Here is a 103,930-nt window from a genome sequence, read left to right on the forward strand (position 1 = left end):
CCCACCCTTCCCTGCCCGCCCCTGCCCTGTCACTGGGAGCTTCACCATGGCCGGAATATCCCGAAACGCGGCATTCGCGATCGCCGCCTCCGCCTCCCTCGCCCTGCTCGCCACCGCCTGTACCGGCCAGTCCGGGACCGGCGCCTCCGACGACCCGGACGCCGAGACGACCCTCACCTTCTGGCACGGCTGGAGCGCCCCCGCCGAGGTGGAGGCCGTCCAGGCCAACGTGGACCGCTTCGAGAAGGCCCACCCCAACATCAAGGTGAAGGTCGTCGGGAACATCAACGACGACAAGCTCAACCAGGCCCTGCGCGCGGGCGGTTCGAGCGGTCCCGACGTGGTGTCCTCGTTCACCACCTCCAACATCGGCAAGTTCTGTTCCTCGGGCGCCTTCCTCGACCTGAAGCCCTTCGTCGAGAAGTCCGAGCTGGACCTGGACGCGCTCATCCCGAAGCCGATGCTGGAGTACACGCAGTTCGAGGGCACCCGCTGCGCCCTGCCGCTGCTCGGCGACGCCTACGGCCTCTACTACAACAAGGACGCCTTCGAGGCGGCCGGCATCAAGCAGCCACCCAAGACCTGGTCGGAGTTCGCCGACGTGGCGAAGAAGCTCACGAAGACCAAGGGCGACGGGTACGAGCAGCTCGGATTCATGCCCAACTACCACGGCTACGAGACCGTCGTCGACCACTACATGTCCCAGTGGGACCACGCCTACTTCGACGAGGACGGCAAGTCCAGCGTCGCCGAGGACCCGGCGTTCGCCGAGATGTTCACGTACCAGAAGAAGCTCGTCGACGACCTCGGCGGATTCGAGAAGCTGGAGAGGTACCGCAACACCTTCGGCGACGAGTGGGGCGCCAAGCACCCCTTCCACACCGGCCAGGTGGCGATGCAGCTGGACGGCGAGTGGCGGCTCGGCATGGCGAAGGACGCGGGTGCCGGCTTCGAGATCGGCACCGCGCCGATGCCCGTCGCCGACGACGAGGCGGACGAGTACGGCAAGGGATTCCTCTCCGGCACCGTCATGGGCATCGCCCCGCACAGCGAGAAGCAGAACGCCGCGTGGGAGCTGGTGAAGTACATGACGACCGACACCGAGGCCGTCGTCGCCTTCTCCAACGCCATCCGCAACGTGCCCTCCACCTTCCCGGCCCTGAAGTCGCCCGACCTGAAGGCCGACCCGGAGTTCAAGACCTTCCTGGACATCGCCCAGCACCCGGAGTCCAACTCCCCGCCGGCCTCCGTCAACGGCGCCACGTACCAGCTGACCCTCCAGGACTTCGGCTACCAGTACGAGTCGGGCAAGGTGAAGGACCTGAAGGCGGGGCTCGAGAAGACCGCCGCGCAGATCGACCGCGACATCGAGCAGACGAAGTAACGGTCCATGGCCATCAACACGCTCCGCGCGAAGCGCCGTTCCTCGGCGCTTCGGACGGCGGCCTTCATGTCGCCCTGGCTCGTCGGGTTCGGCGTCTTCTTCGCCTACCCGCTGGTGTCCACCGTGTACTTCTCGCTGATGAAGTACGACGGCTTTGGCGTCCCGGAGTTCCGGGGCCTGGAGAACTGGACGTACGTCTTCCAGGACTACCCGCTCTTCTGGCCCGCGCTGCGCAACACCCTCTGGCTGGTCCTGGTGATGGTGACCTGCCGGGTGGTGTTCGGGCTCGGGGTCGGGCTGCTCATCACGAAGATCAAGACGGGTGCCGGGGTCTTCCGCACCCTCTTCTACCTGCCCTACCTCGCCCCGCCCGTCGCCGCGACGCTCGCCTTCGTCTTCCTCCTCAACCCCGGTACGGGGCCGGTCAACTCCGTCCTGGAAGGGCTCGGGGTCCCGGCGCCCGGCTGGTTCACGGACTCCGCCTGGTCCAAGCCGGCGCTGACCGCGCTCGCCGTGTGGGGCGTGGGCGACCTGATGGTGATCTTCATGGCCGCGCTGCTCGACGTGCCCAAGGAGCAGTACGAGGCGGCCGAGCTGGACGGGGCGTCGTCCTGGCAGCGCTTCCGGTTCGTGACGCTGCCGAACATCTCGCCCATCGTGCTGTTCGCCGTGGTCACGGGCGTGATCCAGACCATGCAGTACTACACGCAGCCGCTGGTCGCCGGGAAGGTCGCCTCCGGGATCATCGGCGGCTCCGGGCAGTCCTTCGAACCCGGCTATCCCGACAAGTCGACCCTGACCCTCCCCCAGCTCGTCTACAACCTCGGCTTCCAGCGCTTCGACTACGGCGCCGCCTGCGTGGTCGCGCTCGTGCTGTTCGCGCTGGCCATGGCGTTCACGGCGCTGCTGATGCGCCGCCGGGGCGGTCTGATCCAGGCAGGTGACCGATGACCCCGGTATCGACCGTCCAGGTTCCGGCGCGGCCCGTGCCGGCCGGCGGGCAGCCGCCCGCCGAGGAGCGCGTCGCGCGCAGACGCGTCCTGCTGGAGTGGATCGCCGTCCACTCCCTCGGCGTGGCCGCCGCCCTCTTCTTCACGCTGCCGTTCGTGTTCGTGGTGCTCACCTCGCTGATGAGCGACCAGCAGGCCCTCACCCGCGACCTGTGGCCGCACACCTGGGAGTGGGGCAACTACCGCACCGTCCTGGACACGCCGGGCTTCCTCACCTGGTGGAAGAACACGCTGCTCTACGCGGGGCTCGGCACCGTCCTGACCGTCGCCTCGTCGGTCCCGGTGGCGTACGCGCTCGCCAAGTTCCGCTTCCGGGGGCGGCACCTGTCCCTGATGCTGGTGATCTCGATGATGATGCTGCCCCCGCAGGTGGTCATCATCCCGATGTACCTGTTCTGGGCGAAGCAGCTGGACCTGTCCGGCACGCTGTGGCCGCTGATCATCCCGATGGCCTTCGGCGACGCGTTCTCCATCTTCCTGCTGCGCCAGTTCCTGCTGACCATCCCGGACGAGTACCTGGACGCGGCGAAGGTCGACGGCTGCGGGGAGCTGCGCACCCTGCTGAAGGTCGTCCTGCCGATGGCCAAGCCCGGCATCGCGGCCGTGGCCCTCTTCCAGTTCTTCTACGCCTGGAACGACTACTTCGGGCCCCAGATCTACGCCTCCGAGAACCCCGGCGCCTGGACGCTCTCCTACGGCCTGGAGTCCTTCAAGGGCGCCCACCACACCGACTGGAACCTCACCATGGCCGCGACCGTACTGGTCATGGCCCCCGTGATCCTCGTGTTCTTCTTCGCGCAGAAGGCGTTCGTCGAGGGCGTCACACTGACCGGAGTAAAGGGTTGATTGCTGTATGAAACTCACCGTGGTCGGCGGAGGTTCGACCTACACGCCCGAACTGATCGACGGCTTCGCCCGGTTGCGGGACACGCTGCCGGTGCAGGAGCTGGTCCTCGTCGATCCGGCGGCGGACCGGCTGGAGCTGGTCGGGGGCCTCGCCCGCCGCATCTTCGCCAGGCAGGGGCACAGCGGCCGGGTGGTCACCACCTCCGACCTGGACGCGGCCGTCGACGGCGCCGACGCCGTCCTGCTCCAGCTGCGCGTCGGCGGTCAGGCCGCCAGGCAGCAGGACGAGACCTGGCCGCTGGAGTGCGGCTGCGTCGGACAGGAGACGACCGGCGCCGGCGGCCTCGCCAAGGCGCTGCGCACGGTGCCGGTGGTGCTGGACATCGCCGAACGGGTGCGCCGGGCCAACCCGGACGCCTGGATCATCGACTTCACCAACCCGGTCGGCATCGTCACCCGCGCCCTGCTCCAGGCGGGGCACCGGGCGGTCGGACTGTGCAACGTGGCGATCGGGCTGCAGCGCAAGTTCGCCGGGCTGCTCGGGGTGGCACCGGCCGACGTCCACCTGGACCACGTCGGCCTCAACCACCTCACCTGGGAGACCGGCGTCCGCCTCGGCGGCCCCGAGGGCGAGGACGTACTGCCCCGGCTGCTCGCCGAGCACGGGGACACGGTCGCCGCCGGCCTGCGGCTGCCCCGCCCGCTCCTGGACCGCCTCGGCGTCGTCCCCTCCTACTACCTGCGCTACTACTACGCCCACGACGAGGTCGTCGACGAGCTGCGCACCAAGCCGTCCCGCGCCGCCGAGGTGGCGGAGATGGAGCGGCGGTTGCTGGACATGTACGGCGACCCGGCCCTGGACGAGAAGCCCGCGCTGCTCGCCGAACGCGGCGGCGCCTACTACTCCGAGGCCGCCGTGGACCTCGCCGCCGCCCTGCTCGGCGGCACGGGCTCCCCGTACCAGGTGGTGAACACCTACAACCGGGGCACGCTGCCCTTCCTCCCCGACGACGCGGTGATCGAGGTGCCGGCCGCGGTGGGCGGCAAGGGTGCCGCACCGCTGCCGGTGGCGGACGTGGACCCGCTGTACGCGGGCCTGACGGCGAACGTGACGGCCTACGAGGACCTCGCCCTGGACGCCGCCCTGCGCGGCGGCCGGGACCGGGTCTTCCGGGCGCTGCTCGCCCACCCGCTCGTCGGCCAGTACGCGTACGCCGAGCAGCTCACCGACCGGCTGATCGCACACAACCGGGAGCACCTGGCGTGGGCCTGACCGCAAGCGTCCTCGCCGTCGACGCGGGCAACAGCAAGACCGACGTGGCCGTGGTGACGGCCGGGGGCGACGTCCTCGCCACCGCGCGCGGCGGGGGTTTCCGTCCGCCGGCCGACGGTGTCGAACAGGCCGTCGACGCCCTGGCGGAGGCGGTGACGCGGGCCTTCGCGGCGGCCGGCGTCACCTCCGTCGAGCACGTGTCGGCGTGCCTGGCCAACGCCGACCTGCCCGTGGAGGAGGAGCAGCTGGCCGCCGCGCTGCACGCGCGCGCGTGGGGCGCGCGGGTCGACGTGCGCAACGACACCTTCGCGATCCTGCGGGCCGGTGTCGCCGAGCCGCTGGGCGTCGCCGTCGTGTGCGGGGCCGGCGTCAACTGCGTCGGCATGCGCCCCGACGGCCGCACCGCCCGCTTCCCGGCCATCGGCCGCATGTCCGGCGACTGGGGCGGCGGCTGGGGGCTGGCCGAGGAGGCGCTGTGGCACGCCGCGCGCGCGGAGGACGGTCGCGGCGGGCCGACGGAACTGGCCCGCACCCTGCCGGCCCACTTCGGGCTCGGCTCGATGCAGGCCCTGATCGAGGCCCTGCACCTGCGGCACGTGGAGCCCGCGCGGCGGCACGAGCTGACGCCGGTGCTGTTCGCCACGGCGGCCGGCGGCGACCCGCTCGCGCGGTCGGTCGTGGACCGGCAGGCCGAGGAGGTGGTGGCGATGGCCACGGTCGCGCTGACCCGCCTCGACCTGCTCGCCGAACCGGTGCCGGTGCTGCTGGGCGGCAGCGTCCTGGCGGCCCGGCACCCCCAACTCGACGACCGCATACGGGAGCTGCTGGCGCACCGCGCCCCCAAGGCGGTGCCGAGGGTGGTGACGGAGCGGCCCGTACTGGGCGCCGTACTGCTGGGCCTGGACGGGGTCGGCGCGGCGCCGACCGCCCACGCGCGCGTACGGGAGCACTTCGCCGCCTGAGCCGCCACTGCCCGAGCCGCCCCCTCGAGTCGCCGGCCGCCCATGAACACGTCCCCGGAACCGAACCGGTTCCGGGGACGTGTTCATGGGCAGGGGTGAGGCGTGCACCGGGTACATATCAAGATCGGGGCGAAGGCCGATGCGTATGTCGGTGCGGGCAGCGATACTTGCGGCGACGGATGACCACGGGGGAGGTCAGTGGTGACTCAATCGCCGAGGGGAAGCGGCAGCGGCAGCGCGAGACCGCCGGGCGCCGGCGTGCCCGCCCCGCCCGCCGTACCGCCGCAGTCCGGGCCGCCGCAGTCCGGGTCGGCGGAGCAGCGGCGGCCGGGCCCCGGTGCGCCCGCCGCGGCCACGCCACCGCCCGTCCCGCCGTCCCCGGAGCCGCGCCGTACCGCCTTCGCCGAGGGCGTGGACCGGCTGCGCGCGGCGGCCGTCACCGAGCCGGGCCGGCTGCGCATCATCGGCGCGCTGCTCGCCGCGCTCGTCGTCGCCTTCGGCACCGTCACCGCCTGGCAGATGAACGAGCGGTCGCTGGCCGCCGACGACGTACTCACCCGCAGCCAGCCGCTCACGTCCGACGCGGCCGACATCTACCGGTCCCTGGCCGACGCCAACACGGCGGCCTCCAGCGGCTTCCTGGCCGGCGGGCAGGAGACCCGGGAGTCACGGGAGCGGTACGAGAAGGGCATCCGCGCGGCGGCCGAGGGGCTCGTCACGGCCGCCGCGGCCTCCGACGCCGACTCCCCCTCCGCCGCGACCATCACCGAGCTGAACCGGCTCCTGCCCGAGTACAAGGGCCTCGTCGAGCGCGCCCGCACCTACAACCGGCAGGGCTTCCCCGTCGGCGGCGCCTATCTGCGCTACGCCAACGAGAAGATGCAGCAGGACATGCTCCCGGCCGCCGAGGACCTCTACCAGACGGAGAACGCGCGGCTGAGCGCCGACTACGCCGACGCCAGGCCCTACCCCTGGGCCGCGCTGGCGCTCGGTGTCCTGGCGCTCGCCGGGCTGTTCTGGGCGCAGTACCGCAACTACCGCCGCACCAACCGGGTGTTGAACCACGGCCTGGTCGCCGCCACCGCGACCGCCGCGATCGTCCTGCTCTGGCTGGTCGTCGGCCACAGCGTCGCACGCTCCGGCCTGGGCGACTCCTACGACCACGGCGTACGCTCGCTGAACGTGCTGCACGACGCCCGTATCGCCTCCCTCAAGGCCCGTGGCAACGAGAACCTCACGCTGGTGGCGCGCGGCGCGGAGACCACGAAGGCGGGTGACGAGACGGTCGACGCCTACGACTTCGAGTTCGGGAAGAACATGGACGCGCTGGGCAAGGGCCTCGACGAGGCGGCGCGGCTGGCCGACGACGACACGGGCGGGCAGCCGGTCGCCGCGGCCACCGGCAACATGAAGGAGTGGAAGAAGCGCCACACCGCCGCCCGCGCGCAGGACGAGAACGGCAACTACCAGCAGGCCCTCGACCTGGTCATCGGCGGCAAGGGGGCGACGGTCGAGTGCTTCGACGGCGTCGACGCCTCGCTGGCCACCGCCCTCGGGCACGAGGAGCGGGAGTTCCGGCAGGCGGCGGGCGACGGCCTGGACGCGATGCGCCACCTGCCGCAGGGCGCCGGCGTCCTCGCGGGACTGGGCGCGGCCGGTGCGCTGCTGGGCATCGGCCGCAGGCTCTCGGAGTACCGGTGAGGGAGGGAGGCGCCAGGATGCGCGCACGCCGACTGCGGTCCGGCCTGAAGGGCTGGGGCGGGGTGGGGGCCATGGCGGTCGCCTGCGCCCTCGCCGTGGTCTTCGCCCTGCTCCTGCCGGTGGTCCGCTCGCCCGGCGACCCGGGCGGCACGGGCAACGGCCCGGGCGGGGGGTTCGGTTCGGACTCCGGTTCGGGCGGGCAGGGGGTCGCCCACGGCAGCCAGGCGCGGGCCGCCGAGGAGTGCACGGACCCGGAGAAGCAGACCCTGGCACCGGCCGACTCCGACGGCCCCGCCATCGACGCGATCCAGGGCCGCGAGGGCGAGAAGCGCAAGCTGGTCGTCGGCGTCGACCAGAACAGCTTCCGCTGGGGCTACCGCGACCCGAACAGCCGCGGCGCCGCCCAGCTGGAGGGCTTCGACATCGACCTGGTGCACCGCATCGCCGAGGACATCCTCGGCGACGAGGACGCGGTGCAGTTCAAGGCGATCCCCACCGACCAGCGCATACCGGCCATCCGGGACGGCCGGGTCGACATGGTGGTGCGCACGATGACCATCAACTGCGACCGCCTCGAGGACGTCGCCTTCTCCGCCCCCTACTTCCGCACCGGCCAGCAGGTGCTCGCCCCCAAGTCCTCGGACATCACCGGGTACGACGGCACGCTGGCCGGCAAGAGGATCTGCACGGCGGCCGGTTCCACCGCGCTGAGCACGCTGGAGCAGGACCGCGAGGACGGCGGACTCGCCGCCGGCGCCGACCTGAGCACCACCGTGCCCAACCAACTGGACTGCCTGGTGCGCCTCCAGCTCGGCGAGGTCGACGCGGTCGTCACCGACGGCGCGCTCGCCGCGAGCCAGGCAGCGCAGGACCCCACGGTCGAGCTGAAGGGCGACTCCTTCACCACCGAGTACTACGGCGTGGCGATGAAGAAGGACGCCGACGATCTGGTACGCCGGGTCAACCGGATCCTCGCCGACTGGCGGGCGGACGAGACCGACGGGTGGCAGCACTCGTACGAGGAGTGGCTGTCGGAGACCATGGACGACGCGGCGAAGTCCCGGCCACCGGCACCGCAGTACCTGCGCAAGAGCTGAACGGCCGCCGCGCCGCAGGGGAAGAACACGGACAAGTCCGCGACAGCGAGGGGTGATCGATGGGCGACACGGGACCCACCGGGCCGGTGATGGACCGGGACGAGGTGGACCGTGCGCTGGCGCGGCTCGGCGCGGAGCACGAGGCGGTCGAGACCTCGCTCCTCGCCCTCCAGGACCACGCGGGCCGCAGACTCCTCGAAGGCGCCGAGCTGACCGGCGTCACCGCCGTGCGGTGGGCCGCCGCGGAGGCGTCGATCACCCTGCTGTGGGCCTACTTCGACGCGTACTCCGGCGCCCTGCGCACCGCCCGGGAGGTCCGTTCGCGGCGCCGCTGGTCCAGCCGGGAGGACCTGGCGGAGCTGACGGAGCTGCTGCGCGGCGAGGCCGTCACGGTGGCCGGGAGCGCCGCCGCCACCGCCCACGCACCCACGCTGGACGGCGGTCCGGGCCGGCTCAGCGAGCGGTACTCGCTGGCGGCGCTGGTGGACCGGATGAACCAGCTCTACGCGACCTCCCTGGACATGGTGGTCGCCGCCGACGCGGTGTGGTCGGCGCTGCCCGCCCGCATCGATTTACTCGCCGCCGAACTGCAGCGCACCCGCAAGCTCGCGCACTCCGTGGGCGTGCGCCCCGGCGAGCATCCGTCCGGCGACGACCTGGAGCGCATCACCCGCTCCCTGACCAGGCTGCGCGAGCAGGTGGTGTCCGACCCGCTGGCCTTCTGGCAGCCCGCGGAGGGCAGTTCGGCACCCGGCGGCGGCCGTCCCGACACCACGGTCTACGACCGGGAGGCGCGCGCCCTGGAGGAGGTGCGCCGGGAGATCGACGCGGTGCTGGCCGTGCGCCAGGACGCGGAGCAGCGGATCGTCCGGCTGCGGGACGTGCTCTCGCGCGCGGACCGCACCCTCGCCGAGGCCCGCACCGCGCGCGGCGAGGTGCTCGCGAAGATCGCCGCGACGGAGGTGCCGGTGGTCGGCGGACCGCCGATCGTGCTGCAGGAGCAGCTGGCGGCGGCCGCCGAGTACCGCAGGCACGCCCAGTGGCACCGGCTGTCGCCGCTTCTGGAGTCCCTTGAGGAGAAGGCCGACGACGAACTGCTGCGGGCCCGCGAGTCGTTGACGGCGGTCACCGCACCGCTCGCGGTCCGTGCCGAGCTGCGCGGCCGGCTCGACGCGTACAAGGCGAAGATGGCCCGGCTGGGTTACGCCGAGGACCCCGAGCTGAGCGAGAAGTACGAGAGGGCGCGCCGCATGCTGTGGAGCGCGCCCTGCGACCTGCGCGTCGCCGAGCAGGCGGTGCTGCGCTACCAGCACGCGGCGGCCGAACTGCTCGGCTCCGCACGGCGCGTGCCGGGGCAGGGCGGGCCGGTGGACCGGACGGGACCCGGCGCATGAGCGGCGGCGACCGGGGCGCGGACGACGAGGACGAGGGGGAGGCAGCGTCATGAGTGAGGCAGGGCGGACGTGCCAGCGTCCCGGCTGCGGCGGGGCCTACGAGGACATGGGCGGCGGCGAGCTGTACTGCGACACGTGCGGCCTCGCGCCGGTCGTCGCGGCGGGCGGTCGGATCGGCGCGTCCCCCACCGGCGTCACGGGAGACGGGGGCCGGGGCTCACGCGGGTCGGGCGGGTCGGGCGGGTCGGGCGGTACGTCGGGCGGCGGTAGTTCCCGCTCCGGCCGCGGCAGTTCACGTACGTCGTCGCAGTCGTCGAAGTCGCGGCGCTCGGTGTCGGGACGGCTCTCGCGGGCGGTCTCGGGCCGCTCCACGGGGCGTTCGGTGTCGGTCCGCAGCTCGGGCACCGGCGCGGGTTCCTCCGCGCGCGGGCGCCTGGGAGCGGGCCTGGTCGAGGTTCCGGAGGTGCCGCGGCCCGACCCGCGCCGGATGGTGATGGAGCACCCCGAGGTGCCGGAGCGCAAGCGTTTCTGCTCGCGCTCGGACTGCGGGGGCCCGGTCGGGCGGTCCCGCGGTGAGCGGGTGGGCCGTACCGAGGGCTTCTGCACCAAGTGCGGGCACCCGTACTCGTTCGTGCCGAAGCTGAAGGCCGGCGACGTGGTGCACGGCCAGTACGAGGTGGCGGGCTGCCTCGCGCACGGCGGGCTCGGCTGGATCTACCTCGCCGTCGACAAGGCGGTCGCCGACCGCTGGGTGGTCCTCAAGGGCCTGCTGGACACCGGCGACCAGGACGCGATGGCGGCGGCGATCTCCGAGCGGCGGTTCCTCGCCGAGATCGAGCACGCCAACATCGTGCGGATCTACAACTTCGTCGAGCACCTCGACCAGCGCACCGGCTCCCTCGACGGTTACATAGTGATGGAGTACGTCGGCGGCAAGTCCCTGAAGGAACTGGCCAACGCGCGCCGCTCCCCGGACGGCCGCCGCGACCCGCTGCCGGTCGAACAGGCCTGCGCGTACGGGATCGAGGCCCTGGAGGCACTCGCCCACCTGCACAACCGCAAGCTGCTGTACTGCGACTTCAAGGTCGACAACGCCATCCAGACCGAGGACCAGCTCAAGCTCATCGACATGGGCGCGGTCCGCCGCATGGACGACGAGGAGTCGGCCATCTACGGCACGGTCGGCTACCAGGCGCCGGAAGTCGCCGACGTCGGCCCGTCGGTGGCGTCCGACCTGTACACGGTCGGCCGCACCCTCGCCGTCCTCACGCTCGACTTCCAGGGGTACACCACCGTCTACGCCGACTCGCTGCCCGATCCCGACACGGTCGAGGTGTTCCGGCGGTACGAGTCGTTCTACCGGCTGCTCGTGCGGGCCACCGACCCCGATCCGGCCCGGCGGTTCGCGTCCGCGCAGGAGATGGCGGAGCAGCTCACCGGGGTGCTGCGCGAGGTGGTCTCGCTGCAGACGGGCCGTGCCCGGCCCGCCGTGTCCACGCTGTTCGGGCCCGAGGTCCGGGTGACGGACACGGAGTTGTTCCCGCGGCTGGACGGTGAGGTGTCGCGGCTGGGAGCGCGGGAGACGCGCACGGGAGGCCGCCGCCGGGGCGGCTCCGGCGGCTCCGGCGCGAACGCTCTGCCGGGCGGTACCGGGCCCGCGCCCGCACTGCCGGGTCCCGCCGGGCTCACGCCCGCGCCCGGACCGGCCGTGGGCGCGCCGGGCGGCACCGTCGCACACGCCCCGGCGCCTCCCGGCCCGGCGGGGAGCGCCGGGACCGGGAGCGCGGGGACTGCCGGGGCGGGGGCCGGGGCGGCTGTTGCTCCGGGCGGCGCGAGCGCGTCGCTGCCGGGTGCCGTGAGCGTCGTGGGCGCTGCGGGCGGCCCGGGCGGCAACGGTGGCGCCCACGGTGCCGGCGGCACCGGTGACGGTACTGGCGGCGAGGCGGCCGGTCTGGTCAAAGGGGCGGACGCCCCCACCGCGTCCCTCGCCCTGCCCGTCCCCCGGGTCGACGCGGGCGACCCCAACGCGGGTTTCCTCGCGGGCCTCGTGGCCTCCGCGCCGGGCGAGTTGCTGACCGCGCTCGCGGCGGCGCCCGCACCGTCGACCGAGACGCGGCTGCGGCAGGTCCGGGCCCGGCTGGAGAGCGGCGACGCGCCCGGAGCGCTGGAGACCCTGGAGGCGCTGGAGGGCGAACGGCCCGACGACTGGCGGGTGGTCTGGTACCGCGGGCTGGCCGCCCTGGTGACCGGCGCCCACGAGGACGCCGCGCTCGCCTTCGACGCGGTCTACGACGCCTTCCCCGGCGAGATCGCGCCCAAGCTGGCGCTCGGCCTGTGCGCGGAGGTGCTGGGCCAGCTCGACAACGCCGCCGAATACTACCGCCTGGTGTGGGCCTCCGACCCGAGCCATGTGAGCGCCGCCTTCGGCCTCGCCCGGGTCCAGCTCGCGGGCGGCGACCGGACCGGTGCCGTGCGCACGCTGGAGTCGGTGCCGGAGTCGTCGGTGCACTGCACGGCCGCGCGCGTGGCGGCGGTGCGGGCGCGGCTGCGGCAACGCGTCGCGGGGCCCGGGGACGCGGTGTTCCTGGACGATCTGTCGGCCGCCGCCGGGCAGGTCGAGGCGCTGGACGTGTACGGTCTGGATCCGGCGCGGCGCGAGCACCTGTCGGCCGAGGTCCTCGGGAGCGCGCTGGACTGGGTACTCTCCGGGGGCCGGGGTTCCGTCCCCTCCGCCGCCGGGGGACGGACGCTGCTCGGCAGCGGCCTGGACGAACGGGGCCTGCGCTTCGGCCTGGAGCGCTCGTACCGCACGCTGGCCCGGCTGGCGCGGGGCGGCGAGGAGAGGATCGACCTGGTGGAACGTGCCAACCGTTACCGCCCCCGGACGTGGGTGTAGTTGATGTCGCAGATGCCCCAGCAGGCCGCTGTGTCCAAGTGCCCGAGCTGCGAGGAGCCCCTCGAGTCGGGTGACCGTTTCTGCGGTGCGTGCGGGTACGACCTGTCCGTCGTACCGGCGCGGCCCGAGGACAGTCCCACCGTCGTCATGAACGGCGCGGCACCCGGCGCGGCAGCACCCGCCCGGGACGAGGTGGACTGGCCGGCCGCCCGGGACTCGGACGGCCACGGTCACCCGGCCCCGGCGCACGCCGCCGCCGAACTGCCCGGCACCGACTCGGGCGGCTCCCCGCTCCCGTCGCACGAGCCGGCGGCCCACCAGGAGCCCGGCACGGAGCCGGCCCGGGAACCCGCCCAGGAGGCAGCGTCCGGGGTGCGGCTCGACCGCCCGGCCGAGCCCGACGAGTACCCGCTGCAGGCGCCCGACCCGAGGTCCGGGGGCGGCGGGCGGCAAGGTGTGCGTGGCCTGCCGGGTGGGCCGGGTCGACCGTGACGGCTACTGCGAGAACTGCGGGCACGCCCAGCCCCGCGAACGCGACCACATGGAGCAGGAGTCGGGGCCGATCGCCGCCGTCAGCGACCGCGGCCTGCGCCACCACCGCAACGAGGACGCCTTCTCGGTGGCCTGCACCGCCCTGCCCGACGGCGCCCCCGCCAACGTCGCGATCGTCTGCGACGGCGTCTCCTCGGCGACCCGCCCCGACGACGCCTCGCTCGCCGCGTCCCGCGCGGCCGGCGAGTCCCTGCTCGGCGCCCTGCCCCGCGGCACCCACCCGCAGCAGGCCATGCACGACGCGATCCTCGCCGCCTCGCACGCCGTCAACGCACTGGCCGCCGAGCCCGCCACCGCCCTCCAGAAGGCCCCGCACCAGAACGCGCCGGCCTGCACCCTGGTCGGCGCCGTGGTCACCGCCGGACTGCTGGTCGTCGGCTGGGTCGGCGACAGCCGCGTCTACTGGGTTCCGGCCGACCGCACCACCCCGCCCGCCCGGCTCACCGAGGACGACTCGTGGGCCGCGCAGATGGTCGCCGCCGGTCTGATGAACGAGGCCGAGGCCTACGCCGACGAGCGCGCCCACGCCATCACCGGCTGGCTCGGCGCCGACGCCTACGAACTGGAGCCGCACACCGCGTCCTTCAAGCCGGACCGCCCCGGAGTGGTCGTGGTCTGCACGGACGGCCTGTGGAACTACGCCGAGTCCGCCCAGGAGATGGCCGAGGCCGTGCCCCTGGACGCCGCCGTACGACCGCTGCACGGCGCCCGCGTTCTGGTCGGCCACGCCCTGGACGGTGGGGGCCACGACAACGTAACAGTGGCCCTGCTGCCGTTCCCGGCCCCGCCGCAGGGGGCAGGATCGGCCTGAGGCACCCCGGCAGGGGCGCGGGCACGGGGCGGCCTCGCGGACCGCAGGGGGCGGTCCGCACCAGCAGCCGACTCCCCATCACCGTGGGGACGTACAAGGGGGATGCGATCCGGCATGGCCAATTTCTCGAAGTCGAACGTGCCGCAGTTCGGGGTGGACGTCTACCAGAACGAGTACCTGCCCGAGGGCGGCCGCGAGGTCAACGCCATCGTGACCGTCACCGCGACCGGCGGCGGCACGGTCGGGAGCGCGGTCACCGCGCCCCACCTGTACTCGCCGGGCCAGGGCCCGTCCGCGGCCGTGGCGCTGCTGGTCGACTGCTCGGGCTCGATGGACTACCCGCCGACCAAGATGCGCAACGCCCGCGACGCGACGGCCGCCGCGATCGACACCCTGCGCGACGGCGTGCACTTCACGGTCGTGGCCGGAACCCACGTGGCCAAGGAGGTCTACCCGGGCGACGGGCGGCTCGCCGTGGCCGATTCCACCACCCGGGAACAGGCCAAGCAGGCGCTGCGCCGGCTGAGTGCGGGCGGCGGCACCGCCATCGGCACCTGGCTGCGGCTGGCGGACCGGCTGCTGTCCACCGCGGACGTCGCCATCCGGCACGGCATCCTGCTCACGGACGGCCGCAACGAGCACGAGTCGCCCCAGGACCTCGGGGCGGCGCTCGACTCCTGCGCGGGGCGTTTCACCTGCGACGCCCGGGGCGTGGGCACCGACTGGGAAGTGAAAGAAGTCACAGGCATCGCCTCCGCCCTGCTCGGCACCGCCGACATCGTCGCCGATCCGGCGGGCCTGGCCGACGACTTCACGCGGATGATGGAGACGGCCATGGGCAAGGAGGTCGCGGACGTCGCGCTGCGCCTGTGGACCCCGGTCGGCACCACGGTGAGATTCGTCAAGCAGGTCGCCCCGACCGTCGAGGAGTTGACCGGCCGCCGCACCGAGGCGGGCCCGCGGGCCGGGGACTACCCCCTCGGTTCCTGGGGCGACGAGTCCCGTGACTACCACGTCTGCGTGGACGTACCGGCCGCGGGACTCGGGCAGGAGATGCTGGCCGCGCGCGTCTCCCTGGTGATTCCGGAGCCCGGCGGCAGCGTCCAGAACCTCGGCGCGCAAGGTCTCGTACGGGCCGTGTGGACGGACGACATGACGGCCTCCACCTCGATCAACCCGCAGGTGGCCCACTACACCGGGCAGGCCGAACTGGCACAAGCCATCCAACAAGGCCTCGATCTACGCAAAGCGGGAGACATCGACGGAGCAACGGCCAAACTGGGCCGCGCGGTTCAGCTCGCCGGAGCCTCCGGAAACGCCGATACGGCGAAACTGCTCGCGAAGGTGGTGGACGTGGTGGACGCGGCGGCAGGTACTGTGCGACTGAAAGCGAAGGTCGAGGACGCCGACGAGATGACTCTCGAGACCCGGTCGACAAAGACTGTTCGTGTGAAGAAGTAGAGAAGTGACGCAGCGAAGAAGCAACGCAGGACCACAGGCGCGACACGCCCGCTAGAGAGGGAACCTCCGACATGCCGACCTGCCCGAACGGACATCAGTCGGGTTCCGACGACTGGTGCGAGGTCTGCGGTCACCGCATGGCCGGTGCCGTGCCGCCTCCTCCGCCGCCTCCGCCCACCGGCGGCGGCTACGGCTTCCCGCCACCCGCCGGACCCGGTGGTCCCGGCGGCCCTGGTGGTCCCGGTGGCGGTCCGGCCGGGGGCCCCGGTGGTCCCGGCGGTGGTCCGGCCGGGGGTCCCGGTGGTCCGGGGGCCGAGCCGCAGCTGTGCCCGCAGTGCCGCACGCCGCGCGAGGGCGGGGCGCCGTTCTGCGAGGAGTGCCGGTGGAACTTCCTCACCAACACCGCCACGTCGTACACCCCGGCCGCCCCGCGTCCGCCTGCGCCGCAGTTCCAGCAGCCGCCGGCGGGGCCGTCGTACGGCGGCGGTGACTCGTACGACTATCAGGGCTCGCGCCCGTCCCAGGTGAACCGTCCCGCCGAACCGATCCCTCCGGGCCCGCCGCCCTTCGGCGCGGACCCGTCGGGACGCGGAGGACCTGGAGGCGGCCCGGGCGGCCCCGGCGGCCCGTACGGATCCGGTGGGCCTGGTGGGCCTGGTGGGCCGGGCGGTCCCGGAGCACCCGGCGGCCCTGGAGGTTTCGGCGGTCCCGGTGGCCCCAGCGGGCCGGGCGGGCCCGGTGGTCAGGGAGGACCCAACGGTCCTGGTGGACCCAACGGTCCCGGTGGTCCGGGCGGCCCCGGTGGTCAGGGTGGCCCGGGTAGGCCCAACGGCCCCGGAGGCTTCGATGGCTTCGGCGGCCCCGGAGGCTTCGGCGGCCCCAACAACCCGGGCGGTCCCCACGGCCCGAGCGGTCCCGGTGGTGCGGGCGGCCCCGGTGGTCCCGCTGCCGACGGCCCGAACGGCCCGTCCGGCCCGCCTGCCCCTCCCGGCTTCGGCGGGGACCCGTCGCGTCCGGTTCCGCCGCCGCCCGGGCCCCCGCAGTCGGGGCCGGGCGGTCCCGGCAGTGGTCCGGCCGGTCCCGGTGGTCCCGGTGGTGGTCCGGCCGGCCCCGGCGGTGGTCCGCAGGGGTATCAGTCCGGCCCGCCCGCCCCGCCCGCCTTCCCGCAGGAGACGGGCCGCCCGCAGCAGGGCGGACCGTCCTTCGGCGGCGGTGACGACGACTGGGTGCTCTCCCCGCCGTCGTCCGGCGCCCCGGGCGGTCCCGGCGGTGGTCCCGGCGGTGGTCCCGGCGGTGGTCCCGGCGGCCCGGCTCCGGCCCAGGGCGGTGGCTACGGCTACCCGCAGCCCGGCGCCACGCAGGCCCCGCCGCCCCCGCCCGGCCAGGGCTTCCCGCAGCAGCCGCAGCGGCCCCAGCAGCCGACGACCTGGTCGGCGACGATCGGGCCCGACCGCGACTACTTCATGGCGATGATGCACCGCTCGGGCCCCGAGGCCGCGGGTCTGAACCTGCCCGCGTACTCGCCCGAGCAGCAGCGCACGCTCACCGGCAACCAGATCACCATCGGGCGCCGTCGGCACTCGACCGGCGACACCCCCGACATCGATCTGGCGGTGCCGCCGGAGGACCCGGGCGTCTCGCACCAGCACGCGGTGCTGGTGCACCAGCCGGACGGCAACTGGGCGGTCGTCGACCAGAACTCGACGAACGGCACGACGGTCAACGGCGGCGAGGAGCCGATCCAGCCCTTCGTGCCGGTGCCGCTCCAGGACGGCGACCGGGTGCACGTGGGTGCCTGGACGACGATCACGATCCGGCGGGGCTAACGCGACCGACGTACGCCGTCGGCGCCGTCGGGGGCAAGACCCGTCGGCGCCGTCAGGCGAACGGCCAGGCGTACGGCCCGTCGGGGTCGTCGAGCCACGCCCAGGACCGTTCACCGCTGACGGTGATCCCGTAGCGCTCGCGGCGCGGGGCGTTCTCGCGCTCCCACAGGGCGTACGCCTCCTGCGGGTCGAGGCCGCCCCGGCTGAGCGCCAGCAGGAAACGGAACAGGTCGTTCTCCCGCGCCCGGCGCGGCACCCCGCCCAGACCCGGTAGCTCCGGACCGGGGCGGTCGGCGCCGCGCAGCGGCACGAAGAAGGCGGGCGTGGGCAGGAACCGGCCCTCCGCGTACCCGGCGTCGCGCACGGTGAGCACCAGGAGGCCGGTCGCGAGCGGGGTCAGGATCCGCCCGCCGGGGCGGCACTGGGCCGGCCACGCGGTCGGCACCGAGGGCAGCGCGCAGGTGGCGAGGATCCGGTCGTAGGGAGCGCGTTCGGGCACACCGCGGGCGCCGTCGCCGGTGACGACGACCGGGTGGTGTCCGGCGGCGTCCAGGTGCCGGCGGGCCGACTCGGTGATCTCGGGGTCCAGGTCGACGGTGGTGACCAGGTCGTCGTCGCGGAGCCGGTGGGCGAGGAGGGCGGCGTTGTAGCCGGTGCCGGCGCCGATCTCCAGGACCCGGTCGCCGTCCCGCACGTCCAGCTCGACCAGCATCATCGCCATCAGCGAGGGCTGGCTGCTGGAGGAGAGCAGTTCGCCGTCGCGCATCCGGGTCGCCAGCGGGGCGTCGGCGTAGGCGCCGCGCACCCAGCGCTCGCGGGCCTCCCGGTCGGGGTGCTCACCCCACCTGCGTTCGTAGCCGCCCCGGACGCCGACGTAGTAGTAGGGCACGAAGAGGTGGCGCGGAACCGCCGCGAACGCCTCCCGCCACACCGGGTCGGCCGTCCAGGCGCCGCTCAGCTCGATCTCCCGCACCAGCTCCGCCCGCGCGGCCGCGGCGAGACGGTCCAGGTCCTCGTACCCGCCCATGTCTCCACAGTACGGGCAGCAGGGGCGCCTACGGGCGTCCCGGCAGGTCCGGCAGTCCGGCAGTTCGGCAGTTCGGCAGTTCGGCAGTCCTAGGTCTTGAGTCCTATGTCCCCGTGTCTGAGACCATGGACGGCGTGAATGAGATCCGGCGCGGCACGCTTCAGGAGCAGACCTTCTACGAGCAGGTCGGCGGGGAGGAGACCTTCCGCCGACTCGTCCACCGTTTCTACGAGGGGGTCGCCGAGGACCCGCTGCTGCGGCCGATGTACCCGGAGGAGGATCTGGGCCCGGCCGAGGAGCGCTTCACGCTCTTCCTCATGCAGTACTGGGGTGGCCCGACGACGTACAGCGACAACCGCGGGCACCCGCGGCTGCGGATGCGGCACGCGCCCTTCGCTGTCGACCGGGCGGCGCACGACGCCTGGCTGAAGCACATGCGCGTGGCGCTCGACGAGCTGGGCCTGTCCGAGGAGCACGAGCAGACGCTGTGGAAGTACCTGACGTACGCGGCGGCCTCGATGATCAACACCCCCGGCTGAACCGCTGTTGACCCGCTGCTGGCTCAACTGCTGACGCACTGCTGAGGGACTGCTGACCGGAGCGGCTCCCGACGCGCGCATTCCGGTCACCGGGCGCCGCATTTCGGTCACGATCCGGTCAAGTCCACGTCCCGGCCGGTTACTTCCGTACCTCCTCCTCTGACAGCATCACGCGGAGGTCTGGACAACTGCGGCGGGGGGCCGGTGGCGGGGTACGGGGGGTTCACGGGGTTCGTGCTGCTGCGCGCGCGGGCGCACCGCACGCTGCTCGCCGCGGCCCTGTTCACCGTGCTGCTGACCACGGCGGTACTGGCCGCCCTGACCGCCTACTCCGGCGCGGTCGGCGACGCCGCCCTGCGGCACGCCCTGGCCGATCCCCGCAACGCCGCGGACACCGCGCTGATCGTCAAGGCCGACGTGCCGGAGGAGGGCCGCGGGAAGGCGGACGCGGCCGTGCGCGAGGGCGCCCGGGAGACCTTCGGCGGGCTGCCGGTCACCGTGCGGACGCTCACCCAGTCGGGGCCGTACGCCCTCCCGGCCACACCGCGCCCGCGCGAGGACGCGGAGGACGGGGAGGACGGCGACGACCCCGACCTCACGTACTTCGCGGCGCTCGACCCGGCGCAGGTGCGCGTCACCGAGGGGCGACTGCCCGCGACGGACGGCGAGCGGGACGGCGGGCTGATCGAGGTCGCCCTGCCCACGGCCGCCGCCGAACGCCTGCGCGTCGGGACCGGTACCCGCCTCACCCTCACCGACCGGCTCGGCGGCCCGGAGGTGGCCGTCGAGATCACCGGCCTCTACCGCCCCGCCGACGCCGCGGCCCCCTATTGGCACCTGGACGACCTCGCCGGGCGCGGCGTGAAACTGGGCGGCTTCACGACGTACGGCCCGCTGCTCGCCGCTCCCGGTGTGCTGAGCGGGGGCGAGGTGAGCGCGGGCTCCTCGGGCTGGCTGGCGGCGGCCGGCTTCTCGGGCGTGACGGCCGACCGGACGGACTCCCTGCGCGAGGCGGCCCGCGGCGGCATGGCGTGGCTGCGCGCGCGTCCGGAGCTGAGCGGCAGCACCGCGGCCACCACCTCCCTGCCGGACGTGCTGGACCGGCTCGACCGCTCCCTGCTGGTCTCGCGTTCCACGCTGCTGGTGGTCGCCCTCCAGCTGGCGCTCCTCGCGGGCTGTGCGCTGCTGCTGGTGGCCCGGCTGCTGAACGCCGAACGGGCGGGCGAGCAGCGGCTGCTGCTGGCGCGCGGCGCCTCCCGGGCCCGGGTGGCGGGGCTGGCCGCACGGGAGTCGCTGCTGCTGGCCGTACCGGCGCTGGTCTGCGCGCCGCTGCTCGCGGGGCCGCTGACGCGGCTGCTGGCGGGGCAGGGGTCGCTGGAGCGGATCGGGCTGCACCTGGAGGTGCCCGCCTGGGGCGGTGGCGGGGTGTGGCTCACGGCGGCCCCGGCGGCCCTCGGGTGTGCGCTGGCCGTGACGCTGCCCGCGCTGGCCTCGTCCCTGTCCGCGGGCGGCCGCGCCCGCGCCCTGCCGGCCCCGCTGCGGGCCGGCGCGGACCTCGGGCTCCTGGTGGTCGCGGGCGTCGCGTACTGGCAGCTGTCCCGGCAGACCTCGGGCGCGGTCAGCGACGACACCACCGGCACCCTCGGCATCGACCCGCTGCTGGTCGCGGCACCCGCGCTGGCGCTGCTGGCCGGGACGGTGCTGACGCTGCGGCTGCTGCCGCCGGTGGCACGGCTGGCCGAACGCCGGGCGGCCGGGGGACGCGGACTGACCTCGGCGCTGGCGGGCTGGCAGCTCAGCCGCCGCCCGATGCGCGGGGCCGGCCCTGTGCTGCTGCTGGTGCTCGCGGTGGCGCTGGGGATGCTCGCCGTCGGCCAGGGCGCTTCCTGGGACCGTTCGCAGGACGACCAGGCGGACTTCCGGGCCGGGGCGCCGGTGCGGGTGCTGGCCTCGGGGACGGTGGGCCCGGGGCGTACCGAGAGCTACGCGGCCGTCGAGGGCGTGCAGGAGGTGGCCCCCGCGTCGCGCTCGCGGCTGCCGCTGTCCGGCGACCGTACGGCGACGGTGCTGGCGCTGGACACGGAGCACGCGGCCCGGACGATGCTGCTGCGCCCGGACCTGTCCGCCGAACCGGCCGGGGAGCTGTTCGCCCCGCTGTCCGCGAAGGGCGAGGCGGCGGGCGCGACGGTACCGGCGGGCACGAAGGCCCTCGGCGTGACGGCCGCCCTGACCCGCACGGGCAGGGGGACGGAGCCGGGACCGGCCGCGGCGGACGTGACGGTCACGGTGCGGGACGCCCACGGCACCCCCTTCCGGCTGCGCGCCGGTGAGCTTCCCGCCGACGGCCACCGCCACACCCTGCGCCTCGACGTCGCCGGGGGTCCGCTGGCCGTGACCGGCCTGGAGCTGGTCACGGCCCAGCCGAGGGGGCACGCGGACCGGCTCCGCCTCGGCCTGGCCGAGCTGACCGCCACCGCGCCCGACGGGAGCGTACGGCGGCTGTCGCTGCCCCGTTCCTGGACGGCCTCCGTGCGCGGCGACGCGGCGGTGTCCTCGCCGGACGCCGGCACCAGCCCGACCAAGCCCCGGCTGAGCGCCTCCGGCCCGCCGGCGGTCGAGTACGGCACCGGGTACGTCCCCGACGACCTGCCCTGGGTGTCGGGCGCGGTGACGCTGCGGCTGGACGTCGCGCAGCCCGCGCCCCCGCGGCTCACGGCGGTCGCGACCGACCGCTACCTGGACTCCGCGGACGCCCGCGTCGGGCAGCGCGTGGACGTCTCGCTGGGCGGCCACAGCCTCCCGGTGCGGATCGTGCGCTCGGTCCGCGCACTGCCGAGCACCGGGGCGGCCGACGGGACGGACGCGGTAGAGGCAGCGGGCGGGACGGACGACGCGGGCGGGGACGGCGGCGCCCTGCTCCTGGATCTGCGGTCCGTGAACCGCGTGCTCCAGGCGGAGTACGGCGAGGCCCTCGCCCCCACCGAGTGGTGGCTGCGGCCGTCGCCCGGCGGCGCGTCCGGTGTCGTCGAGGCGCTGCGCGGCTTCCCGGACCTGGAGGCCTCGCAGGTCGTCGTGCGGGACGAACTGGCCGAGGAGTTGCGCGACGACCCGTTCGGCGCGGGCCCGGAGGCGGCGTTCGCGGCGGCGGCCGGGGTGGCGGCCGTACTCGCGGCCGTCGGCTTCGCGGTGAGCGCGACGGGGTCGCTGCGGGAGCGGCGGGCCGAGTTCGCGGTGCTGCGGGCGCTGGGTGCGCCGCGCCGCCGCCTGGCCCGTACGGTCGCCGTCGAGCAGGGCGTCCTGCTGGCCCTGGCGCTGCTGGTGGGCGCGGCCCTGGGCACCGTGCTGACCCGGGCGGTGATCCCCCTGATCGTGCTGACCCCGCAGGCCGCTCACCCGGTCCCCGACGTCCTCGTGACCCTGCCCGCCGCCCGGGTCGCGCTCCTCCTGGCCGCCGTCGCCCTCCCGCCGCTCCTGGTCACGGCCACCCTGGCCCTGGGCCGCGGCGACCCGGCGTCGGCACTGCGGGAACAGGGAGGCGAGGCGCGGTGAACCGGGTGACCGTTCCGTGGGTGCGCACCCGGCTGCGGGCCGCGCCCGGTGCCGCCTGGGCGCTGGCGGTGCTCGTCACGCTGACGGCGTGTCTGGCCGCCGCGTTCCCGAGGGCACTGGACCGGTACGCGGACGCGGGTCTGGAGCGGGCGCTGACGCAGGCCCGCCCCGACCGCACCAGTGTGCTGGTCGTCGCCCCGCAGCCCGACCTCGCCCTGTCGGCGCAGGAGCGGGCGGAGCAGATGCGTCCGGAACAGCTGGGCGGGCGGTACGGCAAGGTCCTCGCGGCCGTCGAGGGCGCGCCGCTGCCCGTGGACCGGGCGCAGTCGGCGTACGGGGTGCGCACCACCGACGGCCTCCCGGTGCCGGAGCCCTGGCTGCCGCAGCCGAGCGGGCTGCCGGCCCGGTTCCACCTCGCCGCGCAGGAGGGCCTGGGCGACCACGCCCGGATCGGCTCCGGCCGCCTGCCGCGGGTGACCGGCGGCCAGGTGACGGCCTCGACCGGCGCGCTGGAGGCCGCGGTCACCGAGGAGACGGCCCGCGCCCTGCGCATCGAGGTCGGCTCGGTCCTGCACGTGCCCGGCGTCGAACGCGCCCCGCTCACCGTCCGCGTCACCGGCGTCCTCGCCCCGCGCGACCCGCGGGGCGCCTACTGGTCGACCCAGCCCGTGCTGCGCGAGCCGTCGCTGATGACGGTGCCGGGGTCGGCCGGCGCGGACCGCGAACAGTACTGGCTCGGCACCCTGCTGCTCGCCCCCGAGGCGGGCCCCGCGCTGCTGGCCACGGCGGGGACACCCGTGCGCTACTGGCAGGCAGCGCCCGACACCGACGTCCTGCACGCCCACGATCTGGACGGCCTGACGTCGGCCGTCGCCGGTCTGGAGTCCGGGCCGGGGCTGCGGGAGGTCCGCGCGGGCGCCGACCCGGCCGCGGACGTCGCCACCGACCTGGACGAGGTGTTCGCCTCCTTCGGCGAGCTGCGCTCGGGCATCGGCCCGCTGCTGTCGGTGGCCGCGGTCGGCGCGGGCACCGTCGCGGGTGTCGTCCTGCTGATGGCGGGCGGTCTCGCGGCCGATCGCCGCCGCGCCGAACTCGCCCTGCTGCGGGCCCGCGGTGCCTCCCTGCGCGGGCTCGCGGGACGGCTGCTGGCGGAGACCGCCGTGGTGGCGCTGCCCGCGGGTGTCCTCGGACTCGCCGCCGCGCTGCTGGCGCTCCCCGGCGGCCGCCTGCTGCCCGCCGTCGGAGCGGCCGGCGCGGTCACCGCCGTGGCCTGCGCCGCCCTGCCCGTGCGCGCCGCCTTCGCCCACCGTGCCGTACGCGTCCACGGCGGCCGGCGGGACGTGGCGTCGGCCCGCCCGTCCCGGCGCCGCACGGTCGCCGAACTGACGGCTGTGGCCCTCGCCCTCGGCGCGGTCGAGACGCTGCGCCGCAGCGGGGCGTCGGGCGACGCCGGGGACCTGGTGTCCGCGGCGCCGGTCCTCGTGGGAGTGATCGCCGCACTGCTGATGGTCCGCCTCTACCCGCTGCCCCTGCGCGGGCTCGCCCGCCCGGCGGGGCGGCTGCGCGGCGCCGTGGGCCATCTGGCACTGGCCCGCGCGGGCCGTACGCCGGTCTCCGCGGTCCTGCCGCTGCTCGCCCTGCTGACCGCGCTCACCACGGCGGCCTTCGGCGGCTCCGTCCTGGCCGGGGTGGCGGACGCCCGCGACCAGGCGGCGGTGCGCACGGTGGGTGCCGACGCCAGGATCCAGGGCACGGACATGCCGCTGCCGGACGGCGTCAGCGACCGCGCGCGCCGCGCGTCCGGCGTGCGGGAAGTGGCCGAGGTGGGGCTCACCGACCAGGCCAGGGCCGGGGACGGCCGCCAGAACGTGCCGCTGGCCGGCGTGGACCCCGCCGCCTACGCGAGGCTGGCGGCGGGCACGGGACTGGGCGCGTTCGACGCGGGCGCGCTGGAACGGCCGGGCGGCGGGGCCGGGCAGCCGCTGCGGGCGCTGGCCTCACCGGCGGTCGCCGAACGGTTCGGCACCGGGCCCTTCTCGTTGCGCACCTCGGACGGCACGTCCGTCACCGTCCGCATCGTCCTCGTCCGCGCGTCCACCCCGGCCGTCTCCGGCGACGACTTCCTGGTCGTGGACCGGGCCGGGCTGTCCGCCGAGGCCGCGCGTCCCACCCTGCTGCTGCTCACCGGGGACCACCTGGACGCGGGCGCGCTGCGCCGGGCCGCGGGCGACACCGGTTCGGTACTGCTGCGGTCCGCCGAGCGGGGCCGGTACGTGGACTCGCCCCTGCAGTCCGGCGCCGAACGCGTCTACGCGGTCGCCGTCGTCGCGGGCGCCGGGTACGCCGTCCTCGCCCTTCTCCTGTCCCTGCTGCGGGCGGCGCCGGAACGCACCGCGCTCCTCGCCCGCCTGCGCACGATGGGCCTGACCCGGGCCCAGGGCCGGCGCCTGCTGGTCCTGGAGTCGCTGCCCCAGGCCGTGCTGGCCGCGGCGGGCGGCGCGCTGACCGGCTGGGCGACCGTGCGCCTGCTCGCCCCCGGCATCGACCTGACCACGATCGCCCTGGCCGCCGCGTCCGCCCCCGTGGACCGGGCCGGACTGCGTACCGACCCGTGGTCGCTGGCGCTGCCGGCGGTGGCGGTACTGGTCGTGGCGGTGGGCGTCGCGGGCGTGCAGGCGTGGTGGTCGGGCCGCCGCGGGTCGGTCACCGAGCTGAGAGCGGGGGACCCGCGATGAGTCCGACGGACGACGACGTGACCGCCGGGACGCGCTTGCGGAAACCGGACCACTCGCTGAACCCCGGGCAGAAGGCACGATGAACCCCAGGCAGGAGGCACGACCACGATGACGTCATCGGCATCGCCATCGCCATCGTCGGCATCGGCATCGGCATCGGCATCGGCATCGGCATCGGCATCGGCGGATCCGACACTCGCCGAGCTGGCCGACCGCGCCGCCGCCTCCCGCGACCGGCCCGCCTACGGTCACGACGCACTGATCACCTGCGACCGCCTGGTCCGGATCTTCAGCGCGGACGGCGTGGAGGTGCAGGCCCTGCAGGGCCTCGACCTGCTGGTCCGCGAGGGCGAGCTGATGGCGCTCGTGGGTGCGTCGGGCAGCGGCAAGTCGACGCTGATGAACATCCTGGCCGGTCTGGACGCTCCCACCGCCGGTGCGGCCCGCGTGGCCGGGCGCGACCTGCTCGCGATGACCGCGAAGGACCGCCTGGCCTACCGCCGCGAGGTCGTCGGCTTCGTCTGGCAGCAGACCGCCCGCAACCTCCTGCCCTACCTGACGGCGGCCCAGAACGTCGCCCTGCCCCTGCAGCTGTCCGGCTCCCGGCACACGAAGGGCCGCCGGGCACGGGCCGAACGCGCCCTGGAGCTCCTGGAGTTGCTGGACGTGGCCGACTGCCGTGACCGCCGTCCGGGACAGCTGTCCGGTGGTCAGCAGCAGCGTGTGGCGACCGCCGTGGCCCTCGCGAACAATCCGTCGGTGCTGCTCGCCGACGAGCCGACGGGCGAGCTGGACTCCCACACGGCGGAACAGATCTTCGCCGCCTTCCGCACCGCGAACGAACACCTCGGCACCACCGTCGTCATCGTCACCCACGACCAGGCGGTGGCCGGCGAGGTCCGCCGCACGGTCGCCATCCGGGACGGCCGCACCTCCACGGAGGTCCTGCGCCGCAGCGAGGTGGACGCCGCGACCGGCCACGAGACGGTGGTGGCCCGCGAGTACGCGATGCTCGACCGCGCCGGACGGCTCCAGCTGCCCGCCGACTACACCGCCGCCCTCGGCATGCGCGAGCGCGTCGCCCTGGAACTGGAGTCGGACCACATCGCCGTACGCCCGGACGACAGCGAACACGGCCGGCAAGGCGGGAACGGCCGAGACGGCGGAGACAGCGGAGACAGCGGGAATGGCGGAGACGGCGGGAGCGACAGGACCGGAGGAGGGACCCGCGGCTGAACCGCCCGCCCCGGGGCGCGACCTCAGCGCACGCTGAGGTTCAGCCCTCCGATGCCCGCCCCCGTCCCGGTCCGCCGCAGGGCGACGGACCCGAAGGGCGTACGCAGCCGCAGCCACGCGCCCGACGAGAACAGCTTCGGTGCCTCCTCGCGGGAGCCCGGCGCCCCGGGGGGCCGCAGGAACCCGAGCGACTGGGCCGCATGCACGACCCGCACCGGCAGCCCGGTGTCGCCGACGGTCCGGGACCAGATCTCCCGCCCGATCCGGTCCAGCTCGGTCCGCGTCCGTGCCTCGGCGGCCAGCTCCGCCGTACGCGCACGGAACTCGGCCACCGCGGCGGCGACCAGGGCGCGCAGGGCGTCCGGGGCGGGCAGCCCCTCCTCGGCCCGCCATCCGCCGCGCGGAGGCAGCACCCCGGCCCACGGCGGTCCGGTCACCGAGGCGGGAACACGGGCGGTGGCCGCCCGCTCGTCCACGCCCTCCAGCAGCTCACCGGCGGACACGGTCACGTCCAGCGCGACGTCGAGCCCGTCCTCGTACGGCTTGGCGAGGCGAACCGCCCGCACGGCCAGCACCTCGAAGGAGGGCGGCCGTCCGAAGACGGCGAGGGCGGTACCGGCCGCCTGGAGGCGCACGGCGGCCGAACGGTCGTAGTGGAGCAGCCGGGAGAGGAAGGCCGCGAGATCCGCGGCCTCCCCCTCGTCGGCGAGGTGGAGCGCCGTCATGCGGCGACGGCCTCCTCCTTGCCGTCCGCCTTGTCCGCGTCGTCTGCGTCGTCCGCGTCGTCCGCGTACTCCTGGAGGAACTCCCGCTCGTCGGCGGTGATCCGCCGGGGCCGCTGCGCCTCGAAGTCGAACGGCACGATCACCGTCGAGGCGCGGACGTAGACGACGTCCCCGTCCTTGACCTCGTAGGTGAGGGTGAAGGAGGCGGCCCTGATCTCCGTGACCCACAGCTCGATGTCGACCGGGTGGTGCCGGTGGACGAGCTGCCGCTTGTAGTCGATCTCATGGCGTGCCACCACGGACCCCTGCTTGAAGTCCTTCTCCGGGCGGAACAGGAAGTCGATACGGGCCTCCTCCAGGTAGCGGAGGAAGACCACGTTGTTGACGTGGCCGTACGCGTCCATGTCCGCCCAGCGCAGTGGGCAGCGGTAGATGTGCCGCAAGATCAGTCAGCCCCGGGTCAGCTTCTTGTAGGTGGCGCGGTGCGGGCGGGCGGCGTCGGGACCCAGCCGCTCGACCTTGTTCTTCTCGTACGACTCGAAGTTGCCCTCGAACCAGAACCACTTGGACTCGCCCTCGTAGGCGAGAATGTGCGTGGCGACCCGGTCCAGGAACCACCGGTCGTGGGAGACGACCACGGCACAGCCGGGGAACTCCAGCAGGGCGTTCTCGAGGCTGGAGAGCGTCTCGACGTCGAGGTCGTTGGTCGGCTCGTCGAGGAGCAGCAGGTTGCCGCCCTGCTTGAGGGTGAGGGCGAGATTCAGCCGGTTGCGCTCGCCGCCGGAGAGGACACCGGCCGCCTTCTGCTGGTCGGGCCCCTTGAACCCGAAGGCGGAGACGTAGGCGCGGGAAGGCATCTCGACCTGCCCGACATTGATGTAGTCCAGCTCGTCGCTGACGACGGCCCACAGCGACTTCTTCGGGTCGATGTTCTCGCGGCTCTGGTCGACGTAGGAGATCTTGACGGTCTCGCCGACCTTGATGTCGCCGGAGTCCGGCTCCTCGAGCCCCTGGATCATCTTGAACAGGGTCGTCTTGCCCGCACCGTTGGGGCCGATGACACCGACGATCCCGTTGCGCGGCAGCGTGAAGGAGAGGTCGTCGATCAGGACCTTCTCCCCGAACGCCTTGCTGAGGTTGCTGACCTCGACGACGACGTTGCCGAGCCGCGGGCCCGGCGGGATCTGGATCTCCTCGAAGTCCAGCTTCCGCATCTTGTCGGCCTCGGCGGCCATCTCCTCGTACCGCGCGAGGCGGGCCTTGGACTTGGCCTGCCGTCCCTTGGCGTTGGAACGCACCCACTCCAGCTCGTCCTTGAGCCGCTTCTGCCGCTTGGCGTCCTTCTGGCCCTCGACCTTGAGGCGGGTGGCCTTGGTCTCCAGGTACTTGGAGTAGTTGCCCTCGTATCCGTGCAGGCGGCCGCGGTCGACCTCGCAGATCCAGCCGGCCACGTTGTCCAGGAAGTACCGGTCGTGGGTGACGGCCACGACGGTGCCCTCGTACTTGGCGAGGTGCTGCTCCAGCCAGTTGACGGACTCGGCGTCGAGGTGGTTCGTCGGCTCGTCGAGAAGCAGCAGGTCGGGCGCCTCGAGCAGCAGCTTGCACAGCGCCACACGCCGCTTCTCACCACCGGAGAGGTTCGCGACCGGCCAGTCCCCGGGCGGGCACCCCAGCGCGTCCATGGCCTGCTCGAGCTGGGCGTCGAGGTCCCAGGCGTTGGCGTGGTCGAGCTCCTCCTGGAGCTTGCCCATCTCCTCGAGGAGCGCGTCCGAGTAGTCGGTCGCCATCTGCTCGGCGATCTCGTTGAACCGGTCGAGCTTGCCCTTGACCTCGGAGACACCCTCCTGGACGTTCTCCAGGACGGTCTTGTCCTCGTTCAGCGGGGGCTCCTGGAGCAGGATGCCCACGGTGTAGCCGGGAGACAGGAAGGCGTCCCCGTTCGACGGCTGCTCGAGGCCCGCCATGATCTTCAGAACGGTCGACTTGCCGGCCCCGTTCGGACCGACCACACCGATCTTCGCGCCAGGATAGAAGCTCAGGGTGACATCGTCGAGGATCACCTTGTCGCCGTGCGCTTTGCGCGCCTTGCGCATGGTGTAAATGAACTCAGCCAAGAGAAACCGTCCGGCAGCTTGATCAGGCAGGTGGGCAGATACACCCCATCTTGCCGCACCGCCACCCCTGGGCGGAAACCCGTTTGAGGCGGCGGCTCTGACCTGGGGTTTCTACGAGGTCCTACGCGCCCTACTGGCCCTGCCCCTGACCTTGCCCCTGGCCCTGCTTCTTGCGGAGGAGCAGGAGGACCGCGCCGCCGATGACCACCAGGCCGATGGCCGCGCCGCCTATCAGGGGTGTGGCTCCGGAGCTTCCGGTGTCGGCGAGGTTGGTGTCCTCGGGGGTCGGGGTGGTGACGGGCGTGGAGGGGGCCGGTTCGGTGAGGGTGTGGGTGGCGTCGGCCAGGGCGGCGGTCTTGGTGCGGCAGTCGAGGACGCCCGTGAAGCGCTGCTCGAAGCCGGCCGGGCCGCGGATGGAGAAGTCGTAGGCGCGGTCCTCCGGCAGGGGAACCGTCACCGTCCGGGTCTCGCCCGGCGCGATGGTGTACTCGGTGTCCAGCAGCTCGAACGTGAAGGGCTCGTCGCCCTTGTTGGCCGTGGTGATGTCCAGGCCGCCCTCGGCGCAGTTCTTCTCCGCGGACAGGGCGGGTATCGCTCCGTCGGCGGCCCAGGTGGCGGTTGCCGTCGCCGAGACCGTGGATTCGCTGGAGCCGGCCAGGATCTGGGTCTGGCTGCGGCTCTCGGAGGCGAGGGCGCGGCCCACCGGGACGGTGGTCGACGCCTGGACGGTCAGCTCGGTGGTGCCGGCCGCCGCGTCCTCGGGCACGTCGAAGAAGACCTGGGCACCGTCGGTGACCTCGGTGACCGGTTCGCCCTTCTTGTCGACGACGCGTACTCCGTTGGTGCCGGCATCCACCGGGGGTGCCACGGTCGCGCCGTCGGCGTTGGTGCGGACCGTGACCGGGCCGAGCCGTTCACCGGGGTGGCCGGAGACGGCCGGCGGGTCGAGGGTGAGGGACGCCGCCGGCTCCGTGCTGTCGCGTGCGCTCCTCTCCAGGTAGTCCGCGAGCCGCTCGGCCTCGGGGTCGACGGCCTCGACGTCCGCGTGGTCGGAGTAGCGCCAGATGGCGACCTGAGTGCCGGCCGCCGCGTCCTGCTCGGTGAGACCGCCGCTGACGCCGGCCTTCTTCGCCAGCTCGGCCAGATCGTTGACCTGCGGGTAGCCGTGCTGCAGGATCCAGCGGACGCGGCCGGCGTCCTTGTTGGTGCCCAGCGAGGTGCCACTCCACGGCGTCTCTTGGTACTTGGCGTCCTTCTGCGTCGGGTTCTGGATGTCGACGCAGTACGTCTGCAGCGTGCCGCCGCCCTCGACCGACATCTCGAACAGGCCGGCCGACACTTCCTGGTTGAACTCGTCGTCGTGGACGATCGCGGTGCCGTAGGTCTTGAGGCCGCCCATGGTCGCCGTCGCCCCGCCCTGGCCATGCGCCTCGCCCTTCGCGGCGGCGGGTCCCGCACCGGTCAGCACGCCGGTGGCGGCCAGCGCGGACACCAGCACCGCGACGGCGACACGTGCCACTCCTCGGCCGGGCAGAGACGACACAACGTGCGAAGAAAACACCACATCACCCTTCGAGCAGGACCCGTTGGAACGGGGGGACGGTCCCACCGGCAGAAGCAGCAGCCCCACAGGGCTCGTTCGGCATCCTAAGGACCTGATGGACCGCGACCGCCGACGATGCCGGTTCGCACAGTGATCCGAATCGGAATCGTTATCGCCGAACGGGCAGGTGAGCCGGGCTTATCGACAAATCCACCCGGGTTCGTCCGGGCGCATTCGCCGATAAGCCGTGATTCGCCCAGTTCCCGGCAACCCGCCCGAGCCAGTTCCCGGTCAGTGCCCGAGCCAGTGTCCCGTCAGTGCCGGAGCCAGTGCCCGTTCAGCGCCCGGTCAGACCGCCGCCGGCTCCGGCAGGGGTTCGGGGGCCGGGGCGGCCGGGGCGGCGGACACGGCTTCCGGCTCACCGGCCGGCGTCTCCCAGTTGGGCTCCGGTTGCGGTGGTGAGACCGAGTTCTCCGCCCGGCCGGTGCGCCGGAACGCCGCCGTGCCGCGCGAGAGATCGTGGCCGATCGCCACCGCGTCGATGTCCGCCGAGGCCCAGTTCTGCCCCTCGCGCACGTCCGTGCGCACCTTCAGCCTGCCCTGCACGACGACGGGGTCGCCCACCGCCAGTGACGCCGAGGCGTTGCCGGCGAGCTGCCGGTTGGCCCACACCGTGAAGAAGTTGGTGTGGCCGTCCGTCCAGGTGCTCTTCTCCCGGTCCCAGTAGCGCGAGGTGACGGCCAGTCGGAAGCGCGCCGACGGCCCGTTCGCCAGGTTCCGGAACACCGGTGACGTCGCCACGTTGCCCACGGCGCAGATCATCGTGTCATTCATCGCGAGTCCTCCCTCCCGTACGGGCCCCTCCCGTACGGCTGCCGTGGCGACCGCGTCCGTCGCGATCGCCGTGAGGTCAGACTCCTCCGTTCCGGCCGAACCCGCTGGGGGCTGTGGACCGGCCTCGCGGCTGTGGACAACTCCGTCACCCTTGCGGGTGATTGCCGTGCCGCGCCTACCTTGCCGCGGCGCCCGTCCCCGCCCCCACCCCGGTGACCCGCCCGTACTGTTCCCGCACTTCGCGGTACCTCAGCAGTTCCGCCGCCAGCGGATCCAGCACCCTGGCCCGGCCGCACCCGGCGGCCGCCTCCCGCAACAGGCGTTCCGCCTCGTGACCGTAGCGGCGGGCCGGGCCGCGGGCCGCCATGCGGCAGCTCCACTCGATGAGCGGGCCACCGACGATCCCGGCCAGCATCATCAACACCGGCACACCCAGGTTCGGCGGCATGAAGCCCACGATCTGGCCCAGCAGCCACAGACCGCCCAGCACCTGGAGCAGGGTCATCGACGCCTGGGCCAGTACGGCCACCGGCCACCAGCCCGGACGAGGCGGCCGGCCCGGCGGCAGTCCCGTGCGCGCCGCCAGCTCGTCGAGCGCCTCCGGCAGCCCGTGGGCGCCTCGCACGGCCGCCTCGCGCATCGCCAGTGCCCAGGGCGCCGGCAGTCCGGCGGACGCGCGGTCGGACACCGTGCGCACCGCGTGCTCGACGCGCTGCCGCGCGGTGGCCTCCTCGTCCGCCTGGGCGCGCAGCGAGAGCCGCCCCGTGGCCGGTTCGCGGCGGTCGTGGTACCAGCGCCACAGCCGCAGCCACGGCGTGCCGCAGGCCCGGTTGGCATTGCGCAGCCAGGCGCGTTCGGCCGCCTCACCCGCCGCGGTGGCGCCCACCGCGTCCGCGAGCCGGTCCGCGAACTCCTCGCGTGCCTCCTCGCTCAGCCCGGTACGCCGCCCGGTGACGTACACGGGCCGCAGGCGCCGGGCGGCCGCGTCCACGTCGGCCGCGATACGCCGGGCCGGTGCCTGCCGCTCGGCGACGAACTGGCCGAGGCTCTCGCGCAGTTCGCCGATGCCGTCCCCGGTGAGGGCGGACAGGGCGAGCACCGTCGCGCCGGGTTCGCCGTACTCCCCCAGCGCGATGCCGTCCTCGTCGAGCAGGCGCCGCAGGTCGTCGAGGACCTGGTCGGCGGCTTCGCCGGGCAGCCGGTCGACCTGGTTGAGCACGACGAAGGTGACCTCCGCGTGGCCCGCCATCGGCCGCAGATAGCGCTCGTGGATCAGGGCGTCGGCGTACTTCTCGGGGTCGACGACCCAGATGACGGCGTCGACGAGGCCCAGGATGCGGTCCACCTGTTCGCGGTGCTGCACGGCCGCCGAGTCGTGGTCGGGCAGGTCGATCAGGACGAGGCCGCGCAGCGGCGACTCGGAGTCGGGGTGCTGGAGCGGGCGGCGGCGCAGTCTGCCGGGGATGCCGAGCCGGTCCAGGAGGCTGGCCGCGCCGTCGCTCCAACTGCACGCGATGGGCGCGGCGGTGGTGGGCCTGCGCACGCCCGTCTCCGAGATCGTCACCCCGGCGAGGGTGTTGAACAGCTGCGACTTGCCGCTGCCGGTCGCGCCCGCGATGGCGACGACGGTGTGCCGGCCGGAGAGCCTGCGCCGCGCGGCGGCCTCGTCGAGGACCCGGCCCGCCTCCGCCAGGGTCCCGCCGTCGAGCCGGGCCCTGGAGAGCCCGACCAGCTCGCGCAGCGCGTCCAGCCGCGACCTGAGGTTCCCGTCGTACGCGAGCGGCATCAGGGCGGCCGAGGCGGAGGGCGGCCGGCTCGGCAGTACGGCGTACTGCTCCGCCGCGCCGTTCTCGTCCACCCGCCGCGCGATCAGCCCGTCGCCCCAGGCACCCTCGCCGTCCCCCGGCACTCCGCCGTTCCCCGACACGCCGTTCCCCGGCACGCCGTCGCCCCTCGCGTCGGCCGCGCGGTCGGGGTTCCGGTCACCGTCACGGCCACGCTCCCGGCCCGGCTCGCGGTCCAGGTCCCCGCCCGTGTCCCGGGCCGTGCGGCGGGACGCCGCGACGTCCCGCACGCGCGCGTGGAGACCGCGTGCGCGCTCACCGTCGCGCCAACGGGGACGCGCGCCGTCTCCGTCGCCCCCGCCCGTGTCCCCGCCGACGCCCTCGGCCGGGGCGCCAGGGGCGGCGGCCTCCCGCTTGCCGCCGCCGGTCGCCTCCGCCGTCCGGCCGTTCCCGGGGTGCTGATGGAGGTGCCTGTCCGTCCGGCCGGGAGCAGGGTGGCCCGCCGGTTCCGCGCCCGCCGCATCCGCACGGTCGGCCCGGTCCATCCGACCCGTAGAGTCCGTACGGTCCGTCCGACCCATACGGTCCAAACGGTCCATACGGCCCATCTGATCCATACGGTCCGTACGGTCCATCTGATCCGCACGGTCACGGTGGACCACGTCGCCCGCCTGCTCCGCCTGCTCCATCTGCTCCACCTGCTCGGCGCGGTCCGCCTGCTCCGCGCGGTCCGTCCGCTCCACGCGGTCCGTCTGCTCCGCGCGGTCTCCGTCGGATGCGCGGGACACACGGGACGCGCGGCCCCCCGGTTCCGTCCCGCCCTCCTCCGTCGTGTGGTCGGTGTGCTCGGTGGGGTCCTGGTCAGTGACGGCGGTCACCGGTCACCTCTCCTTCTGCAGTACGGACAGCGCGGCGATGAGCTCGGCCTGCGGCTCGGCATGCACCTCAAGGCCGTCGAGCGGCGCCAGCCTGCGCTCGCGCTCGACGTGCACGACCCGGTCGACGTGTTCGTTCAGCAGCCGCCCGCCCCGGTCGCGCAGCCGCAGCGCGCCGTGGGCCCCGATCCGCTCGGCGAGCCGTTCCCCGGCGACACGCCCGCGCCGCCCGCCCAGGAGCACGGTGGCGACGAGGCCGGCCACCACGCCGGGGTCGGGCGCCAGGTTCCGGTCCAGCTCGCGCACCTCGTCCTCGGCGTACTCCTCCAACTCGCGGCGCCAGCGCCGTACGGCCATCCCGATGCGGTGCTCGGCGCTCTCCGGGGTGGGGTCGCGGTGGGCGAGTCCCGTGGCGTCGGCCGCCGGTTCCTTCCGCCACGCCTCGTCGACGCGTTCGTCGGCGGCGGTGACGGCGCACAGCAGCAGCGAAGTCAGGCTCTCCACCAGCGAGTCGAGGAGTTCCTCCGGGGTGCAGTCGAGAGGAAAGGCACGCCAGCGCTTGAGCGCGTCCCCGGCGAGCACCGCGCCCGCCTGCAACCGGCCCCGCACGCGCGCGTGCTCGCCGTCGTACGCCCCGTCGACCGCGGCGGTCAGCCGCAGCGCGGCGGCGTACTGCGCGGCGGTGGCGCCCGCCAGTTCGGGCATCCGGGACCGGAGCGAGTCCAGGATGCCGTGCGCCGTACGGGCCATGGTGTGGTGCCGGGCATCGAGGTCCTGCGCCCGGTGCACCAGCCAGGCCCGCAGCGGAGCCACGGCACTGGCCGGCAACAGCCCGCCGCCCCAGGCCGACTCGGGCAGTTCGGGCACGGTGAAGCGGGGTACGTCGCCCAGCCCGGCCTTGGTGAGCAGGGCCGCGTACTGCCGCGACACCTCGGACACCACCTGGTGGGGCACCCGGTCGAGCACGGTGACCAGGGTGGCGTCGTACTCCTTGGCGGTGCGCAGCAGGTGCCAGGGCACCGCGTCGGCGTACCGGGCGGCCGTGGTGACCATCACCCAGATGTCGGCGGCGCAGATCAGCTCGGACGCCAGGACGCGGTTGTCGGCGACGAGGGAGTCGATGTCGGGTGCGTCCAGGAGGGCCACGCCGGGCGGCAGGGTGTCGGCGGTCTCGACGCGCAGCACGCGCGCGGGGTTCTCGCCTGGCAGCAGCAGGTCGTCGTCGGGGTCGCGGTGGGGCACCCACACGCGCGTGAGGTCGGGCAGTACCCGCATGCCGCTGAACCAGTGATGGTCCTCCGGATGGCACACCAGCACCGGCGTCCGGGTGGTGGGCCGCAGCACGCCCGCCTCACTGATGCGGCGTCCCACCAGGGAGTTCACCAGGGTGGACTTCCCGGCACCGGTGGACCCGCCCACTACGGCCAGCAGGGGAGCCTCCGGCTCCTTCAGGCGTGGCACGAGGTAGTCGTCGAGCTGGGCGAGCAGTTCGTCACGGTTGGCACGCGCGCGTGGAGCCCCCGCCAGGGGCAGCGGGAAGCGTGCGGCCGCGACACGGTCGCGCAGCGCGGAGAGTGCGTCGAGCAGCTGAGGCCGTACGTCCAAGGTCACCACATGGGAAGAATGCCCAATTTTAGGGGAATTCTGAAGCATATGAGCATGTCTGCGCGCCGACCGGACACTCCGGGAGGGAAGGGACTACTGGGGCGCTGGGGCGGTCCAGGCATAACGAGTGCACAACACCCGATGCTTGAGCGCTCAAAAGCGATGCACGATTCGTACCTGCCTGCGATTATCGACATCGCTTCACCGAACCTCCACATCGAGGTGCGGGGACGCGGCAACAGGGACACGGAGTCGGGAGCCTTATCCTTGTCCCCGGCAACGTTCCGGTTCGGCCCACACCAGGGAACCAGGACACAGGCCACCACACCAGGCCCCCGTAGCTCAGTGGATAGAGCAGGCGCCTTCTAAGCGCTTGGCCGCAGGTTCGAGTCCTGCCGGGGGCGCCAGTCTCCGCCCTCCCCTCGGGAGGGCTTTTTTGCTGTCCGGAGCACCGGGGCCGGGTGTAGCCAACACCACCCCCTGCTCGGGTCTCCTCCCCAGTGTGCCGCGCGGCCGTGGTCCCTAGCGTTCTGGGCGTGGCGCAGTGGGCGCCCGAGGACGGATGGAGGGGGACGGACGATGTCTCGACGTACGAGCAGGTCCAAGGGGTCCGCAGGGCCCGAGAGGTCCGAGGGGGCGCGGAGCGGCGAGGCGCTGCGCCTGGTCGGGGTGCGCAAGGTCTACGGCGCCGCGGATGCGGCGGTGACGGCGCTGGACCGGGTGAGCCTGAGCCTGCCCGCGGGCAGTTTCACCGCCGTCATGGGGCCGTCCGGCTCCGGCAAGTCCACGCTCCTGCAGTGCGCGGCCGGGCTCGACCGGCCGGACAGCGGGACGGTCATGGTCGACGGCGAGGAGATGACGGGCGGCAGCGAAGCGGCCCTGACCAGGTTCCGGCGCCGGCGCATCGGCTTCGTCTTCCAGCAGTACAACCTGCTGCCCACGCTCACCGTGGCCCAGAACACGGTGCTGCCGCTCCGGCTCGCCCGGCGGCGTGTGGACGGCGCCCGCGCCCGGGAGATCCTCACCCAGGTCGGTCTCGGCGGCCGTCTCGACGCCCTGCCCGACCAGCTCTCCGGCGGCCAGCGCCAGCGCGTCGCCATCGCCCGCGCGCTGGTCACCGAGCCCAGCGTGGTCTTCGCCGACGAGCCGACCGGGGCGCTCGACACGCGCAGCGCCCGGGACGTGCTGCGGCTGCTGCAGGGGGCGGTGCGGCTGCACGGGCGGACCGTCGTCATGGTGACGCACGACCCGGTGGCCGCCTCGTACGCCGACTCCGTGATCTTCCTCGCGGACGGACGGCCGGCCGGGCACATGACCGCCCCGACCGTGGACGCCGTGGCCGAACGGCTCGCGCACCTGGGCGACGCCGCTTCCGCGGCCGACACCGCCGGTCTGGAGGTGTGAGCCGTGTTCTCCCTGGCCGTGCGCTCCGTCCGGCACCGTCCCGGGCGTTTCGGCGCCACCCTGCTCGCCGCGTTCCTGGGCGCCGCGATCATCATGGCGTTCAACTCCCTGCACGACACCGCGGGAGCACCGGGCGTCGACGACGTCAGCTCCGAGACGCTCGGCCTCGCCGCGGGCGTCGTGGGCGGCTACGGGACCCTGCTGGTGTTCTTCGCCGTCGCCTCCACCCTGACCGTCAACGTCCGGCAGCGCGACGAGGAGATCGCCCTGCTGCGCAGCGCCGGCGCCACCCCGGCGCAGATCAGGTGGATGGTCCTGGGCGAGGCCGCCGCGGTCGCCGTGGTGGCGACCCTGCTGGCCGTCGGCCCGGCCCTGCTCGGCGGACAGGCCCTGCTGACCGGCTTCCAGGACAGCGGCCAGGTCGCGCAGGACGTGGACCACGTGTTCGGGCCGGTCGCGGTGGCGGCCGGGTTCGGGGTCACCGTACCGGCCTCCATGGGTGCCGCCTTCCTCGCGGTGCACCGGGCGACGAGGGCCGCGGCCGGGACGGCCAGGGCCGCCTCCGGACGGTGGCGCAGGTTCGGGGGACGGGCGGCGCTCGTCCTCGGCGGGGCCGCGGTGTGCACCACGTTCCTGTTCGACGCCACGGATCCCGCGCTGATGGCGGCCCCCGCGTACGGCGCGATCCTGCTCTCCGTGGGCCTCGCCGTCTTCTCACCGGGGCTGCTGCGCGTCCTCCTCGACCGGCTGGAGCGGCCGCTGGGCGCGGTGTTCGGGGCGAGCGGTCAGCTGGCCGTGCACAACATGCGGCGGCGGGCCACGGAGTTGTCGGGCGTGCTGATGCCGCTGGTCCTGTTCACCGGCATGGCGACCGGGACGCTGTACATGCAGTCCATCGAGAACGACGCGATCGAGGCCTCGGGCCTCACCCGCTCCGTCGAGGACAAGAACCTGGAGACCCTCAACCTCACGGTGGTCGGCATCATCGTGGTCTTCTCCTGCATCATGCTGATCAACAGCCTGTACGCCGCGACCTCGTACCGCCGCCGGGAGTTCGGCCAGCAGCGCCTGGCCGGGGCGACGCCGGCGCAGGTCCTCGGCATGGTCGGCGTGGAGGCCCTGGTGCTCACGGTGTCCGGCGTCCTCCTCGGCACGGTGGCCGCCGTGGCGGGCATCCTGCCGTTCAGCTCGGTGCGCGCCTCCGCGTTCGTGCCGGAGCAGGGACTGGGGACGTGGCTGGGCATCGTGGCGGTCGCCGCCGCGGCGACGCTGGCCACCAGCGTGGTGACGGCCCGGCGCACGCTGCGCGCACCGGCGGTCCGGGCAGTGGCGGTCACCACCTGACACGTGCGCCGTCCGGGCCGTACGCGACGCGCGATGCGTGCGGCCCGGACCTGCGGAACGCGGGACGCGGGACGCGCACGCCCGCGTGAGGCGACCGTGCATGAGGCGGCCGTACGCGACGCGGGCCGTCGCGGCAAGGCAGCGCGCAGCGGGTCCGGGCCTGCGCGGCCGTCGGGGAGGCCGCCGGGCCGCCGGGCGTACGGCGTGGCCTCGGGGGCCGCGTGCGGTCCGGGCCGTTGTACCTTGGGCGCCGCGCCCCGCCGGGGTGTTGCTCACCGGCGCCCCGCCGGGTGTGCCACTGACCGCTCTGCGAAAGGGACCGGACGACGTGCGACTGCGCTGCGCGGTACTCGACGACTTCCAGCAGGTGGCGACGGAGGCAGCGGACTGGTCGCCGGTCGCCGGGCAGGTGGACGTCGTGTCCTTCGACTCCCACTTCCCCGACGAGGACGCCCTCGCCACCGCGCTCGCCGACTTCGACATCGTGGTCACCCTGCGCGAACGCGTCGCCTTCCCCGGCTCACTGCTGGCCCGGCTGCCCCGGCTGCGGCTGATCGTCGCCTCCGGCATGCGCAACAGCGTGATCGACTACGCCGCCGCCGAGGCGCACGGCGTCACCGTGTGCGGTACGGCCTCCTCGTCGACCCCGCCCGTCGAACTGACCTGGGCCCTGCTGCTGGGCCTGGCCCGCGGCCTCGTCCGGGAGAGCAACGGGCTGCGGGAGGGCGGCCCCTGGCAGCAGACCGTGGGCGCCGACCTGCACGGCCGCCGGCTCGGGCTGCTGGGCCTGGGGAAGATCGGCAGCCGGGTGGCGCACGTGGGCCTCGCCTTCGGCATGCGGGTGAGCGCGTGGAGCCGGCACCTCACCCGCGAGCGCGCCGACGAGGTCGGCGTCGAACTGGCCCCCTCCAAGGAAGAGCTCCTGAGGACCGCCGACTTCGTCTCCGTCCACCTGGCCCTCGGCGAACGCACCCGCGGCCTGCTCGGCCCCGCCGAACTGGCCCTGCTCAAGCCGACCGCCTACCTGGTCAACACCTCGCGCGCGGCGATCGTCGACCAGGAGGCCCTGCTCGCCGCACTGCACGAGGGCCGCATCGCGGGCGCGGGCGTGGACGTCTTCGACACCGAGCCACTGCCCGCCGGGCACCCGATGCGCACCGCCCCGCGCCTGCTCGCCACGCCGCACGTCGGCTACGTCTCGCAGGCCAACTACGCCACCTACTACGGCCAGGCGGTCGAGGCGATCCAGGCCTACCTCGCCGGTTCTCCCGTACGCCGGCTGCCCGCGTCGTAAGCCAAGTCGTGGACCGAGCCGCAGGACAAGCAGTCACGCGGTTGGGCGGTCAGGCGGTTCCCGCGCGGGCGGGCTCCGAGGGGTGCCAGTAGCTTCCGCCGCTCCGGCGCAGGTGACCGAAGTCCACCAGATGGCGCCGGAGCGTCACATGGTCGACCTCCCCGTCCTCGCACCAGGCCCGCAGCTTGCCGTCGACGGTGCGCTCGGGGTACTCCACGCCGGGGGCGAAGGTCTGCTCGGCGATGTGCCGCAGCACCACCTTCTTGCGCGTCCAGCGCGCGGGGAGACGGACCAGCCGCCCGTCCTTGACGAAGGTCCGCAGGATCATGCCGTCCCGGTCGCCGCCGGGCGCCCCGGAGGTGCCGGACGCCTGGGCCGCGGGGCGGGCCGTACGTGCCAGTTCCCTGAAGCGGTCGTGGGCGACGACCAGTCGGCCGTCGCCGCCGGAGGTCACCACGCCGTGCTCCCGCAGCCGGCGCAGCGCGCCCGCCGCCTCCTTCGCGGAGAGTCCGGCCGTCCCGGCCACCTGCACGGCGTCGCCCGCGCCCAGCGCCACGGCCGCGAAGGCGCGCACCCGGCTCTCCTCGGCGAACAGTCCGGGCAGCGCGGCCGCGGCGGACAGCGCGTCGGTCCCGGGGGATGCGTGGGCGGACAGGCCGGCAGGTTCGTTCGAGTCCTTCGACATGCCGGGAGGCTAGTGGACGGCCCGGCGCGCAGAGGAACGGTTTTTTTCCTTCCCTGCGCACCGTTCAGCCTGCCGTTGCCTCTGCCGTTGCCCCTGCCGTTGACGCTGCCGTGCCGCCCTCGCGTCCCCGCCCGTTCCGCCCTCCGTTGCGCCCGCCCGTCCCGTCCGCCCGTCCCGCCCTCTCGTTCGAAACGGGTGATCCACGCGCTTTCCCCGTGACCCACTGCGACCAGGTGCGTTGAACCGGCAGTGCGGCGGCGCGTCCTGCCGTCGTGCTCCCCGAGTCAGAAGGAGAACGTGATGTCTCGCATCGCGAAGGCCGCCGGTGTCGCCCTCGGCGCCGGTGCCGTGGCGCTCAGCGGCACCGGGATGGCCATGGCGGACGCGGGCGCGCAGGGCGCGGCCGTCGGTTCGCCCGGCGTCCTGTCGGGCAACGTCGTCCAGGTCCCGGTGCACGTGCCGGTCAACGTGTGCGGCAACACCATCGACGTCATCGGCCTGCTGAACCCGGCCTTCGGCAACGCCTGCGAAAACGGCGACGACGACGCCCACAAGGGCGGTGGCTACGGCGGCTGAACCCGCCGGCCCTCGGAAGACCGAAGAGCCCCGGCCCCGTGGCCGGGGCTCTTCCCGTACCCGTACCGGCGCCGCTCAGGCGTACCGGTAGATCCGGCCGACGTCCTCCAGCTCGTCGGGCGTCACGTCCCACGGCGGCAGCTTCTCGTGCCGCGCGACGATCCGTCCGCGCTGCGCGCTGCCGCGGCCGGGCGGCTCGGCGGGGAGGTAGCGGGCGCCGCGGTGGCGGGCCTGCCAGCGCGACCACTGGAGGTCGACGAAGGCGTGGTGCAGCCAGAACACCGGGTCGTTGACGGAGGCGCCGCCGACCATGGCCCCGCCGACCCAGCGGTGCACGCGGTTGTGGTTGCGCCAGGAGACGCTGCCCCGGCCGGTGCCCCAGCCCTCCAGCTTGTTGCGGAACCCCTTGCGGACCGTGGAGTCGTACGGCGAGGTGTCGTACGTCGCGTCGTCCAGCGCCCACTCCAGGTCGCTCTTGGAGGGCAGGTCGATGGGGTCGGCCGCACGTCCGAGGTCCCGGGTGAGGTACTCGGTGTCGGTGACGTTCTCCTTGATGGTCCACCTGCCCTCGGCGTGGGCGAAGGGGCCGGTGGTGACCCGGTGGTCGGAGCGCCGTCCGGTGCCGCCCAGCAGGTCGGCGGTCCAGGGCGTCGACGTGGCGCCGCGGTCCTTCGTCCAGTCCCAGTACGGCACGGTGACCGACGAGTCGACCCGGCGCAGCGCCTCCTCCAGGTCCAGCAGGAACCGGCGGTGCCAGGGCAGGAAGGACGGTGCCATGTGCGCCGTACGCAGGCCGTCCTCGCCGTCGGAGACGTAGTACTCGATGTGGGTGCGCACGAACTCGTCGTACTCGCCGCGTCGTTTGATCTCCAGCAGCGCGTTGACGAACCGTCGTTTCTCGGCGCGGGTCAGCGTGCTGACGTCCTTACGCGTGTACGCCATGCCGCCCCCCGGTGTGGTGGTCGTGTCCCGCGGAGGCCGGCGTGTCGCGCAGGTGCTCGCCGGGGCCGAGTTCGTCGACGGCACCGCGGGCCGCGGCCAGCGGGGTGGGGTACGAGCGGTAGTGGTCGACCATGCTCAGCCAGCTGCCGTCGGCGCGGCGCATCAGGTGCAGCGGGCGGCCGTCCACGGTGACGTGCCAGGTGTCGGCGCCGACGGCCCGCCCCGTGGCGGACCGGACCCCGCGGAGGCGCCGGCCGCGGTAGGTCTCGTCGAACGCGGCGCCCTCGGCCTGCCCGGTCCGTTCGGCGGTGCGCGGCTCGGGGCGGCCGGGTCCCGTTCCCCCGGCGGTGGCTTCGGCCCGGGAGGGCCGGGATGCGGCGACCAGCGGCACCAGTGTCACGGCGAGGGCCGGGGCGAGCAGCCCCCGCATCATCTGCCGCCGCGTGCCGGACACCGGCCCGCCACCCGCCGAGGTCTCCCCCTGCGCCTCCTCCGGTGTATCCCCCTGTGCCTCCGCCGGTGTCTCCCCCTGTGCCTCCCGCTGGGACGGCGCCTGCGCTCTCCCGTGACCCGCGCCGCTCGCCGGCACGCCCGTGTTGACGACCATGACTCGCTCCTCGTCCGGTTCCGGTGGTTCGCACCGCTAACCGCACCGCGGGCCCCGCGGTCACTGTCCGCAGGGCCAGTCGGAGCACGGCCGCGCCGGGGAGAACGGGGCCGGCGCGGGAGCTGCAGCCCGCAGTTACAGCCCGGGTCCGACGCCCAGGTCGGCCACCGGGACCGTCTGCACCGCGGGGGTGAGCACGCCCGCCTCGGGCAGCTTGGCGGACGGCAGGCCGAGGGCCTCGGGGTTCGGCGCGGTGAGCGGGGCGTCCAGGGAGAGGCCCGGTGCCAGGGTGCGCAGTTCGGCGGCGGGGGCGTCGAGGGCGGCGTGGTCGAAGTCGTCGCCGAGGAGGCGCGGCAGCGGCTGGCGCACGTCGGCGCCGGGCAGGCCGGCGCGCACCGGCAGTTGCGGAAGCGTCCGCTCGGGCAGCAGCCGGCCCTCGACGTACTGCGGCCCCTCGGGCGCGCCCGCGGTCGGCACGGGCAGGGCACCCGTGACCTCCGGCAGCTCCATTCCGAGGGCGGTCTCCGCGCCGTCCAGCGGCACCGGCACGGGGACCGCGCCGGCCGCGGCGGCCGGGGTCGCGGCCGCCCCCAGGGCGGCTGCCACACCGGTGACGACGGCGGCCAGGTTTCGTCTGGTGGTCGGCTTCATGTCAGGCACGGTCCCTTTCGACAATGCGGGGGAAACGGTGAAGGGAGAGGTGGTTCAGCCGCCCAGCGGAAGGCCGCCGAGGAGGCCGCCCTTGGAGTTCAGGTCGGCGGTCGCGCCCTTCACGGTGTGCAGCACGGAGTCCTTGTTCTCGGTGTTGAGCGCGTCCGACTGGTGCTTGAGCGGCATGATGTCGATGGGCTCCGCCGTCAGCGCGTTGACGGCGCCGTTGAGGCTGGTGGGCGTGAGGGCGGCGGCGTCCGAGGCGTCGTAGGCGAACGCGGGCACGGCGGAACCGGCGGCGACCAGGGAACCCGCGACGACGGCAGCGGCCTTGAGGGACTTCATCGTGTTCCTTTCTTCGGCGACCCGTGATCGCCGGAGAGAATGCTGACGCTCAGCCCAACGATCTGCCCGGGACCCGGAAACTCCGCCGTCCGGAAGACATATGAGATCTCCGGAGCCGAGATTTCCCGAAAAGCGGAAAGGGCCGCCGCGCCTCCGGGAGGGAGGCACGACGACCCGTGACGCCTGCACGAGGATGCCGGGAACGGCCGGGAACGGCCCGGGATCGCACCGGTATTGGCCCGGTATTGGCCCGGTTTCGCCCCCGGAGCGATCGGGACCGGAACGGCCCGGAACGACCCTGAACAACGCGGAACGACCCGGAAGGTCAGGAGGGGTCCGCCGGCAGCGGGTTCGCGGGCACGGCCGCCTCGGGTGCGGAGGCTTCCGGAGTCGTGGCCTCCGGAGTCGTTGCCTCCGGAGTCGTTGCCTCCGGAGTGGTGCCCTCGGGAGTGGTGGCCTCCGGCGCGGTCGGCACGCCGGGCAGGCCGGCCAGGTCCGCGGCGGGGAGGCCGTTGCCGACCAGCGTGGCGGCGACCACGTTGACGAGGCCGTTCACCACCTCCTTCACGGCCGGGCTCACCTTCGCGGCGTCACCGGCGGTGGTGGCCTCGGTCAGGGCGTCGACCCGCTTCTGCAGATCGGCGTACGCGGTGGCCGTGAGGTCGGAGGCGGCCGCGGCGGTGTCGTCGCTCTGCGCGGTGACGGGCGCGGGCAGCGTCACCGGAGTGTCGGCGTCCGGCGCGGTCACGGCGGGCGGCTGGGCCGGCGTGGTGGTGCCGGGGGTGGTCGCCGCGGTGCCGGCGTCCGTGTCCTCGGCGTCGGCCTTGGCCAGGGCGTCCTTGACGGCGGCGGAGAGCTTGTCCGCGTCCGTGGCGGAGAGCTGGCCGTCGTCGGCCTTGAGGATCGCCTCGAGCATGTCGGTGACCGGCGTGAGCAGGTCGCCCAGGCCGGCCAGGCTGCCGACCTGGCTCTGCAGTTCCTCGGCGTCGGGGAGGGGAGCGAGGGACGCCGCGTGGGTGCGTTCCCGGACCGGTTCGCCATCGGCCGCCATCACCGCCGGTCCCGAGAGACCGATCAGCAGGCCGGCGCAGAGAGCGGAGGTGGCGATTCGCCGTGCGGGCAGACGCATGAGGGGGTTCCTTTCGGTGGCGCGTCGGATCTTGTGCCCACCGTGGGAGCGGCCCCGGCGCTCTGCAACCGAGCAGTCACCCGGTGCACCCGGCCGCCTTTCCCGCCCTTCGTGTCTTACCTGGTGAGATGCCCTGTCAAGGTCCGCGGGCCGTGTCGGCGCCCGGACCCCCCATTCGGGGCAGCACACCGCCGTCCGTGCGGCAACGCGAACCGGCCGCCCGCTCGCGGAGGAACCGCGGTACGGACGGCCGGTGCGAGCAGTCGCGAGCCGACGTCAGTCGTTCTCGCACTCGTTGCCGAACGCCGGGTTCAGCAGGCCGATGACGTCGATGGTGTTACCGCAGACGTTGACCGGGATGTGGATCGGGGCCTGCACCACGTTGCCGGACAGGACGCCCGGGGAGTGGGCGGCGGCGGCCTGCGCGCCGCTGTCGGCGGCGGCGACACCGGCGGTGCCCGCCACCGCGGCGGCGGCGACGGAGGTCAGGGCCAGGCCCTTCGCGATACGCGACATGGAGAAGTGCTCCTTGGGGTTGCGACATACATCCGGGCGGGGGTGCCCGGCGCAGTGTCAACGCGTGGCGCACAGAGGAGTTGTGCCGCCAAAGGGGTGATGTCGCCGGACACCGGCATTCACAAATCCAACACACTTACCCCGTTTCACCGTATTAGTACGGATAGCGGCTAGAGTCCGACACCGTTCGACACCACCCCTCTCACGCCTCCCGCACCCCCGTCACGCCCTCTTCCACGCCCCTTTTGCGCCCCCTGCCACCTCCCTGTTGCGCCCCTTTGTCGCGCGAGGAAACGCGTATGCACCTGCCACCGATCGGCTTACGGCCCCGGGTTCTGCACATCACCCAGCCGGTGGACGGCGGGGTCGCCCAGGTCGTGACGGACCTGACGCAGGCTCAGCTCGCCGCCGGACTGCGCGTCGCCGTCGCCTGCCCCGAGGGAGGTCTCGCCGACCGGCTCCGCGCCCTGCGCGCGGACGTGCGGCCCTGGGCGGCGACGCGCTCTCCGGGCGTGGCGCTCCCGGCCGAGGTGTGGCGGCTCGCCCGCGTGATCGACGCCGTGCGGCCCGACCTCGTGCACGCCCACAGCGCCAAGGCCGGTCTGGCCGCGCGGCTCGCCGTACGGGGCCGGATCCCGACCGTGTTCCAGCCGCACGCCTGGTCGTTCGAGGCGGTCGGCGGGCCCGCCGGCGTCCTCGCGCTCGGCTGGGAGCGGTGGGGCGCGCGGTGGGCGGCGCGCACGGTGTGCGTCAGCGAGGCGGAGCGGCTGCGCGGGGCGCGGGCCGGGATCCGCGGGCGCTGGGCGGTGGTTCCGAACGGCGTCGACACGACCCGCTTCCACGCCGGGCCCGACACGGACTCCGGCCCGGGCCCCGAACCGGACACAGCACCGGGCCCCGATCCCGACCCGGACCCGGACCCGGACCCGGACGGCGCGCAGGGCGTACGGCTCCGCCACGGCCTCGGTCCGCACGCCCCGTTGGTGGTCTGCGTGGGGCGGCTCTGCCGGCAGAAGGGGCAGGACGTCCTGCTGTCCGCGTGGCAGTCGGTGCTCGCGCGCGTGCCGGACGCCCGCCTGGTCCTGGCCGGCGACGGTCCCGACCGGGCCGTGCTCACCGGACGGGCGTCGGCGCACGGCTTCCTCGGCGACCCGGGCACCCCGGCGCCGCACGACCGGAACTCCGCGGCGTCCGTGCTGTTCACGGGTGCCGTGGCCGACCCCGCCGCCTGGTACCGGGCCGCCGACCTGGTCGTCCTGCCGTCGCGCTGGGAGGGCATGGCGCTGGCCCCGCTGGAGGCGATGGCCTGCGGGCGCCCCGTGGTGGTGACCGACGTGGACGGTGCACGCGAGGCTCTGCCGCCCGCACTCGCACCGCACTGCCTGGTGCCGCCCGAGGCCCCGGAAGCCCTGGCCGAGGCGGTCACCGGCCTCCTGCTCGACGCGTCCCTGCGCGCGTCCCTCGCCCGCGCGGGCCGCGCCCACGTCCGTTCCGCGCACGACGTACGGCACACGGCCACGGCGGTCGCGCGACTGTACGGCGCCGTACTCGCCGGCCCCCGGCCGAACGGACGGCCCTCGCCCCACACCGGCACCCAACCGGACGGACGACCCTCGCCCCACACCGGCACCCAACCGGACGGACCGTCCTCCCCCTTCACCGGCACCCGGCCGACCGTGGGGCGTCCGGCCGTCTCCGACGACACGCCGTCGGCCGGGCGGCACCCGGACCGGCCCGGCACCCGGCCGGCGGTAAGGCGACCGGTCCCCGACGACGCGCGGCCGGCCGTCGTGCCCTTCGAGTGCAGGGAGTCCACCCACCCGTGACCGCGGAAAGCACCGTTCCCACCCCCGCCGGCGAGCCGCGGGGCCTCGGACCGTCCCCCGTCTCGGTACTGCCGCAGCGGGCCGGTGCTCCGGGCGGCGCCCGGACCGGTCCGACGCCCGACCGGCGCACCGCCGCACGGCCGGACTCCACACTGCCGCTGCTCGTCGCGGACGGCACGGCCGCCCTGCCGGGCTCGCTGGTCCTCACCGGCACCCCGCACCAGCCGCTGCTCACCGCCCTGCTCGTCGGCGTGTCGCTGCTGCTGCGCCGACGGGGCCCGCACCCGGCCGCCGCCCGGCCGTCCTCGGGCGTGCTGGACGAACTGCCCGCGCTGTGCGCCCGGATCGCAGTGGTCTGGCTGGCACTGGCGGCGCTCGTCGCCGCGTACGCCCCGGCGCACGCGCTGTCCGCCCGCACCCTGCTCGCCGGTTTCCTCCTGCACGCGGCGTCGGGCTGCGCCGGCCGGGGCGCCGTGCACCGCAGACGCCGTACGGCGCTGTCGAACCGTCCCCGCGCGGCCCTCGTCGTCGGAGGCGCCGCGACCGCGCAGGGCGTGGCGTCGGCGCTGCTGCGCCACCCGGGCTGCGGGGTACGTCCCGTCGGCATCGTCACCGACGACCCGGCCGGCACCACGGGCCCGGGCCCGGGCCTGGTCCTGCCCGTGCTGTCCACGGCCGAGGACGCGCGGCGGGCGGTCGTGCAGAACGGCGTGCGGGACGTCCTGGCCGTGGATCCCGCGGTACGGCCCCGGCAGGCGGCGCTGTTGCGGACGCTGGCCGAGTCGGGCTGCACGGTGTGGGAACTCGCCGCCGACCCGCAGGCCTACCCGCATCCGGATCCGCGTCCCCACGCGTACGCCGACGAAGCCCCCTCCCGGCACCGGATCCGGATCGCCGGGTTCTCCTGCCGTCCCCTGGAGCCGCTCACCCGGCGGCCGGGCGGCGCGGGCAAGCGGGCGCTGGACGTGACGGTGTCCGGCCTGCTGTTGCTGCTGCTCGGCCCCCTGCTGCTGGCCTGCGCGACGGTGCTGAGGGCGGTGGGCGGTCCCGGCGTCCTGTTCCGGCAGGAGCGCATCGGCCGGGACGGCGCGGCGTTCACGCTGCTGAAGTTCCGCACCCACCGCCCGGCCGACGAGCACGAGTCGGCGACCCGGTGGAGCGTGGCCGGCGACCACCGGATGCCGTGGTTCTGCCGCTTCCTGCGGCGTGCGTCCCTCGACGAACTGCCCCAGCTGTGGAACGTCTTCCGGGGCGACATGAGCCTGGTCGGACCGCGGCCCGAACGCCCCTACTTCGTGGCGCAGTTCAGCCGGACCTACCCCGGCTACGCCGCCCGCCACCGGGCACCGGCCGGCATCACGGGCCTGGCCCAGATCAACGGGCTGCGCGGTGACACCTCCATCGAGGACCGGGCCCGCTTCGACAACGCCTACATCGACGACTGGTCGCTGTGGCAGGACGTCTGCATCCTGCTGCGCACGGCCGCCGCGCTCGTGCGTCCCACGGGGAGCTGAACGCGGTGAGCGGCCACACCCTGCATCCGTACCTGTCCCCGCCCGCGCACCCGCCGTCCGCCGGGCGCGTACGGCGGCTGCCGCCGCCCGTGCTGGCCGTCGCCGCGGTCGTCGCGCTGCTCGCCCTGCCCGTCGCGCCGGGGGGCGGGGGCGGTGCGCACCCGGCCGACGCGGTCTCCGGGCTGGCGGTGCTGTACTGCGCGCTGCGGCTGGTACGGGACCGGCGGCGCCCCCTGTCCCGTACGGCGGCCGTGGTCCTCGGCCTGCCGGTGCTCGGGCTGGCCGTCGCCGCCGCGGGCGCCGTGTCTCCGGGCGCCGGGCTCTCCGGGCTCGGACGGTACCTCCAGGTCTTCGTCCTGGTCCCCGCCGCCGTACTGCTGCTCGTCCGCGACCGGGCCGACGTGCGGCTGCTCACGTGGTCGACGGTGGGTCTGGCGGTGTGGCAGGGCGCCGTCGGCGTGCACCAGTACGTCACCGGGTCCGGCGCCTCCTACCGCGGCGAGCCGATCCGTGCCGTGGGCACCTTCGGCCCGCAGGACGTGATGGGGATGGCGACCGTCGTCTCCCTGGGGCTGGTCTGCGCGGTGGGGCTGGCGCTGGGCCGGGCTCCGGTGCGGCAGCGGCTGCTCGCCGCCGGGTGCGCGCTCGCCCTGCTGCTGCCGCTGGCCCTGTCGTTCAGCCGCGGTGCCTGGATCGCGACGGCGGTGACGTGCGCGGTGCAGCTGCTGCTCGCGGGGGTGCGCAGGGCCCTGGCGGTGGGGGCAGCGGTGGTCGCGGCGGCGGTGGTGCTGGTGGGCGGTTTCGGGGTCGGTACGGCGCTGCTCCAGGAGCGGGTCGGCAGCATCACGCAGGTCGCCGACGCCCCCGACCAGTCGGTGACCGACCGCTACACGATGTGGGCGGCGGCGGCCGGCATGTGGCGGGAGCGGCCGCTGACCGGTGTCGGGCTGAAGGGTTTTCCCGAACACCGTGACGCATACGCCTCGTTGGCGCTGTCCTCGGGCAGCGAGACCGACGGGGCCGGTGCCGGGTACCACAGGCAGCCGTTGCTGTCCCCGCACAACATGTACCTGCTGGTCCTGGCCGAGCAGGGGCTTGTCGGGCTGCTCGCGCTCGCCGGGAGCTGGCTGGCGCTGCTCGTGCTGGGGCTGCGCAGGCTCCGTGCCGTGCGGCGTGAGCGGGGGGCGGCGCCGGACTGCGCGCTCGTCGCCGTGGGGCTGCTGGTGTGGCAGCTGACCGACTTCGCCTACGCCGACATCGGCGGGCCCTCGACCGTGCTGACGGCGGTGTGCTTCGGTCTGGCGGCCTGGTGGGCGCTGGGGTCCACCGCGCAGGGGGTGCCGGGTCGGTGACGGCGACCGAGCCGCGCACGACGGGCGGGGCGGCGGGTGGTGCCTGCGATACGGCCGATACGGCCGGGGCAGGTGGTGCCGATGCTGGTGGCGGGTCAGGTCGTACGCACGATGTCGGCGCGGCAGGCGTTCCACCGACCCGGACCGCGGCACCGGACACCGCGGTCCCCCTTTCCGAGGGCCGCTCCTCGGGGCGTTTCCTGGCTCGGGCGGCGCTGCTCACCGCCGTGCTGTCGGTGGCCGGGTCGGTGCTGGGGCTGGTCCGGGACCAGGCGCTGGCCCGGCTGTTCGGGGCCGGCAGCGAGACGGACGCCTTCCTGGTGGCGTGGACGGTGCCGGAGTTCGCGGCGACGCTGCTGATCGAGGACGGGCTGGCCTTCGCCCTGGTGCCGATGTTCAGCCTGGCCCTGGCCCACCGCGCGCAGGGCGCCCTCGGCGATCCGGTCCGGGCGCTGGTCGCCTCGACCCTGCCCCGGCTGGCGCTGGCCTTCACCGCGGCCGGTGCGCTGGTCGCCGCCGCCGCTCCGGCGCTGGTCCGGGCCCTCGCACCCGGACTGCCCGACCACGCGCTGGCAGTGGACTGCACCCGGCTCACCGCCACCTGCGTCGTCAGCTTCGGACTCGCCGGGTACTGCAGTGCCGCGCTGCGCGCGCACCGGCGGTTCCTGGCACCGGCGGCGATCTACGTCGCCTACAACACCGGCATCATCACCGCGATGTTCGTGTTCGGCGGGCGCTGGGGGGTGCGTTCGGCGGCGGCCGGGGTCGCGGTGGGCGGCCTGCTGATGGTGGCGGCACAGCTTCCGTCGCTGCTGCGGCAGCTGCGGCGCCGGGAGCGCGGGCCGCGGACCGGGCACCGCGGCGGGCGGCCGACCGGCGCCGCGGACCGGGCGCACCCCCTCGCCCTCGCCCTGTTCACCACCGTCCTGCTCTTCGCGCTGTGCCGGCAGTCCCAGGTCCTCATCGAACGCTTCCTCGCCGCCGGGCTTCCCGCGGGCGCCATCTCGCACCTGAACTACGCGCAGAAGGTGGCCCAGATCCCGATGACGCTGTCACTGATGCTGTGCACGGTCACCTTCCCGGTGGTCGCCCGCGCGTTGGCCGACGGCGACACCGAACGGGCCCGCGACCGGGTCGAGCGGGACGTGACGCTGGCGGCCTGTCTGGTGCTGCTCGGTGCGGCGACGGTCGTGGCCTGTGCGCCGCGCATCGTCGAAGTGCTTTTCCAGCGCGGTGCGTTCACGGCCGCGGACACGGCGGCGACCGCGGGCGTCATGCGCGTGTACGCCCTCGGGCTGCTCGGGCAGACCGTGGTGGGCGCCCTGGCCCGCTCGTACTTCTCCGCGGGCCGCGCCTCCTGGTACCCGCCGGCCGCGATGGCCGCCGGCATCCTCGCCACCGCCGGTGCGGGCGCCTGCGCGGTCGGCCCGTGGGGCGTGACCGGCATCGCCGCCGCTAACGCCGCCGGCATCACCGTCACCGCCGCCCTGCTGCTCGCCGGGATGGGCCCGCGCAGCGTCCCGGTCCGCGTGCCGCGGATCCTGGGCGACCTGGGCCGGCTGGTACCGGCGGCGGCGCTGGCGACCGGAGCGGGAGCACTGGCCGGGGGCCGGATCGCCGCCCCCGGTGCCTCGCTGGCCGTCGGCGCGGCGACCGTCGGCGGCGTCTACGGCCTCCTCTGCCTGGCCCTGCGTGTCCGGCTCCTCGGCGCCGCGCCGCAGCGGCACCGCCGCCCCCGCCGTCTCCGCCGTCTCCGCGCCGGTCGTCCTGTCCGTCCTCCTGCCGGTCCCATGCCCGTCCCCACCGCCCCGTCACACGAAGGCACCCGCATGACCGCTTCCGGTTCCCTCTCCCCTTCCGGTTCCCTCTTCCCCTCTCGTTCCTCTCCCTCTCGTTCCTCCCCCTCTCGTTCCTCTCCCTCTCCCGCCTCCGCTTCCGCTCCCACCGCCGCTCCTGGTTCCCCTTCCGCCGCGGCGACGGCTGACACCCACCGCAGCCCCCGCAGCACCTCCCGCCGCAGCGACCGCACCGCCGTCCGCACCGCCGCCGTCCCCTGGGTGGCGATGTACCACTCCGTCGGCGACCGCTCGGACGACCCGTACCGGATCACGGTCACGCCCGACCGGCTGGACGCACAGCTGGGCTGGCTGCGGCGGCGCGGGCTGCGCGGCGTGCCGGTGGCCGAGCTGCTGGCCGCCCGTGCCCGGGGTGACGGCCGGGACCTGGTGGGGCTGACCTTCGACGACGGTTACGCCGACTTCGTCGAGCACGCGCTGCCGTGCCTGCGCCGCTGGGGCTGCGGGGCCACCCTGTTCGTCCTGCCGGGCCGCCTCGGCGGCGACAACGCGTGGGACCCGCTGGGCCCGCGCAAGCCGCTGCTGTCCGCCGACGGCATCCGGCACGCCGCCGCCGAGGGCGTCGAGATCGGCTCGCACGGTCTCACCCACGTCGACCTCACCAGGGCCGACGAGGCCGAACTCACCGCGGAGACCGCCGGGAGCAGGGCACTGCTCGCGGAGCTGACCGGCGCTCCCGTCACCGGCTTCTGCTACCCGTACGGCACGGTCGACGCCCGCGCCGCCGACGCCGTGCGCGCCGCCGGTTACTCGTACGCCTGCGCGATCGACCCCGGCCCGCTGACCGGCGCGTACGCCCTGCCGCGCGTGCACGTGGGGCAGAGCGACACCTCCGTACGGCTGCTGCTCAAGACCCGGCTGCACCGGCTGCGCCGCCGGCCTGCGACGGGAGTGTGAGGTGACCGGCGTGAAGGCACTGCACATCATCACCGGCCTCGGCGTCGGCGGGGCCGAGCAGCAGTTGCGGCTGCTGCTGCGGCACCTCCCGGTCGACTGCGACGTCGTGACGCTCACCAACCCCGGCCCCGTCGCCGACGGACTGCTGGCCGACGGCGTCGACGTCGTCCACCTCGGCATGACCGGCAACCGCGACCTGGCCGCCCTGCCCCGCCTGGCCCGCCTCATCCGCGGCGGCCGCTACGACCTGGTGCACACCCATCTCTACCGCGCCTGCCTCTACGGCCGCATCGCCGCCCGGCTGGCCGGCGTACGCGCGGTCGTCGCCACCGAACACTCCCTCGGCGACTCCCAGATGGAGGGCCGTCCGCTCACCCCGGGCATCCGCGCCCTGTACCTGGCCGGGGAGCGGCTGGGCAGCGCCACGGTCGCCGTCTCCCCCACCGTCGCCGACCGGCTGAAGCGCTGGGGCGTGCCCGCGCCGCGCATCGAGGTCGTCCCCAACGGCATCGACCTGCCGCGGTTCCGCTTCGACCCGGTCCGCCGGCTGCGCACCCGCCGCCGCCTCGGACTGCCCGAGGGCGCCTACGTCGTGGGCGGCATCGGCCGACTGGCCCCGGGCAAACGGTTCGACGTCCTGGTCCGCGCCCTGGCCCTGCTCCCGGCCGACTGCTGGCTGCTGCTGGTGGGCGGCGGGCCCGAGGAGCACGTGCTGCGCCGCACCGCCCGCGAGGCCGGGGTCGCCGACCGCGTCCTGCTCACCGGCGAGCGGCCGTGCCTCGCCGACGGCTCCCCCGGGCCCGACCTGCCGTCGCTCACCGCCGCGATGGACGTCCTCGCCTCGCCGTCGCCGGAGGAGGCCTTCGGGCTGGCCGCGGTGGAGGGCCTCGCGTCCGGGCTGCCGGTGCTGTACTCGTCCTGCCCGGCGATCGAGGACCTGCCCCGGCAGGAGGCGCCGGCGGCCCGGCGCGTCACCGGCGGCGCCGAGGAGTTCGCCCGCGCCCTCGCCGGGGTCCGCGCGTCCGCCGGTCCGGGACCCGGTCCGCGCACGGTGCCGGCGGCCGCCCGCCACTACTGCGTCACGCGCAGCGCCGCCCGGCTGCTGGACGTGTACGCGACCGCCCTCACGCACCCGATGCCCCCGGCCCCCAGCCCGCCCCCATCCACATCCACATCCACATCCCCGACCCCGTCCCCGTCCGCGGCATCCCAGGGAGTCAGTTCCGCATGACCGAGCCCCTCACCCAGTCACCGGCCGAGCCCGCCGCAGACCACGAACCCGAACCGCCCGCCCACCCGCACCGCACCGGGGCGGCCGCACTGCGCGGTGTCCCGCGCCGGGTCCTGCGCCGGGTCAGGCGCCGTCTCCGTACGCTGCCGCCCTGGTCGCCGCTGGTGGCCGGGGTACTCGCGGGCGGGCTGCTCGGCGCCGGCTACGGTCTGGCCACCACCCCGCAGTACAGCGCGACGAGTTACGTCGTCGCCGTCCCCACCGACAAGTCCGACCCGGCGGCCGCGCTGGGCTTCGCGCAGGCCTACGGCCGGGTCGCCACGCAGCTCGCGGTGCTGGGGGACGCGCAGATGTGGGCGCACGTGCCGGTGGCGACGCTGGAGGAGAGTGTGCGCACGGCGACCTCGCCGGACGCGCCGATGGTCTCGGTGACGGCCACCTCCGCCGACCCGGAGCAGGCCGCCGACATGGCCAACGCGGTCGCCCGCGCCCTGACCGGACACGCGGACGCCGCCGCCGACGACACCCACGTGGAGCTGCGGCAGTTCGCGCGGGCCACCGAACCCACCGCGGCGTCCTCGGCGTCCACCGCCGTGACGGGACTGGTGGGCGCGAGCGCGGGCGGGCTCCTCGGCGGACTCGCCCTGCTGGTCCGGCCGCGCGGCGCCGCCCGGGAACGGGAACGGGACCGCACCCCTGCGTCCGTCCCCGGGCCCGCGTCGGCGGCCGACGTGCGCACCCAGCTGTGACGTACCCGAGGCAGCCGCACCGCGGGACGCTCACGCCCCCGCCCGGACGTACGGCCGAACTGGTCACCGAGGAGGGCGACTTCGCCGCGCTGGCCCCGCAGTGGGGGCGGCTGTACGCCAGGTGTGCCGCCGCGACGCCGTTCCAGAGCCACGCCTGGCTGCATTCGTGGTGGCGTTCGTACGGCCGGCCAGGCCGGCTGCGGCTGGTGCTGGTCCGCGAGGGCGGTGAACTGGTCGGCGCGGCCCCGCTGACGCTCGTACGGCGTCCGGTTCCGGCGCTGGTGCCGCTGGGCGGCGCGATCTCGGACTACGGGGACGTGCTGCTGGACGACGAACGCGGTCCGGACGCGGCGGCGGCGCTCGCCGCAGCTCTCGCGGCGGCGGCCCGTACCGCACTCGTCGACCTGCGCGAGGTGCGTCCCGGCGCCGCCGCCGAACGGGTCTACGACCGCTGGCGCGGGCCCCGGCGCGCGGTGCCCGACTCGCTCTGCCTGGAACTGCCCGCCCTCCCCTTCGACGAACTGACCGCCCGGCTGCCCTCGGCCAAGGCCCGGCAGCGGGTCCGCGCCCAGTTGCGCCGGCTGGACAAGCTCGGCGTCAAGAGCCGGACGGTGCTGCCCGGCGAGGTGGACGCGGCGCTCGCCCGGCTCCTTGAGCTGCACCGGCTGCAGTGGCAGGGGCGGAAGGTGACCGGCGAGCACCTGCGGCCCCGGTTCCGCGAGCACCTGGTGCGGGCGGTGGGGCCGATGGTGCGGGCCGGGGACGCGGTGGTGACCGAGTTCCGGATGGACGACGAGGTGGTGGCCGTGGACGTGACGCTGCTGTCGCCCCGGCTGGCCGGCGGCTACCTGTACGGCGCACACCCCCGCCTGCGGGAGTGCCGGGCGGACGTGGCGGTGATGCTGCTGGAGGCGTGCGCCGGGCACGCCCGGCAGCGGCCGGGGCGGGAGACGCTGAGCCTGCTGCGGGGCGACGAGCCGTACAAGCACCGCTGGCGCCCCGAGCCGGTGGCGAACCGGCGCCTGCTGCTGGCCCGTCGCCGCACGGCCCCGCTGCTGGCGGCGGCCCTCGGTGACGCCGCCGCCCGGCGGCACGGCAAGGAGCTGCTGCGCCGACGGGCGGAACGGAAGGAGCGCGCCGGTGGCGGTGGCACCTGACAGGCACCGCCACCGCCCCGCCGCCCCTCCCGGGCCGCCGCCCGCCGGGCCGCTTTCCGGGCCGCTTTCCGGGCCGCTTTCCGGGCTACTTGTGGCGCGAGTACCAGTCGAGCCGCATGCACAGCTTCCCGCCGAGCCAGTACTCGACCCAGTCGCCCAACTGCAGCGGCGAGCAGTCGTCCGGGCGCTCGGGCGTGGTGGACGGGACGGGCGGCACGGGCGGCGCGGTGGGCGTGGCCGGCGCGGTGGGCTCCGGCGTCTGCGGGTCGGTGGGTTCGGCGGCGGGCTCGTCGGTGCGGCCGAAGAGCACGGACCGGTAGACGGCGGTGGAACGGGGGTTGTCGTCGCACTGGAAGACGCCGTGCGGGCAGTAGTCGGTGACCGTGTTGTAGACGGGCTCGTGCTCGTCCATCCAGGCGAGCATGCGCCGCATGTAGGCGGCGTTGTCGCCGTTGCGGAACAGCCCCCACTCCGGGTACGAGACGGGCTTGCCGTGCGCCTTGGCGAAGTCCACGTGCGCCTGGAGCCCGTACGGCTCCTTCACCTGCTCGTCGAACGGCATCCCGCGCGGCTGGTCGTAGGAGTCCATGCCGATGATGTCGACGGTCGCGTCCCCCGGGTAGCACTGCGTCCAGGGCACGGCGTCCCGGCCGCGGCTCGGCGCGAAGTCGAACCTGAACTTCTGGCCGGGCACGGAGCGCATCGTGGTGACGATGCGGTTCCAGTACGTCTTCCAAGCCTGCGGGTCGGGCCCGCAACGGTGGGTGTACGTGGTGCCGTTCATCTCCCAGCCGAGCACCAGGACCGTGTCCGGCACCTTCAGCTCGACCAGGCGTTCGGCGAGGGCGCGGTAGTGGTGGTCGAAGCGTCCGGCGGCGCCCTGGCGCAGCAGTGCGCGCACCTCGTCGTCGCCGACGTGCTCCTCGTTGCGCTCCATCATGGGCACGTTGAGGACGAGCATCCGGTCGTCCTTGCGGGTCCGCCAGTCGGCCCACACGTCGAGGAAGCCCGGAGCGCCCTCGATGTTGCTCCAGCGGTCGCCGGGCAGGTACGTGTGGCCGACGCGCAGTTCGGCGCCGCCGAGCCAGTGGCTCAGCTCGGCCATGCGGGCGACACCGCGCGCGCCGTAGTCCAGGTAGGCGCCGAACGCGGGAGGCACGGCGGGTTTCCCGGCCGACGCCTCGGGTGCCGCCGCCGGGGCGGGTGCGGGCGGAGCGGGCGCGGGAGGGGCCGGTTCACCGGCGGCGACCGCCGGGGCCGCCGCCACCAGTGCGGCCGCCGCGACCGCCGCCACGGCGCAGGCCGGCCGGCTGGACCGGACCCGTGACTTCCGTACGGCCATAACGGCCCCTTTCTCGCCATCGACTCGGAATACTCCGAAGACTCCGAAGACCGCGAAGACTCCGAAGGCCGCGAAGACTGCGCATGCCTCGAAGGACCGCATACTCCGCATTCGCCGTACTCCGCATTCGTCTCCGCTACTGACACCCAGTCACATGAGATGCCATCACGCCACCGCCGTTACGGCTTCCGGGTGCGCCACTCGTCCGCACCGGTGAACCGAACCGAATACGAAGGACGTTTCACGTGTCGCTGTTCGACACCCGTGTCCCCACCGTGCTGCTGCGGACCGACCGGAATCCCTTTCACCACGGAACGCTGGGCGCCGTGCGCTCGCTCGGCCGCGCCGGGGTGGAGGTGCACGTCGTCGCCGACTGCGCCGGGAGTCCGATCGCCGCCTCCCGTTACGCGAGGCGGCTGCACACTCCCCCGCCGCCCGGCGCGTCGCCCGCCGAGATCGCGTCGGTCCTGCGCCGCGTCGCCGCGGGGATCGCGCGTCCCGCCGTACTGGTTCCGATGGACGACGCGTGCGCGGTGGCGGTGGGCTGGGCGCGGGACGAGCTGGCGCCCCTGTACCTGCTGCCTGGCCTGCCCGCCGGGCTGGCGGAGCGGGTGGCCGACAAGGCCGAGCTGGCCGGTGTGTGCGCCGCGCTGGACGTGCCGCACCCCGAGACGCTGGTTCCGGACGGGCCGGCCGAGGCTACGCGGGCGGCGTGGCGGCTGGGGCTGCCGGTGGTGGCGAAGTGGAGCCGGCCCTGGCTGGTGCCGCCGGGCGGCGGGCTGCGCAGCACGGTGCTGGTGCGTTCGGCACGGGAGGCCGGGGAGCTGTGCCGGCGCGCCGAGGAGGCGGGCAGCAGGCTGCTGCTCCAGGCGTTCCTGCCGCCGGGCCCGGACCGGGACTGGTTCTTCCACGGGTACGCCGACCGCTCGGGCACGGTCCGTGCGGGCGGACCCGGCCGGAAGATCCGGTCCTGGCCGCGGAGGGCCGGTCTGACCGCGGTGGGCCGCTGGACGCCGAACCCGGGGGTGCAGGCGCTCGCCGAACGGGTCTGCGCGGAGCTGGGCTACCGGGGCGTCCTCGACCTGGACTTCCGTCGCTGCGGCACGACGGGGCGCTACCACCTGCTCGACTTCAACCCGCGGCCCGGCGCCCAGTTCCGGCTCTTCACCGACTCCGCCGGGCTGGACGTCGTACGCGCCATGCACCTGGACCTGACGCACCGGCCGCTCCAGCAGGGGGCGCCGCGGCCGGGACGGGTGTTCGTGGCGGAGAACTACGCGCCGCTGAGCGCCCTGCGTCCGGCGCCCGGCGGCCGGGAACTGGCCTGGAACGCCCCGGACGACCGGGCGCCGGGCCGGGCGCTGTGGACCCTGTGGGGCCGCCACGCCGCCGTCCGGCTGCGCGACCGGCTGCGCCGGGCGAACAGCCGTGCGGACCAAGCAAACCAACGTGCGGACCGAGCGGACCGAGCGGACCAACGTGCTGACCGAGCGGACCGAGCGGACCAACGTGCTGACCGAGCGGACCGAGCGGGCACCGGCGTCCCGGCCCGCCCCCGTGTCGTACGCCAGGCGCACGCCCCGGCCGACGACCACGCCGACCGCGACCACGACAGCGAACGCGACCGCGACCGCGACCGCGACAGCGACCGCAGTCACCGCACCGGCTCTCCCGGTGACGAGCGGGCGGGCAGCCACTGACACGGGCACACGCGACGCCCCCGGCGGCCCGAGCGGGCGACCGGGGGCGTGGGCGGCCGGGGGTCAGAGACCGGCGGCGGCGCGGCCCCTGCGGTAGAGGATCGCGCCACCCGCGATCAGCACGGCGCCGGCGGCCCCGGCGCCCAGGGCACCCGCGCTGCCGGTCTCGGCCAGGACGGGCGGCTGCTCCGTCTGCGGGGCGGGCGGGGTGTGCTCCTCCTCCGCGGGCGGCGGGGGCTCCTCCGCGGCGGGCGGAGGCGGCTGCTCCTCCTCGGCCGGCGGCGGCTGCTCCTCCTCACCGGGCGGCTCTTCCTCGCCGTAGCCGGGCGGCTCTTCCTCGCCGTAGCCGGGGGGCTCCTCCTCGCCGTAGCCCGGGGGTTCCTCGGCGGTGTTCTCGCACTTGTTGCCGAAGACGGGGTTCAGGGCGGCGATCACGTCGATCGTGTTGCCGCAGAGGTTGACCGGCACGTCGACCGGGACCTGCGCGTTGTTGCCGGAGCCGACACCGGGCGAACCCTCGGTGCCGCCCTCCGCGTGGGCGCCGCCGCCGGAGGACGAGGAGCCGGAGGAGGACTGGGCGTCCTCGCCGTACCCGCCGCCGTGTCCGCCGGTCTCCTGGTCCGAGCTGTTCTCGCACTCGTTGCCGAAGGCCGGGTTGAGCACACCGACGACGTCGATGCTGTTGCCGCACGCGTTCACCGGGACGTGGACCGGTACCTGGAGGGCGTTGCCGGACACGGCGCCCGGCGAGTTCGTGGCCGCCCCGTCCGCCTGTGAGTCGGCAAGGGCGGGGCTGCCGCACAGGGAAAGGATGCCCGTCGCGGCGGCAGCCGCGACCATCCCCCTGCTCAGAGTCTGTCGCACTCTCGTTGTCTTCCTGCTGGTAGAGGTGGGAGAAAGATCTGGAGGCCGGGCTGCAGAGAGGGGAAAAGCCGGCCTCGAACCAAACGAGTTGGCCAAGGCCGGCCGTGACGCAGCCGGTCGGTGCGGAACTACGTCAGTCGTTCACGCACGCGTTGCCGAACGCGGGGTTCAGCAGACCAACGACGTTGATGCTGTTGCCGCAGACGTTGGCGCCAACGTTCACCGGAACCTGGACGACGTTGCCGGACAGGACGCCCGGGGAGCCCACGGCGGCGCCCTCGGCACCGGCGTCGGCGAAGGCCGGGGCGGCCATGCCAAGGGCCATGATCGCGCCCGCGACGACAGCAGCGCTCTTCTTCATGAGATTTCCCTTCTCTGCGGTCATGCCTGAATGACGGCCGAAACCGCGCGAGCACAGCATTGACGGCTCGCACCATGACCTGCAGCCTGCAAACGAGGAATTGACGGCCGGAGAAACTCCCGAACGTGAGACACCCCGACATTCACTCGGATGCCTCACTACTCGGTCCGGCCGTTCCCCCAGGAGAGCGACGACGTCCATCCGCCTCCCGGTGAAACCCCGGCCGGTCGACAGCCTGCCGACGGCCGGTTCACGACCGGTTCACGGCCGGGCGGCCCGCGAGGAGGTCAGCGGGCCGCCCGTGCCCGACGGGACCGCTCAGCGGCCCTCGCCGTTCGCCGACAGAACCGACAGGTCCTCCAGGACGTGCGACAGGGCGCCGTCCCGCTTGGCCTGCGTGGAGTTGTCCGCGCACTGCTGGTTCAGGTCGTCCGACAGGACGTTGATGTCCTGGACCGGGACGAGGTTGATGACCGCGGCGTTGACGTCCTCGACACCGAGGCACGGCTTGTTCAGCGTGCCCTCGACCAGCGACAGCTGCGGGCTCATGTCGCCCTTGGTCGCCGAGTTGCCGAACGCCGACTCGGCGCCGTTGCCGTTGGCCACGGCCGGTCCGGCGTCGTCCCCGATGGCCAGGGCCTGGGGGGCGGCGGCAGCCGACATGCCGATCACAGAAGCGGCAGCCGCCGCGGCGACCATTGCCTTCTTGAGCACTTCGCGTTCCTTTCGTCGTAGCGACGCACTGTCCTACGGCCTCATCAACCCGATGAGCCATGATTGGTTGCGGGCGTTCACCCGGTTGGACCAGCGATCGGGAAAAGAGTGCGGAAAGCCGTCGGAATCACATGCACACCCGTGCGTAAAAACTGATTTACCCCATGGGCGCAACGCGGCCCCGCACACATTTCCCGTTGTCCGCCGAGAGAGTGAACGGGAGAAACCCGAACGGACTCTCGGAGTTGACCAGAGCACTCCGGTGGACGGGGTTTCCTCAGAAAGGACTGGCAAGTGATCAAGAAGGTAGCCGCCTACGCGGCGATCGCCGCCTCCGTCATGGGCGCCTCCGCTGCCGCGGCCCCCCAGGCGATGGCCATCGGGGACGACAGCGGGCCCAACGCCGCCAACGGCAACGGTGCCTCGCAGTACTTCGGCAACTCGATGACCACGGGCAACATGAGCCCGCAGATGGCGCTCATCCAGGGCTCGTTCAACAAGCCCTGCATCGCGGTCAGCGACATCCCGGTCAGCGTTGTCGGACTGGTCCCGATCCAGGACATCCCGATCCTGTCGGACGACCTGAACCAGCAGTGCGCCGAGAACTCCACGCAGACCAAGCGCGACGGTGCGCTGGCCCACCTGCTGGAGGACGTCTCGATCCTCTCCGCCAACGGCGAGGGCGGCGGCAAGGGCTGACACCGCCCGAGGGGCGGGCCGCCGAGCACATCGGCGGCCCGCCCCTTCCGCGTGTCCGCGCCCGGGTCAGCGCCCGGTTCAGCGTCCGGGTGTCGCGTAGAGCGCCTCGATCTCGTCGGCGTACGCCGTCACCGCCGCGTGGCGCCGCACCTTCAGTGACGGGGACAGCAGTCCGTTCTCCTCGGTGAACTCGCCCTCCACCAGCCGGAAGGCGCGGATCGACTCGGCCCGGGAGACGGCCGCGTTGGCGTGGTCCACGGCCTTCTGGACGTCGGCGAGCATCCTGTCGTCCTGCACCAGCGCGGACATCGGGGTGTCGGCGGGCAGTCCCCGCACCGCGAGCCAGTGGGCGACGGCATCCGGGTCGAGGGTGATCAGGGCGGCGACGTAGGGCCGGTTGTCGCCGACGACGAGGCACTGGGCGACCGGCGGCCGGCTGCGCAGGCGGTCCTCCAGGACGGCCGGGGAGACGTTCTTGCCGCCGGAGGTGACCAGGAGGTCCTTCTTGCGCCCGGTGATGGTGAGATAGCCGTCGGCGTCGAGGGAGCCGAGGTCGCCGGTGGCGAACCAGCCGTCGGCGAGGACGGCGTCGGTGGCCTCCGGGTCACCCCGGTAGGCGCCGAAGACGATGCCGCCGTTGACGAGCACCTCGCCGTCCTCCGCGATGCGCACGGCGGTGCCGGGGACCGGCGGGCCGACGGTGCCGGGGCGGGGGCCGAGCGGCGGGACGAGGGTGGCGGCGGCGGTGGTCTCGGTCAGGCCGTAGCCCTCGTAGACCATGATTCCGGCGGCGTAGAAGAAGAGGTTGAGGTCGCTGCCGAGTGGGGAGCCGCCGCTGATGGCGTACCGCATCCGGCCGCCCAGTTCCTTCCGGACCCGGCGGTACACCAGCAGGTCGTACAGGGCCCAGCCCGCCCACAGGCCGAGGGAGGGGCCCTTGCCGCGGCCGAGGAAGCGTTCCAGGTGCGCGGCGCCGAAGCGGACGGCGAGACGGTGGGCGCGCTCGAAGGAGGCGCCGCGGCCGATCTTCTCGGCGGTCGCGCGGCCGGTGTCGTGGATCTTCTCGAACAGGTACGGGACGCCGACCAGGAAGGTCGGGCGGAACTCCTTGAGCGCCGGCCGCAGTTCGTCGGGCCTGATGCTCGGGAAGTGCCCGATCTCGATGCGGGCCAGCAGGCAGGAGATCTGGATGGTGCGGCCCAGGATGTGGGCGAGGGGGAGGAAGAGGAGGGTCGAGGCGGTCTGGCCGGTGACCTCCTTGAAGATCGGGTGCAGCAGTTCGACCGTGTTGGCGGCCTCGGCGTGCAGGTTGGCGTGGGTGAGGACGCAGCCCTTGGGGCGTCCGGTGGTGCCGGAGGTGTAGCAGACGGTGGCGACGGCGTCCGGGGTGAGGGCGGTGCGCCGCTTGGTGACCTCCTCGTCGCTCACGCCGAGGCCGAGGCCGGTGAGGTCGTCGAGGGCTCCGGCGTCGAGTTCCCACACACGGGGCGCCTCCGGGTGCCCCTCGGTGCCGGACCGGACGGTGGCGCTGTTGGCGGCGGTCTCGGTGACGACGTGCCGGGCGCCCGAGTCGCGGACGATCCACTCGACCTGGCCGGCGGAGGAGGTGGCGTAGACGGGGACGGTCTGGCCGCCGGCCGCCCAGATCGCGAAGTCCAGGACCGTCCACTCGTAGCGGGTACGGGACATCACGGCGACCCGGCCGCCGGGTTCGAGGCCGGCGGCGATCAGTCCCTTGGCCACGGCGGTGACCTCGCGGGCGAACTCCGCGGCGGTGACGGGCCGCCAGGCTCCGCCCGCCTGGCGGCGCAGGACCACCGCGTCGGGGGCCTCGGCCGCGTTGGTGAACGGGATGTCGGCAGTGCTGCCCGCGGTGGGACGGGACGCGAGGGGAGCGGTGCGGGCCTCGCGGACGGTTCCGTGCGCGTCCCTGACGGTCTCGGTCGTCGTGCGGGAGACCAGGTCACCGCGCCCTCTCGCCCGTTTCAGGTCCTTGCGTACGCCCATGACGGCTCCCGGTCGCGGTGGGACTGCTGCGCTGTCGCGTGCACTTCTGGGGACTTACTTCCGAGTAAACTTACCCGGAAGTAAGGAAACGTCAATGGGCGCGGGTGCACGGGCCAGTCCGTGCCCAGCCCGTGGACCATTCCGTGGACCAGCCCGTGGACCAGCCCGTGGGCGCTGTCCGCCGCCGTCCGCGAGGTTCCGGGTCACGTCAGCCGGTCAGCCGCTCCGCCTTCTCGATCGCCTCGGCCAGCTCGCGGACGTCCCCGTCCTCCGTGCGGTCCGCCAGCTCGTCGGCGCGCGCGGACAGTTCCGGCAGTCCCGGTGCGCCGGGCAGGGAGCCGGGATCGCCGTGTCCGTCGCCGTGTCCGTCGCCGTGGTCGCGGCCCCTGTCATGGTCCTGGTCGTGACCGCCGCCCGAGCGCAACGCGTCGGCGAAGTAGGCCGCGGCCGCCGTGACCTGCAGTCCGCGGTCCGCCTCCCAGACGGAGTCGTCGAGGGCGTCGGTCGCCACGGTGCCGGACTCCTCGTGCGGGGTGCGGCTGTCGGGGTCGAGCCAGCGGACGGTGGCCGTGGCGAGCGGGCCGCCGGCGCCGGGCCTGGTGCGGACGGCGTAGAGCGCGGTGACCGTGTGGCCGGGGCCGACCTCGCCGCCGTCGACGCGGTCGTCGCGGAAGTCCTCGTCGGCGACGCGGCGGTTGTCGTAGCCGACGAGACGGAAGTCGGCGACGGTCTCCGGGTCGAAGGCGACCTGAGCCTTGGCGTCGCGCGCGGTCAGCTCGATGTGGCTCGGGAGCTGCTCGCAGAAGACCTCGCGGGCGTCCTCGGGGGTCGACACGTACGAGGTGTGGCCGTCGCCCTTGTCGGCGAGGCGTTCCATCAGCGCGTCGCCGTAGTCGCTGCCGACGCCGACTCCGAAGAGGGTGATGCCGTGCTCGCGGCGCTCGGTGGAGACGCGTTCGAGGATGGTGTCGGCGTCGGTGTCACCGGTGTTGGCGAGAGCGTCGGAGACCAGGACGACACGGTTGGTGGCGCCCGTGCGGCGGCCCTCGACGGCGGTCTCGTAGCCGGTCTCCACGCCCGCGCCGAGGTTGGTGGAGTCGGTGGGCTCCAGGCTGTCGATCGCGTCGTGGACCCGGCCGCGGTGGTCGCCGAGCCGGGTCATGGGCAGGACGGTCTCGGCCTCCCCGCTGAAGGTGACGATCGCCACGGAGTCGTCGTCGCGCAGCCGGTCGGTCATGGTGCCGAGGGAGTCCCGGGCGAGGTCCAGGCGGCCGGGTTCGTCCATCGAGCCGGAGACGTCGACGACGAACGTCAGGGCGGCCGGCGGGCGTTCGCTCTGCCGCTCGGCCGGGCGGGTGGCCAGGCCGACGCGGAGCAGCGACCAGTTCGCGACGCCGGTGCGGGCGCCGTCCACGGTCACGGTGAAGCCGTCGCCGTCGGGACGGTCGTAGTCCTGGCGGAAGCTGTTGACGAACTCCTCGGGCCGGACCGTCGACGGGTCGGGCAGCCGGCCCTCGGAGAGGGTGCGGCGGGCGTAGCCGTAGGAGGCGGTGTCCACGTCCAGGGCGAAGGTGGAGAGGAGGTCGGGGTCGGGGGCGTCGGGGGCCACCTCCCGCGAGTCGCCGTTCCGGTCCGCCCCGCCGGTCGCCGGGCCGCCCTCTCCGCGCGGGCGGTCGGGCGCCGGTGCCGGCGCGTGGCCGCCGCCCCGGCTGTCGGCGGTGGCCGCCCGCCCCTCGTCGTCCCCTCCCCCGCAGCCGGTGAGCAGCAGGCCGCCCGCCGCCGCGAGGGCGAGCAGTGCACCGGCCGGCCCCCGCGCCCGGTACCGCCGTGTCCTCTTCTCTGTCCTCGTCGTCACTGCCATCGTCACTGCCCCCTGCTGGTGTTGACGCCGACGTACGTGACTGTGACGGCGCAGCGGGGCGGAACGTGCGGGACGGGGCGTTACGGGTGCGTCTCGAAGTGGGTACGGCGGGGTGCCGGCGGGACCGGTGGGTGATCCTCCGGTGATCCGGTCGACACCGACGGCGCCGGAGGTGGCACCTGGTCAGGACACCACGTCCTTGCGGGCGAAGTTGCGGAAGGCCAGGGCGAAGAGGACGAGGGCGTACGTCACCGACAGCGACGTGCCCTGTATCAGACGGGTCCAGTCCAGGTCGGGGCGGACGGTGTCCAGCCAGGCGTACTGCCAGTGCGCGGGCAGGAAGTCGCGCCAGTCGCCGAGGGCGGTCACCTCGTCCAGGACGTTGCCGATGATGGTCAGGCCGACGGCGCCGCCGACCGCGCCGAGCGGCGCGTCCGTCTTGGTGGAGAGCCAGAACGCCAGTGCTGCGGTGACCAGTTGCGAGACGAAGACGTACGCCACCGTGATCGCCAGGCGTTCGGCCGCGGTGCCGGTGGGCAGGCTGCCGCCGGTGGGCAGCTCCAGCGGCCCCCAGCCGTAGGCGACGGTGCCGACGGCGAGGGCGACCAGCGGCAGCAGCACGATCGCGGCGAGGCTCAGCAGCAGGGCGACGACCAGCTTGGACCACAGCAGCCGGGCCCGCGGCACCGGCGCGGCGAGCAGGTAGCGCAGCGAGGACCAGCCGGCCTCCGAGGCGACCGTGTCCCCGAAGAACAGGGCGACGGGCACGACGAGGAGGAAGCCGGCGGAGGCGAAGAGGTTGACCGCGGCGAAGTTGGCGCCCGACGCGGTGGCCGAGTCCATGAGGCTGACCTGGTTGCTGGCGCCGCCGGGCTCACCGCCGATGCGGAAGGCGACGAGCAGCACGAACGGCAGGGCGAACAGGACGCCGCCCATGACCAGGGTCCGCCGCCGCTTCAGCTGCCGGATCAGCTCGACCCGCACGGGCAGCGTGCGCCCCGCGCGGTAGCCGTCGGCGACCTCCCGGGGACCGGCGGACCCGTCGCGGCCGGCGGACCCGGTGGCCCCGGCGGACTCAGTGGCCCCGGTGGCCTCCGCGCCCTCGGCAGGCGGCGTGCTGGTACTGCTGCTGCTCATGCCGAGTCTCCGATCAGGGTCAGGAAGGCGTCCTCGAGGCGCCGGTGGGGGCCCACCGACTCCACGGGCACGTCCAGGCGGACGAGTTCGGGGATCAGGTCCCGCGCGGTGCCGTCGCCGCCGAGGCGGACCAGCAGGCCTCCTTCGGTGGCGGCCGCCGAGGACACGCCGGGCAGCGCGGCGACCTTCTCGACGAGCGGGGCGTCCACGCGCGCGGAGGTGCCCACCAGCAGGGTGTCGCCGGAGCCGACGATCTCGCCGACCGGTCCGGCCTGTACGAGCTGCCCGTGGTCCATCACGACCAGGTGGGTGCAGCTCTGCTCGACCTCGGACAGCAGGTGGCTGGAGACGATCACCGTGCGCCCTGCCGCCGCGTAGCGGATCATCACCTCGCGCATCTCACGGATCTGGGGCGGGTCCAGGCCGTTGGTCGGTTCGTCCAGGATCAGCAGGTCGGGCAGGCCCAGCATGGCCTGGGCGATGGCGAGACGCTGACGCATCCCCTGGGAGTAGGTGCGCACCGCGCGGGCGAGCGCGTCGCCGAGCCCGGCGATCTCCAGCGCCTCGTCCAGGTGGGCGTCCTCGGGCGGGCGGCCGGTGGCCCGCCAGTACAGCTCCAGGTTCTCCCGGCCGGACAGGTGCGGCAGGAAGCCCGCTCCCTCGACGAAGGCGCCGACGCGGGACAGCACGGGGGCGCCGGGGGCGATGGCGTGGCCGAAGACGCGGATGTCGCCGCCGTCCGGGGCGATCAGCCCCATCAGCATGCGCAGGGTCGTCGTCTTGCCCGCGCCGTTGGGTCCGAGCAGGCCGAGGACCTGGCCCTGCTCCACGCGGAAGGACAGGTCCCGCACGGCGTACCGGTCGGAGGACTTGGCGTACCGCTTGGTCAGACCGGTGATCTGGAGGGGCACGCCGGCCAGCGCCGGGTCGGGGGGCGGGGCCGAGGTGCGGCGGCGGGCGGTCAGCAGCAGGGCCGCCGCCAGCGCCGCGCCCGCGAGCGGTGCCCACCAGACCCAGGCGGGCAGTCCGGCCGTCGCCCCGGTGTCGCCGAGCGCCGTCGGCACCGACAGGCCGCCGCCCTTGAGGGAGACGGTGTACGTGGCGGGCGCGGCCGGCGACGCGTATCCGAGGTCGGTGGAGGCGATGACCAGGCGCAGCCGGTGGCCGCGGTCCACCTCGTGGTCGACGGCGGGCAGGGTGATGCGTACGTCCCGGCCCGCCCTGGCGTCCGTCACCCGGATCGGCGCGACCAGCTGGGAGGGGAGCACCTGTTGGCTGCCGCCGGGCCCGACGTCGTACACCTTGGCGAACAGGACGGCGTCGTCGCTGCTGGACCTGACGTGGACGGTGGCGGTCGGCGTGCCGGTGATCCGCAGCTCCTCGCGCACGGGCGCCGACTCGAAGGCGGCGTACTGGCCGGGGAAGTCCAGGGAGACGCCGAGGCCGAGCGAGGAGAGCTGGGAGAGTCCGCCGGCGCCGCCGATGCCGGGCAGCGCGGAGACCGCGGGCGGGGCGGCGCCGGCCGGGTTGTCGAGGCTCTGCTCGCGGCCGCGCAGGGCAATGGTGTGCGGGTCGCCGCGCAGGCCGGGGTAGGAGTCGCCGCTGACGCCCTCCAGGCGGGGCTCGCCGTCGCCGCTGCCGGTGCCGAGGGTGCGGCTGACGCGGAATCCGGGGCCGGTGCCGGCCGACTCGTCGCCCTTGAGATACCGGTCGAACCAGGCCTCGGTGCGGTCGGCGACGCGGTCCGTCTCCAGGTCGCCGCCGTCGTGGCCGCCCGCGACCCAGTCGACGGCGACCGGAGCGCCGTTGCCGCGGATCGCTTCGGCGGCCAGGTCGGCCTGGCCGAGCGGGAAGAGGGAGTCCGTCTGGCCCTGCGTCAGCAGGGTGGGCACGTCGATGTGGTCGCCGACGGCCTGCGGGCTGCGCGCGTCGAGCAGTTCGGTGGCCTCGGCGTCGGGTTTCCCCGACTCGGCGACCCGCTCGTACATCCGGCACAGCTCGTCCTCGAAGCGGTCGCAGCCGCCGCCCATGTTGACGAAGATGCCGGCCCACAGCTTCTTGAACACGCCGTTCGGGAAGAGGGCGTCCGACAGGTTCCAGTAGGTCAGGGCCGGGGCGATGGCGTCCACCCGGCGGTCGTGCCCGGCGGCGAGGAGCGAGATCGCCCCGCCGTAGGACCCCCCGGCCACGCCCACGCGCGGGTCGCCCTTCCCGTCGAGCCGGACCTCGGGCCGCTCGGCCAGCCAGTCGATCAGCCGGGACACGTCGGCGACCTCGCCGTCCGGCGCGTTCAGCCCGATCTTTCCCGTGGACTTCCCGAAGCCGCGTGCCGACCAGGTGAGCACCGCGTACCCGTCCCGGGCGAGGTCCTCGGCCTGCTCCCGCAGGTCGGCCTTGCTGCCGCCGAAGCCGTGCGCGAGCAGCACGGCGGGGCGGCGGCCGTCGGAACCGGCCGTGAAGTACGAGGTGTCCAGGCGCACTCCGCCGCCCACGGCCACGGTGCGGTCGGCGCGGTGCACCGGGGGCGGGTCGTCACCGGCGACGGCCGTCCATGTCCCGGCCCCGGCGAGCACGACGACGGCTGCCGCGGCGGCGATCACCCGCCGCGGTCCCCGCAGCAGCGTCCGCGGCGCCCGCAGCAGCCCCCGCACGCGGGGCAGTCGAAGATCCATGCGTCAACGGTACGGGCAGCCACCGACAACGGAGGCAGACCCGGGGCTGAACCGCCGCCCCTCCCACGGATGTACGGGGACGGCCCGGCGTACCGCAGGCGCGGTAGACGGGGCGGGCCGTGGCGCAGGCCGTGCCGGGCGGCGTCCTCGGCGACGCAGTTACCTGCGTCCATGCAGGTACTTACGTCCATGCAGGTACCTGCGTCGGTACGGAGGACGCCGCCGGCGGCTCAGTGGTTGCGCGGGAAGCCGAGGTCGACACCGGCGGGGGCGTCGGCCGGGTCCGGCCAGCGGGTGGTGACGACCTTGCCGCGGGTGTAGAAGTGCGTGCCGTCGTTGCCGTAGATGTGGTGGTCCCCGAAGAGCGAGTCCTTCCAGCCACCGAAGGAGTGGTAGCCCACGGGAACCGGGATCGGGACGTTCACGCCGACCATGCCGGCCTCGATCTCCAGCTGGAAGCGGCGGGCCGCGCCGCCGTCCCGGGTGAAGATCGCGGTGCCGTTGCCGAACGGCGAGGCGTTGATGAGGGCCACGCCCTCCTCGTACGTCTCCGCGCGGAGCACGCACAGCACCGGGCCGAAGATCTCGTCCTGGTAGGCCTTCGCGGTGGTCGGCACCCGGTCGAGCAGGGAGATGCCGATCCAGTGGCCGTCCTCGTGGCCGTCGACCGTGTAGCCGGTGCCGTCCAGGACGACCTCGCAGCCCTCGGCCGCCGCGCCCTCGACGTAGGAGGCGACCTTGTCACGGTGCGCCTTGGTGATCAGCGGACCCATCTCGGACGCCGGGTCGGTGCCGGGCCCGATCTTGATCTTCTCGGCGCGCTCCCGGATCTTCTCGACCAGGGCGTCGCCGACGGCGCCGACCGCGACGACCGCGGAGATCGCCATGCAGCGCTCGCCCGCGGAGCCGTAGGCCGCGCTCACCGCCGCGTCGGCCGCGGCGTCGAGGTCGGCGTCCGGGAGGACCAGCATGTGGTTCTTGGCGCCGCCCAGGGCCTGTACGCGCTTGCCGTTGGCGGAGGCGGTGGTGTGGATGTAGCGGGCGATGGGGGTCGAGCCGACGAAGGAGACGGCCTTGACGTCCGGGTGTTCGAGCAGGCGGTCCACGGCCACCTTGTCGCCGTGCACGACGTTGAAGACGCCGTCGGGCAGGCCGGCCTCGGCGAGCAGTTCACCGAGCTTCACGGCGGCCGACGGGTCCTTCTCGCTCGGCTTGAGCACGAAGGTGTTGCCGCAGGCGATGGCGATCGGGAACATCCACAGCGGCACCATCGCCGGGAAGTTGAACGGCGTGATGCCGGCGACCACACCGAGCGGCTGCCGGATCGAGGAGACGTCGACGCGGGTGGCGACCTGCGTCGACAGCTCGCCCTTGAGCTGCACGCTGATGCCGCAGGCCAGGTCGACGATCTCCAGGCCGCGCGCGACCTCGCCGAGCGCGTCGGAGTGCACCTTGCCGTGCTCGGCGGTGATCAGCTCGGCGATCTCGTCGCGGTGCGCGTCCAGCAGCGCCCGGAACTTGAACAGGATCGAGGTGCGCTGCGCGAGCGAGGACTGACCCCACGTCACGTAGGCCTCCCTGGCGGCGGCGACCGCGGCGTCCACCTCGTCGACCGAGGCGAAGGCGACCTTGGTGGTGACCGCGCCGGTCGCCGGATCGGTCACCTGCCCGTACGTACCCGTGGCGCCCTCGGCGGTCTTGCCGCCGATCCAGTGGTTGACGATGTGCGTCATGACCGAGAACTCCTTCGCAGATGGCGGCGACGGGTCGAGACGTGCCGTGTGTGCTGCTGTGCGCGCTGTGCACGGGCCGTGACCGGTGACGGTCGCCTCCCGGTCCCGGCCCTGACTCCATCCCAGCAGCCGTGCGCGTCGGGCGCGCCCGACACTGTGTCTGCGGTTCCGGGGTCCGCGTAGACACGTGGGGCAGTGTGCGCGGCACAGCATCCCCGGCGGCCGCGGACACCCGAGAGTCCCCGGCGCCCCCGACAGCCCCGGAGGCACCAGCACTCACTGCGACCGCGGGGGAACCTCCGGCGCGGGGCCGGTGCGAGCGGGGAGTCGACGCCCGTGCCTCGCTCCTGCCAGGGCGGGGCGGCCGGCCCGCGCCGGAGGCGTTCGGTGGGGGAACCCGCGGCGGCGCGGGCGGACTCCGGTCCCCCGGCGATCAGGCCGTGCGCCATCGCGTTCCCTTCGTGCCCGCCGTACGTCACCCCGGTTTCTAGCCCCGTGCGTGCGGCCTGTCAATGCTTTGTCCGGACATTCGGACGACTTGCCCCAAGAGGGTGGTCCGGAGCACCGCGCCGGTGTACGCCGGGTGCACCGCGGGCGTACGGGAGTGCACGGCTCCGCGCTGCCGGGCCGCGGAGAAGCCGGCCCCGGCGCACGCCGTTTGTGGCGGCCGTGTCACAGAATCGACCTTCAGGTCACACTTGTCACACGCGGACGGGGTTTTCGTCACATCCGGGAACGGGCCCTGACCGTCCGCCGCTTCACGTCGTTCACCCGGCACAGGCTGATGATCGCCAGCGCAGTGCCCGGCTCCCCCCGCGGCCGTCCCCGGTCGCCGCCGCGGCGCGCGCAGGGAGGTGCAACCAGTGACCGACCGAAGGCTCTGGTCCTACAAGGACATCGCGGCCCACATCCGGGTGCAGCCGGACACCGTGCGGTCGTACCGCAAGCACGGGCTGCTGCCGCCACCCGACCACGTGGAGCGCGGGAAGCCCTACTGGTACGCGGACACGATCCGCGCGTGGGTGGCGTCCCGCCCCCGCAATCGGAACAGATGAGCATATGCAGTGATGAACAGACAGACCGGAACAATGAACCGCTGAACGACAACCCCGGCGCCCGACCCTGCCGGGCCCCGGAAACGCGTTCTGTGCCCCACGCGCGCGTGGGGCACAGTGCCGTCCATGAACCCCTCCGGCCCTTCCGGCCCCTGCACCCCCTCCGCCCCTTCCGACTTCTCCGTGAAACCCGTCCTCACCGGTGAGAAGACCGTTCTGCGGCCCTTCACGACCGGGGACGCCGACGCGATGTGGGAGATCATCAACGATCCCGAGGTCGTCCGTTTCACCTTCGAGCCGACCACGGAACTCACCCCGGAGCGGCTCCGCTCCTGGTACGGCGTGCGCACCGCCGCCCCCGACCGCCTCGACCTCGCCGTCACCGACCGCGCCACCGGCGAACTCGTCGGCGAGGTCGTCCTGTACGACTGGGACCCCGCGGCCCGCAGCTGCACCTTCCGCACTCTCGTCGGCCCACGGGGCCGCGGCCGGGGACTCGGCAGCGAGGCGACCCGGCTCATCGTCGGCCACGCCTTCGAACGGGTGGGCCTGCACCGCGTCGAGCTGGAGGTCTACGCCGACAACCCGCGCGCGCGGCGGGTGTACGAGAAGGCCGGCTTCGTGGTGGAGGGCGTACGGCGGGAGGCGGCACTGCGGAACGGCGCGTGGGTGGACGACGTGCTCATGGCGGTTCTCGACCACGAGTGGGCCGGGCACGCGCGCGACGCAGGAGACGGATGGGGTCCACTTCATACCCCCTAGGGGTACAGTGGACGGTACGTGGTCCCCACCGGATCACGGGTACCCGCCCCTGCGCACCACCCGACGAGGAGCAACGAACATGACCGCCCAGACCGACACCCAGGGTTCCGTCACCACCGTCTACAAGGTGAGCGGCATGAGCTGCGGACACTGCGAGGGCGCCGTCTCCGGCGAGATCTCCGAGATCGCGGGCGTCGGCTCGGTACAGGCCGTGGCCGCCACCGGCGAGGTCACCGTCGTCTCCGAGGCCCCCCTCGACGACGCGGCCGTACGGGCCGCCGTGGACGAGGCGGGCTTCGAGCTGGTCGGCAGGGCCTGAGTTCGACACGCCGCACGCCGTACGCCACAGGCCCCACGCCGTACGCCACAGGCCCAACGCCGTACGCCACAGGCCCAACGCCGTACGCCGTACGCCACCGAGGCCCGCGACCGCCGGGTCTTTTCACGCCGGCCGCCCCCACCACCGCACCCCTTCCGGCCGGGCCGCGCGCGGTCCGGCCGGCCCGTCTGGAGTCCCGGACCATGACCACGAGAACACCCGCAGACACCAGAAACACCGCAGGCACCGCAGGCACCACGAGCGCCACAGGCACCGCCGGCGCCGCGGAAGCCACGCATGCCCCGCCCACGGGGGACGACGCCTCGGCCACCGGGCCGGGGCTCGCCGAGGTCGAGCTGCTCATCGGCGGCATGACCTGCGCCTCCTGCGCGGCCCGCGTCGAGAAGAAGCTCAACCGCATGGACGGCGTCACCGCCACGGTGAACTACGCGACGGAGAAGGCCCGGGTCAGCTACCCCGCGGACACCGGCGTCGCCGACCTGATCGCCACCGTCGTGAAGACCGGGTACACCGCCGAGGAGCCGGCGCCGCCCCCGGAGCCGTCCGCCGACGAGGCGGGCACCGGGGAGAGCGGCACCGGGCAGGGTGACGCCGACCCCGAGCTGTCGGCCCTCCGGCAGCGTCTGGTCGTCTCCGTCCTCCTCTCCGCCCCCGTCGTCCTGCTCGCGATGGTCCCGGCGTTCCAGTTCGACAACTGGCAGTGGCTCTCGCTCACCCTGGCCGCCCCCGTCGTCGTCTGGGGCGGACTGCCCTTCCACCGCGCCGCCTGGACCAACGCCCGGCACGGCGCGGCCACCATGGACACGCTGGTCTCCATCGGCACGCTGGCGGCGTTCGGCTGGTCGCTGTGGGCGCTGTTCTTCGGGGACGCGGGCATGCCGGGCATGCGGCACGGCTTCGACCTCACCGTCTCCCGCGGCGACGGCACCTCCCTGATCTACCTGGAGGCCGCCGCCGGAGTCACCGCCTTCCTCCTCCTCGGCCGCTGGCTGGAGGCCCGCTCCAAGCGCCGCGCCGGTGCCGCACTGCGGGCCCTGATGGAGCTCGGGGCGAAGGACGTGGCCGTACTGCGGGACAGGCGCGAGGTGCGGATACCGGTGGACCGGCTGGCGGTGGGCGACCGGTTCGTCGTACGCCCCGGCGAGAAGATCGCCACCGACGGCACGGTGACCGAGGGCGCCTCGGCGGTGGACACCTCCCTGCTGACCGGCGAGTCCGTGCCGGTGGACGTGGCCGTCGGCGACACGGTCACCGGCGCCACGGTGAACGCCGGGGGCCGACTGGTCGTCGAGGCGACCCGGGTCGGCGCGGACACGCGGCTGGCGCGGATGGCGAAGCTGGTCGAGGACGCGCAGAGCGGCAAGGCCGAGGTGCAGCGCCTCGCCGACCGGATCTCCGGTGTCTTCGTGCCCGTCGTGCTGGTGATCGCGCTCGCCACCTTCGGCGGGTGGCTCGGCGCCACGGGCGACACGGTCGCCGCGTTCACCGCCGCCGTCGCCGTACTGATCATCGCCTGCCCGTGCGCGCTGGGCCTCGCCACGCCGACCGCGCTGCTGGTCGGCACGGGCCGCGGCGCCCAGCTCGGCATCCTCATCAAGGGCCCGGAGGTGCTGGAGTCCACGCGGCGCGTCGACACGGTCGTCCTGGACAAGACCGGCACGGTCACCACCGGTCTGATGACCCTGCACGAGGTGTACGCCGCCGACGGCACCGACGAGGACGAGGTGCTGCGGCTCGCGGGCGCCGTCGAGCACGCCTCGGAGCACCCGGTGGCCCGTGCCGTCGCTGCGGGTGCCGGGGAGCGGCTCGGCGCGCTGCCGGGCGTGGAGGACTTCGAGAACGTCCCGGGCCGGGGCGTACGCGGGCGCGTGACGGGCCGTGAGGTGACCGTGGGACGCCTGCACGACGTCCTGCCGCCCGGGGTGGCCGCGGCCGTCGAGGAGGCCGAGAGGAACGGCCGTACGGCCGTCGTGGTCGGCTGGGACGGCGCCGCGCGGGGGGTCGTCGCCGTGGCGGACGCGGTCAAGGAGACCAGCGCCGAGGCGGTGGCCGGGCTGCGCCGACTGGGCCTGACCCCGGTCCTGCTGACCGGCGACAACCGCCGGGTGGCCGAGTCGGTCGCGGCGGCCGTCGGGATCGACGAGGTGATCGCCGGGGTGCTGCCCGAGGGGAAGGTGGCCGTGGTGGAGCGGCTGCGGGCCGAGGGCCGCACGGTCGCCATGGTCGGGGACGGGGTCAACGACGCCGCCGCCCTCGCCACCGCCGACCTCGGCCTGGCGATGGGCACGGGCACGGACGCGGCGATCGAGGCGGGCGACCTGACGCTGGTGCGCGGGGACCTGCGGGTGGCGGCGGACGCGATCCGGCTGGCCCGGCGCACCCTGTCCACCATCAAGGGCAACCTGGTGTGGGCCTTCGGCTACAACGTGGCCGCGCTGCCGCTGGCCGCCGCAGGACTGCTGAACCCGATGATCGCGGGGGCGGCGATGGCCTTCTCGTCGGTGTTCGTCGTCACCAACAGCCTCCGGCTGCGGACTTTTCACTGAGTTCGCGTTCCGCGCAGGTCGAGGGGCTGTGCCTCTGGAGTCCGGCACTCCTCTCACATAAGCTCTTCACAAGAGTCGCGCATCTTCCTTACGCTTGGGTCGCACCCCAGGCACCGGGGCTCTTGCGCACCTAATGGACATATGCAAGAGACGCAGATCACAGTGATGCGAAGGTAACCATCGAAGGGGTTCGAAGGTCTAAGTTGGCGATGTCAGTGAGCGTCTTGGGGGGCGCAATCTGACATCTGGGGACGTCTTGGGGGACTTTCCCAGAGCTGCGTTGCCGGGACTGCGTACACCGGGAAGCTTTGAGCGGCCCTCCCGGGTGCGTCGTCCCGGCAGACCGCACAACAAGCCAGCACAAAGCACCACAAGGCAACACAAAGCAGTACGAAGCGGCACGAAGTAGAACAAAAGCAAGATAAAGCAGATTTAGTAGGATCGGCACGGCGAGTTCTGCTCGTTGTGCTCGCACAGCGAATTCAGGCGCTGTCCTCACAGACGCCCGGCCGGATCCCGTGGGGGGAATCCGCACCGGGGCATGGGAAGGCGCCCTGGATCGTCGGCCCGTGGGGGGACCGGCGCCAGGGCGCCTTCTGCTGTGCGGACACCCTTCTGCCGTAAGCACACTCCTCCGCGCGGGCACGAAAAAGCCCCGTACCACTCGGGGCGGCACGGGACTCTTCTCGGGCGCTGCGGGGGTGCCTGGAGGCTCAGCGCCCCTCGACCGGTACGAAGTCGCGCTCGACGACGCCCGTGTAGATCTGGCGCGGACGGCCGATGCGGGAACCCGGCTCCTTGATCATCTCGTGCCACTGGGCGATCCAGCCCGGCAGGCGGCCGAGGGCGAACAGGACCGTGAACATCTCGGTCGGGAAGCCCATGGCCCGGTAGATCAGGCCGGTGTAGAAGTCGACGTTCGGGTAGAGGCTGCGCTCGACGAAGTAGTCGTCGGAGAGCGCGTGCTCCTCCAGCTTCAGGGCGATGTCCAGGAGTTCGTCGGACTTGCCGAGGGCGGAGAGCACGTCGTGCGCGGCGGCCTTGATGATCTTGGCGCGCGGGTCGAAGTTCTTGTAGACCCGGTGGCCGAAGCCCATCAGGCGGACGCCGTCCTCCTTGTTCTTCACCTTGCGGATGAAGGTGTCGACGTCGCCGCCGGAGTCGCGGATGCCCTCCAGCATCTCCAGCACCGACTGGTTGGCGCCGCCGTGCAGCGGGCCCCAGAGGGCGTTGATGCCGGCCGAGATCGAGGCGAACATGTTCGCCTGCGAGGAGCCGACGAGGCGGACCGTGGAGGTCGAACAGTTCTGCTCGTGGTCCGCGTGCAGGATGAGCAGCTTGTCCAGCGCGGAGACGACGACCGGGTCGAGCTCGTACTCCTGGGCCGGCACGGAGAACGTCATGCGCAGGAAGTTCTCGACGTAGCCGAGATTGTTGGCCGGGTAGACGAACGGGTGGCCGATCGACTTCTTGTACGCGTACGCGGCGATCGTCGGAAGCTTGGCGAGCAGCCGGATCGTCGAAAGGTTGCGCTGGCGCTCGTCGAACGGGTTGTGGCTGTCCTGGTAGAAGGTGGACAGCGCCGAGACGACCGACGACAGCATGGCCATCGGGTGGGCGTCGCGCGGGAAGCCCTTGTAGAAGTTCTTGACGTCCTCGTGCAGCAGGGTGTGCTGCGTGATGTCGCCCTTGAAGGAGGCGAGCTGGTCGACGGTCGGCAGCTCGCCGTTGATCAGCAGGTAGGCGACCTCCACGAAGGAGGAGCGCTCCGCCAGCTGCTCGATCGGGTAGCCGCGGTACCGGAGGATGCCCGCCTCGCCGTCCAGGTACGTAATGGCGGATTTGTAGGCGGCGGTGTTGCCGTAGCCGCTGTCCAGTGTCACCAGACCGGTCTGGGCGCGGAGCTTCCCGATGTCGAAGCCCTTGTCGCCGACGGTGCTGTCGATCACCGGGTAGGTGTACTCGTCATCGCCGTACCGCAGTACTACCGAGTTCTTGGTGTGCTCGCTCACGTCTTCCCTCACCGACGTAGTGCCTCATCTTCGAGGTGCCCTGACTGTCTCTACCATCCCCCACTTGGCTCAGGAGAGTGCACTCGGGGTCGACCATCGGGCCTATCGGCGGCACTCAGTGCCGCCAACTTGCTCATCCTGCCCGCTCGCCCGCCCGCACGGAAGTGCTGTGTGACCTTTCCGACTCGTTTGATCGATCATTTTTTTCACACGGGCCAGGAGGTTTACCGCAGGGTTTCCCTGTCAGGAGCCGCTCAACCGGAAGTCCAGCGCCGTGCAGCGCCGCCCGGCCGACACCGTCCGCACCGCCTGCCCGATCGCCCTGCGCGAACCGACGAGGACGACGAGCCGCTTGGCCCGGGTGACCGCGGTGTAGAGCAGATTGCGCTGGAGCATCATCCAGGCGCCGGTCGTCACGGGGATCACGACCGCCGGGTACTCGCTGCCCTGGGACCGGTGGATGGTGACGGCGTAGGCGTGGGCCAGCTCGTCCAGTTCGTCGAAGTCGTACGGCACCTCCTCGTCCTCGTCCGTCAGGACGGTGAGGCACTGCTCGACGGGGTCGAGGGAGGTGACGACGCCCACGGTGCCGTTGAAGACGCCGTTCTCGCCCTTCTCGTAGTTGTTGCGGATCTGGGTGACCTTGTCGCCGACCCGGAAGACCCGGCCGCCGAACCGCTTCTCCGGCACGTCCGGGCGCCCCGGGGTGACGGCCTGCTGGAGCAGCCCGTTGAGCGTGCCGGCGCCGGCGGGGCCGCGGTGCATGGGGGCGAGCACCTGCACGTCCCGGCGCGGATCGAGCCCGAACTTCGCGGGGATGCGCCGCGCGGCGACGTCGACGGTGAGCCGCCCCGCCTCCTCGGTGTCGTCCTCGACGAAGAGGAAGAAGTCCTTCATGCCGTCGGTGACGGGGTGTTGGCCCGCGTTGATCCGGTGCGCGTTGGTGACGACGCCGGACTGCTGCGCCTGCCGGAAGACGCGGGTGAGCCGGACGGCGGGCACCGGGCTGCCGGGCGCCAGCAGGTCCCGCAGCACCTCCCCCGCCCCCACACTGGGCAACTGGTCGACGTCCCCGACGAGAAGCAGGTGGGCCCCGGGCGGCACGGCCTTGACCAGCTTGTTGGCGAGGAGCAGGTCCAGCATCGACGCCTCGTCGACCACGACCAGGTCGGCGTCGAGGGGGCGGTCGCGGTCGTAGGCGGCGTCCCCGCCGGGCTTCAGCTCCAGCAGCCGGTGCACGGTGGACGCCTCGGCGCCGGTCAGCTCGGCCAGCCGCTTGGCGGCCCGCCCGGTCGGCGCGGCGAGCACGACCTTGGCCTTCTTGGCCCGCGCCAGCTCCACGATCGACCGCACTGTGAAGGACTTGCCGCACCCCGGCCCACCGGTGAGCACGGCGACCTTCTCGCTGAGCGCGAGCCGGACGGCCGCCTCCTGCTCCGGCGCCAGCTCGGCCTTCGTCCGCTGTTTGAGCCACCCGAGCGCCTTGCCCCAGTCCACGTCCTGGAAGCCGGGCATCCGGTCCTCCTCCGCCCGCAGCAGCCGGCGCAGCTGCCCGGCCAGGGACAACTCGGCCCGGTGGAAGGGCACCAGGTACACGGCGGTGACGGGCTCGCCCCCTTCCGGATCGGGCACCTTCTCCCGCACCACCCCCGGATCCTCGCCCTCCTCGGGCTCGGCGGCCAGCTCGCCCAGACACTCGATGACGAGCCCGGTGTCCACCTGGAGCAGCTTCACGGCATCGGCGATCAGCTTCTCTTCCGGGAGGTAGCAGTGCCCCTGGTCGGTGGCCTGCGACAGCGCGTACTGCAGCCCGGCCTTCACCCGCTCCGGGCTGTCGTGCGGGATGCCGACCGACTGGGCGATCTTGTCGGCGGTGAGGAAACCGATGCCCCAGACGTCGGCGGCGAGGCGGTAGGGCTGGTTCTTCACCACGGAGATCGAGGCGTCCCCGTACTTCTTGTAGATCCGCACGGCGATGGAGGTCGACACCTCCACGGTCTGGAGGAAGAGCATGACCTCCTTGATCGCCTTCTGCTCCTCCCAGGCGTCGGCGATCTTCTTGGTCCGCTTCGGCCCGAGCCCCGGCACCTCGATGAGCCGCTTGGGCTCCTCCTCGATGACGGTGAGCGTGTCGATGCCGAAGTGCTGGGTGATCCGGTCGGCGAAGATCGGCCCGATGCCCTTGACCAGCCCGGACCCGAGGTAACGCCGGATGCCCTGGACGGTGGCGGGCAGGACGGTCGTGTAGTTCTCGACGTGGAACTGCTTGCCGTACTGGGGATGCGACCCCCAGCGCCCCTCCATCCGCAGCGACTCCCCCACCTGCGCGCCGAGCAGCGCACCGACGACGGTCAGCAGGTCGCCGGCGCCACGGCCGGTGTCGACGCGGGCGACCGTGTAGCCGTTCTCCTCGTTGGCGTACGTGACGCGTTCCAGCACACCTTCGAGCGTGGCGAGCCGCCGCTCGCCGGGGGCGGCGGTCGCGGACTGGTTGGACATGGTGCGACGGTACCGGTGAGGACTGACAGCAGGGGCCCGGGTCCGTTCAATACCCTCCGGTCATGGAATACGCCGGGGAGCGTCCTCCTTGAGGGCTTCGAGGAACGGGGCGAAGGCCTCCGGCGGGAAGCTGAGGGTGGCGCGGGCGGGGACTTTGCTGTCCCGGACGGCTACGTGGGTGGGTGAGTTGGCGATCTCCACGCATTCGTTGCCGTCGCCAGGACCCGAGTACGACGACTTCCGCCAGTTCTCCATGGGTTCCTATAGCTCCTTCGCCAGGCTGTGGATGAAGTCACGCGACTGTCCAGGGGCGAGTGACGCGGCTTCCACTGTACGAAAGCTCGTTCGGTAGGTGTTGAGTTGAGCCTCAGAATCGATGAACGCCGAGCCATGCAGCGCATCACGGACCACAGTGTCCAACTTGGACAAGGGGCCGCCGACGTACGTCATCGTGCTGGATGCGCTGGCGAAACCGTCCAGGTCGAAGGGGATGACCCGCACGGTGATGTGGTCCGCTTCGGAAAGCTCCAGGAGCCGGGCCAGTTGAGCCCTTGAGGTGGCGCGGCCACCGACTCGGATTCGCAGCGCCGCCTCGTGCACCACTGCTTCGTACGGGATGGCGAAACCCTGGCGCGCCTTGCGGTGCTGAATGCGCACTTCCAGCTCCTCGGAGGTCAGCTCCGGCAGCCTGGAGGAGAACACCGCACGCGAGTAGTCCTCAGTCTGGAGCAGGCCAGGGACATACAGGATCGCCACATGACGGAGGAAACGAGCATGGTGTTCCAGCTCGGACAGGTCCAGGAATGGCGTGGGCAAGAGCCCTCGGTACTCCTCCCACCAGCCGACCGTCCGGTCGGTGGCCATCGTTACCAGGGCATCGACGAACTCCTCGTCAGTACACGCGTAGTGCGAGGCAAGGCGGCGCACGCGCTGCTCACTCACTCCCGCCAGCGCCGACTCGATATGCGTGATCTGGGCCGGAGCCACGCCGAGCAGCGCGGCTGCCTGACGGGAGTTGAGGCCGGCGGCCTCCCGTAGCCTGCGCAGTTCGGTCGCCAGTCGCACTTGACGCGCCGTCGGATCGCGTCTCTTCACCATCGACTGGCCTTTCCCAAACGTCTGTTGCTGCAACTCGTTCGGGCGTCAGATTACGCGATCGACTTGCCGCGTCCCTAAATTTAGATCTACCGTCGGTGACGCACCGCACACCGTGCGGCACCGGGCCACCGGAAGCGCACCGCCCCGCCCTGCCATGACGACGGCGGCAATGACACCGGACCCGCGTCATTCACCCCACCGCCCTCTGCGAGGAGCCCCGCATGCCCGAAAACGATCCGTGGGAGTACTCCCTCTACATCCCCAACGACCTGCGCGCCGTCACCGTGAGCCGCCGCACCCTCCGGCTGATCCTCACCATGCACGGACTGATCCGGCTCGTCGACGTCGCCGAACTGCTCGCCACGGAGCTGGTGTCGAACGCGGTACGGCACACCAAGGGGCCCGCCGCCCTGCGTGTCCGCTGGTCGCCGCCGGGCACGCTGCGGATCGGGGCGTGGGACGCGGACCCCGAACCGCCGGAGCCGCCCGTGGTGTTCGGGCGGGCGGAGGATCTGGACGAGGAGGGGCGGGGGCTGGAGTTGGTGCGGGCCTGCGCGGACGGGTGGGGGTGGCATCCGCTGGCCCGGCACGGCAACCGGGGGAAGTACGTGTGGTGCGAACTGGCGGGCTGACGCAGGGCGCCGAGTACCGGCCACAACCTGTCCGCTACGGAGTCGAGACTCCTTCCACCGGCGGCCGCACGGGCCGCTCGTTCGCAAGGAGTCTCGCGTGTTCTCCGTCCTCGCCGACATCAACTGGCTCGCCGTCCTGATCGCGGCGGTCGCCTCGTTCCTGATCGCCGGAGCGTGGTTCGGCGCCGTCATCGCCAAGCCGTACGCCGTCGCCCTCGGACGGGAAGGCGCGCCGGCGCCCGCGTCGACGCCGGTCAGCACGTTCGGCCCGCTGGTGTGCATCCTCGTCACCCTGCTGACCAGCGCCGTCCTCGTCGAGGCACTCGACATCACCGGCACCGGCGACGCCATCGTCTTCGGCCTGCTCGTCGGCGTCGGCTACCTGAGCGCGATGACCTTCCAGATCGCCATCAACCCCAACTTCCCGCGCCCGCTCTACTACGGCGTGCTCAACGCCCCGTACTTCGTGATCACCGGAGTGCTCAGCAGCGTGATCCTGGTGCTGATGCGCTGAGTGCCAGGGATTCGGCGGGGTGGTGCGGACGAGTGCCCGGGCCAGGTGTGCTTCCGAGTGCTGCCGCGGGCGTTCGTGGGCCCAAAGCGTGAGGGCCTGTTACGGCGTCTGCACCGGAACCAATTGATCGGGGCTGTCCAGCCACAGACGCTCACCCTCGTCGTTCACTGTGAGGCCGAAGCGTTCGAAGCCGGGACGGCCCTGCTGGGTCCACCAGCGCCAGGCTGCTTCCAACTCATGCCAGAGAGCCCGTGGGCCGCACTGGACAACCGGGTACGACCTGGGATCCAGTCCCCCACGTCGTCGGGTGACAGTCCCGTATCGGTCGTCACGCCCGTCGCCGGCCACCCCTGACCGTCCAGGTAGGCGCGAGTCGGTGGCAGACGCTTGCGTTGCACGTCCATGCGCATAAAGGCCGACGATCGGACGAAGGAACCACTGGCCGACCCGTCCTCGTCGACGCTCAGGCGCGCCACCGCCTCACCACCATAGGTAGGACCCCACGGCGTCACGATGCGTCCACCGGGCTTCGTCTGTTCCCGCCATGCTGTGGGCACGCTGCCCACCGAGCAGGTGGCGATCACGCGATCGTACGGAGCATGCGCGTCGTGGCCGAGGGTTCCGTCCCCCACGTGCACCGAGGGGTACACAGCGGCGAGCGCCAACCGATTTCGTGCCCCTCGGCGGTGCGCGGATTCGCTTCCACGGAAACGACGGAATCGGCTCCGAAGCGGTGAGCAAGGAGCGCGGCGTTCCAGCCCGTGCCCGTCCCGATCTCCAGTACCCGTTGCCCTGGTTCTGTGTCGAGAGCATCGAGCATGGTGAACACCATGGTGGGCATGGAGTTGGAACTGGTCGGCGTGCGCCCCTTCTTCGGGCCGGCGTAGGAGCCGTCGTCAGGATTCCCGCCCGAATGATTCCGCTGATCCGGGAGGCATGTGATGCCGTCGAGCGTGCCCAGCTTCGCTGATCTGCTGGGGCAGTGCGAACGTTCGGCGATGCACTTGGAATTGCGCGACTCCTACGCTCCCACCGAACGCTTTCGGGCATGGCAGCGCGGGGAGCGGATCAACTGGGCGGACAGGGATGCCTGGTGGCATCCGTATGACCAGTTGATCGCGGACACGGTGGCAAGGGGTGTCAGCATTCGTCGGGCCCGTGTCGTTTCCGAGCCTGTTTCTGAGTACATCCGCTGGGAGCATTACGTCACGCACGCCAACGTCACGGCGGGCGAGGACGTGCGGTGGCTGTCACGGCGTCGGGCCACGGACATCGCCCTGCCCGGGAACGACTTCTGGCTCTTCGACGGGACATTGCTGCCGAGGTGCAGCCGCGCGCACACTGATCGCGAACGCACTGACGGCCATGGAGTGACGGGGCCTCTGGCGGCGCCTCCCGCAGGATGCCGCGCTACTCCGCGCCGAAGGCGACCCCCATGGCGCGGTCCAGGATTTCCGGGAGGGGCCGGGGACGGTCGCCCGACGTCCATGCGAGCAGGGCCGCCTCGACGCACCCCAGGGCCGCGGCGATCACGGCGTTGGCGCGGGGGTCGGAGGTGTCGGCCGGATCGGCTCCGAGGCGGCGGGCGATCTCGGGGCGGAGCAAGTCGTGCCACCGCGCGTTCTTCTCCCGGTGCCGTGCGGTCAACGGCGGTGTGTTCATGATCAGCCGGGTGAGGCGTCGGGTGCGCTCGTCATCGGCCTCGTACTCCTCCATCAGCGGAGTGAGCGCGCGGCGCAGGGCCGCCCAGGGCGCTTCGGCGGGCGGGCGGGCCGTGAGCGCGTCCCGCAGGTACTCGCCGGAATCGGCCACGGCACCGAGGACGGCCTCCTCCTTGGACGAGAAGTACCGGAAGAACGTGCTGCGGGAGATCTCGGCGGCCGTGCAGATGTCCTCCACGGTCGTCTCCTCGTAGCCGCGCTCCAGGACCAGGTCCTGCACCGTCCTGCCCACTTCTGCGCGCATGGCCTGGCGCGCCCGCTCCCGTGCGCCGCCCGCCGTCTGCTGAGGACTCATAGCCTCACGGTACTACAAATCGAAAATGGTACTGTGTCTCATGTACGGGATGCAGTCCTACGTGAAATGGGTGGATGAGCGATGAGCAGCACCAAGGTGGTCGTCATCACGGGCGCGAGCGACGGCATCGGGGCGGCCGCGGCGCGGCGGCTGCACGCGGACGGGCACACGGTCGTCGTGGTGGGCCGCTCGGCGGAGAAGACCCGCGCCGTCGCCGGGGAACTCTCGGCCGACAGCTACGTCGCCGACTTCACCCGCCTCGACGACGTCGAGCGGCTCGCCGGCCAACTGCGGGACGCGTACCCGCGGATCGACGTGCTCGCCAACAACGCCGGCGGTGTATTCGGCACGCGGCGCAAGACCGTGGACGGCTTCGAGAAGACCTTCCAGGTCAACCACCTCGCGCCGTTCCTGCTGACGCGGCGGCTGCTGGACACGCTCATCGCGTCGCGGGCGTCGGTGCTCCAGACCTCCAGCACGGTGAGGTTCGCCAAGGAGATCGATCTGGACGACCTCGACCACGACCGCCACTACGACCCGGTGCACGCCTACGGCGCGTCGAAGCTGGAGAACATCCTGTTCACGGCGGAACTCCACCGGCGCCACCACGCCGACGGCCTCTCGGCCGCCTCTTTCTACCCGGGCAACATCTCCACGAACTTCGCCTCCGACACCACCAGCCCGATCATGCGTTTCGTCCGCTTCGTGGGTACGAAACCGCTCATCGGGCGCGCCCTTCTGAATACACCCGAGCAGGGTGCGGACCAGATCGTGTGGCTCGCGGAAGGCACCCCGGGAAAGGACTGGCGGCCCGGGGCCTACTACTACAAGCGCAAGGACGTCGAGCCGCGCAACCCGCAGGCAGCCGACGCGGATTTCGCCCGGCGGCTGTGGGAACGCTCGGAGGAACTGCTCGCCGGGCGCCTGTCCGGCGCGGCGTAGCGGGCTGCGGCGGGTTGCGGGTCACAGCGCCGCGAACAACCCCTCCAGCGGCGCCGGGACGTGGTGCGGGGCCAGGGCATCGACGAGGACGCGGCCGTAGTGGATCTTGCGGCCGGACTTGGTGCCGAGGAAGCGGCGGAGTTGCTGCTGGGCGAGGCGGCCCTGCTGGGCGGGCTGCTGGAGGAAGGTCTGCAGTTGCCGCGACTCGCCCTCCGCCTCGACGAGTTGGGTCACCACCGGCACGCCCAGGGCGCGGATCAGTTCGTCCTCCAGGTCGGCCGCGCAGACGAAGAGGTCGCGGGGTGCGGCGTCGGCGCGCCGGAGGGCACGGACGTAGAAGCCCTGTTCGCGTTCGTCGCACAGGCCCATGAGGCGCAGGTCGAGGCCGGACGGGCCGAGGAGGGCGGCGAAGCGGCCGACGCTCATCGCGCCGCCCATCGGGAGGACGCAGACGCCCTCCGCCGCGAGGTCCCGGCCGTGCCGCGCGGCCATCGCGTCGACCGCCGCCGCGTCGCTCGGCCCTTCGAGGAGGACGGCGGTGTGGACGGACTCCCGGTCGAAAAGGTCCTGTGCGGGGATGCCGGTGGCGCCTGCGGCCGCCCACTCGGTGACCGCGCTTCGGAACGTCCCCATGTCCGCCATGGGGAAAGTGTCCGCCCCCGGTCGCCGTCGTGGTAGTGGGTTTTGACATGCAGCCCGTCAGCTGCCTATCGTGAAAGGCAGCCAATAGGCTGCATGTCGGAGGGGCGGAGATGGATGAGGTTTTCGAGGCGGACGAGGTTTTCGGCGCGGAGGGGAACTTCGCAGCGGACGAAGTCTTCAAGGCTCTGGCCGACGGCAGCCGGCGGCGGCTGCTGGACCGGCTGAACGCGCGCAACGGGCAGAGCCTGCGCGAGCTGTGCGCCGGTCTGGGCATGGCCCGGCAGTCGGTCAGCAAGCACCTCGCGCTGCTGGAGGCCGCCCACCTGGTCACCACCGTCCGGCGGGGCCGGGAGAAGCTGCACTACCTCAACGCCGAGCCGATCAACGCCATCGCCGACCGCTGGATCAGCCGCTACGACCGCGAGCGGGCACGCACGCTCGCCGATCTCAAGCTCGCGCTGGAGGGCACCCCCATGGACAGCAACGCGTTCGTCTACGCGACCTACATCAGGAGCACGCCGGAGCAGGTGTGGCGGGGGCTGACCGATCCGGGCTTCACCCGGCGCTACTGGGGGGTCGAGTTCGGCACCGACTGGGTGGCCGGGTCGCCCGTGGTGTGGCGGGAGCGGGACGTCGAGACCCGTGATCCCGAGCAGGTCGTGCTCGAGGCCGAGCCGTACCGGCGCCTGTCGTACACCTGGCACACCTTCACCCCCGAGTGGGCCCGCAGGAACGGGATCGACGACGGGACACTCGCCCGGCTCTCCGCCGAGCGGCGGTCCGGGGTCACGTTCGAGATCGAGGACCTCGGCGGGAGCGGCACGGTGAAACTGACCGTCGTGCACGACGGGTTCGAGCCCGGCAGCACCGCCCGCGAGATGATCCAGCACGGCTGGCCCGCCCTCCTCTCCGGCCTCAAGACGCTCCTGGAGACCGGGGAGACGCTGCCGGACCCTGACCAGGCTCCTGAACTGCCCGGGGCTTGAGGAACCCTTCCGGTCAGCCGCGTACGTGCAGCCCGAAACCCGTGCGGCCGGCGGGCTCCAGTCCTTCCTTCAGCTGCAGCGAGGGAATCTCGTAGTCACCGGAGTTCTGCGGGCGGAACGCGATCGGCTCGGTCGACTCCAGGGTGAGCAGACGCTGTTCCCACGCCTTGGCGACGTCCGTGTACTCCTCGTCGGTCAACCGGTCGGCGCCGTGCAGCACGAACGGCGGCAGTACCCCGATGCCCGGGTAGTAGAGGATGCCGTGCTGGATCGGGAACAGCAGATCGTCGACGGGGCCGTTGATGCCGCGAGCGGCGTAGTGCGACTGCGGACCGCCGACGGTCACCGACAGCAGAGCCTTCCGGCCCGCCAGAGTGCCTTCCCCGAAGCGCTCCCCGTACTTGGTGTCGCTGTGCTCGCCGACGCCGTACGCGAAGCCGTAGGTGAAGACCCGGTCCACCCAGCCCTTGAGGATCGCGGGCATCGAGTACCACCACAGCGGGAACTGGAAGATGATCGTGTCCGCCCACAACAGCTTCTCCTGCTCGGCACGGACGTCCGGGGTGAGCGTCCCGGTGTCGAAGGCCCGTCCCGAGTCCCGGGCGACCCTGAGCGGGCTCGAGGCATGCGGGCCGTAGTCCGCGGCGTCCGCCGCCGCCTTCCAGTTCATCGCGTACAGGTCACTCACCCGCACCTCGTGCCCGGCGGCGTCCAAAGTGGATACGGCGAGGTCCTTCAGCGAGCCGTTGAGGGAATCCGGCTCCGGGTGGGCGTAGACGATCAGCGTGTTCACGGGAACTCCTTCGGATCGGGACCCCTCGGAGTCTGGCCGCCACGACGCCCGGTATTCAGGGGCGCCGCTTCCGTAGGACGGGACTTCCTGGTATCGGCAGGACCACCGTCCCGGGCACGACCCGCACCCATACTGGAGCCATGGACGATCTCGCGGGCTTCCTGCGGACCCGGCGCTCCCGGGTCGACCCGGCGGCAGTCGGCATTGCCATCGACAGCCGCCGCCGCGTCGAAGGGCTGCGCCGCGAAGAGGTCGCGCACCTGTCCGGTGTCAGCGTCGACTACTACGTGCGCCTGGAACAGGGCCGCGCGACCCAGCCCTCCGAGCAGGTCCTCGACGCACTCGCCCGCGTCCTCGGCCTCGACGAGACCGAACGCGAGCACCTCGGCCGACTCGCACGGCAGCGCCGCCGCCGCGCGAAGGCGCCGAGCGGTCGGGTCCGACCAGAGGTGCTGCGCGTCCTCGAACTGGTCACCGACGCGCCCGCGCTGATCATGGACCACCGCCTGGACGTGCTCGCCGGGAACCGCCTCGCCGGGCTCCTCTACGGGCGGCCCCTGCCGGGCCTGAACACCGCACGGCACATCTTCCTCGAGGAGGCGGAGCGCGGCCTCTACGCGGACTGGGAGAAGTGCACCCTCGACGTGGTCGGGCACCTGCGCCTGGCCGCCGGCAAGTACCCCGAGGACCCCCGTCTGGCCTCGCTCATCGGTGAGCTGGCGATGGGGAGCGAGCGCTTCCGCCGCCTTTGGGCCCGCGCGGACGTCCGTGCCCGCACCCATGGACGCAAGGCGTACCGGCACCCGCTGGTCGGACTGCTGGAGTTGCACCAGGAGAACTTCGCGCTGCCGGACTCGTCGGGCCTGGAACTGCTGGTGCTGTCCGCGGCTCCCGGCAGCCCCGCCGAGGACGGGCTGCGTCTGCTCGCGGGTCTGGACGTGGCAGGGAGAGCCGCGCGTCCCGCAACGGGCGCCCGGGTCAGCGAGTAGCTCGGCGGCGCAGCGCCGTCTCCCGGTGCATGTGCGACAGCTTCTCCGGGTTGCGGACGGCGTAGAGGCCGGTGATGCGGCCCTCGTCGAAGCGGACCGCCAGTACGGTGTCCAGCTCGCCGTCGAGGTGGACGATCAGCGCCGGGTAGCCGTTGACCTGGGCCGCGCCCAGCGACAGCGCGGCGGCTTGCTTGGCCAGGCCGCCGAGCATGAAGCGGGCCACCTTGCCGGCCCCCGTGACGGGCCGCAGGACTGCCTGCTTGATGCCGCCGCCGTCGCCGAGCAGGACGACGTCCGGCGAGAGGACGTCGAGCAGGCCCTGGAGGTCGCCCGTCTCCACGGCCCGCTGGAAGGCCGCGAGCACCTTGCGGGACTCGGTGGCCGAGACCTCCCCGCGCGGGCGGCGGGCCGCGACGTGCGCGCGGGCGCGGTGCGCGATCTGCCGGACCGCGGCCGGGCTCTTCTCCACCGCCTCGGCGATCTCGCCGTAGCCGAGGTCGAACACCTCGCGCAGGACGAACACCGCCCGTTCGACCGGTGCCAGCGTCTCCAGGACCAGCATCATCGCCATCGACACGCTGTCGGCCAGCTCGACGTCCTCCGCCACGTCGGGCGTGGTCAGCAGCGGCTCGGGCAGCCAGGAGCCGATGTAGGACTCCTTGCGGCGGCCCAGCGTGCGCAGCCGGTTCAGGGCTTGGCGGGTGGTGATGCGGACCAGGTAGGCGCGCCGGTCGCGCACCGCGCCGAGTTCGACCCCCGCCCACTTCAGCCAGGTCTCCTGGAGTACGTCCTCGGCGTCGGCGGCCGAGCCGAGCATCTCGTAGGCGACGGTGAAGAGCAGGTTGCGGTGGGCGACGAAGGCCTCGGTGGCCGGGTCCACGGAACCTCGGTCGCCGGTCGCGTCGACCCGTTCGCGTCCGTGGGCCTGTTCGCGTCCGTGGGCCTGTTCGCGTCCGTGGGCCTGTTCGCGTCCGTGGGCCTGTTCGCGTCCGTTGTCCTCGCTGGTCACCAGCTTCTCCCGTTCGTTCGGTTCCTGCGGTGTCACGTGCACAGGACACCGGCCGGCGCGGCTCTGTGACACCCGCCGGCCGTGGTCCGTGTCACGGCGGCGGTCTGTCACACGGGGCGGAGCGCCGGTGTCTTCTGTGCGTCACCAAGACATCGGGAACAGCAGGGACAGCAAGAACACCGACAGCTGGGACGAGGACGAGATCATGGACATCCGATTCAACCTCTTCGAGAACGAGTTCGCAGGCCGGTTCGCGAAGCGCTTCGCGGGCATGGGCATGCTGCTGCACGAGTCGCCGCTGCCGAAGGCCACGCAGGAACTGGTGTCGCTGCGGGCCAGCCAGATCAACGGCTGCGGTCACTGCATCGACATGCACACCAAGGAGGCCGCGGCCGCCGGGGAGAGCGCGGTCCGCCTGCACCTGGTCGCCGCCTGGCGCGAGTCGACCGTGTTCACCGAGGCCGAGCAGGCGGCGCTGGCCCTCGCGGAGGAGGGCACCCGGCTGGCCGACGCCCACGAGGGCGTGTCCGACCCGACGTGGTCCCTGGTGCGCAAGCACTACGACGACGACCAGATCGCCGCGCTGATCTGCCTGGTCGCCATGATCAACGCGGCCAACCGGCTCGCCGTGATCACGCACCAGCCGGGCGGGTCGTACGAGCCGGGGATGCTCGCGGCGGCGACCAGCTGACCGGAGGTCGTCGCTCCGGCACCGTCCACGCGGGAGGGGGCGTTGGTGAGGCATCACCAACGCCCCCTCCCGTCACGATTGGGTCTCGGGCCGAACCCGCCTCTTGATTCCTGCTCGTGTAATCGTTTCCAATCCTCCGTGTAATCGATTCCACAAGGAGGTGGAAACGGCGATGGCGAGTATCAAGGACGTCGCCGTCGAGGCGGGGCTGTCCGTCGCGACGGTCTCCCGTGCGCTCAACGGCCACCCGTCCGTCAGCCCCGCCGCACGGCGCCGCGTGGAGGCCGCCGTCGAGACGCTGGGCTACCGCCCGAACGCCGTCGCCCGTTCGCTGCGCACCGACCGGACCCGCACCCTCGGCCTGGTCATCAGCGACGTCATGAACCCGTACTTCACCGAGCTGGCCCGCTCCGTCGAGGAGGAGGCCCGCGCGCTCGGCTACAGCGTCGTCATCGGGAACGCCGACGAGCGGCCCGACCTCCAGGACCACCACGTGACGACGCTGCTCGACCGGCGGATCGACGGCCTGCTCGTCTCCCCCACCGACGGCGGCTCCCCCGGCATGCTGGCCGCCGCGCGGGCCGGGACGCCGATGGTGTTCGTCGACCGCTGGATCCCCGGCGTGGACGTACCCGTCGTCCGGTCCGACGGGCGGGCGGCCGTGCGGGACCTCGTCGCGCACCTGCACGGACTCGGGCACCGGCGGCTCGCGATCATCGCGGGGCCCGCCGCCACGACCACCGGACGCGAGCGCGTCGACGCCTTCCGCGAGGCGCTCGGCGCGTACGGGCTCGCCCTTCCCGGCACGTACATCGGCCAGGGCGACTTCCAGGCGGAGAGCGGGCGGCGGGCCACGGAGCGCTTCCTCGACCTGGACGAGCCGCCCGAGGTCGTCTTCGCCGCCGACAACCTGATGGCTCTGGGCGCGCTGGACGCCGTACGGGCGCGGGGGCTGCGGGTCCCCGAGGACATCGCGCTCGCCGCCTTCGACGACATCCCCTGGTTCGTGCACACCGATCCGCCCGTCACCGCGATCGCCCAGCCCACCCGCGACCTCGGACGGGCGGCCGTGCGCGCCCTCGTCGAACGGATCGCGGGGCGGGCCGGCGAGTCCGTCACCCTTCCGGCGCGGCTCGTCGTGCGCCGCTCGTGCGGCAAACCCGGCAAACCCGGTAACAGCTCCATCGAGTCCCCCTCCCCCGTACGAAGGAGTACGCCGTGAGCAGCCGCAGTCCGGACGAGTTGCTGCGCATCGAGGGCATCCGCAAGACCTTCCCCGGCGTGGTCGCGCTCGACAGCGTCGACTTCGACCTGCGCCGGGGCGAGGTGCACGTGCTCCTCGGTGAGAACGGCGCGGGCAAGAGCACGCTCATCAAGATGCTCTCCGGCGCCTACACGCCCGACGCCGGGCGGATCCTGGCCGGGGGTGAGGAGGTGCGCATCCACGGTGCGCAGGACTCCGAGCGGCTCGGGATCGCCACCATCTACCAGGAGTTCAACCTCGTCCCCGATCTGACGGTCGCCGAGAACATCTTCCTCGGGCGCCAGCCGCGCCGGTTCGGGATGATCGACCGGAAGCGGATGGAAGCGGACGCCGAGGTCCTGCTGGAGCGGGTCGGCGTCAGCGTGTCACCGCGGGCGCGGGTGCGTGAACTCGGGATCGCCCGGCTCCAGATGGTCGAGATCGCCAAGGCGCTCAGCCTCGACGCGCGGGTGCTCATCATGGACGAGCCGACCGCCGTACTGACCTCCGAGGAGGTCGAGAAGCTGTTCGCGATCGTGCGGCGGCTGCGCGAGGACGGTGTCGGGATCGTCTTCATCACCCATCACCTGGAGGAGATCGCCGCCCTCGGGGACCGGGTCACCGTGATCCGGGACGGGCGCAGTGTCGGGCAGGTGCCCGCCGCCACGCCCGAGGACGAGCTGGTGCGGCTCATGGTCGGGCGGTCGATCGAGCAGCAGTACCCGCGCGAACGCACCGATGCCGGTGAGGCGTTGCTCAGGGTCGAGGGGCTGACGCGGGACGGGGTCTTCCACGACGTCGGCTTCGAGGTGCGGGCCGGTGAGGTCGTCGGCATCGCCGGGCTCGTCGGCGCCGGGCGGACGGAGGTCGCGCGAGCCGTGTTCGGCGCCGATCCGTACGACGCCGGGAGCGTGCGCGTCGCGGGCACTCCGCTGCGGCGGCACGACGTGAACGCCGCCCTGGCCGCCGGGATCGGGCTCGTGCCCGAGGACCGCAAGGGGCAGGGGCTCGTCCTCGACGCCTCCGTCGAGGAGAACCTCGGGCTCGTCACCCTGCGGTCCACCGCCCGCGGCGGGCTCGTCGACCTCAAGGGGCAGCACGAGGCCGCCGGACGGATCGCCGGGCAGCTCGGCGTGCGGATGGCCGGGCTCGGGCAGCACGTGCGGACGCTGTCCGGCGGCAACCAGCAGAAGGTCGTCATCGGCAAGTGGCTGCTGGCGGACACCAAGGTGCTGATCCTCGACGAGCCGACGCGCGGCATCGACGTCGGCGCCAAGGTCGAGATCTACCAGCTGATCAACGAACTGACGGCCGCCGGTGCCGCCGTACTCATGATCTCCAGCGACCTTCCCGAGGTGCTCGGCATGAGCGACCGGGTGGTGGTCATGGCGCAGGGGCGCGTCGCGGGCGAGCTCCCCGCCGGACAGGCCACCCAGGACGCGGTGATGGCCCTCGCCGTCAGCACTCCCACCGCGCCTGACACCGACCCCTCCCACAGCGCCCCCTCCCACCGCGACTCCTCCCACCGCACCTCCTCCCACCACGACTCCTCCCACAGCGACTCCCCGCACACCGACGGAACGGACGGAACGGAGGCCCCCCGTGGCCACTGACACGCTCAAGAGCAAGCCGGGCGCGCAGGGCGGCGCCACGGGCGGGCTGCGCCGCCTGCTGCTCGACAACGGCGCGCTGACCGCGCTGATCGTCCTGGTCGTCGCCATGTCGGCGCTGTCCGGCGACTTCCTCACCACCGACAACCTCCTGAACGTCGGTGTCCAGGCCGCAGTCACCGCGATCCTCGCCTTCGGCGTGACCTTCGTCATCGTCTCGGCGGGCATCGACCTGTCCGTCGGCTCGGTCGCCGCGCTGTCGGCCACCGTGCTGGCCTGGAGCGCCACCGAGGCCGGGATACCGGTCGTGCTCGCGGTGCTGCTGGCCGTCGCGACCGGCATCGCCTGCGGCCTGGTCAACGGCTTCCTCGTGTCGTACGGGAAGCTGCCGCCGTTCATCGCGACTCTCGCCATGCTGTCGGTCGGGCGCGGTCTGTCGCTGGTCATCTCGCAGGGTTCGCCGATCGCCTTCCCGGACTCGGTCTCCCACCTCGGCGACACGCTCGGCGGGTGGCTGCCGGTGCCGGTGCTCGTGATGATCGTGATGGGGCTGGTCACCGCGTTCGTCCTCGGGCGGACGTACATCGGCCGGTCCATGTACGCCATCGGCGGCAACGAGGAGGCCGCCCGGCTGTCCGGGCTGCGGGTGAAGCGGCAGAAGCTCGCCATCTACGCCTTCTCCGGCCTGTTCGCCGCCGCCGCGGGCATCGTGCTCGCCTCCCGGCTCTCCTCCGCGCAGCCGCAGGCCGCGCAGGGTTACGAGCTGGACGCCATCGCCGCCGTCGTCATCGGCGGCGCCTCGCTCGCGGGCGGCACCGGCAAGGCCTCGGGCACGCTGATCGGTGCGCTGATCCTCGCGGTGCTGCGCAACGGCCTCAACCTGCTGTCGGTCTCCGCGTTCTGGCAGCAGGTCGTCATCGGTGTCGTCATCGCGCTGGCCGTGCTCTTCGACACGCTGCGGCGCAGGGCGGGGGCGTCGACTCCGGCCGCCGGGGCGTCCGGCGGCGGCAACCGGGGCAGGCAGGCACTGACGTACGTGATCGCGGCCGTCGTCGCCGTCGCCGTGGTCGGCGCGACCTCGCTGCTGCACAACGGGTCCCCGGACGGGAAGAACCAGAAGATCGGGCTGTCGCTCTCCACCCTCAACAACCCGTTCTTCGTGCAGATCAGGAGCGGCGCTGAGGAGCAGGCGAAGAAGCTGGGCGTGGACCTGACCGTCACGGACGCCCAGAACGACGCCTCCCAGCAGGCCAACCAGCTGCAGAACTTCACCAGCGAGGGCCTGTCCTCGATCATCGTCAACCCGGTGGACTCCGACGCCGCGGGTCCCTCGGTGCGCTCGGCGAACCAGGACGGCATACCCGTCATCGCCGTGGACCGCGGTGTCAACAAGGCCGATACCTCCGCCCTGGTCGCCTCCGACAACGTCGAGGGCGGACAGCTGGGCGCCAGGGCGCTCGCCGAGAAGCTCGGCGGCAAGGGCACCGTCGTCATCCTCCAGGGCCAGGCCGGCACCTCGGCCAGCCGGGAGCGCGGGGCGGGCTTCGCGGCGGGGCTGAAGGAGTACCCGGGCATCAAGGTCGTCGCCAAGCAGCCCGCGGACTTCGACCGCACCAAGGGCCTGGACGTGATGACCAACCTGCTCCAGGCACACCCCGACGTCGACGGCGTCTTCGCGGAGAACGACGAGATGGCGCTCGGCGCGATCAAGGCGCTGGGCTCCAAGGCCGGGAAGTCGGTCCAGGTCGTCGGGTTCGACGGTACTCCGGACGGGCTGAAGGCCGTCCAGGAGGGCACGTTGTTCGCGTCCGTGGCGCAGCAGCCGAGGGAACTGGGCAGGATCGCCGTGCAGAACGCGCTGCGGGCGGCCGAGGAGAAGAAGGTGGACAAGACGGTGAAGGTGCCGGTGAAGGTGGTCACCGGGGAGAACGTGGCCGGCTTCGAGGGCTGACCGGATCGGAGAACGACTCATGTACGACTACGACCTCCTGGTCGTGGGATCGGCCAACGCCGACCTCGTGATCGGCGTCGAACGGCGGCCGGGGGCGGGCGAGACGGTGCTCGGCTCCGACCTGACCGTCCACCCGGGCGGCAAGGGCGGCAACCAGGCGGTGGCCGCCGCCCGGCTCGGTGCCCGAACGGCCCTGCTGGCCCGGGTCGGCGACGACACCTACGGCCGGCTGCTGCTCGACTCGCAGCGGGCGGCCGGTGTCGACACGGTCGGCGTCCTGGTGGGCGGCGCGCCGACCGGCGTCGCACTGATCACCGTCGACCCGTCCGGGGACAACAGCATCGTGGTCTCGCCGGGCGCCAACGGCCGGCTGGCGCCCGGCGACATCAGCGCCGCGGCCAGCCTCTTCCACGCCTCCCGCGTGGTGTCCACGCAGTTGGAGGTGCCGCTGGAGACGGTCGTGGAGGTGGTCCGCTCGCTGGCGCCGGGCAGCCGGTTCGTGCTGAACCCGTCGCCACCGCGGCCGCTTCCGCAGGAGGTGCTGGCGGCGTGCGATCCGCTGATCGTCAACGAGCACGAGGCGAAGGTGATCCTCGGCGACGCCCTCGTCGGCGGGCGCCCCGAGGACTGGGCCCGCATCCTGCTGGCCAAGGGGCCGCGCTCGGTGGTCGTGACCCTGGGCGCGGAGGGCGCGCTGGTCGCTTCGGCGGCCGGGGGCGTGACCCGGGTGCCGTCCGTGAAGGTGGACGCCGTCGACACGACCGGCGCGGGCGACGCGTTCACCGCGGCGCTGGCCTGGCGGCTGGGCACCGGTGAGCCGCTCGCCGGGGCGGCGGCGTACGCGGCCCGGGTGGGCGCGGCGGCGGTCACGAGGGCGGGGGCGCAGGCGTCGTACCCGACGGCGGCGGAGGTCGCGGCACTGGCGCCGGAGTCACCGGAGTCGCCGCAGTCGCCGATGGAGATGACGCCGGAGGGTGAGGGCCGGTGAAGAAGGCGGGGATACTCAACCGGCATCTCGCGGGTGCCCTCGCCGGACTCGGCCACGGCGACGGCGTCCTGGTCTGCGACGCGGGCATGCCCGTGCCGGACGGACCCCGCGTCGTCGACCTGGCCTTCCGGGCCGGGGTGCCGTCCTTCGCCGAAGTGCTGGACGGCCTGCTGGCGGAGCTGGTGATCGAGGGCGCGACGGCGGCGACGGAGGTCCGGGAGGCCAACGCCGAGGCCGCGGCCCTCCTCGACGGACACTTTCCGGCGCTCGGCCTCGTCCCGCACGAGCGGCTGAAGGAACTGTCGGCGGGGGCGCGGCTGGTCGTGCGCACCGGGGAGGCACGGCCGTACGCCAACGTGCTGCTGCGGTGCGGGGTCTTCTTCTGACGACGCCCCCGACCGGAGAACCGTGGTGCTGAAACTTCGAGGGGGCCCGGTCACCGACCGGGCCCCCTCGGGTTTCCCCTCCCCTTCAGAACCCCGTGAATTCCCCCCCCGGGTACCCCCACGGAGGTCCTGATGCCAAGTACGACCCGCGGACCCCGGGGAGGGTTGTACCGGTCGCCGGAATTGTTTTCGGACCCGGCGCCCCTACGGGGGTGCCCCCTTCTAGCCCTCCCGGGGGCGCCCTTCTAGCCCCCCGCGTGCGCCGCGAACCGTGCCGCCGTCTCGGCCAGTACCTCCCGCCCGTCGCGCGCCCACAGCCCCTCGTTGAACAGCTCGACCTCGATGGCACCGGTGTACCCGGCCGCCTCGACGTACCCCTTCCACTCCCGCATGTCGACCGAGCCGTCGCCGAGCTGGCCGCGGCCGTTGAGGACGCCCTCGGGCAGCGGGGTCGTCCAGTCGGCGAGCTGGAAGGTGTGGATGCGGCCGCCCGCGCCGGCGCGGGCGATCTGCTCGGGCGCCCGGTCGTCCCACCAGATGTGGTACGTGTCGACGGTGACGCCGACCTGCTGGGCGGGGAAGCGCTCGGCGAGGTCCAGGGCCTGGGCGAGGGTGGAGACCACGCAGCGGTCCGAGGCGAACATCGGGTGCAGCGGCTCGATGGCGAGGCGTACGCCGTGCCGTTCGGCGTACGGGCCCAGCTCGGCCAGCGCGTCCGCGATGCGTTCGCGGGCGGCGCGCAGGTCCTTGTCGCCGGGCGGGAGACCGCCGGAGACCAGGACCAGGGTGTCGGTGCCGAGGGTGGCCGCCTCGTCGACGGCGCGGCGGTTGTCGGCCAGGGCCTTCGCGCGCTCGTCGGCGCCGACGGCCGTGAGGAAGCCGCCGCGGCACAGGGTGGTGACGCGCAGACCCGCGTCGCGGACCAGCTTGGCGGCGGCCTCGACACCGTACGCCTGGACGGGTTCGCGCCACAGGCCGACGTTGCCGACGCCCAGTTCGCGGCAGGCAGCGGCGAGTTCGGGCAGCGGGAGCTGCTTGACGGTCATCTGGTTGATGCTGAAGCGGCTCAGGCCGGACTTGGCTGAGGTTTCGGGTCCGGTGTCGCTCACTGGTTCACTCCGTACAGGTTCAGCAGGTTCCGCATGCGCTCCTCGGCGAGCTTCGGGTCCGGGAACAGGCCGAGGCCGTCGGCGAGTTCGTAGGCGCGGGCGAAGTGCGGCAGGGAGCGGGCCGACTGGAGGCCGCCGACCATCGCGAAGTGGCTCTGGTGGCCGGCCAGCCAGGCGAGGAACACCACGCCCGTCTTGTAGTAGCGGGTGGGGGCCCGGAAGAGGTGGCGGGAGAGCTCGACGGTGGGGTCGAGGAGGGCGCGGAAGCCGTCCGTGTTCCCGGTGTCGAGGACGCGGACCGCCTCGGCGGCCAGCGGGCCGAGCGGGTCGAAGATGCCGAGCAGGGCGTGGCTGAAGCCCTGCTCGTCGCCCGCGATCAGCTCGGGGTAGTGGAAGTCGTCGCCGGTGTAGCAGCGCACGCCCTGCGGGAGGCGGCGGCGCAGGTCGATCTCGCGCCGGGCGTCGAGGAGGGAGACCTTGATGCCGTCGACCTTGTCGGGGTGGGCGGCGATGACCTCCAGGAAGGTGTCCGTCGCGGTGTCCAGGTCGGACGAACCCCAGTAGCCCTCCAGGGCCGGGTCGAACATCGGGCCCAGCCAGTGCAGGATCACCGGCTCGGCGGACTGGCGCAGGAGGTGGCCGTAGACCTCCAGGTAGTCGTCCGGGCCCTGCGCGGTGGCGGCGAGGGCGCGGGAGGCCATGAGGATGGCCTGGGCGCCGGACTCCTCGACCACGGCGAGCTGTTCCTCGTAGGCCGCCCGGACGTCCGCCAGGGAGGCGGTGGCGGGCAGTTGGTCCGTGCCGACGCCGCACGCGATGCGGCCGCCGGCCGACCTCGCCTCGGCGGCGGAACGGCGGATCAGTTCCGCCGCTCCGGCCCAGTCCAGGCCCATGCCGCGCTGGGCGGTGTCCATGGCCTCGGCGACACCGAGTCCGTGGGACCACAGGTGGCGGCGGAAGGCGAGGGTGGCGTCCCAGTCGACGGCGGCGGGCGAGTCGGGGGTGGTGTCCGCGTACGGGTCGGCGACGACGTGCGCCGCGGAGAAGACCGTACGGGAGGTGAAAGCGCTTCCTCCGGAGAGGGCCAGGGGCTCGGCGCGCGGTTCGTAGGCGCGCAGGGCGCCATGGGCGTCGGGCAGGTGCAGGGTCACAGCGCGATCTCCGGTACGTCGAGGCGGCGGCCCTCGGCGGAGGACCTCAGGCCCAGTTCGGCGAGCTGGACGCCGCGGGCGCCGGCCAGCAGGTCCCAGTGGTAGGGGGCGTCGGCGTAGACGTGCTTGAGGAACAGCTCCCACTGGGCCTTGAAGCCGTTGTCGAACTCGCCGTTGTCCGGGACCTCCTGCCACTGGTCGCGGAAGGAGTAGGTGGCCGGGATGTCCGGGTTCCAGACCGGCTTCGGGGTGGCGGAGCGGTGCTGGACCCGGCAGTTGCGCAGGCCCGCGACGGCCGAGCCCTCCGTGCCGTCGACCTGGAACTCGACCAGCTCGTCGCGGTTGACGCGTACCGCCCAGGAGGAGTTGATCTGCGCGATCGCGCCGCCGTCGAGTTCGAAGACGCCGTAGGCGGCGTCGTCGGCGGTGGCGTCGTAGGGCTTGCCCTTCTCGTCCCAGCGCTCGGGGACGTGGGTGGCGGCCAGGGCCTGGACGGACTTCACTCGGCCGAACAGCTCGTGCAGCACGTACTCCCAGTGCGGGAACATGTCGACGACGATGCCGCCGCCGTCCTCGCTGCGGTAGTTCCAGGACGGGCGCTGGGCCTCCTGCCAGTCGCCCTCGAAGACCCAGTAGCCGAACTCGCCGCGCACGGAGAGGATCCGGCCGAAGAAGCCGCCGTCGACGAGGCGCTTGAGCTTGAGCAGGCCGGGCAGGAAGAGCTTGTCCTGGACGACGCCGTGCCTGATGCCCTTCGCCCGGGCGAGGCGGGCGAGTTCCAGGGCACCGTCGAGGCCGGTGGCGGTCGGCTTCTCGGTGTAGACGTGCTTGCCCGCGGCGACGGCCTTCCTGATCGCCTCCTCACGGGCCGAGGTCACCTGGGCGTCGAAGTAGATCTCGACGCTGTCGTCGGCAAGGACCGCGTCGAGATCCGTGGAGACGTGGTCGAGTCCGTGCCGCTCGGCCAGCGCCCTCAGCGCGTGCTCCCGGCGGCCGACCAGGACCGGCTCCGGCCACAGCACGGTGCCGTCGCCGAGGTCGAGGCCGCCCTGTTCGCGCAGCGCCAGGATGGAGCGGACGAGGTGCTGGCGGTAGCCCATGCGCCCGGTCACACCGTTCATGGCGATACGCACCGTCTTGCGTGTCACGTCATTCCCTTCGTACGAGCGATGCCGCGAGCTGTAAACGAGCCGTGGAGCGGAACGAACGGCGCGAGCCGTACAGCAAGCGCTTTCTATGTATAACGAAGCTAGCCTGTGGACGGCGGTCCGGACAAGACCGCGGGTCGGGGCGAGTTGTTCGAGGGGACGAACAACCGTGGGCGGCGGCCCTCGCGGTGGCCGTAAAGTCACCCCGGAACGGCGTACGGCACAGGCGCGAGGCGCGCGAGGCGCCCGGGGTGGAGGACGAGGACATGACGGTGACACTGGCGGACGTGGCGGCCCGCGCCCAGGTCTCCCCCGCGACGGTGTCGCGCGTACTGAACGGCAACTACCCCGTGGCCGCCGCCACCCGGGAGCGGGTACTCAAGGCCGTCGACGAGCTGGACTACGTGCTCAACGGCCCCGCGAGCGCGCTGGCGGCGGCCACCTCCGACCTGGTCGGCATCCTGGTCAACGACATCGCCGACCCCTTCTTCGGCATCATGGCCGGCGCCGTCCAGTCGGAGATCGGCGGGCCGGGCGGCCGCGCGGGCGGCGAGCGGCTCGCCGTGGTCTGCAACACCGGTGGCGCCCCGGAGCGCGAACTGACCTACCTCACCCTGCTGCAGCGCCAGCGCGCGGCGGCGGTCGTGCTGACCGGCGGGGCGATCGAGGACGCGGCGCACCAGGCGGCGATGGCGGCGAAGCTGCGCAGGCTGGCGGAGGCCGGGACCCGGGTGGTGCTGTGCGGGCGGCCACCCGCGCCGGAGACGGGGGCGGTCGCGCTGACCTTCGACAACCGCGGCGGCGGCCGGGAGCTGACCGAGCACCTGATCGGCCTCGGCCACCGGCGGCTCGGCTACATCGCGGGCCCGCAGGAACGGACCACGACCCGGCACCGGCTGGAGGGCCACCGGGCGGCGCTCGCCGCGCACGGCGTCGGGGAGGACCCCCGCTGGACCGTCCACGGCCGCTACGACCGGCAGTCCGGGTACGAGGCGACGCTGGAACTCCTGCGCAGGGACCCGTCCCTGACCGCGGTCGTCGCCGCGAACGACTCCGTCGCGCTGGGGGCGTGCGCGGCGCTGCGCGACTCCGGGCGGCGGATCCCGGACGACGTGTCCGTGGCCGGCTTCGACGACCTGCCGTTCAGCATCGACGTGGTGCCCGCGCTGACGACGGTGCGACTGCCGCTCGCGGAGGCGGGAGCGCGGGCGGGGCGCATCGCGATGGGGCGCGAGGAGGCGCCGGCGGGGGGAATCGCGACGGTACGGGGGGAGTTGATGGTACGGGGGTCCTGCGGACGGCCACGGGGGGTTTGAACGCGGGGGCCTGCGAACGGCCGCAGGGAAGGTGAACACGCAGGTCCTGCCGACGGCCGCAGGGAAGGTGAACGACGGGTCCTGCCGACGGCCGGAGGGAAGGTGAACACGCGGCGCCTGCGGACGGCCACAGGGGGAACGCGCAGGCCCTACGGACGGCCACAGTTGGGTGAACACTCGGGTCCTGCCGACGGCCGCAGGGGGAACGCGCGGGCCCTGCGGACGGCCGCGCGGGGGGTGAACGCGCGGTTCCCGCGGACGGCGGCGGGGGTTTGAACGCAGGGAAGGTGTACGGCGGTGACGTGGCGTCGCCTCCCGCGTCCGTGCGGGGGTCCGTGCGGGCTGCCGGCCGCACGGTCCGGCCACCGGAACGAACCGGCGAACCGCTCGTTGAATATATCGTCAACAATGCTCGAGCAATAAGTATGACAATGTGTGTTCAGCCGTCATGACGCCCGCCAGTCACGGGACTTGACATTCGAGCCAGCCGTACCGGGCGCACGACCGAGCGATTCCTCCCACACACATACGTAGTTGGACAGCTGATGACAAGAGACGCACACACGCACCGGAAGCGGGCGCTGCGGCGGCGCCCCGTCGCGATCGCCGCCGCGGCCGTGGTGGTGGCCGGAGCCATCGCCGTACCGGTGGTGGCCCAGGCGACGCAGAGCGACGCCGCCGCGGACACCGCGCTGCAGCGGGAGTTCGAGGCCGCGGCCGCCGAGTACGACGTGCCCCAGGAGGTGCTGATGGCGGTCGCCTACCAGCAGTCGGCCTGGGACACCCACGAGGGCGAGCACAGTGCCTCGGGCGGCTACGGGCCGATGCATCTGACCGACGTCACCCCGGAGATGATCGACGGCGGCGCCGCGGGCACCGCAGGACGCGCCGAGGCCGAGGAACTCGCCAAGGGCGAGGCCAAGCACACGCTCCAGACCGCGGCGCGGCTGACGGGGCTTCCGGCCGACGAACTGCGTACGAGCGCCTCGGCGAACGTCCGCGGTGGCGCGGCGCTGCTGGCCTCGTACCAGAAGGAGCTGAACGGCGAGACCTCCGACGACCCCGGCGACTGGTACGGAGCGGTCGCCCGCTACAGCCGGTCCACGGAGCGTCAGGGCGCGACCGCGTTCGCCGACCGCGTGTTCGCGACCCTGAAGAAGGGCGTCACCCGCAAGACGGCCGAGGGCCAGAAGATGCGCCTCGCCGCGGACAACGGGGCCGCACCGGCCACCTCCCAGGTGGACAAGCTCGAACTGCCCGCCGCCGCGACAGCGGACACCGAGTGCCCGGCCACCCTGGACTGCTCGTACGTCCCGGCCGCCGCCGGCAACGGACAGGCCTCGGACCGGCCCGCGAACGGCGCCCGGATCGACCGGATCATCATCCACGACACCGAGTCGCCCTACGAGTCCGCCATCACCACGTTCCAGGACCCGGCGAGCGGCTCCTCCGCGCACTACGTGGTGCGGTCCTCGGACGGCGCGGTGACCCAGATGGTGCCCACCAAGAACCTGGGCTTCCACGCCGGCAACTACTCCACCAACCTGCACTCGATCGGCATCGAGAACGAGGGCTACGCCGCGCACGGTGCCACCTGGTACACCGAGTCGCAGTACCAGGCGAACGCGGAGCTGGTGAAGTACCTGGCCGAGCGGTACGACATCCCGCTGGACCGGCAGCACATCGTCGGCCACGACAACGTGCCCGCTCCCGCCGACCAGTACGTCGACGACCAGCACTGGGACCCGGGCCCGTCCTGGGACTGGGAGCGCTTCATGGACCTGGTCGGCGCCCCGGTCGACGGAGAGCACGGGGTCGGCGAGGTCGGTTCCGCCGTGACGATCGCGCCGGGCTTCACCGACAACGAGCAGACCATGGAGGTCTGCCCGCAGGACGACGGCAGCGGCGCCACCGAGGAGTGCGGCACCGTGGAGCAGGCCGCGAACTTCGTCCGGCTGCGCACCGAGCCGAAGGCCGACGCACCGCTGTTCGGCGAGCAGACGATTCACCCGGACAACGGCACCGGCACCGACCGGATCAGCGACTGGGGAGCCACCGCCCAGGCCGGCCAGCAGTTCGTCGTCGCCGACCGCGAGGGCGACTGGACCGCCATCTGGTTCAGCGGCAGCAAGCTGTGGTTCCACAACCCGGACGGCGCCAACACCGTCCCCGCCTCCGACGCGACCGTCGTGAGCCCCTCGGGCGACAAGGCGCTGGAGGTGTACGGCACCAACTACCCGGACGCCGACGAGTACCCCGCCGACTCCTCGCCGTCGACCCAGGCTCCGCTGAGCATGTACTCCGTCCCGGCCGGACAGGCCTACGTGGCCACGTCGGCCCCCGCCCCGACGGATGACTTCCTGCCCTCCAGCGGCAAGGTCGTCCTCGGCGAGAAGAAGATGTACAGCATCCAGTACAGCCACAAGAACGTCCTGGTCTACGCCGACCAGGTGTCCACCGCGGAAGGTCCGTCCGGCGCCTGACACGACCGGTCACCCGGCGAGGGGGGAGGCGTTCGGAGCTGCCGAGACCGGCAGGAACCGAACGGCTCCCCCCGC

83 protein-coding genes, 1 tRNA gene and 3 pseudogenes are annotated in these 103,930 nt (G+C 73.2%); 49 read left to right on the forward strand and 38 right to left on the reverse strand.

Annotated features, from left to right (window positions below; genetic code table 11):
- Positions 1-46: 46 nt before the first annotated feature.
- From HZS56_RS08245 to HZS56_RS08280, 8 genes are all read left to right on the forward strand, one after another.
- The gene (locus HZS56_RS08245; RefSeq protein WP_216720040.1) at positions 47-1,384 is read left to right on the forward strand and encodes an ABC transporter substrate-binding protein; all 1,338 of its coding nucleotides are present in this window, start codon (positions 47-49) and stop codon (positions 1,382-1,384) included.
- Between the two features lie 6 nt (positions 1,385-1,390).
- A complete protein-coding gene (locus tag HZS56_RS08250; RefSeq protein ID WP_216720041.1) occupies positions 1,391-2,335 on the forward strand; it encodes a carbohydrate ABC transporter permease in 945 nt (314 codons plus the stop codon).
- A complete protein-coding gene (locus tag HZS56_RS08255) occupies positions 2,332-3,240 on the forward strand; it encodes a carbohydrate ABC transporter permease (protein WP_253913927.1) in 909 nt (302 codons plus the stop codon). Before HZS56_RS08250 ends, HZS56_RS08255 begins: the two co-directional genes overlap by 4 nt.
- 7 nt (positions 3,241-3,247) lie before the next feature.
- Positions 3,248-4,513: a 6-phospho-beta-glucosidase gene (locus HZS56_RS08260; protein ID WP_216720042.1), complete on the forward strand. Its 1,266-nt coding sequence runs from the start codon at positions 3,248-3,250 to the stop codon at positions 4,511-4,513.
- Complete coding sequence (locus HZS56_RS08265; protein WP_216720043.1) at positions 4,504-5,475, forward strand: N-acetylglucosamine kinase; 972 nt, start codon at positions 4,504-4,506, stop codon at positions 5,473-5,475. The genes HZS56_RS08260 and HZS56_RS08265 overlap by 10 nt, the downstream gene beginning before the upstream one ends.
- Before the next feature lie 258 nt (positions 5,476-5,733).
- Positions 5,734-7,176: a GlnX family signal transduction membrane protein gene (locus HZS56_RS08270; RefSeq protein WP_308408024.1), complete on the forward strand. Its 1,443-nt coding sequence runs from the start codon at positions 5,734-5,736 to the stop codon at positions 7,174-7,176.
- Positions 7,177-7,193: 17 nt separating this feature from the next.
- Positions 7,194-8,273 (forward strand): glutamate ABC transporter substrate-binding protein, encoded by a 1,080-nt coding sequence (locus HZS56_RS08275; RefSeq protein WP_216720045.1) that lies wholly within the window; start codon positions 7,194-7,196, stop codon positions 8,271-8,273.
- Positions 8,274-8,332: 59 nt separating this feature from the next.
- Complete coding sequence (locus HZS56_RS08280; protein WP_216720046.1) at positions 8,333-9,667, forward strand: coiled-coil domain-containing protein; 1,335 nt, start codon at positions 8,333-8,335, stop codon at positions 9,665-9,667.
- 96 nt (positions 9,668-9,763) lie between these two features.
- Here the strand turns inward: HZS56_RS08280 and HZS56_RS39205 are convergent, their stop codons facing one another.
- The gene (locus HZS56_RS39205) at positions 9,764-10,072 is read right to left on the reverse strand and encodes a hypothetical protein (protein ID WP_444875597.1); all 309 of its coding nucleotides are present in this window, start codon (positions 10,070-10,072) and stop codon (positions 9,764-9,766) included.
- On the opposite strand from HZS56_RS39205, the gene HZS56_RS08285 reads away from it, so the two are divergent.
- From HZS56_RS08285 to HZS56_RS08300, 4 genes and pseudogenes are all read left to right on the forward strand, one after another.
- Positions 10,050-12,563 (forward strand): serine/threonine-protein kinase, encoded by a 2,514-nt coding sequence (locus tag HZS56_RS08285; RefSeq protein ID WP_444875598.1) that lies wholly within the window; start codon positions 10,050-10,052, stop codon positions 12,561-12,563. The two genes, HZS56_RS39205 and HZS56_RS08285, sit on opposite strands and share 23 nt — an antisense overlap.
- A 3-nt stretch (positions 12,564-12,566) precedes the next feature.
- Positions 12,567-13,926 (forward strand): annotated as a pseudogene (locus HZS56_RS08290) (PP2C family protein-serine/threonine phosphatase).
- A gap of 114 nt (positions 13,927-14,040) precedes the next feature.
- Positions 14,041-15,387, forward strand: coding sequence for a vWA domain-containing protein (locus HZS56_RS08295; RefSeq protein WP_216720048.1), 1,347 nt, complete (start codon positions 14,041-14,043; stop codon positions 15,385-15,387).
- Positions 15,388-15,458: 71 nt separating this feature from the next.
- A complete protein-coding gene (locus HZS56_RS08300; protein ID WP_216720049.1) occupies positions 15,459-17,213 on the forward strand; it encodes an FHA domain-containing protein in 1,755 nt (584 codons plus the stop codon).
- Between the two features lie 52 nt (positions 17,214-17,265).
- Here the strand turns inward: HZS56_RS08300 and HZS56_RS08305 are convergent, their stop codons facing one another.
- A complete protein-coding gene (locus tag HZS56_RS08305; RefSeq protein WP_216720050.1) occupies positions 17,266-18,240 on the reverse strand; it encodes a methyltransferase domain-containing protein in 975 nt (324 codons plus the stop codon).
- Positions 18,241-18,365: 125 nt separating this feature from the next.
- Between HZS56_RS08305 and HZS56_RS08310 the strand changes: the two genes are divergently transcribed.
- From HZS56_RS08310 to HZS56_RS08325, 4 genes are all read left to right on the forward strand, one after another.
- Complete coding sequence (locus HZS56_RS08310) at positions 18,366-18,779, forward strand: globin (RefSeq protein WP_216720108.1); 414 nt, start codon at positions 18,366-18,368, stop codon at positions 18,777-18,779.
- Between the two features lie 204 nt (positions 18,780-18,983).
- Positions 18,984-22,328, forward strand: coding sequence for an FtsX-like permease family protein (locus HZS56_RS08315; protein WP_308408025.1), 3,345 nt, complete (start codon positions 18,984-18,986; stop codon positions 22,326-22,328).
- Positions 22,325-25,063, forward strand: coding sequence for an FtsX-like permease family protein (locus HZS56_RS08320; RefSeq protein WP_216720051.1), 2,739 nt, complete (start codon positions 22,325-22,327; stop codon positions 25,061-25,063). Before HZS56_RS08315 ends, HZS56_RS08320 begins: the two co-directional genes overlap by 4 nt.
- A gap of 108 nt (positions 25,064-25,171) precedes the next feature.
- A complete protein-coding gene (locus tag HZS56_RS08325; RefSeq protein WP_253913928.1) occupies positions 25,172-26,299 on the forward strand; it encodes an ABC transporter ATP-binding protein in 1,128 nt (375 codons plus the stop codon).
- A gap of 23 nt (positions 26,300-26,322) precedes the next feature.
- Here HZS56_RS08325 and HZS56_RS08330 read toward each other — a convergent pair whose 3' ends face one another.
- The 7 genes from HZS56_RS08330 to HZS56_RS08360 form a co-directional block, all read right to left on the reverse strand.
- On the reverse strand, positions 26,323-27,024 hold the full coding sequence (locus tag HZS56_RS08330) for a DUF8185 domain-containing protein (RefSeq protein ID WP_216720052.1): 702 nt from the start codon (positions 27,022-27,024) through the stop codon (positions 26,323-26,325).
- A complete protein-coding gene (locus HZS56_RS08335) occupies positions 27,021-27,467 on the reverse strand; it encodes an acyl-CoA thioesterase (protein ID WP_216720053.1) in 447 nt (148 codons plus the stop codon). Before HZS56_RS08335 ends, HZS56_RS08330 begins: the two co-directional genes overlap by 4 nt.
- Before the next feature lie 6 nt (positions 27,468-27,473).
- Positions 27,474-29,138 carry an energy-dependent translational throttle protein EttA gene (gene ettA / locus HZS56_RS08340; protein WP_216720054.1) on the reverse strand — a complete coding sequence of 555 codons (1,665 nt, stop codon included), beginning with the start codon at positions 29,136-29,138 and terminating at the stop codon, positions 27,474-27,476.
- A 130-nt stretch (positions 29,139-29,268) separates the two neighbouring features.
- Positions 29,269-30,699 (reverse strand): Cys-Gln thioester bond-forming surface protein, encoded by a 1,431-nt coding sequence (locus HZS56_RS08345; RefSeq protein ID WP_216720055.1) that lies wholly within the window; start codon positions 30,697-30,699, stop codon positions 29,269-29,271.
- Positions 30,700-31,029: 330 nt separating this feature from the next.
- Entirely contained in the window at positions 31,030-31,515 is a 486-nt protein-coding gene (locus tag HZS56_RS08350; RefSeq protein WP_216720056.1) for a single-stranded DNA-binding protein, read from the reverse strand.
- A gap of 175 nt (positions 31,516-31,690) precedes the next feature.
- The gene (locus tag HZS56_RS08355) at positions 31,691-34,177 is read right to left on the reverse strand and encodes a GTPase (RefSeq protein ID WP_216720057.1); all 2,487 of its coding nucleotides are present in this window, start codon (positions 34,175-34,177) and stop codon (positions 31,691-31,693) included.
- Between the two features lie 3 nt (positions 34,178-34,180).
- Positions 34,181-35,788 (reverse strand): dynamin family protein, encoded by a 1,608-nt coding sequence (locus HZS56_RS08360; protein WP_216720058.1) that lies wholly within the window; start codon positions 35,786-35,788, stop codon positions 34,181-34,183.
- Positions 35,789-36,110: 322 nt separating this feature from the next.
- Here HZS56_RS08360 and HZS56_RS08365 point away from each other — a divergent pair.
- The 4 genes from HZS56_RS08365 (at position 36,111) to HZS56_RS08380 (ending at position 39,821) form a co-directional block, all read left to right on the forward strand.
- Positions 36,111-36,186 (forward strand) — tRNA-Arg (locus HZS56_RS08365).
- Between the two features lie 172 nt (positions 36,187-36,358).
- A complete protein-coding gene (locus tag HZS56_RS08370; protein ID WP_216720059.1) occupies positions 36,359-37,183 on the forward strand; it encodes an ABC transporter ATP-binding protein in 825 nt (274 codons plus the stop codon).
- Between the two features lie 3 nt (positions 37,184-37,186).
- Complete coding sequence (locus tag HZS56_RS08375) at positions 37,187-38,527, forward strand: FtsX-like permease family protein (protein ID WP_216720060.1); 1,341 nt, start codon at positions 37,187-37,189, stop codon at positions 38,525-38,527.
- Between the two features lie 328 nt (positions 38,528-38,855).
- Positions 38,856-39,821: a D-2-hydroxyacid dehydrogenase family protein gene (locus HZS56_RS08380; protein WP_216720061.1), complete on the forward strand. Its 966-nt coding sequence runs from the start codon at positions 38,856-38,858 to the stop codon at positions 39,819-39,821.
- 49 nt (positions 39,822-39,870) lie between these two features.
- On the opposite strand, the gene HZS56_RS08385 is transcribed toward HZS56_RS08380, so the two are convergent.
- Positions 39,871-40,506 (reverse strand): DUF2087 domain-containing protein, encoded by a 636-nt coding sequence (locus HZS56_RS08385; RefSeq protein WP_216720062.1) that lies wholly within the window; start codon positions 40,504-40,506, stop codon positions 39,871-39,873.
- 300 nt (positions 40,507-40,806) lie between these two features.
- Between HZS56_RS08385 and chpF the strand changes: the two genes are divergently transcribed.
- Entirely contained in the window at positions 40,807-41,082 is a 276-nt protein-coding gene (gene chpF, locus HZS56_RS08390) for a chaplin ChpF (protein WP_216720063.1), read from the forward strand.
- Between the two features lie 75 nt (positions 41,083-41,157).
- On the opposite strand, the gene HZS56_RS08395 is transcribed toward chpF, so the two are convergent.
- From HZS56_RS08395 to chpG, 6 genes are all read right to left on the reverse strand, one after another.
- Complete coding sequence (locus HZS56_RS08395) at positions 41,158-42,024, reverse strand: tyrosinase family protein (RefSeq protein ID WP_216720064.1); 867 nt, start codon at positions 42,022-42,024, stop codon at positions 41,158-41,160.
- Positions 42,008-42,631: a tyrosinase cofactor gene (locus tag HZS56_RS08400; RefSeq protein ID WP_216720065.1), complete on the reverse strand. Its 624-nt coding sequence runs from the start codon at positions 42,629-42,631 to the stop codon at positions 42,008-42,010. The genes HZS56_RS08395 and HZS56_RS08400 overlap by 17 nt, the downstream gene beginning before the upstream one ends.
- A gap of 135 nt (positions 42,632-42,766) precedes the next feature.
- Positions 42,767-43,282, reverse strand: coding sequence for a hypothetical protein (locus HZS56_RS08405; RefSeq protein WP_216720066.1), 516 nt, complete (start codon positions 43,280-43,282; stop codon positions 42,767-42,769).
- Between the two features lie 54 nt (positions 43,283-43,336).
- Positions 43,337-43,627 (reverse strand): hypothetical protein, encoded by a 291-nt coding sequence (locus HZS56_RS08410; RefSeq protein ID WP_216720067.1) that lies wholly within the window; start codon positions 43,625-43,627, stop codon positions 43,337-43,339.
- A gap of 325 nt (positions 43,628-43,952) precedes the next feature.
- The gene (locus tag HZS56_RS08415) at positions 43,953-44,756 is read right to left on the reverse strand and encodes a hypothetical protein (RefSeq protein WP_216720068.1); all 804 of its coding nucleotides are present in this window, start codon (positions 44,754-44,756) and stop codon (positions 43,953-43,955) included.
- A gap of 276 nt (positions 44,757-45,032) precedes the next feature.
- Positions 45,033-45,272: a chaplin ChpG gene (gene chpG, locus HZS56_RS08420; protein WP_216720069.1), complete on the reverse strand. Its 240-nt coding sequence runs from the start codon at positions 45,270-45,272 to the stop codon at positions 45,033-45,035.
- 299 nt (positions 45,273-45,571) lie between these two features.
- Here chpG and HZS56_RS08425 point away from each other — a divergent pair, with 299 nt between their 5' ends.
- The 8 genes and pseudogenes from HZS56_RS08425 to HZS56_RS08455 all read left to right on the forward strand — a co-directional run bounded on the left by HZS56_RS08425 (position 45,572) and on the right by HZS56_RS08455 (position 55,854).
- On the forward strand, positions 45,572-47,098 hold the full coding sequence (locus tag HZS56_RS08425; protein ID WP_253913930.1) for a glycosyltransferase family 4 protein: 1,527 nt from the start codon (positions 45,572-45,574) through the stop codon (positions 47,096-47,098).
- A complete protein-coding gene (locus HZS56_RS08430; RefSeq protein ID WP_216720070.1) occupies positions 47,095-48,612 on the forward strand; it encodes an exopolysaccharide biosynthesis polyprenyl glycosylphosphotransferase in 1,518 nt (505 codons plus the stop codon). The genes HZS56_RS08425 and HZS56_RS08430 overlap by 4 nt, the downstream gene beginning before the upstream one ends.
- Before the next feature lie 32 nt (positions 48,613-48,644).
- The gene (locus tag HZS56_RS08435) at positions 48,645-49,964 is read left to right on the forward strand and encodes an O-antigen ligase family protein (protein WP_216720111.1); all 1,320 of its coding nucleotides are present in this window, start codon (positions 48,645-48,647) and stop codon (positions 49,962-49,964) included.
- Positions 49,961-51,730 (forward strand): annotated as a pseudogene (gene murJ / locus HZS56_RS38070) (murein biosynthesis integral membrane protein MurJ); the annotation flags it as partial. The gene HZS56_RS08435 and the pseudogene murJ, both read left to right, overlap by 4 nt.
- 297 nt (positions 51,731-52,027) lie before the next feature.
- Positions 52,028-52,717 carry a polysaccharide deacetylase family protein gene (locus HZS56_RS38075; protein ID WP_253913944.1) on the forward strand — a complete coding sequence of 230 codons (690 nt, stop codon included), beginning with the start codon at positions 52,028-52,030 and terminating at the stop codon, positions 52,715-52,717.
- 10 nt (positions 52,718-52,727) lie between these two features.
- On the forward strand, positions 52,728-53,948 hold the full coding sequence (locus HZS56_RS08445; protein WP_216720072.1) for a glycosyltransferase: 1,221 nt from the start codon (positions 52,728-52,730) through the stop codon (positions 53,946-53,948).
- Complete coding sequence (locus HZS56_RS08450; protein WP_253913931.1) at positions 53,945-54,697, forward strand: YveK family protein; 753 nt, start codon at positions 53,945-53,947, stop codon at positions 54,695-54,697. The genes HZS56_RS08445 and HZS56_RS08450 overlap by 4 nt, the downstream gene beginning before the upstream one ends.
- Complete coding sequence (locus HZS56_RS08455) at positions 54,694-55,854, forward strand: GNAT family N-acetyltransferase (RefSeq protein WP_216720073.1); 1,161 nt, start codon at positions 54,694-54,696, stop codon at positions 55,852-55,854. The genes HZS56_RS08450 and HZS56_RS08455 overlap by 4 nt, the downstream gene beginning before the upstream one ends.
- 85 nt (positions 55,855-55,939) lie before the next feature.
- Here the strand turns inward: HZS56_RS08455 and HZS56_RS08460 are convergent, their stop codons facing one another.
- Complete coding sequence (locus HZS56_RS08460) at positions 55,940-57,196, reverse strand: glycoside hydrolase family 26 protein (protein ID WP_216720074.1); 1,257 nt, start codon at positions 57,194-57,196, stop codon at positions 55,940-55,942.
- A gap of 245 nt (positions 57,197-57,441) precedes the next feature.
- Here HZS56_RS08460 and HZS56_RS08465 point away from each other — a divergent pair, with 245 nt between their 5' ends.
- Positions 57,442-58,896, forward strand: coding sequence for an ATP-grasp domain-containing protein (locus tag HZS56_RS08465; protein ID WP_308408026.1), 1,455 nt, complete (start codon positions 57,442-57,444; stop codon positions 58,894-58,896).
- A gap of 63 nt (positions 58,897-58,959) precedes the next feature.
- Here HZS56_RS08465 and HZS56_RS08470 read toward each other — a convergent pair whose 3' ends face one another.
- The 3 genes from HZS56_RS08470 to rdlA form a co-directional block, all read right to left on the reverse strand.
- The gene (locus HZS56_RS08470; RefSeq protein ID WP_308408027.1) at positions 58,960-59,760 is read right to left on the reverse strand and encodes a chaplin; all 801 of its coding nucleotides are present in this window, start codon (positions 59,758-59,760) and stop codon (positions 58,960-58,962) included.
- 133 nt (positions 59,761-59,893) lie between these two features.
- On the reverse strand, positions 59,894-60,121 hold the full coding sequence (chpD, locus tag HZS56_RS08475) for a chaplin ChpD (RefSeq protein ID WP_301542995.1): 228 nt from the start codon (positions 60,119-60,121) through the stop codon (positions 59,894-59,896).
- Between the two features lie 318 nt (positions 60,122-60,439).
- Complete coding sequence (rdlA, locus tag HZS56_RS08480; protein ID WP_216720076.1) at positions 60,440-60,835, reverse strand: rodlin RdlA; 396 nt, start codon at positions 60,833-60,835, stop codon at positions 60,440-60,442.
- Positions 60,836-61,129: 294 nt separating this feature from the next.
- Here rdlA and rdlB point away from each other — a divergent pair, with 294 nt between their 5' ends.
- Complete coding sequence (rdlB, locus tag HZS56_RS08485; RefSeq protein WP_216720077.1) at positions 61,130-61,534, forward strand: rodlin RdlB; 405 nt, start codon at positions 61,130-61,132, stop codon at positions 61,532-61,534.
- 78 nt (positions 61,535-61,612) lie between these two features.
- Here rdlB and HZS56_RS08490 read toward each other — a convergent pair whose 3' ends face one another.
- The 5 genes from HZS56_RS08490 to mmsA all read right to left on the reverse strand — a co-directional run bounded on the left by HZS56_RS08490 (position 61,613) and on the right by mmsA (position 70,944).
- Positions 61,613-63,541 (reverse strand): AMP-dependent synthetase/ligase, encoded by a 1,929-nt coding sequence (locus HZS56_RS08490; RefSeq protein ID WP_216720078.1) that lies wholly within the window; start codon positions 63,539-63,541, stop codon positions 61,613-61,615.
- 208 nt (positions 63,542-63,749) lie between these two features.
- Entirely contained in the window at positions 63,750-65,402 is a 1,653-nt protein-coding gene (locus tag HZS56_RS08495) for a vWA domain-containing protein (RefSeq protein WP_216720079.1), read from the reverse strand.
- 183 nt (positions 65,403-65,585) lie between these two features.
- Entirely contained in the window at positions 65,586-66,539 is a 954-nt protein-coding gene (locus HZS56_RS08500) for an ABC transporter permease (protein WP_253913932.1), read from the reverse strand.
- Positions 66,536-69,211 (reverse strand): alpha/beta fold hydrolase, encoded by a 2,676-nt coding sequence (locus HZS56_RS08505; RefSeq protein WP_216720080.1) that lies wholly within the window; start codon positions 69,209-69,211, stop codon positions 66,536-66,538. The genes HZS56_RS08500 and HZS56_RS08505 overlap by 4 nt, the downstream gene beginning before the upstream one ends.
- Positions 69,212-69,441: 230 nt before the next feature.
- A complete protein-coding gene (gene mmsA / locus HZS56_RS08510; protein ID WP_216720081.1) occupies positions 69,442-70,944 on the reverse strand; it encodes a CoA-acylating methylmalonate-semialdehyde dehydrogenase in 1,503 nt (500 codons plus the stop codon).
- 863 nt (positions 70,945-71,807) lie between these two features.
- Between mmsA and HZS56_RS08515 the strand changes: the two genes are divergently transcribed.
- From HZS56_RS08515 to HZS56_RS08530, 4 genes are all read left to right on the forward strand, one after another.
- Positions 71,808-71,999 carry a helix-turn-helix transcriptional regulator gene (locus HZS56_RS08515; protein WP_216720082.1) on the forward strand — a complete coding sequence of 64 codons (192 nt, stop codon included), beginning with the start codon at positions 71,808-71,810 and terminating at the stop codon, positions 71,997-71,999.
- Between the two features lie 126 nt (positions 72,000-72,125).
- Entirely contained in the window at positions 72,126-72,761 is a 636-nt protein-coding gene (locus HZS56_RS08520) for a GNAT family N-acetyltransferase (RefSeq protein WP_216720083.1), read from the forward strand.
- 79 nt (positions 72,762-72,840) lie between these two features.
- Positions 72,841-73,080 carry a heavy-metal-associated domain-containing protein gene (locus HZS56_RS08525; RefSeq protein ID WP_216720084.1) on the forward strand — a complete coding sequence of 80 codons (240 nt, stop codon included), beginning with the start codon at positions 72,841-72,843 and terminating at the stop codon, positions 73,078-73,080.
- A 203-nt stretch (positions 73,081-73,283) separates the two neighbouring features.
- Positions 73,284-75,647, forward strand: a complete 2,364-nt coding sequence (locus tag HZS56_RS08530) for a heavy metal translocating P-type ATPase (protein ID WP_216720085.1) — start codon at positions 73,284-73,286, stop codon at positions 75,645-75,647.
- 713 nt (positions 75,648-76,360) lie between these two features.
- On the opposite strand, the gene HZS56_RS08535 is transcribed toward HZS56_RS08530, so the two are convergent.
- The 4 genes from HZS56_RS08535 to HZS56_RS08550 all read right to left on the reverse strand — a co-directional run bounded on the left by HZS56_RS08535 (position 76,361) and on the right by HZS56_RS08550 (position 81,256).
- Positions 76,361-77,671 carry a citrate synthase gene (locus HZS56_RS08535; protein WP_216720086.1) on the reverse strand — a complete coding sequence of 437 codons (1,311 nt, stop codon included), beginning with the start codon at positions 77,669-77,671 and terminating at the stop codon, positions 76,361-76,363.
- Positions 77,672-77,902: 231 nt separating this feature from the next.
- On the reverse strand, positions 77,903-80,158 hold the full coding sequence (recD2, locus tag HZS56_RS08540) for an SF1B family DNA helicase RecD2 (RefSeq protein WP_216720087.1): 2,256 nt from the start codon (positions 80,156-80,158) through the stop codon (positions 77,903-77,905).
- Between the two features lie 60 nt (positions 80,159-80,218).
- Positions 80,219-80,413 carry a DUF397 domain-containing protein gene (locus HZS56_RS08545; RefSeq protein WP_216720088.1) on the reverse strand — a complete coding sequence of 65 codons (195 nt, stop codon included), beginning with the start codon at positions 80,411-80,413 and terminating at the stop codon, positions 80,219-80,221.
- A 6-nt stretch (positions 80,414-80,419) separates the two neighbouring features.
- Positions 80,420-81,256 carry a helix-turn-helix domain-containing protein gene (locus HZS56_RS08550; protein ID WP_216720089.1) on the reverse strand — a complete coding sequence of 279 codons (837 nt, stop codon included), beginning with the start codon at positions 81,254-81,256 and terminating at the stop codon, positions 80,420-80,422.
- A gap of 221 nt (positions 81,257-81,477) precedes the next feature.
- Here HZS56_RS08550 and HZS56_RS08555 point away from each other — a divergent pair, with 221 nt between their 5' ends.
- Both HZS56_RS08555 and HZS56_RS08560 read left to right on the forward strand, forming a co-directional pair.
- Positions 81,478-81,888, forward strand: coding sequence for an ATP-binding protein (locus HZS56_RS08555; protein WP_216720090.1), 411 nt, complete (start codon positions 81,478-81,480; stop codon positions 81,886-81,888).
- Between the two features lie 97 nt (positions 81,889-81,985).
- Complete coding sequence (locus tag HZS56_RS08560) at positions 81,986-82,402, forward strand: DUF1761 domain-containing protein (protein ID WP_216720091.1); 417 nt, start codon at positions 81,986-81,988, stop codon at positions 82,400-82,402.
- A gap of 164 nt (positions 82,403-82,566) precedes the next feature.
- Here HZS56_RS08560 and HZS56_RS08565 read toward each other — a convergent pair whose 3' ends face one another.
- Entirely contained in the window at positions 82,567-83,052 is a 486-nt protein-coding gene (locus HZS56_RS08565; protein ID WP_308408030.1) for a methyltransferase domain-containing protein, read from the reverse strand.
- Positions 82,983-83,243: a protein-L-isoaspartate O-methyltransferase family protein gene (locus HZS56_RS38080; RefSeq protein ID WP_308408029.1), complete on the reverse strand. Its 261-nt coding sequence runs from the start codon at positions 83,241-83,243 to the stop codon at positions 82,983-82,985. Before HZS56_RS38080 ends, HZS56_RS08565 begins: the two co-directional genes overlap by 70 nt.
- Positions 83,244-83,343: 100 nt before the next feature.
- Here HZS56_RS38080 and HZS56_RS38085 point away from each other — a divergent pair.
- Positions 83,344-83,721: pseudogene (locus HZS56_RS38085) on the forward strand (DUF6879 family protein); the annotation flags it as partial.
- A 91-nt stretch (positions 83,722-83,812) separates the two neighbouring features.
- Here HZS56_RS38085 and HZS56_RS08570 read toward each other — a convergent pair.
- Positions 83,813-84,418, reverse strand: coding sequence for an acyl-CoA-like ligand-binding transcription factor (locus HZS56_RS08570; protein ID WP_253913935.1), 606 nt, complete (start codon positions 84,416-84,418; stop codon positions 83,813-83,815).
- 81 nt (positions 84,419-84,499) lie between these two features.
- Here HZS56_RS08570 and HZS56_RS08575 point away from each other — a divergent pair, with 81 nt between their 5' ends.
- Positions 84,500-85,360, forward strand: a complete 861-nt coding sequence (locus tag HZS56_RS08575; protein ID WP_216720092.1) for an SDR family NAD(P)-dependent oxidoreductase — start codon at positions 84,500-84,502, stop codon at positions 85,358-85,360.
- Positions 85,361-85,381: 21 nt separating this feature from the next.
- Here the strand turns inward: HZS56_RS08575 and HZS56_RS08580 are convergent, their stop codons facing one another.
- Positions 85,382-86,002: a TOPRIM nucleotidyl transferase/hydrolase domain-containing protein gene (locus HZS56_RS08580; RefSeq protein WP_216720093.1), complete on the reverse strand. Its 621-nt coding sequence runs from the start codon at positions 86,000-86,002 to the stop codon at positions 85,382-85,384.
- Positions 86,003-86,112: 110 nt separating this feature from the next.
- Between HZS56_RS08580 and HZS56_RS08585 the strand changes: the two genes are divergently transcribed.
- Positions 86,113-86,988 carry an ArsR/SmtB family transcription factor gene (locus HZS56_RS08585; RefSeq protein WP_216720094.1) on the forward strand — a complete coding sequence of 292 codons (876 nt, stop codon included), beginning with the start codon at positions 86,113-86,115 and terminating at the stop codon, positions 86,986-86,988.
- A 13-nt stretch (positions 86,989-87,001) separates the two neighbouring features.
- Here HZS56_RS08585 and HZS56_RS08590 read toward each other — a convergent pair whose 3' ends face one another.
- Entirely contained in the window at positions 87,002-87,781 is a 780-nt protein-coding gene (locus tag HZS56_RS08590) for an NAD(P)H-dependent oxidoreductase (RefSeq protein WP_216720095.1), read from the reverse strand.
- A 140-nt stretch (positions 87,782-87,921) separates the two neighbouring features.
- Here HZS56_RS08590 and HZS56_RS08595 point away from each other — a divergent pair, with 140 nt between their 5' ends.
- The gene (locus HZS56_RS08595; protein ID WP_216720096.1) at positions 87,922-88,770 is read left to right on the forward strand and encodes a helix-turn-helix transcriptional regulator; all 849 of its coding nucleotides are present in this window, start codon (positions 87,922-87,924) and stop codon (positions 88,768-88,770) included.
- On the opposite strand, the gene HZS56_RS08600 is transcribed toward HZS56_RS08595, so the two are convergent.
- A complete protein-coding gene (locus HZS56_RS08600) occupies positions 88,760-89,821 on the reverse strand; it encodes an RNA polymerase sigma-70 factor (protein ID WP_216720097.1) in 1,062 nt (353 codons plus the stop codon). The two genes, HZS56_RS08595 and HZS56_RS08600, sit on opposite strands and share 11 nt — an antisense overlap.
- A 163-nt stretch (positions 89,822-89,984) precedes the next feature.
- Here HZS56_RS08600 and HZS56_RS08605 point away from each other — a divergent pair, with 163 nt between their 5' ends.
- From HZS56_RS08605 to rbsD, 6 genes are all read left to right on the forward strand, one after another.
- Positions 89,985-90,470 carry a carboxymuconolactone decarboxylase family protein gene (locus HZS56_RS08605; RefSeq protein ID WP_216720116.1) on the forward strand — a complete coding sequence of 162 codons (486 nt, stop codon included), beginning with the start codon at positions 89,985-89,987 and terminating at the stop codon, positions 90,468-90,470.
- Positions 90,471-90,642: 172 nt separating this feature from the next.
- Positions 90,643-91,692, forward strand: a complete 1,050-nt coding sequence (locus tag HZS56_RS08610; RefSeq protein ID WP_216720098.1) for a LacI family DNA-binding transcriptional regulator — start codon at positions 90,643-90,645, stop codon at positions 91,690-91,692.
- Entirely contained in the window at positions 91,689-93,326 is a 1,638-nt protein-coding gene (locus HZS56_RS08615; RefSeq protein ID WP_216720099.1) for a sugar ABC transporter ATP-binding protein, read from the forward strand. The genes HZS56_RS08610 and HZS56_RS08615 overlap by 4 nt, the downstream gene beginning before the upstream one ends.
- Positions 93,316-95,274, forward strand: coding sequence for an ABC transporter permease/substrate-binding protein (locus HZS56_RS08620; RefSeq protein WP_216720100.1), 1,959 nt, complete (start codon positions 93,316-93,318; stop codon positions 95,272-95,274). The genes HZS56_RS08615 and HZS56_RS08620 overlap by 11 nt, the downstream gene beginning before the upstream one ends.
- Before the next feature lie 19 nt (positions 95,275-95,293).
- A complete protein-coding gene (locus tag HZS56_RS08625; RefSeq protein WP_216720101.1) occupies positions 95,294-96,262 on the forward strand; it encodes a ribokinase in 969 nt (322 codons plus the stop codon).
- Positions 96,259-96,648: a D-ribose pyranase gene (rbsD, locus tag HZS56_RS08630; protein ID WP_216720102.1), complete on the forward strand. Its 390-nt coding sequence runs from the start codon at positions 96,259-96,261 to the stop codon at positions 96,646-96,648. Before HZS56_RS08625 ends, rbsD begins: the two co-directional genes overlap by 4 nt.
- A 245-nt stretch (positions 96,649-96,893) precedes the next feature.
- Here the strand turns inward: rbsD and HZS56_RS08635 are convergent, their stop codons facing one another.
- The 3 genes from HZS56_RS08635 to HZS56_RS08645 are packed head-to-tail and all read right to left on the reverse strand — an operon-like array spanning position 96,894 to position 100,056.
- Positions 96,894-97,694 carry a sugar phosphate isomerase/epimerase family protein gene (locus tag HZS56_RS08635; protein WP_216720117.1) on the reverse strand — a complete coding sequence of 267 codons (801 nt, stop codon included), beginning with the start codon at positions 97,692-97,694 and terminating at the stop codon, positions 96,894-96,896.
- 59 nt (positions 97,695-97,753) lie between these two features.
- The gene (locus tag HZS56_RS08640) at positions 97,754-98,908 is read right to left on the reverse strand and encodes a dihydrodipicolinate synthase family protein (RefSeq protein WP_216720103.1); all 1,155 of its coding nucleotides are present in this window, start codon (positions 98,906-98,908) and stop codon (positions 97,754-97,756) included.
- Positions 98,905-100,056 (reverse strand): Gfo/Idh/MocA family protein, encoded by a 1,152-nt coding sequence (locus tag HZS56_RS08645; protein ID WP_216720104.1) that lies wholly within the window; start codon positions 100,054-100,056, stop codon positions 98,905-98,907. Before HZS56_RS08645 ends, HZS56_RS08640 begins: the two co-directional genes overlap by 4 nt.
- A gap of 266 nt (positions 100,057-100,322) precedes the next feature.
- On the opposite strand from HZS56_RS08645, the gene HZS56_RS08650 reads away from it, so the two are divergent.
- Together HZS56_RS08650 and HZS56_RS08655 are read left to right on the forward strand one after the other, a co-directional pair.
- Positions 100,323-101,372: a LacI family DNA-binding transcriptional regulator gene (locus HZS56_RS08650; protein WP_216720105.1), complete on the forward strand. Its 1,050-nt coding sequence runs from the start codon at positions 100,323-100,325 to the stop codon at positions 101,370-101,372.
- Positions 101,373-101,917: 545 nt separating this feature from the next.
- Positions 101,918-103,855: an N-acetylmuramoyl-L-alanine amidase gene (locus tag HZS56_RS08655; protein WP_216720106.1), complete on the forward strand. Its 1,938-nt coding sequence runs from the start codon at positions 101,918-101,920 to the stop codon at positions 103,853-103,855.
- Positions 103,856-103,930: the final 75 nt, after the last annotated feature.

The organism is Streptomyces mayonensis (assembly GCF_018982965.1).
Classification (GTDB): domain Bacteria; phylum Actinomycetota; class Actinomycetes; order Streptomycetales; family Streptomycetaceae; genus Streptomyces; species Streptomyces mayonensis.

What these genes read in the sequence shown, in the direction of transcription:
- HZS56_RS08580 (WP_216720093.1), bottom strand. Translation starts at nt 86,002, where the DNA reads ATGGCGGACATGGGGACGTTCCGAAGCGCGGTCACCGAGTGGGCGGCC.
- HZS56_RS08545 (WP_216720088.1), bottom strand. Translation starts at nt 80,413, where the DNA reads ATGGAGAACTGGCGGAAGTCGTCGTACTCGGGTCCTGGCGACGGCAAC.
- HZS56_RS08405 (WP_216720066.1), bottom strand. Translation starts at nt 43,282, where the DNA reads ATGAAGCCGACCACCAGACGAAACCTGGCCGCCGTCGTCACCGGTGTG.
- HZS56_RS08595 (WP_216720096.1), top strand. Translation starts at nt 87,922, where the DNA reads ATGGACGATCTCGCGGGCTTCCTGCGGACCCGGCGCTCCCGGGTCGAC.
- HZS56_RS08400 (WP_216720065.1), bottom strand. Translation starts at nt 42,631, where the DNA reads ATGGTCGTCAACACGGGCGTGCCGGCGAGCGGCGCGGGTCACGGGAGA.
- HZS56_RS08625 (WP_216720101.1), top strand. Translation starts at nt 95,294, where the DNA reads ATGTACGACTACGACCTCCTGGTCGTGGGATCGGCCAACGCCGACCTC.
- HZS56_RS08425 (WP_253913930.1), top strand. Translation starts at nt 45,572, where the DNA reads ATGCACCTGCCACCGATCGGCTTACGGCCCCGGGTTCTGCACATCACC.
- HZS56_RS08415 (WP_216720068.1), bottom strand. Translation starts at nt 44,756, where the DNA reads ATGCGTCTGCCCGCACGGCGAATCGCCACCTCCGCTCTCTGCGCCGGC.
- HZS56_RS08330 (WP_216720052.1), bottom strand. Translation starts at nt 27,024, where the DNA reads ATGACGGCGCTCCACCTCGCCGACGAGGGGGAGGCCGCGGATCTCGCG.
- HZS56_RS08490 (WP_216720078.1), bottom strand. Translation starts at nt 63,541, where the DNA reads ATGGGCGTACGCAAGGACCTGAAACGGGCGAGAGGGCGCGGTGACCTG.
- HZS56_RS08385 (WP_216720062.1), bottom strand. Translation starts at nt 40,506, where the DNA reads ATGTCGAAGGACTCGAACGAACCTGCCGGCCTGTCCGCCCACGCATCC.
- HZS56_RS08635 (WP_216720117.1), bottom strand. Translation starts at nt 97,694, where the DNA reads ATGACCGTCAAGCAGCTCCCGCTGCCCGAACTCGCCGCTGCCTGCCGC.
- HZS56_RS08280 (WP_216720046.1), top strand. Translation starts at nt 8,333, where the DNA reads ATGGGCGACACGGGACCCACCGGGCCGGTGATGGACCGGGACGAGGTG.
- chpF (WP_216720063.1), top strand. Translation starts at nt 40,807, where the DNA reads ATGTCTCGCATCGCGAAGGCCGCCGGTGTCGCCCTCGGCGCCGGTGCC.
- HZS56_RS08310 (WP_216720108.1), top strand. Translation starts at nt 18,366, where the DNA reads ATGGACGGCGTGAATGAGATCCGGCGCGGCACGCTTCAGGAGCAGACC.
- HZS56_RS08520 (WP_216720083.1), top strand. Translation starts at nt 72,126, where the DNA reads ATGAACCCCTCCGGCCCTTCCGGCCCCTGCACCCCCTCCGCCCCTTCC.
- HZS56_RS08575 (WP_216720092.1), top strand. Translation starts at nt 84,500, where the DNA reads ATGAGCAGCACCAAGGTGGTCGTCATCACGGGCGCGAGCGACGGCATC.
- HZS56_RS38075 (WP_253913944.1), top strand. Translation starts at nt 52,028, where the DNA reads ATGTACCACTCCGTCGGCGACCGCTCGGACGACCCGTACCGGATCACG.
- HZS56_RS08275 (WP_216720045.1), top strand. Translation starts at nt 7,194, where the DNA reads ATGCGCGCACGCCGACTGCGGTCCGGCCTGAAGGGCTGGGGCGGGGTG.
- HZS56_RS08410 (WP_216720067.1), bottom strand. Translation starts at nt 43,627, where the DNA reads ATGAAGTCCCTCAAGGCCGCTGCCGTCGTCGCGGGTTCCCTGGTCGCC.
- HZS56_RS08530 (WP_216720085.1), top strand. Translation starts at nt 73,284, where the DNA reads ATGACCACGAGAACACCCGCAGACACCAGAAACACCGCAGGCACCGCA.
- HZS56_RS08570 (WP_253913935.1), bottom strand. Translation starts at nt 84,418, where the DNA reads ATGAGTCCTCAGCAGACGGCGGGCGGCGCACGGGAGCGGGCGCGCCAG.
- HZS56_RS08300 (WP_216720049.1), top strand. Translation starts at nt 15,459, where the DNA reads ATGCCGACCTGCCCGAACGGACATCAGTCGGGTTCCGACGACTGGTGC.
- HZS56_RS08495 (WP_216720079.1), bottom strand. Translation starts at nt 65,402, where the DNA reads ATGGCAGTGACGACGAGGACAGAGAAGAGGACACGGCGGTACCGGGCG.
- HZS56_RS38080 (WP_308408029.1), bottom strand. Translation starts at nt 83,243, where the DNA reads ATGCCCACCATGGTGTTCACCATGCTCGATGCTCTCGACACAGAACCA.
- HZS56_RS08555 (WP_216720090.1), top strand. Translation starts at nt 81,478, where the DNA reads ATGCCCGAAAACGATCCGTGGGAGTACTCCCTCTACATCCCCAACGAC.
- HZS56_RS08305 (WP_216720050.1), bottom strand. Translation starts at nt 18,240, where the DNA reads ATGGGCGGGTACGAGGACCTGGACCGTCTCGCCGCGGCCGCGCGGGCG.
- HZS56_RS08350 (WP_216720056.1), bottom strand. Translation starts at nt 31,515, where the DNA reads ATGAATGACACGATGATCTGCGCCGTGGGCAACGTGGCGACGTCACCG.
- HZS56_RS08655 (WP_216720106.1), top strand. Translation starts at nt 101,918, where the DNA reads ATGACAAGAGACGCACACACGCACCGGAAGCGGGCGCTGCGGCGGCGC.
- HZS56_RS08325 (WP_253913928.1), top strand. Translation starts at nt 25,172, where the DNA reads ATGACGTCATCGGCATCGCCATCGCCATCGTCGGCATCGGCATCGGCA.
- HZS56_RS08500 (WP_253913932.1), bottom strand. Translation starts at nt 66,539, where the DNA reads ATGAGCAGCAGCAGTACCAGCACGCCGCCTGCCGAGGGCGCGGAGGCC.
- HZS56_RS08395 (WP_216720064.1), bottom strand. Translation starts at nt 42,024, where the DNA reads ATGGCGTACACGCGTAAGGACGTCAGCACGCTGACCCGCGCCGAGAAA.
- HZS56_RS08650 (WP_216720105.1), top strand. Translation starts at nt 100,323, where the DNA reads ATGACGGTGACACTGGCGGACGTGGCGGCCCGCGCCCAGGTCTCCCCC.
- HZS56_RS08605 (WP_216720116.1), top strand. Translation starts at nt 89,985, where the DNA reads ATGGACATCCGATTCAACCTCTTCGAGAACGAGTTCGCAGGCCGGTTC.
- recD2 (WP_216720087.1), bottom strand. Translation starts at nt 80,158, where the DNA reads ATGTCCAACCAGTCCGCGACCGCCGCCCCCGGCGAGCGGCGGCTCGCC.
- HZS56_RS08255 (WP_253913927.1), top strand. Translation starts at nt 2,332, where the DNA reads ATGACCCCGGTATCGACCGTCCAGGTTCCGGCGCGGCCCGTGCCGGCC.
- HZS56_RS08460 (WP_216720074.1), bottom strand. Translation starts at nt 57,196, where the DNA reads ATGGCCGTACGGAAGTCACGGGTCCGGTCCAGCCGGCCGGCCTGCGCC.
- HZS56_RS08585 (WP_216720094.1), top strand. Translation starts at nt 86,113, where the DNA reads ATGGATGAGGTTTTCGAGGCGGACGAGGTTTTCGGCGCGGAGGGGAAC.
- HZS56_RS08295 (WP_216720048.1), top strand. Translation starts at nt 14,041, where the DNA reads ATGGCCAATTTCTCGAAGTCGAACGTGCCGCAGTTCGGGGTGGACGTC.
- HZS56_RS08450 (WP_253913931.1), top strand. Translation starts at nt 53,945, where the DNA reads ATGACCGAGCCCCTCACCCAGTCACCGGCCGAGCCCGCCGCAGACCAC.
- HZS56_RS08370 (WP_216720059.1), top strand. Translation starts at nt 36,359, where the DNA reads ATGTCTCGACGTACGAGCAGGTCCAAGGGGTCCGCAGGGCCCGAGAGG.
- HZS56_RS08550 (WP_216720089.1), bottom strand. Translation starts at nt 81,256, where the DNA reads ATGGTGAAGAGACGCGATCCGACGGCGCGTCAAGTGCGACTGGCGACC.
- HZS56_RS08610 (WP_216720098.1), top strand. Translation starts at nt 90,643, where the DNA reads ATGGCGAGTATCAAGGACGTCGCCGTCGAGGCGGGGCTGTCCGTCGCG.
- HZS56_RS08505 (WP_216720080.1), bottom strand. Translation starts at nt 69,211, where the DNA reads ATGGATCTTCGACTGCCCCGCGTGCGGGGGCTGCTGCGGGCGCCGCGG.
- chpG (WP_216720069.1), bottom strand. Translation starts at nt 45,272, where the DNA reads ATGTCGCGTATCGCGAAGGGCCTGGCCCTGACCTCCGTCGCCGCCGCC.
- HZS56_RS08525 (WP_216720084.1), top strand. Translation starts at nt 72,841, where the DNA reads ATGACCGCCCAGACCGACACCCAGGGTTCCGTCACCACCGTCTACAAG.
- HZS56_RS08260 (WP_216720042.1), top strand. Translation starts at nt 3,248, where the DNA reads ATGAAACTCACCGTGGTCGGCGGAGGTTCGACCTACACGCCCGAACTG.
- mmsA (WP_216720081.1), bottom strand. Translation starts at nt 70,944, where the DNA reads ATGACGCACATCGTCAACCACTGGATCGGCGGCAAGACCGCCGAGGGC.
- chpD (WP_301542995.1), bottom strand. Translation starts at nt 60,121, where the DNA reads ATGAAGAAGAGCGCTGCTGTCGTCGCGGGCGCGATCATGGCCCTTGGC.
- HZS56_RS08250 (WP_216720041.1), top strand. Translation starts at nt 1,391, where the DNA reads ATGGCCATCAACACGCTCCGCGCGAAGCGCCGTTCCTCGGCGCTTCGG.
- HZS56_RS08245 (WP_216720040.1), top strand. Translation starts at nt 47, where the DNA reads ATGGCCGGAATATCCCGAAACGCGGCATTCGCGATCGCCGCCTCCGCC.